This window comes from Pseudomonas sp. S3_E10, from assembly GCF_054667615.1.
Genome location: NZ_CP162743.1, coordinates 230,686 through 346,028, shown reverse-complemented (window position 1 = coordinate 346,028; position 115,343 = coordinate 230,686). Strand labels below are relative to the sequence as shown.

Annotated in this window: 84 protein-coding genes and 1 pseudogene (2 of these 85 only partly in view); 48 read left to right on the top strand and 37 right to left on the bottom strand. The window is 62.1% G+C overall.

Features of this window, described 5'->3' with window-relative positions:
• Together AB4N98_RS01355 and AB4N98_RS01350 are read left to right on the top strand one after the other, a co-directional pair.
• Window positions 1–20,233, top strand: partial view of a non-ribosomal peptide synthase/polyketide synthase gene (locus AB4N98_RS01355; RefSeq protein ID WP_460149180.1) — the 3' portion only. 452 nt of this gene lie to the left of the window's left edge; the window shows 20,233 of its 20,685 coding nt (coding positions 453–20,685); its start codon lies beyond the left edge, outside the window; the stop codon is at window positions 20,231–20,233.
• 62 nt (window positions 20,234–20,295) lie between these two features.
• Entirely contained in the window at window positions 20,296–21,255 is a 960-nt protein-coding gene (locus AB4N98_RS01350; RefSeq protein ID WP_460149179.1) for an alpha/beta hydrolase, read from the top strand.
• Window positions 21,256–21,310: 55 nt separating this feature from the next.
• Here the strand turns inward: AB4N98_RS01350 and AB4N98_RS01345 are convergent, their stop codons facing one another.
• From AB4N98_RS01345 to pvdM, 7 genes are all read right to left on the bottom strand, one after another.
• Window positions 21,311–21,586 carry a bacteriocin immunity protein gene (locus AB4N98_RS01345; protein ID WP_460149178.1) on the bottom strand — a complete coding sequence of 92 codons (276 nt, stop codon included), beginning with the start codon at window positions 21,584–21,586 and terminating at the stop codon, window positions 21,311–21,313.
• A gap of 1 nt (window position 21,587) precedes the next feature.
• Window positions 21,588–23,303, bottom strand: coding sequence for an S-type pyocin domain-containing protein (locus tag AB4N98_RS01340; protein WP_068934733.1), 1,716 nt, complete (start codon window positions 23,301–23,303; stop codon window positions 21,588–21,590).
• A gap of 228 nt (window positions 23,304–23,531) precedes the next feature.
• Window positions 23,532–25,946 carry a TonB-dependent siderophore receptor gene (locus AB4N98_RS01335; RefSeq protein ID WP_065878296.1) on the bottom strand — a complete coding sequence of 805 codons (2,415 nt, stop codon included), beginning with the start codon at window positions 25,944–25,946 and terminating at the stop codon, window positions 23,532–23,534.
• A 272-nt stretch (window positions 25,947–26,218) separates the two neighbouring features.
• The gene (locus tag AB4N98_RS01330) at window positions 26,219–27,871 is read right to left on the bottom strand and encodes a cyclic peptide export ABC transporter (protein ID WP_065878297.1); all 1,653 of its coding nucleotides are present in this window, start codon (window positions 27,869–27,871) and stop codon (window positions 26,219–26,221) included.
• 117 nt (window positions 27,872–27,988) lie between these two features.
• Window positions 27,989–28,861 (bottom strand): dihydropyoverdine dehydrogenase, encoded by an 873-nt coding sequence (pvdO, locus tag AB4N98_RS01325; protein WP_017530296.1) that lies wholly within the window; start codon window positions 28,859–28,861, stop codon window positions 27,989–27,991.
• 31 nt (window positions 28,862–28,892) lie between these two features.
• Window positions 28,893–30,161, bottom strand: a complete 1,269-nt coding sequence (gene pvdN / locus AB4N98_RS01320) for a pyoverdine-tailoring periplasmic protein PvdN (protein WP_460149176.1) — start codon at window positions 30,159–30,161, stop codon at window positions 28,893–28,895.
• Window positions 30,162–30,180: 19 nt separating this feature from the next.
• Complete coding sequence (gene pvdM, locus AB4N98_RS01315) at window positions 30,181–31,524, bottom strand: pyoverdine-tailoring dipeptidase-like protein PvdM (protein WP_017530298.1); 1,344 nt, start codon at window positions 31,522–31,524, stop codon at window positions 30,181–30,183.
• A gap of 142 nt (window positions 31,525–31,666) precedes the next feature.
• On the opposite strand from pvdM, the gene pvdP reads away from it, so the two are divergent.
• Window positions 31,667–33,292, top strand: coding sequence for a pyoverdine maturation tyrosinase PvdP (gene pvdP, locus AB4N98_RS01310; RefSeq protein ID WP_065878299.1), 1,626 nt, complete (start codon window positions 31,667–31,669; stop codon window positions 33,290–33,292).
• A gap of 11 nt (window positions 33,293–33,303) precedes the next feature.
• On the opposite strand, the gene AB4N98_RS01305 is transcribed toward pvdP, so the two are convergent.
• Entirely contained in the window at window positions 33,304–34,524 is a 1,221-nt protein-coding gene (locus tag AB4N98_RS01305; RefSeq protein WP_135196525.1) for a methionine gamma-lyase, read from the bottom strand.
• Between the two features lie 123 nt (window positions 34,525–34,647).
• On the opposite strand from AB4N98_RS01305, the gene AB4N98_RS01300 reads away from it, so the two are divergent.
• From AB4N98_RS01300 to AB4N98_RS01280, 5 genes are all read left to right on the top strand, one after another.
• A complete protein-coding gene (locus AB4N98_RS01300) occupies window positions 34,648–35,118 on the top strand; it encodes an Lrp/AsnC family transcriptional regulator (protein ID WP_017530301.1) in 471 nt (156 codons plus the stop codon).
• Between the two features lie 100 nt (window positions 35,119–35,218).
• Window positions 35,219–35,809 carry an antibiotic biosynthesis monooxygenase gene (locus AB4N98_RS01295; protein WP_065878303.1) on the top strand — a complete coding sequence of 197 codons (591 nt, stop codon included), beginning with the start codon at window positions 35,219–35,221 and terminating at the stop codon, window positions 35,807–35,809.
• Complete coding sequence (locus tag AB4N98_RS01290) at window positions 35,806–37,644, top strand: amidohydrolase (protein ID WP_116079589.1); 1,839 nt, start codon at window positions 35,806–35,808, stop codon at window positions 37,642–37,644. Before AB4N98_RS01295 ends, AB4N98_RS01290 begins: the two co-directional genes overlap by 4 nt.
• Before the next feature lie 29 nt (window positions 37,645–37,673).
• Complete coding sequence (ycaC, locus tag AB4N98_RS01285) at window positions 37,674–38,291, top strand: isochorismate family cysteine hydrolase YcaC (protein ID WP_017530304.1); 618 nt, start codon at window positions 37,674–37,676, stop codon at window positions 38,289–38,291.
• A gap of 195 nt (window positions 38,292–38,486) precedes the next feature.
• Entirely contained in the window at window positions 38,487–39,368 is an 882-nt protein-coding gene (locus AB4N98_RS01280; protein ID WP_017530305.1) for a LysR family transcriptional regulator, read from the top strand.
• On the opposite strand, the gene AB4N98_RS01275 is transcribed toward AB4N98_RS01280, so the two are convergent.
• From AB4N98_RS01275 to AB4N98_RS01250, 6 genes are all read right to left on the bottom strand, one after another.
• Window positions 39,355–40,314 carry a D-isomer specific 2-hydroxyacid dehydrogenase family protein gene (locus AB4N98_RS01275; protein ID WP_460149175.1) on the bottom strand — a complete coding sequence of 320 codons (960 nt, stop codon included), beginning with the start codon at window positions 40,312–40,314 and terminating at the stop codon, window positions 39,355–39,357. The genes AB4N98_RS01280 and AB4N98_RS01275 overlap by 14 nt on opposite strands.
• Window positions 40,311–41,480, bottom strand: coding sequence for an acyl-CoA dehydrogenase family protein (locus AB4N98_RS01270; RefSeq protein WP_065878309.1), 1,170 nt, complete (start codon window positions 41,478–41,480; stop codon window positions 40,311–40,313). Before AB4N98_RS01270 ends, AB4N98_RS01275 begins: the two co-directional genes overlap by 4 nt.
• Window positions 41,481–41,517: 37 nt before the next feature.
• Window positions 41,518–42,873, bottom strand: coding sequence for an LLM class flavin-dependent oxidoreductase (locus AB4N98_RS01265; RefSeq protein ID WP_065878311.1), 1,356 nt, complete (start codon window positions 42,871–42,873; stop codon window positions 41,518–41,520).
• A gap of 11 nt (window positions 42,874–42,884) precedes the next feature.
• Window positions 42,885–43,859 (bottom strand): ABC transporter substrate-binding protein, encoded by a 975-nt coding sequence (locus AB4N98_RS01260; protein WP_460149174.1) that lies wholly within the window; start codon window positions 43,857–43,859, stop codon window positions 42,885–42,887.
• Window positions 43,860–43,958: 99 nt separating this feature from the next.
• Window positions 43,959–45,539, bottom strand: a complete 1,581-nt coding sequence (locus tag AB4N98_RS01255; RefSeq protein ID WP_065878313.1) for a rhodanese-related sulfurtransferase — start codon at window positions 45,537–45,539, stop codon at window positions 43,959–43,961.
• Window positions 45,536–46,147: a cysteine dioxygenase family protein gene (locus AB4N98_RS01250; protein ID WP_017530311.1), complete on the bottom strand. Its 612-nt coding sequence runs from the start codon at window positions 46,145–46,147 to the stop codon at window positions 45,536–45,538. The genes AB4N98_RS01255 and AB4N98_RS01250 overlap by 4 nt, the downstream gene beginning before the upstream one ends.
• A 217-nt stretch (window positions 46,148–46,364) precedes the next feature.
• Here AB4N98_RS01250 and AB4N98_RS01245 point away from each other — a divergent pair, with 217 nt between their 5' ends.
• From AB4N98_RS01245 to AB4N98_RS01235, 3 genes are all read left to right on the top strand, one after another.
• Window positions 46,365–47,270 (top strand): LysR family transcriptional regulator, encoded by a 906-nt coding sequence (locus AB4N98_RS01245; protein WP_065878315.1) that lies wholly within the window; start codon window positions 46,365–46,367, stop codon window positions 47,268–47,270.
• 107 nt (window positions 47,271–47,377) lie between these two features.
• Entirely contained in the window at window positions 47,378–48,172 is a 795-nt protein-coding gene (locus AB4N98_RS01240; protein WP_460149173.1) for a class II aldolase/adducin family protein, read from the top strand.
• Window positions 48,173–48,449: 277 nt separating this feature from the next.
• Complete coding sequence (locus tag AB4N98_RS01235; RefSeq protein ID WP_460149172.1) at window positions 48,450–48,866, top strand: SRPBCC family protein; 417 nt, start codon at window positions 48,450–48,452, stop codon at window positions 48,864–48,866.
• Between the two features lie 79 nt (window positions 48,867–48,945).
• On the opposite strand, the gene AB4N98_RS01230 is transcribed toward AB4N98_RS01235, so the two are convergent.
• Entirely contained in the window at window positions 48,946–50,340 is a 1,395-nt protein-coding gene (locus AB4N98_RS01230) for a sensor histidine kinase (RefSeq protein WP_017530315.1), read from the bottom strand.
• Window positions 50,318–51,001, bottom strand: coding sequence for a response regulator transcription factor (locus tag AB4N98_RS01225; RefSeq protein WP_010564812.1), 684 nt, complete (start codon window positions 50,999–51,001; stop codon window positions 50,318–50,320). The genes AB4N98_RS01230 and AB4N98_RS01225 overlap by 23 nt, the downstream gene beginning before the upstream one ends.
• A 315-nt stretch (window positions 51,002–51,316) precedes the next feature.
• On the opposite strand from AB4N98_RS01225, the gene AB4N98_RS01220 reads away from it, so the two are divergent.
• A complete protein-coding gene (locus tag AB4N98_RS01220) occupies window positions 51,317–52,210 on the top strand; it encodes a hypothetical protein (protein WP_017530316.1) in 894 nt (297 codons plus the stop codon).
• 131 nt (window positions 52,211–52,341) lie between these two features.
• Here AB4N98_RS01220 and AB4N98_RS01215 read toward each other — a convergent pair whose 3' ends face one another.
• Window positions 52,342–53,250 (bottom strand): MurR/RpiR family transcriptional regulator, encoded by a 909-nt coding sequence (locus AB4N98_RS01215; RefSeq protein ID WP_017530318.1) that lies wholly within the window; start codon window positions 53,248–53,250, stop codon window positions 52,342–52,344.
• A gap of 284 nt (window positions 53,251–53,534) precedes the next feature.
• On the opposite strand from AB4N98_RS01215, the gene AB4N98_RS01210 reads away from it, so the two are divergent.
• The 13 genes from AB4N98_RS01210 (at window position 53,535) to AB4N98_RS01150 (ending at window position 68,824) form a co-directional block, all read left to right on the top strand.
• Complete coding sequence (locus AB4N98_RS01210; protein WP_065878316.1) at window positions 53,535–55,472, top strand: bifunctional 5-dehydro-2-deoxygluconokinase/5-dehydro-2-deoxyphosphogluconate aldolase; 1,938 nt, start codon at window positions 53,535–53,537, stop codon at window positions 55,470–55,472.
• 106 nt (window positions 55,473–55,578) lie between these two features.
• Window positions 55,579–56,472, top strand: coding sequence for a myo-inosose-2 dehydratase (gene iolE / locus AB4N98_RS01205; RefSeq protein ID WP_017530320.1), 894 nt, complete (start codon window positions 55,579–55,581; stop codon window positions 56,470–56,472).
• Window positions 56,469–57,257, top strand: coding sequence for a 5-deoxy-glucuronate isomerase (gene iolB, locus AB4N98_RS01200; RefSeq protein ID WP_017530321.1), 789 nt, complete (start codon window positions 56,469–56,471; stop codon window positions 57,255–57,257). The genes iolE and iolB overlap by 4 nt, the downstream gene beginning before the upstream one ends.
• Before the next feature lie 26 nt (window positions 57,258–57,283).
• Window positions 57,284–58,099 carry a TIM barrel protein gene (locus tag AB4N98_RS01195; RefSeq protein WP_017530322.1) on the top strand — a complete coding sequence of 272 codons (816 nt, stop codon included), beginning with the start codon at window positions 57,284–57,286 and terminating at the stop codon, window positions 58,097–58,099.
• Between the two features lie 10 nt (window positions 58,100–58,109).
• Window positions 58,110–60,041 carry a 3D-(3,5/4)-trihydroxycyclohexane-1,2-dione acylhydrolase (decyclizing) gene (gene iolD / locus AB4N98_RS01190; protein WP_017530323.1) on the top strand — a complete coding sequence of 644 codons (1,932 nt, stop codon included), beginning with the start codon at window positions 58,110–58,112 and terminating at the stop codon, window positions 60,039–60,041.
• A 19-nt stretch (window positions 60,042–60,060) separates the two neighbouring features.
• Window positions 60,061–61,071: a bifunctional inositol 2-dehydrogenase/D-chiro-inositol 1-dehydrogenase gene (locus AB4N98_RS01185; protein WP_017530324.1), complete on the top strand. Its 1,011-nt coding sequence runs from the start codon at window positions 60,061–60,063 to the stop codon at window positions 61,069–61,071.
• A 154-nt stretch (window positions 61,072–61,225) separates the two neighbouring features.
• On the top strand, window positions 61,226–62,272 hold the full coding sequence (locus AB4N98_RS01180; RefSeq protein ID WP_017530325.1) for a Gfo/Idh/MocA family protein: 1,047 nt from the start codon (window positions 61,226–61,228) through the stop codon (window positions 62,270–62,272).
• A gap of 110 nt (window positions 62,273–62,382) precedes the next feature.
• On the top strand, window positions 62,383–62,559 hold the full coding sequence (locus tag AB4N98_RS01175; protein WP_175404205.1) for a hypothetical protein: 177 nt from the start codon (window positions 62,383–62,385) through the stop codon (window positions 62,557–62,559).
• A 64-nt stretch (window positions 62,560–62,623) separates the two neighbouring features.
• Window positions 62,624–63,553, top strand: coding sequence for a sugar ABC transporter substrate-binding protein (locus AB4N98_RS01170; protein ID WP_017530326.1), 930 nt, complete (start codon window positions 62,624–62,626; stop codon window positions 63,551–63,553).
• A gap of 65 nt (window positions 63,554–63,618) precedes the next feature.
• Window positions 63,619–65,172, top strand: a complete 1,554-nt coding sequence (locus tag AB4N98_RS01165; RefSeq protein ID WP_026067457.1) for a sugar ABC transporter ATP-binding protein — start codon at window positions 63,619–63,621, stop codon at window positions 65,170–65,172.
• A 58-nt stretch (window positions 65,173–65,230) separates the two neighbouring features.
• Window positions 65,231–66,253, top strand: a complete 1,023-nt coding sequence (locus AB4N98_RS01160; RefSeq protein WP_026067458.1) for an ABC transporter permease — start codon at window positions 65,231–65,233, stop codon at window positions 66,251–66,253.
• A gap of 358 nt (window positions 66,254–66,611) precedes the next feature.
• Window positions 66,612–67,016, top strand: a complete 405-nt coding sequence (locus tag AB4N98_RS01155) for a TraR/DksA family transcriptional regulator (RefSeq protein WP_003191666.1) — start codon at window positions 66,612–66,614, stop codon at window positions 67,014–67,016.
• A 98-nt stretch (window positions 67,017–67,114) separates the two neighbouring features.
• Complete coding sequence (locus tag AB4N98_RS01150) at window positions 67,115–68,824, top strand: methyl-accepting chemotaxis protein (RefSeq protein ID WP_460060369.1); 1,710 nt, start codon at window positions 67,115–67,117, stop codon at window positions 68,822–68,824.
• On the opposite strand, the gene AB4N98_RS01145 is transcribed toward AB4N98_RS01150, so the two are convergent.
• From AB4N98_RS01145 to AB4N98_RS01135, 3 genes are all read right to left on the bottom strand, one after another.
• Complete coding sequence (locus AB4N98_RS01145; protein WP_017530330.1) at window positions 68,790–69,032, bottom strand: DUF2789 domain-containing protein; 243 nt, start codon at window positions 69,030–69,032, stop codon at window positions 68,790–68,792. The genes AB4N98_RS01150 and AB4N98_RS01145 overlap by 35 nt on opposite strands.
• A gap of 71 nt (window positions 69,033–69,103) precedes the next feature.
• Entirely contained in the window at window positions 69,104–69,334 is a 231-nt protein-coding gene (locus AB4N98_RS01140) for a hypothetical protein (protein WP_026067459.1), read from the bottom strand.
• Window positions 69,335–69,448: 114 nt separating this feature from the next.
• A complete protein-coding gene (locus AB4N98_RS01135; protein WP_026067460.1) occupies window positions 69,449–69,715 on the bottom strand; it encodes a hypothetical protein in 267 nt (88 codons plus the stop codon).
• Between the two features lie 413 nt (window positions 69,716–70,128).
• On the opposite strand from AB4N98_RS01135, the gene AB4N98_RS01130 reads away from it, so the two are divergent.
• A complete protein-coding gene (locus AB4N98_RS01130; RefSeq protein WP_050554011.1) occupies window positions 70,129–70,578 on the top strand; it encodes a hypothetical protein in 450 nt (149 codons plus the stop codon).
• 133 nt (window positions 70,579–70,711) lie between these two features.
• The gene (locus AB4N98_RS01125; RefSeq protein ID WP_017530333.1) at window positions 70,712–71,728 is read left to right on the top strand and encodes an ABC transporter substrate-binding protein; all 1,017 of its coding nucleotides are present in this window, start codon (window positions 70,712–70,714) and stop codon (window positions 71,726–71,728) included.
• An 81-nt stretch (window positions 71,729–71,809) separates the two neighbouring features.
• On the opposite strand, the gene AB4N98_RS01120 is transcribed toward AB4N98_RS01125, so the two are convergent.
• Together AB4N98_RS01120 and AB4N98_RS01115 are read right to left on the bottom strand one after the other, a co-directional pair.
• Window positions 71,810–73,936 (bottom strand): TonB-dependent receptor, encoded by a 2,127-nt coding sequence (locus AB4N98_RS01120; RefSeq protein WP_020379922.1) that lies wholly within the window; start codon window positions 73,934–73,936, stop codon window positions 71,810–71,812.
• Between the two features lie 95 nt (window positions 73,937–74,031).
• On the bottom strand, window positions 74,032–74,421 hold the full coding sequence (locus AB4N98_RS01115) for a DUF2946 domain-containing protein (RefSeq protein ID WP_017530335.1): 390 nt from the start codon (window positions 74,419–74,421) through the stop codon (window positions 74,032–74,034).
• Window positions 74,422–74,514: 93 nt separating this feature from the next.
• On the opposite strand from AB4N98_RS01115, the gene AB4N98_RS01110 reads away from it, so the two are divergent.
• The 7 genes from AB4N98_RS01110 to uvrA all read left to right on the top strand — a co-directional run bounded on the left by AB4N98_RS01110 (window position 74,515) and on the right by uvrA (window position 85,079).
• A complete protein-coding gene (locus AB4N98_RS01110; RefSeq protein WP_017530336.1) occupies window positions 74,515–74,952 on the top strand; it encodes a DUF3995 domain-containing protein in 438 nt (145 codons plus the stop codon).
• A gap of 69 nt (window positions 74,953–75,021) precedes the next feature.
• On the top strand, window positions 75,022–75,639 hold the full coding sequence (gene lexA / locus AB4N98_RS01105) for a transcriptional repressor LexA (RefSeq protein ID WP_017528018.1): 618 nt from the start codon (window positions 75,022–75,024) through the stop codon (window positions 75,637–75,639).
• Complete coding sequence (imuA, locus tag AB4N98_RS01100) at window positions 75,639–76,253, top strand: translesion DNA synthesis-associated protein ImuA (protein ID WP_017528017.1); 615 nt, start codon at window positions 75,639–75,641, stop codon at window positions 76,251–76,253. The genes lexA and imuA overlap by 1 nt, the downstream gene beginning before the upstream one ends.
• Window positions 76,254–76,260: 7 nt before the next feature.
• Window positions 76,261–77,673, top strand: coding sequence for a Y-family DNA polymerase (locus tag AB4N98_RS01095; RefSeq protein ID WP_017528016.1), 1,413 nt, complete (start codon window positions 76,261–76,263; stop codon window positions 77,671–77,673).
• Window positions 77,649–80,741 (top strand): error-prone DNA polymerase, encoded by a 3,093-nt coding sequence (locus tag AB4N98_RS01090; RefSeq protein ID WP_206665933.1) that lies wholly within the window; start codon window positions 77,649–77,651, stop codon window positions 80,739–80,741. The genes AB4N98_RS01095 and AB4N98_RS01090 overlap by 25 nt, the downstream gene beginning before the upstream one ends.
• 109 nt (window positions 80,742–80,850) lie before the next feature.
• On the top strand, window positions 80,851–82,557 hold the full coding sequence (locus tag AB4N98_RS01085; protein WP_017528014.1) for an ATP-binding protein: 1,707 nt from the start codon (window positions 80,851–80,853) through the stop codon (window positions 82,555–82,557).
• 2 nt (window positions 82,558–82,559) lie between these two features.
• On the top strand, window positions 82,560–85,079 hold the full coding sequence (gene uvrA, locus AB4N98_RS01080; RefSeq protein ID WP_065878326.1) for an excinuclease ABC subunit UvrA: 2,520 nt from the start codon (window positions 82,560–82,562) through the stop codon (window positions 85,077–85,079).
• A 110-nt stretch (window positions 85,080–85,189) separates the two neighbouring features.
• Here the strand turns inward: uvrA and tkt are convergent, their stop codons facing one another.
• Complete coding sequence (gene tkt / locus AB4N98_RS01075; protein ID WP_223497137.1) at window positions 85,190–87,244, bottom strand: transketolase; 2,055 nt, start codon at window positions 87,242–87,244, stop codon at window positions 85,190–85,192.
• Between the two features lie 174 nt (window positions 87,245–87,418).
• On the opposite strand from tkt, the gene AB4N98_RS01070 reads away from it, so the two are divergent.
• A complete protein-coding gene (locus AB4N98_RS01070; protein WP_017528011.1) occupies window positions 87,419–87,643 on the top strand; it encodes a DUF465 domain-containing protein in 225 nt (74 codons plus the stop codon).
• Between the two features lie 126 nt (window positions 87,644–87,769).
• On the opposite strand, the gene hglS is transcribed toward AB4N98_RS01070, so the two are convergent.
• On the bottom strand, window positions 87,770–89,146 hold the full coding sequence (gene hglS, locus AB4N98_RS01065; protein WP_017528010.1) for a 2-oxoadipate dioxygenase/decarboxylase HglS: 1,377 nt from the start codon (window positions 89,144–89,146) through the stop codon (window positions 87,770–87,772).
• A gap of 289 nt (window positions 89,147–89,435) precedes the next feature.
• Between hglS and AB4N98_RS01060 the strand changes: the two genes are divergently transcribed.
• Window positions 89,436–90,845, top strand: a complete 1,410-nt coding sequence (locus tag AB4N98_RS01060) for an OprD family outer membrane porin (RefSeq protein WP_137220260.1) — start codon at window positions 89,436–89,438, stop codon at window positions 90,843–90,845.
• Window positions 90,846–90,961: 116 nt separating this feature from the next.
• On the opposite strand, the gene AB4N98_RS01055 is transcribed toward AB4N98_RS01060, so the two are convergent.
• Both AB4N98_RS01055 and AB4N98_RS01050 read right to left on the bottom strand, forming a co-directional pair.
• Window positions 90,962–91,276, bottom strand: coding sequence for an SCP2 sterol-binding domain-containing protein (locus AB4N98_RS01055; protein WP_005788868.1), 315 nt, complete (start codon window positions 91,274–91,276; stop codon window positions 90,962–90,964).
• A gap of 56 nt (window positions 91,277–91,332) precedes the next feature.
• Window positions 91,333–92,043 carry a histidine phosphatase family protein gene (locus AB4N98_RS01050; protein ID WP_368949855.1) on the bottom strand — a complete coding sequence of 237 codons (711 nt, stop codon included), beginning with the start codon at window positions 92,041–92,043 and terminating at the stop codon, window positions 91,333–91,335.
• Window positions 92,044–92,238: 195 nt separating this feature from the next.
• On the opposite strand from AB4N98_RS01050, the gene sohB reads away from it, so the two are divergent.
• A complete protein-coding gene (gene sohB, locus AB4N98_RS01045) occupies window positions 92,239–93,264 on the top strand; it encodes a protease SohB (protein WP_017528007.1) in 1,026 nt (341 codons plus the stop codon).
• 51 nt (window positions 93,265–93,315) lie between these two features.
• Here the strand turns inward: sohB and dhaL are convergent, their stop codons facing one another.
• The 7 genes from dhaL to AB4N98_RS01010 all read right to left on the bottom strand — a co-directional run bounded on the left by dhaL (window position 93,316) and on the right by AB4N98_RS01010 (window position 100,613).
• On the bottom strand, window positions 93,316–93,960 hold the full coding sequence (gene dhaL / locus AB4N98_RS01040; protein ID WP_065878333.1) for a dihydroxyacetone kinase subunit DhaL: 645 nt from the start codon (window positions 93,958–93,960) through the stop codon (window positions 93,316–93,318).
• 3 nt (window positions 93,961–93,963) lie between these two features.
• A complete protein-coding gene (locus AB4N98_RS01035; protein ID WP_068934757.1) occupies window positions 93,964–94,965 on the bottom strand; it encodes a dihydroxyacetone kinase subunit DhaK in 1,002 nt (333 codons plus the stop codon).
• A 143-nt stretch (window positions 94,966–95,108) separates the two neighbouring features.
• The gene (locus AB4N98_RS01030) at window positions 95,109–96,224 is read right to left on the bottom strand and encodes an MDR/zinc-dependent alcohol dehydrogenase-like family protein (RefSeq protein WP_065878341.1); all 1,116 of its coding nucleotides are present in this window, start codon (window positions 96,222–96,224) and stop codon (window positions 95,109–95,111) included.
• 25 nt (window positions 96,225–96,249) lie between these two features.
• Window positions 96,250–97,005, bottom strand: coding sequence for an SDR family oxidoreductase (locus tag AB4N98_RS01025; protein ID WP_017528003.1), 756 nt, complete (start codon window positions 97,003–97,005; stop codon window positions 96,250–96,252).
• A gap of 89 nt (window positions 97,006–97,094) precedes the next feature.
• Window positions 97,095–98,102, bottom strand: coding sequence for a substrate-binding domain-containing protein (locus tag AB4N98_RS01020; RefSeq protein WP_017528002.1), 1,008 nt, complete (start codon window positions 98,100–98,102; stop codon window positions 97,095–97,097).
• A 37-nt stretch (window positions 98,103–98,139) separates the two neighbouring features.
• Complete coding sequence (locus AB4N98_RS01015) at window positions 98,140–99,129, bottom strand: ABC transporter permease (protein WP_017528001.1); 990 nt, start codon at window positions 99,127–99,129, stop codon at window positions 98,140–98,142.
• Window positions 99,126–100,613, bottom strand: a complete 1,488-nt coding sequence (locus tag AB4N98_RS01010) for a sugar ABC transporter ATP-binding protein (RefSeq protein ID WP_017528000.1) — start codon at window positions 100,611–100,613, stop codon at window positions 99,126–99,128. The genes AB4N98_RS01015 and AB4N98_RS01010 overlap by 4 nt, the downstream gene beginning before the upstream one ends.
• Window positions 100,614–100,896: 283 nt before the next feature.
• Between AB4N98_RS01010 and rpiB the strand changes: the two genes are divergently transcribed.
• The 3 genes from rpiB (at window position 100,897) to AB4N98_RS00995 (ending at window position 104,281) form a co-directional block, all read left to right on the top strand.
• A complete protein-coding gene (gene rpiB, locus AB4N98_RS01005) occupies window positions 100,897–101,358 on the top strand; it encodes a ribose 5-phosphate isomerase B (RefSeq protein WP_017527999.1) in 462 nt (153 codons plus the stop codon).
• Window positions 101,359–101,421: 63 nt separating this feature from the next.
• The gene (locus AB4N98_RS01000) at window positions 101,422–102,402 is read left to right on the top strand and encodes a sugar-binding transcriptional regulator (RefSeq protein ID WP_017527998.1); all 981 of its coding nucleotides are present in this window, start codon (window positions 101,422–101,424) and stop codon (window positions 102,400–102,402) included.
• Window positions 102,403–102,715: 313 nt separating this feature from the next.
• Window positions 102,716–104,281, top strand: coding sequence for a TerC family protein (locus tag AB4N98_RS00995; protein WP_460149168.1), 1,566 nt, complete (start codon window positions 102,716–102,718; stop codon window positions 104,279–104,281).
• A gap of 94 nt (window positions 104,282–104,375) precedes the next feature.
• Here AB4N98_RS00995 and AB4N98_RS00990 read toward each other — a convergent pair.
• Window positions 104,376–104,594, bottom strand: a pseudogene (locus AB4N98_RS00990) (thioredoxin family protein); the annotation flags it as partial.
• Between the two features lie 408 nt (window positions 104,595–105,002).
• Here AB4N98_RS00990 and AB4N98_RS00985 point away from each other — a divergent pair.
• The 8 genes from AB4N98_RS00985 to AB4N98_RS00950 all read left to right on the top strand — a co-directional run bounded on the left by AB4N98_RS00985 (window position 105,003) and on the right by AB4N98_RS00950 (window position 111,524).
• Window positions 105,003–105,851 (top strand): transporter substrate-binding domain-containing protein, encoded by an 849-nt coding sequence (locus tag AB4N98_RS00985; protein WP_017527995.1) that lies wholly within the window; start codon window positions 105,003–105,005, stop codon window positions 105,849–105,851.
• A gap of 52 nt (window positions 105,852–105,903) precedes the next feature.
• On the top strand, window positions 105,904–106,566 hold the full coding sequence (locus AB4N98_RS00980) for an amino acid ABC transporter permease (RefSeq protein ID WP_017527994.1): 663 nt from the start codon (window positions 105,904–105,906) through the stop codon (window positions 106,564–106,566).
• A gap of 11 nt (window positions 106,567–106,577) precedes the next feature.
• A complete protein-coding gene (locus AB4N98_RS00975; protein WP_065878347.1) occupies window positions 106,578–107,240 on the top strand; it encodes an amino acid ABC transporter permease in 663 nt (220 codons plus the stop codon).
• A complete protein-coding gene (locus AB4N98_RS00970; protein WP_017527992.1) occupies window positions 107,237–108,019 on the top strand; it encodes an amino acid ABC transporter ATP-binding protein in 783 nt (260 codons plus the stop codon). Before AB4N98_RS00975 ends, AB4N98_RS00970 begins: the two co-directional genes overlap by 4 nt.
• 15 nt (window positions 108,020–108,034) lie before the next feature.
• The gene (locus tag AB4N98_RS00965) at window positions 108,035–108,424 is read left to right on the top strand and encodes a RidA family protein (RefSeq protein ID WP_017527991.1); all 390 of its coding nucleotides are present in this window, start codon (window positions 108,035–108,037) and stop codon (window positions 108,422–108,424) included.
• A gap of 166 nt (window positions 108,425–108,590) precedes the next feature.
• Window positions 108,591–109,355 carry an IclR family transcriptional regulator gene (locus AB4N98_RS00960; protein ID WP_017527990.1) on the top strand — a complete coding sequence of 255 codons (765 nt, stop codon included), beginning with the start codon at window positions 108,591–108,593 and terminating at the stop codon, window positions 109,353–109,355.
• Between the two features lie 9 nt (window positions 109,356–109,364).
• Window positions 109,365–110,573, top strand: coding sequence for an amino acid deaminase (locus AB4N98_RS00955; protein WP_065878352.1), 1,209 nt, complete (start codon window positions 109,365–109,367; stop codon window positions 110,571–110,573).
• 45 nt (window positions 110,574–110,618) lie between these two features.
• Window positions 110,619–111,524 carry a sugar kinase gene (locus AB4N98_RS00950; RefSeq protein ID WP_137220263.1) on the top strand — a complete coding sequence of 302 codons (906 nt, stop codon included), beginning with the start codon at window positions 110,619–110,621 and terminating at the stop codon, window positions 111,522–111,524.
• Between the two features lie 39 nt (window positions 111,525–111,563).
• On the opposite strand, the gene AB4N98_RS00945 is transcribed toward AB4N98_RS00950, so the two are convergent.
• The 3 genes from AB4N98_RS00945 to AB4N98_RS00935 form a co-directional block, all read right to left on the bottom strand.
• The gene (locus AB4N98_RS00945) at window positions 111,564–111,839 is read right to left on the bottom strand and encodes a peptidylprolyl isomerase (protein ID WP_003174397.1); all 276 of its coding nucleotides are present in this window, start codon (window positions 111,837–111,839) and stop codon (window positions 111,564–111,566) included.
• Window positions 111,840–111,870: 31 nt separating this feature from the next.
• Complete coding sequence (locus AB4N98_RS00940) at window positions 111,871–114,420, bottom strand: PAS domain-containing protein (protein WP_026067271.1); 2,550 nt, start codon at window positions 114,418–114,420, stop codon at window positions 111,871–111,873.
• Window positions 114,421–114,559: 139 nt separating this feature from the next.
• A protein-coding gene (locus AB4N98_RS00935) for an acetoacetate--CoA ligase (protein WP_267864463.1) crosses the window boundary here: on the bottom strand, window positions 114,560–115,343 show its end. The gene runs 1,169 nt beyond the window's last position; only the last 784 of its 1,953 coding nucleotides appear in the window; the start codon falls outside the window, past its right edge — the gene reads right to left on this strand; it ends in the stop codon at window positions 114,560–114,562.

The window sequence follows — 115,343 nt, the reverse complement described above, 5'->3', positions numbered from 1 at the left end:
GGTTCTGACCTTGCACCACAGCATCTGTGACGGTGCTTCCTTGCAGGTCATGGTCAATGAGTTGGTGCAGCTGTACGCAGCCTTCAGCCAGGGGCACCCGGCACAACTGCCGGCGCTGCCGGTACAATATGCCGACTATGCACTGTGGCAGCGGCATTGGATGGAGGCGGGGGAGCGCGAGCGTCAATTGGGCTACTGGCAGGCCCAGTTGGCCGGCGAGCAGCCGGTACTTGAGCTGCCCACCGACCATGCGCGCCCAGCGGTGCAGAGCTTTGCCGGCGCCTCGGTCAACGTTGAGCTGGGCGCTCAGCGCCTGGAAGCGCTCAAGCGTCTGAGCCAGCGTGAGAACGTCACCACGTTCGTGGTATTGCTTGCCTCGTTCCAACTGCTGCTGCACCGCTACAGTGGCCAGGCGGATATCCGCGTCGGTGTGCCTATCGCCAACCGCAGTCGCAGTGAAACCGAGCGGCTGATCGGCTTTTTGGTCAATACCCAAGTGCTGCGCACTGAAGTGGATAGCCGCACCAGTGTTCGCGGTCTGCTGCAACAGGTGCGCAAAACCGCATTGGATGCGCAGGCGCATCAGGACTTGCCTTTTGAGCAGTTGGTTGAGGTGCTGCAACCCGAGCGTAGCCTGAGCCGTAACCCGCTGTTCCAAGTCATGTTCAACCACCAGGCCGAAGACCGGCAGGCTACGTCCATGCAACTGCCCGATTTGCAGGTGCAGGGGCTGGAGTGGGAAAGTCACTCGGCGCAGTTTGACCTGACGCTCAATACCGTTGAGCACGGCACTGGGGTTTCGGCAGGCTTTACCTATGCCTCGGACCTGTTCGACGCCTCGACCATCGAGCGCATGGCCGGCCATTGGCTCGCACTGCTCGACGCGATGCTGGCCGCGCCAGAACAGCCGGTTGAAACGTTGTCGATGCTGGCCGCCAGCGAACGCAGCACCTTGCTCGACGGCTGGAACGCCACCGCCACCGACTTCCCATTGCAGCACACCGTGCAGCAACTGATCGAAGCCCAGGTGCGGCACACCCCGGACGCGCCGGCGCTGGCGTTCGGTGAAGAGCGCCTGAGCTATCGCCAGCTCAACGAGCGCGCCAACCGACTGGCGCATTACCTGATCGCGCAAGGCGTTGGCCCGGACGTGCTGGTGGGCGTGGCGGCCGAGCGCTCCATCGAAATGGTTGTGGCGCTGGTGGCCATCCTCAAGGCCGGCGGCGCCTACGTGCCGCTGGACCCGGACTATCCGCAGGATCGCCTGAGCTACATGTTCGAAGACAGCGGCATTCAGTTGCTGCTGACCCAGGAGGCGTTGTTGCAGCGCCTGCCGATCCCGGTGTCGATCCGCAGCGTGGCGTTGGATCAACCGGGCGACTGGCTGGCGGCTTACAACACGTCCAATCCGTGCATGGCCCTGACCGGCGAAAACCTCGCCTACGTGATCTACACCTCCGGCTCCACCGGCAAGCCCAAGGGCGCGGGCAACCGCCACGTGGCGCTGACCAACCGCCTGTGCTGGATGCAAGGCGCCTACGGCCTGGACGCCAGCGACACGGTGGTGCAGAAAACCCCGTTCAGCTTCGACGTGTCGGTGTGGGAGTTCTTCTGGCCGCTGATGACCGGCGCGCGCCTGGTCGTGGCGGCGCCGGGTGATCACCGTGACCCGGCCAAGCTGGTCGAGTTGATCAACCGCGAACAGGTCAGCACTTTGCACTTTGTGCCGTCGATGCTGCAGGCGTTTTTGCAGGACGACGCCGTCAGCAGCTGCACCGGCCTCAAGCGCATCGTGTGCAGCGGTGAAGCGCTGGCGGTGGATATCCAGCAGCAGGTCTTCGCCAAGTTGCCGAACGCGGGGCTATACAACCTGTACGGCCCGACCGAAGCGGCCATCGACGTGACCCACTGGACCTGCATGGACGAAGGCCGTGACAGCGTGCCGATCGGCCAGCCGATTGCCAACCTGGCCACATATATCCTCGACAGCAGCCTGGAGCCGCTGCCGGCGGGCGTGACCGGCGAGCTGTACCTGGCGGGCGTCGGCCTGGCGCGGGGTTACCACCAGCGCCCAAGCCTGACCGCCGAACGCTTTGTCGCCAGCCCGTTCGTGGCCGGTGAGCGGCTGTACCGCACCGGCGATTTGGCGCGTTACCGCGCTGATGGGGTGATCGAATACGCCGGGCGTATCGACCACCAGGTGAAGATCCGCGGCCTGCGTATTGAACTGGGCGAAATCGAGGCCCGCCTGCTGGAGCATGCCGCCGTGCGTGAAGCGGTGGTGGTGGCTCGCGATGGCAAGCAACTGGTGGCTTACCTCGTTTTGGAGCCGGCGGCGAACGCTGATTGGCAGGCGCAGCTGAGCGCTCACCTGCACAGCGGCTTGCCGGATTACATGGTGCCCGCGCAATGGATGGCATTGGCGCAACTGCCGCTGTCGGCCAACGGCAAGTTGGACCGCAAGGCGTTGCCGGTGCCGGACGCCAGCCTGCAACAAGCGGTCTACATCGCGCCTGAAACCGATCTGGAACAGCGCATCGCGGCGATCTGGCAAGAAGTGCTCAAGCGTGAGCAGGTGGGCGTCACTGACAATTTCTTTGCCCTGGGCGGTGACTCCATCGTGTCGATCCAGGTGGTCAGCCGTGCCCGTCAGGCCGGCATCATTCTGACGCCTAAGGATGTCTTCCAGTATCAGACCGTCCAGAGCCTGGCGCGTGTCGCCCAGGTGGGCACGGCGCGGCTGATCGATCAGCAACCGGTCACTGGCGCCACCCCGTTGCTGGCGTTCCAGCAGTGGTTCTTTGCCACGGATATTCCCGCGCGGCATCAGTGGAACCAATCGTTGTTGCTCACGTGTGCCCAGACCATCGACCCCTTGCGCCTGGAGCAGGCCTTGCAGGCGCTGCTGGCGCATCACGACGCGCTGCGTCTTACCTTCACGCCGCAGGGCCAGGCCAGCCATGCTCGCGTCGAACCCGGCCAGGCATTGCTGTGGCAAGCCCAGGCAGATGATGACGTGCAACTGCAGGCCCGTTGCAATGAGGCCCAGCAGTCGCTGAACCTGCAAGACGGCCCGCTGTTGCGCGCGCTGCTGGTGCAAATGGCCGATGGCAGCCAGCGTCTGCTGCTGGTGATCCATCACCTGGTCGTCGACGGCGTGTCCTGGCGAATCTTGCTGGAGGACCTGCAAAGTGCCTACGCACAACTGGCCTCGGTGCGCCGGGTAAAATTGGCGCCCAAAACCAGTGCCTTCAAAGCCTGGGCCGAGCAGATGACGCAACACGCCATCAGTGAGGGCGTGCAAGGGCAATTGAACTATTGGTTGCAGACACTGGGTGATGACGCGGGCGATCTGCCCTGCGACAACCACCAGGGCGGCCTGCAGAATCGTCACGCCGCTACCGTGCAGACGCGCTTGGGTGCCGACCTGACCCGGCGACTGCTGCAAGACGCTCCAGCGGCCTATCGCACACAGGTCAACGACCTGTTGCTGACTGCGCTGGCGCGGGCGCTCTGCGGCTGGACCGGTGCCGACTCCAGTGTGATCCAGCTGGAGGGCCACGGCCGCGAAGACCTCTTTGAACAGATCGACCTGAGCCGCACGGTAGGTTGGTTCACCAGCCTGTACCCAGTGCGCCTGACACCCGCCGCCGACCTTGAGCAATCGTTGAAAACCGTCAAGGAGCAATTGCGCGCCGTACCGGAAAAAGGCCTGGGCTATGGCCTGCTGCGCTACCTCGGCGGGCCGGCTGAACGGGCTGCCTTGGCTGAGCGGCCGGAGCCGCGCGTAACGTTCAACTATCTTGGGCAATTTGACGGTCAGTTTGATCAGGACGCCATGTTCGTGCCCGCCAGTGAATCCTCGGGCAGTGAACAACATGCTGATGCACCGCTGGGCAACTGGCTGACCGTCAATGGCCAGGTCTATGGCGGGGAGCTGAGTCTTGAGTGGACCTACAGCCGCGAGATGTTCCACGACGCCACGGTGCAACGGCTGGCCGATGCGTATGCCGTTGAGCTGGCCGCTCTGGTCAGCCATTGCTGCGACCTTGGACACAGCGGAGTAACCCCTTCGGACTTCCCGTTGGCCGGCCTGTCCCAGATGCAGTTGGATGCGCTGCCTTACTCGCTGCGCACGATCGAGGATATCTACCCGTTGTCGCCCATGCAGCAGGGCATGTTGTTCCACAGCCTGTATGAGCAGGAAGGAGTGGACTACATCAACCAGCTGCGCGTGGACGTGGATGACCTCGACAGCGATCGTTTCGAGGCCGCGTGGCAAGCTACCCTGGCGGCGCATGAGAGCTTGCGCAGTGCCTTCCTCTGGCAAGGCGTATTCGAACAGCCGGTGCAGGTGATCACGCGTCAGGTCCAGGTGCCGCTGGAGTTGCTCGACTGGCAGGGCCGTGACGACCTTGCCACGGCACTCGACGCCGCCGCCGAGGCCCAGCGCAACAGTGGTTTTGTACTCGATCGTGCGCCATTGCTGCGCCTGTGTCTGATCCGCACGGCTCAAGCCCGACATCATCTGATCTTCACCAATCACCACATCCTGCTCGACGGCTGGAGTAACGCGCAGCTGTTCGGCGAGGTGTTGCAACGCTATGCGGGGCTCCCCGTGGCTCAGTCGGCGGGGCGTTACCGTGACTACATCGCCTGGCTCCAGGCGCGCGATAACGCCGCCAGCGAACAATTCTGGACGGCGCAACTGGCCGCACTGGACGCGCCGACCCGGCTGGCCGACAGCGTGTCGGGAGGGGTGGCCGGCGTGACTGGGCATGGCGAACTGATACATCTGCTGGATGGCGCCGCCACTCAACGCCTCAACGCTTTTGCCAGGGAACAGAAAGTCACCTTGAACACGCTGGTGCAAAGCGCCTGGCTACTGCTGCTGCAGCGCTATACCGGCCAGGCCACGGTCGCCTTCGGTGCGACGGTGTCGGGCCGACCGTCGGCCTTGCAGGGGATCGAACAGCAAATCGGTTTGTTCATCAATACGTTGCCGGTGATTGCCGGCAGCCAGGCGCAGCAGACCGTGGCTCAATGGCTGCAAACGGTTCAGGCACTGAACCTGAGCCTGCGTGAGCACGAGCACACGCCGCTGTTTGATATCCAGCGCTGGGCCGGGCAGGGCGGTGAAGCCTTGTTCGACAGCATTCTGGTGTTTGAAAACTACCCCTTGTCGCAAGCCTTGCAACAAGGGCAAGGCAGCGGCCCACGCTTCGGTGAAGTGTCGACGCTGGAGCAAACCAGTTACCCGCTGACAGTGGGCATCAACCTCGGCGAGACGTTGTCGCTGCACTACGGCTACGCCTTGCGCAGTTTCTGTGAACCGGTGATTGCCCGCCTGAATGCGCAGTTGCTACACCTTCTTGAGCAGTTCAGCCAATCGCCTCAGCGGCCGACCGGTGCACTGGACCTGCTGACCGCCGACGAATGGGCGCAGCTGCGTGCCGGCAATAGCCCTCAGCCATACGCCGTGCAGCCTTATGTGCATGAGCGCATCGCCATGCAGGCGCCTGGCAGCGTTGCGCTGATTGTCGACGGCCAACCGGTCACCTACGCGCAATTGGACCGCCGCGCCAACCGCCTGGCTCATGCGCTGATTGCCGAAGGGGTCGGCCCGGAAGTTCGCGTCGCCGTGGCCATGCCGCGTGGCGAGCAACTGATGGTGGCACTGCTTGCTGTGCTCAAGGCGGGCGGCGCCTATGTGCCGCTGGATGCGAGCTATCCGCAGGAGCGCTTGGCCTACTTGATGCAGGACTCCGGTGTCGCCTTGTTGTTGACGGACTCGCGCCTGGCTGAGCGATTGCCGAAGATTCCAGGCTTGCACACGCTTGAGCTGGATCGCCTGGACCTGCGCGACGGGCCCGAAACCGCGCCGCAGCTCGACCTGCACCCGGATAACCTGGCCTACGTCATCTACACCTCGGGCTCCACGGGGCAGCCCAAGGGGGTCAGCGTCGCCCACGGCCCGTTGTCCATGCACTGCCAGGCGATCGGCGAACGGTACGCCATGACTGCAACGGACTGCGAATTGCACTTCATGTCGTTTGCCTTCGACGGCGCGCATGAGCGTTGGCTGACCACACTGACCCACGGCGGTCGTCTGCTGATGCGTGACGACAGCCTGTGGACGCCGGAGCAGACCTACGCCGCCATGCACGAGTACGGGGTGACCGTCGCCGCATTCCCACCGGTGTACCTGCAACAATTGGCCGAGCACGCCGAACGCGATGGCAACCCGCCGCCCGTGCGCATCTACTGTTTCGGCGGCGACGCGGTACCCCAGGCCAGCTTCGAACTGGCCCGGCGCGCTTTGCGTCCCGAACACATCATTAATGGTTACGGGCCTACCGAAACGGTGGTCACGCCGCTGATCTGGAAAGCCGGCCCCGACCTTGAATGTGGCGCGGCGTACGCGCCGATCGGCAGCCGCATAGGTGACCGCAGCACGTACGTGCTGGACGATCAGCTCAACCCATTGTCCCAAGGGCTCAGTGGCGAGTTGTACCTGGGCGGCACGGGCCTGGCGCGCGGCTATCTCAATCGGCCGGCGATGACCGCCGAACGCTTTGTGCCGGATCCTTTCGGTGTTCCCGGTGCGCGGCTGTATCGTTCCGGCGACCTCGTGCGCCAGCGGGAAGACGGCACCACCGATTACATCGGGCGCATTGACAACCAAGTGAAAATCCGTGGTTTCAGGGTTGAACTCGGCGAAATCGAAGCACGCCTGCAGGGGCAGCCTCACGTGCGTGAGGCGGTGGTGGTCGCCCAGCCAGGCTTGAGCGGGCAGCAACTGATTGCCTACGTGGTGCCGGCCGATGCGGCGCAACTGCAGGATGCTCGCCTGCCAGGCTTGATCAAGATGCAGCTCAAGGAGGTGCTGCCCGGCTATATGGTGCCGGCGCATGTGCTCGTGCTCAGCGCCTTTCCCTTGACCCCCAATGGCAAACTCGATCGCAAGGCATTGCCCAAGCCGCAGGCCGGTGTGTCTGCGCTCGACTATGAGGCCCCGCGCAGCGAGCTTGAACAACGAATTGCCACCCTCTGGGAGGAAGTGCTGCGCTTGGACCAGGTGGGGCTGAACGACAACTTCTTCGAGTTGGGCGGTGACTCGATCATCTCTATTCAAGTCGTCAGCCGCGCCCGCGTGGCCGGTATTCATTTCACGCCCAAGGACCTGTTCCAGCACCAGACGGTGAAAAGCCTTGCGGCGGTGGCTCGCACCGACGGCAAGCGGGTTGTGATCGATCAAGCGCCGGTCAGTGGTGACGCGCCGCTGTTGCCGGTCCAACAGGTGTTTTTCGACCAGGCTGTTCCCGAGCGCGATCACTGGAACCAGTCAGTGTTGCTCAAGCCTTACGCACCGTTGGACGCGGCTTACCTGGAGCAGGCCTTGCAGGCGTTGGTGGTGCAGCACGACGCATTGCGCATGGCGTTCACCTCGCAAGCGGCTGCCCGGTACCTGCTGCCGACTCAGTTACAGGCCGCGCCGCTGCTGTGGCAAGCCCAGGTCGCAGATGCCGAAGCCTTGCTGGACCTGTGTGAGCAGGCCCAGCGCTCGTTGGACCTGGCGCGTGGGAGCGTGGCCCGTGCGGTGCTGGCGACGCTTGCCGACGGCTCCCAGCGACTGTTGCTGGTGATCCACCACTTGGTGGTGGACGGTGTCTCCTGGCGTATTTTGCTTGAAGACTTGCAGAGCGTTTACCGGCAGTTGGTCGCCGGCGGCACGGCGCAACTGCCAGCCAAGACCAGCGCGTTCAAAACCTGGGCCGAGCGCTTGCAGGCGCATGCCAGTGGCCCTGCCTTGCTGGCCGAGCTGCCGTTCTGGCAGGCGCAGCTGGACGGTGCCCCTGCACATTTACCGCGTCAGCGTGCCGATGGCAGCCTGCAAAGCCGTTACGCCCACACCGTAGAAAGTCGCCTGGACAGCCTGCAGACGCGACAGCTGTTGCAAGTGGCGCCCGCGGCCTACCGGACTCAGGTCAACGACATGCTGTTGACGGCGCTTGCGCGAGTGATTTGCCGCTGGACGGGGCAGGCTTCCACGCTGGTTCAAATGGAGGGTCATGGCCGTGAAGAGGTATTTGACGACCTGGACCTGACACGTACCGTGGGTTGGTTCACCAGCCTGTTCCCGGTCAAGCTTTCGCCGGCCTCGACCCTGGCTGATTCGATCAAAGGCATCAAGGAGCAACTGCGCGCGATTCCCCAAAAAGGGATTGGGTTCGGCGCGCTTCGTTACCTGGGCGACGAAGAGGTGCAGCAGGCCTTGCGGGCATTGCCGACACCGCGCATCACCTTCAACTACCTGGGCCAGTTCGATGGCAGCTTCGACGAGGCCGAGGGCGCGCTGTTTGCGCCATCCGGCGAACAGGCGGGCGCCGAACACAGCCTGGAGGCTCCACTGGGCAACTGGCTGACGCTCAATGGCCAGGTGTACGCCGGGGAACTGAGTGTGGACTGGCGCTTCAGTTCGCAGATGTTTGATCCCGCGTGCATTCAACGCCTGGCCATTGATTTCCAGGAGGAACTTGTTGGCCTGATCGAACACTGCGCCCACCACCAAGGGGTGACGCCATCGGACTTCCCGCTGGCACGCCTGAACCAGGCTCAGTTGGATGCGCTGCCGATCGCGGTGGCGCGTATCGAGGACGTGTACCCACTGTCGCCGATGCAGCAGGGCATGCTGTTCCATACGTTGTATGAGCCCGATAGCGTGGACTACATCAATCAGATGCGTCTGGATGTCGACGGCCTTGATCCGCAGCGTTTGCGCCAGGCCTGGCAGGCGGCGCTGGATGCGCATGACAGCCTGCGCAGCGGTTTCGTCTGGCAGGGCGAGCTGGAGCAGCCGGTTCAGGTGGTGTTCAAGCAGGTCGATCTGCCTTACGCACTGCACGATTGGCAAGGCCGCCAGACGCTGCAAAGCGACCTCGATGAACTGGCCGCCAGCCAGCGCGAGCAGGGGTTTGAACTCACGCAGGCGCCGTTGCTCAACCTGCAATTGGTACGTACGGGCACTGCACGGCACCACTTGATCTTCACCAGCCATCACCTGCTGATGGACGGCTGGAGCAGCTCCCAGTTGCTCGGCGAAGTGTTGCAACGCTACAGCGGCCAGGCGCCTGCAGGCGCACCCGGGCGCTACCGCGATTACATCGGCTGGCTGCAAGCCCAGGACGCTGATGTCAGCCAAGGGTATTGGCGCGAACAACTGGCCTTGCTTGATGAGCCCACGCGCCTGGCGCAGGCGCTGGCTTACAACCCGCACGCGGGTGTATCCGCCAGCGGTTATGGCGATCACTTCCTGACCCTGGATCGCGCGCAAACCCGGCACCTCGGTGATTTCGCGCGGGCCAGCAAGGTCACGCTCAATACGTTGGTGCAAGCGGCGTGGCTGCTGCTGTTGCAGCGCTACAGTGGCCAGGCGTCGGTAGCCTTCGGCGCGACGGTGTCGGGGCGCCCGGCACAACTCAAAGGCGTCGAGCAGCAAATCGGCCTGTTTATCAACACATTGCCGGTCATTGCTCGCCCATCCGCTGAGCAAAGTGTTGCGCAATGGCTGCAAGGGGTGCAGGCACAGAACAGTGCGTTGCGTGAGCATGAACACACGCCGCTGTTTGATATCCAGCGCTGGGCCGGGCAGGGCGGTGAAGCCTTGTTCGACAACATCCTGGTGTTCGAAAACTACCCGGTCTCCGAAGCGTTGCAGCACAGCGAGCCTGCCGAGCTGAGCTTTGGTGCGGTACACAGCCATGAACGCACCAACTACCCGCTGACGTTGCTGGTTAACGTGGGCGAGCAACTGGCATTCCAGTTCAGCTACATGGAATCGAAGTTCAATGCTTGCGCCGTTGCCGGGTTGGCGGCTTGCCTGGAGACGCTGTTGGCCCGGCTTGCCGAGTCTGCCGAGCGTGCCTTGGGTGAGGTCGATATGCTGCCTGCCAGCGAACGCAGCACCTTGCTCGACGGCTGGAACGCCTCCGCCACCGACTTCCCATTGCAGCACACCGTGCAGCAACTGATCGAAGCCCAGGTGCGGCACACCCCGGACGCGCCGGCGCTGGCGTTCGGTGAAGAGCGCCTGAGCTATCGCCAGCTCAACGAGCGTGCCAACCGACTGGCGCATTACCTGATCGCGCAAGGCGTTGGCCCGGACGTGCTGGTGGGCGTGGCGGCCGAGCGCTCCATTGAAATGGTCGTGGCGCTGGTGGCCATCCTCAAGGCCGGCGGCGCCTACGTGCCGCTGGACCCGGACTACCCGCAGGATCGCCTGAGCTACATGTTCGAAGACAGCGGCATTCAGTTGCTGCTGACCCAGGAGGCGTTGTTGCAGCGCCTGCCGATCCCGGTGTCGATCCGCAGCGTGGCGTTGGATCAACCGGGCGACTGGCTGGCGGCTTACAACACGTCCAATCCGTGCGTGGCCCTGACCGGCGAAAACCTTGCCTACGTGATCTACACCTCCGGCTCCACCGGCAAGCCCAAGGGCGCGGGCAACCGCCACGTGGCGCTGACCAACCGCCTGTGCTGGATGCAAGGCGCCTACGGCCTGGACGCCCGCGACACGGTGGTGCAGAAAACCCCGTTCAGCTTCGACGTGTCGGTGTGGGAGTTCTTCTGGCCGCTGATGACCGGCGCGCGCCTGGTCGTGGCGGCGCCGGGTGATCACCGTGACCCGGCCAAGCTGGTCGAGTTGATCAACCGCGAACAGGTGAGCACTTTGCACTTTGTGCCGTCGATGCTGCAGGCGTTTTTGCAGGACGACGCCGTCAGCAGCTGCACCGGCCTCAAGCGCATCGTGTGCAGCGGTGAAGCGCTGGCGGTGGATATCCAGCAGCAGGTCTTCGCCAAGTTGCCGAACGCGGGGCTATACAACCTGTACGGCCCGACCGAAGCGGCCATCGACGTGACCCACTGGACCTGCATGGACGAAGGCCGTGACAGCGTGCCGATCGGCCAGCCGATTGCCAACCTGGCCACATATATCCTCGACAGCAGCCTGGAGCCGCTGCCGGCGGGTGTGACCGGCGAGCTGTACCTGGCGGGCGTCGGCCTGGCGCGGGGTTACCACCAGCGCCCAAGCCTGACCGCCGAACGCTTTGTCGCCAGCCCGTTCGTGGCCGGTGAGCGGCTGTACCGCACCGGCGATTTGGCGCGTTACCGCGCTGATGGGGTGATCGAATACGCCGGGCGTATCGACCACCAGGTGAAGATCCGCGGCCTGCGTATCGAACTGGGCGAAATCGAGGCCCGCCTGCTGGAGCATGCCGCCGTGCGTGAAGCGGTGGTGGTGGCTCGCGATGGCAAGCAGCTGGTGGGTTATGTGGTGCCCACCGAGGCCGGTTTTGGCGGCGTTGATCATGCGGTGCAACTCAAAGCCCACTTGCTGCGAACACTGCCCGAGTACATGGTGCCGGCGTCGATCCTGTTGCTGGCCCAGATGCCGTTGAGCCCCAATGGCAAGCTGGCGCGCAACCTGTTGCCGGCCCCCGAAACGGCCCAGGCACAGGCGTATGTGGCACCGGTGAATGCGGTCGAGGTGACGCTGGCGGGTATCTGGCAAACGGTGCTGGGCCTTGAGCAAGTGGGCGTCACCGACAACTTCTTCGCCCTGGGCGGCGATTCCATTGTGTCGATCCAGGTGGTCAGCCGGGCGCGTCAGGCCGGTATTCGTTTCACGCCCAAAGACCTGTTCCAGCATCAGACGGTACAAAGCCTGGCGTTGGTGGCCAAGACCGGTGCCGAAGCGCTGGTAATTGATCAATCCCCGCTGACGGGCGCGGCAGTGTTGTTGCCCCTGCAGCAGCACTTTTTTGAAGAAGTGAGTACCGAGCGTCATCACTGGAACCAATCGGTATTGCTCAAGCCACGCCATGCCCTCGACGCAGCGAGCCTTGCGCGCGCACTGGACGCGGTCTGCACCCATCATGACGCGTTGCGCCTGCGGTTTACCGAGCAGGAGGGCGCCTGGACGGCCCACTTCAGCGACGTGCAAGCGCAGTATTCGCTGCTGTCGCAGGTCAACCTTGACCGGCCGCAAGACCTTGCCGCAGCAGGCCTTGAAGCCCAACGCAGCCTGAACCTGCAAGACGGGCCATTGCTGCGTGCCTTGCTGGCGACGCTGGCGGACGGCAGCCAGCGCCTGTTGCTGATCATTCATCACTTGGTCGTCGACGGCGTGTCCTGGCGTGTATTGCTGGAGGATCTGCAAAGCGCCTACGCACAGGTTCCGTCCGCCCAGGCCATACGCCTGCCGGCCAAGACCAGTGCGGTCCAGCAATGGGCCACGCGTTTGCAGGGCTATGCCCGCAGCACCGGCGTGCAAGCCGAGTTGCCGTTCTGGCAGGCCCAGTTGCACGGCACCGCGCAGTTGCCGTGCGACTTCCAGGGCGGCGAGCGCTTGAATCGGCATGCGGTGACGATCCAGACGCAATTGGATGTGACCACCACACGGCAATTACTGCAACAGGCGCCGGCCGCTTACCGTACCCAGGTCAACGACCTGCTATTGACGGCCCTGGCACGCGTGATCGCCCGCTGGACGGGTGATCACGCCACGGGCATCGCCCTCGAAGGGCATGGCCGTGAAGAGGTGTTCGACGACTTGGACCTGACCCGCACCGTGGGTTGGTTCACCAGCCTGTTCCCGGTGTGCTTGCAGGTGGCGGACGACCTCGGCGCGTCGATCAAGGCGGTCAAGGAGCAATTGCGCGCTATCCCGCACAAAGGCCTCGGTTTTGGTGCGTTGCGCTACCTCGGTGACGAAGCGAGCCAGGCCGCGCTGCGTGGCCTGCCGATGCCGCGCATCACGTTCAATTACCTGGGGCAGTTCGATAACCAGTTCGATGACCAGGCCTTGTTCGTGCCGGCGGGCGAGTCGGCCGGTGCCGAGCAAAGCCTGGACGCCGAGCTGGCCAACTGGTTGACGCTCAACAGCCAGGTGTATGGCGGCGAGTTGAGCCTGAGCTGGACCTTCAGCCACAGGATGTTTGCACCGCAGACCATTCAGGCCCTGGCGGACGACTATGTGCGCGAACTGAGTGCACTGGTCGCCCATTGTTGTGATGACGCCCACAGCGCGGTCACACCGTCGGATTTCCCGCTGGCGCACCTCACCCAGGCACAACTGGACAGCTTGCCATGGGCGGCCCGCGCGGTTGCCGATATCTACCCGTTGTCGCCGATGCAGCACGGTATGTTGTTCCACAGCCTGTACGAGCAGGAAAGCGGCGCGTATATCAACCAGTTGCGTGTCGATGTCGACGGTTTGCAGGTCGAGCGTTTCCGCGCGGCCTGGCAGGCGGCGATTGATGAACATGACATCCTGCGCAGTGGCTTCCTCTGGCAGGGCGCGTTCGAGCGGCCGGTGCAAGTGGTGCACAAGCACGTGGTGGTGCCGTTGAGTCTTCATGACTGGCAACAGCACAGCGCGCTTGCAACGGCGCTGGATGACCTCGCCGAGCAAGAGCGCGTTCAGCCGTTCGATCTGCAACAGCCCGCACTGTTGCGCCTGACCGTGGTACGTACGGCGACCGATCGTTATCACCTGATCTACACCAATCACCACATCCTGCTGGACGGCTGGAGCAATGCGCAGTTGTTCGGTGAGGTGCTGCAACGCTACAGCGGTGCGCCGGTGGCGCCGCTTGCCGGGCGCTATCACGACTACATCGCCTGGCTGCACCGCCAGGATCGGGCTGTCAGTGAAGCGTTCTGGAAGCAGCAGTTGGCCCAGTTGAGTGAACCGACGCGCCTGGCCCATAGCATCAGCCAGGGTAGCGAGGCGCTGGCCGGCGGGCACGCCGAGCATGTGCGTGTGTTGGATCGCGGTTTTACCCAGCGCCTGGGCGAGTTCGCCCGTCAGCAGAAAGTCACCCTCAACACCCTGGTGCAGAGCGCGTGGCTGTTGCTGTTGCAACGCTACACCGGCCACGACACGGTTGCCTTCGGCGCGACAGTGTCGGGGCGCCCGGCTGAACTGGTTGGGGTTGAACAGCAGATAGGCCTGTTCATCAACACCTTGCCGGTGGTGGCCCGCCCACAACCGGAACAGCGACTGACCGATTGGCTGGCGCAATTGCAAGGCCAGAACGTTGCCCTGCGCGAGCAGGAGCACACGCCGCTGTTCGATATCCAGCGCTGGGCCGGGCAGGGCGGTGAAGCCTTGTTCGACAACATCCTGGTGTTCGAAAACTACCCGGTCTCCGCCGCATTGGAGCAAGGCGCAAGCGGTGGCCTGGGCTTCGGCACCGTGACCAACCACGAGCAGACCAACTACCCGTTGACGGTGCTGGTCAACCTCGGCGAGACCTTGTCATTGCACTTGAGCTATGACTTGGGCAGTTTCCGCACGGCCGCTATCGAGCAGATCGCCGAAGGCCTGTTGAACCTGTTGGGCTGCCTGGAGGGCGAGACGCTGCTGGGGGGTATCGACCTGCTGCCGGCCAGCGAACGCAGCACCTTGCTCGACGGCTGGAACGCCACCGCCACCGACTTCCCATTGCAGCACACCGTGCAGCAACTGATCGAAGCCCAGGTGCAGCACACCCCGGACGCGCCGGCGCTGGCGTTCGGCGAAGAACGCCTGAGCTATCGCCAGCTCAACGAGCGTGCCAACCGACTGGCGCATTACCTGATCGCGCAAGGCGTTGGCCCGGACGTGCTGGTGGGCGTGGCGGCCGAGCGCTCCATCGAAATGGTCGTGGCGCTGGTGGCCATCCTCAAGGCCGGCGGCGCCTACGTGCCGCTGGACCCGGACTATCCGCAGGATCGCCTGAGCTACATGTTCGAAGACAGCGGCATTCAGTTGCTGCTGACCCAGGAGGCGTTGTTGCAGCGCCTGCCGATCCCGGTGTCGATCCGCAGCGTGGCGTTGGATCAACCGGGCGACTGGCTGGCGGCTTACAGCACCGTCAACCCAGGTATCACCCTGACCGGCGAAAACCTCGCCTACGTGATCTACACCTCTGGCTCCACCGGCAAGCCCAAGGGCGCGGGCAACCGCCACGTGGCGCTGACCAACCGCCTGTGCTGGATGCAAGGCGCCTACGGCCTGGACGCCAGCGACACGGTGGTGCAGAAAACCCCGTTCAGCTTCGACGTGTCGGTGTGGGAGTTCTTCTGGCCGCTGATGACCGGCGCGCGCCTGGTCGTGGCGGCGCCGGGTGATCACCGTGACCCGGCCAAGCTGGTCGAGTTGATCAACCGCGAACAGGTGAGCACTTTGCACTTTGTGCCGTCGATGTTGCAGGCGTTTTTGCAGGACGACGCCGTCAGCAGCTGCACCGGCCTCAAGCGCATCGTGTGCAGCGGTGAAGCGCTGGCGGTGGATATCCAGCAGCAGGTCTTCGCCAAGTTGCCGAACGCGGGGCTGTACAACCTGTACGGCCCGACCGAAGCGGCCATCGACGTGACCCACTGGACCTGCATGGACGAAGGCCGTGACAGCGTGCCGATCGGCCAGCCGATTGCCAACCTGGCCACATATATCCTCGACAGCAGCCTGGAGCCGCTGCCGGCGGGCGTGACCGGCGAGCTGTACCTGGCGGGCGTCGGCCTGGCGCGGGGTTACCACCAGCGCCCAAGCCTGACCGCCGAACGCTTTGTCGCCAGCCCGTTCGTGGCCGGTGAGCGGCTGTACCGCACCGGCGATTTGGCGCGCTACCGCACTGACGGGGTGATCGAATACGCCGGGCGTATCGACCACCAGGTGAAGATTCGCGGCCTGCGTATTGAACTGGGCGAAATCGAGGCCCGCCTGCTGGAGCATGCCGCCGTGCGTGAAGCGGTGGTGGTGGCTCGCGATGGCAAGCAGCTGGTGGGTTACGTCGTTTTGGAGCCGGCGGCGAACGCCGATTGGCAGGCGCAGCTGAGCGCTCACCTGCACAGCGGCCTGCCGGATTACATGGTGCCCGCGCAATGGATGGCATTGGCGCAACTGCCGCTGTCGGCCAACGGCAAGTTGGACCGCAAGGCGTTGCCGGTGCCCGAGCAGGTGCAAGAGGCGTATGTGGCGCCGCAATCAGCGGTCGAAACAGCCCTGGTGGGTATCTGGCAAGCGGTGCTGGGCCTGGAGCAAGTGGGTGTCACCGACAACTTCTTCGCCTTGGGCGGTGACTCCATCGTGTCGATCCAAGTGGTGAGCCGCGCCCGCGAGTTGGGTTTGGGCCTGAGCCCCAAAGACCTGTTCCAGTTCCCCACCGTGCGCACGTTGGCACTGCGTGTGGTCACTCTGGATGATCGCGACGCGCAATTCATGGCCACTCCAGGCCAAGTGCTGCACGGCCTCAGCGCCGAGCAGCTAGAGGACTTGCCGATCCCGCACGCCCGGGTGCAAAGCCTCTATCCGTTATCGCCGATGCAACAAGGCATGCTGTTCCTGGGCCTGAACGCCCCGGATGCCGAGCTGTATGTGAACCAGTTGTGCCTGCCGGTCACCGGCTTGCAGGTGGAACGGTTCAAGCAGGCGTGGGCGGTGGCGTTCGCGCGTCATCCGATCCTGCGCACAGGCTTCGTCTGGCAAGACCTGGAGCAACCGCTGCAGTTTGTCATGGACCATCTGGAAGTACCGCTGCGCGAACTCGACTGGCGCGGTTGCGCCGACATTGAGCAGCGCGTGCAAGCGTTGGCCGACAGCGAACGCGTGCAGGGGTTTGACCTGGACCAGCCGCCGCTGCAACGGATCATCCTGGTGCGCCTGGACGACAACAGCCATCAACTGGTGTGGACTTACCACCACATCCTGATCGACGGCTGGAGCATTTCGCAGTTGATCGGCGAGGTCTTGGCCCAATACTCCGGGCAGGCGCTGGCACCGGCCTTGCCGTACGAGCATTACATTGGCTGGCTGCAACGCCAGGATGCCAGGGCCGGCGAACAGTTCTGGCGCCGACAACTGGCCGTACTGGACCAGCCGACCTACCTGGCCGATACCGTCAACGCGATGCCCGAGGGCAAGGGCCACAAGGCGTTGTACAGCCGCTTCGACGCGGCCGCGACCGATGCGCTCAAACGCTTCGTCCAAAGCCAGCAGGTCACGCTGAACACATTGGTGCAAGCCGCCTGGTTGCTGCTGCTCAGTCGCTACAGCGGTCAGCGCAGTGTCACGTTTGGCGCCACCGTGTCGGGGCGTGCGGCAAGCCTGCCGGGTTCGGAACGTATCCTGGGCCTGTTCATCAACACCTTGCCGGTGATCCAGGAGATCGCGCCCCAGCAAACCGTGGGTGATTGGCTGCGGCAGTTGCAGGCCTATAACCTGGATATGCGCGAGCGCGAATACACGCCTCTGGCGGATATCCAGCGCTGGGCAGGCAAGGCCGGACAGGCGCTGTTCGACAGCATTATCGTGTTCGAGAACCAACCGATCGACCAGGCCCTGCGCGAATGGCAGGACGGCAGCCTGGCGTTCGGCGACGCCGCCAGCGCCGGCCTTACCGACTTCCCGATGGACCTGATGGTGACCCTCGAAGACGGCCTGGTGATCGAATACATGTACTTGCGCGAACACTTCAACGACGCCGCAGTGGAAGGCATTCGCGCCAATATGGAAGGCCTGCTCCTGCGTCTGGCCGAGGATGCCGGGCAAGCCCTGGGCGCCATCGGTCTGCCGCTGGCCACTGCGTCCGGGGCCGGCGTAGCGCCAGCGGCACGCACAGCGGAATGGGTGCATGAGCGCATCGCTCAGTGGGCGACCCTTCAGGGTGATGCCGGCGCAGTGTTGTTTGCCGAGCGGCGCTTGTCCTTCAGCGAGTTGGACCAGCGAGCCAACCGCCTGGCCCAGGCATTGATCGTCGAAGGTGTCGGCCCGGATGTACGGGTCGGCGTGGCCTTGCCGCGCAGCGAGGGCATGATCATCGCGCTGTTGGCGGTGCTCAAGGCCGGTGGCGCTTATGTACCGCTGGACGCCAGCTACCCCAGCGAACGCCTGGCCTACATGATGCAGGACTCCGGTATTGCACTGTTGTTGACCGAGCAGGCCCTGGCTGCGCAGTTGCCGATACCGGCCAGTGTGCATGTTCTGGCGCTTGATCAGCTGGTGCTTGACGCCTTCCCGGCCGTCGCCCCCAAGCTGAGCATTCACGCCGAAAACCTCGCCTATGTGATCTACACCTCAGGTTCCACCGGGCTGCCCAAAGGCGTGGCGGTCAGTCATGGCCCGCTGGCGATGCATTGCCAGGCCATTGGTGAGCGCTATGAGATGAGCCCGGCCGATTGCGAGTTGCACTTCATGTCGTTCGCCTTTGACGGCGCCCACGAGCGTTGGTTGACCACCCTGACGCACGGTGGCCGCTTGTTGATCCGCGATGACAGCCTGTGGACCCCCGAGCAGACCTATGCCGCCATGCACGCCCATGGCGTCACGGTGGCGGCGTTCCCGCCGGTGTACCTGCAACAGTTGGCCGAGCACGCCGAGCGCGACGGCAACCCTCCGCCCGTGCGCATCTATTGCTTTGGCGGGGATGCGGTGGCGCAGGCCAGTTTCGAGTTGGCCCAACGCGCCTTGCGTGCGCAGTTCATCATCAACGGCTATGGCCCGACGGAAACAGTCGTGACGCCGCTGATCTGGAAAGCCGGCCCCGACGCGGTTTGCGGTGCGCCCTATGCACCTATCGGCAGCCGCGTCGGTAACCGCAGTGCCCAGGTATTGGATATGGACCTCAACCCGCTGCCCAATGGCTTGGCCGGCGAGTTGTACCTGGGGGGTGAAGGGCTGGCGCGTGGCTACCTGAACCGGCCGGCAATGACCGCCGAACGGTTTGTGCCTGACCCTTCGCGACGTGATGGCGCACGCATGTACCGCTCGGGTGACCTGGTGCGGCTGCGTGCGGACGGCACCGCTGACTACCTGGGGCGAATTGATCAGCAGGTGAAAATCCGTGGGTTCCGGATCGAGCTGGGTGAAATCGAGGCGCGCCTCAAAGACAGTGCCCAAGTGCGTGACGCCGTGGTAATCGCCCGCGATACCGGCAGCGGCAAACAGCTGCTGGGGTATGTCATCGCCGCTGACGGCAGCGCCGACGAAGGTCTGGTACAGCGCCTGCGCGAGCAACTGCAAGGCAGTCTGCCGGATTACATGGTGCCCACCCATTTGATCCGTCTGGAACAGTTGCCATTGACGCCAAACGGCAAGCTGGACCGCAAGGCGCTGCCGGAGCCATCCGCCAGTGTGGCGACGGCGGGCTATGTGGCACCGATGAGCGAGGTGCAGAAGGCGCTGGCGGCTATCTGGCAGACCTTGCTAAAGGTTGAGCGTGTTGGGTTGGACGACAACTTCTTCGAACTGGGCGGTGATTCGATCCTCAGCCTGCAGTTGGTCGCACGTTGCCGGACGCTCAAGGGCCAGGGTTTTAGCCTCAAGCTGCGCGACCTGATGCAAAAACCGACGATTGGTGAACTCACCACCGAGGCTGCGGCCACTGAACAGCGTTCCCCGTTATTGGCACTCAGCCCGGCAGTGGCGGGGCGTGCGCCCCTGTTCTGCGTGCATGCCGGCTTTGGCACCGTGTTCGACTATGAACCGCTGGCTCGCGCGTTGGGCGCTGAACGGCAAGTGATCGCCCTCCAGTCGCGGATGCTGCTCGACCCGCTGTGGAAGGATCAATCGCTGCAGGACATGGCCCGCGACTATGTCGGCTATTTGCGCCAACAGCAGCCCCAAGGGCCTTACCACTTGGTGGGTTGGTCGTTGGGGGGCACGCTGGCGGCGTTGATGGTGGCGGAGTTGCAACGCCAGGGGCAGACGGTGGCGCTGCTCGGCTTGCTGGACACTTACGTGCCCGGTGAACCGGCAGCCCAGGCGGATGACTGGCAGGCCGACCTGCGCGAATTTGTCGACGTGACGCGGCATAGCCTGGCACCGCACCTGCAACCGTCCGGCGCGGAAACGCCCGACAACCTGCGCCAGCTGTTTACCGAAGCCTTGACCTGTGAAGGGGGCGATGCACACCGTCCAGGCTTCGGTGCCGAGGAACTGGCCCAGGTGTTCATGGTGGCACGTCACCTCAAGCGCCTCTCGTTGCAACTGGCGGCGTGTGAACACCTGCCGGTGCAACCTGAATGCTGGTGGACCGAGGGTCGTGCCGACGAGGCCGCGCGCCTGGCCGCGCAACTGGGGCAGGCCACCACCGGGCATGTGCTTGGCTGTGGTCACTTCGATGTGCCGCGCGCCGAGTCGGTGTTGCAGGGGCTGGTCAATGCGCTGGCACAGCCTGCCGCGGTCATCTGAACATTATTGGAATAAACGCCGGGCGAGGCACCACGCCCGCCCGGCTCAGCGAGTGTTTTTATATGTCATTGAATCCTGATATCGCCGCGTTTCTTGAGTTGGTAAACAGCGGTCGCGCGGCGGGAAAAAACCTGGCGATGCATCAGTTGTCGCCTGAAGAGGCGCGAGCACAATTCGACCTTTCATCGCAGATGATGGACGCCGGTGCCGCCGACCTCGAGCAGGTCGACAGCGTGAGCATCCCGACCCGTGATGGTCAGCGGTTGGCTGCGCGGTTATACAGTGCCCGCCCACTGAGCCCAGCCACGCCTTCGGCGGCCGTGCTGTACTTTCATGGTGGTGGTTACGTGGTCGGCAGCCTTGATTCTCACGACGCCCTGTGTCGCGCCCTGGCTGAAATCGCCGGCTGCGCGGTGGTGTCCGTGGCTTACCGATTGGCACCGCAATGGCGTTTTCCCACCGCCGCCCACGATGCCGCAGACGCCTGGCAGTGGCTGGTAGAGCAGGGCGCCGAGTTGGGCATCGACACCCGCCGCCTGGCGCTGGCCGGTGACAGCGTTGGCGGTAGCCTGGTGGCGGTGTTGGCCACGCAGTTGACCGCCGAACGCGCGGCGGTCCAGCCACGCCTGCAAGTGCTGATTTACCCGGTGACTGACGCCAGCCGCAGCACACCCTCACTGGAGCGTTACGCCTCGGGTTACCTGCTGGAAAAAGACACGCTGCAATGGTTCTACGGGCTGTACGAGCGCGACGTCGCCGATCGCCGCGACCCACGCTTTTCACCGCTGCTCGGCGCGGTGCCTCCAGGCCTTGCGCCAACGTTGATGGTGTTGGGCGAATGCGATCCGCTGCACGACGAATGCCTGGCCTACGCTGCGCATCTACGCGAGGGCGGGGCGTTGGTAAAGGTGACGGTGTACCCGGGCATGACCCATGACTTCTTGCGCATGGGGGCGATCATTGACGAGGCTGAGCAAGCGCAGGAACAGATCGCTCAGGCGTTGCGGGAGGTATTCGCGTAACGGTTGGAGGAGGAGCCGGCTCCCTGCCGTCACGTGCGGTAGGGAGCTTGTAGGTTCAGGGCTGTTTGAAGCCGGGTTTGCCGTTGGCGGCTCGCCATTTTTTGACGACGTTAAGAATGCCAGCAGGGCTATCCTCTACGCCTTCTGCCGGATAGAAGATAAGGCCATTTTTTTCTGGGTGTTCTGTGACTTTCGTAAAGTGGATTGCGAGTGTATTGATGTGTTTTCCAAGTGCGTCATCCTCAAGGTTGTGTTTGTTTGTAAAAAACTCCTCAAGCAGTTCGAGGAATTCAGCCTCTGTGTAGTCCTCGTACTTTTCTTTCAATAGCATGTTATTGATCCCCTTTTTTTGAGTGGGTTTGGATGTGCAGCCTAGGTGTCATGATGCGCATGTTGTCAATGTCGTATACAGCCCCGGAGGGGTGAACGGGAATAATATGATGAATTTCAAATTGGCCACGTCCACCAACTTGTTCGCTGGGAATTGTGAAAGGAGACGTTCCATTTTTAATCAGCGTCCTGTTCGCGCCTTTGAATTGAGCCGATAGCACGGGGTCAAGAGATACTATAGTCCAAAAGAATTTTCGGAAACTTTTGAAGTTTTTAAACTCTTTCCCCTTCAATTGATCAGCAAGTTGCGATGCGATAGCCGCGCCTTCCCCTCGCGATGCAGCATCCAACCAGTTGCCCGTTACAGGTTGTCCATTTCCTGTCACCACCCCAGGATCCTCCCGTCTATCCTTGAACATCACATAGATTGGAGGGATTCCCGAATCTGCAGGGAACACTGTGATGAAATCATCAAAGCTGGCTTCGACTACTCCAGGGAATATATCTGTTCGCCCTTCAATGGGCGTTACCGTGGCGCCGGGGTAGATCGCAGGTTCACTCTGTTCGGCGGGTGTGGTGGACGAGTTATTGCCCGGCTCAACGATAGGCGTCCACGTCAGGGTACGGGGCGGTGTGTTTGCCGTCGTGACGCTATACAGATTTTGTTGCGCGTCATAGGTCGCTGCCAAGACGTTCACGCGCGAAGGCAGTATGGCCCCATCGGTCTTGACTACGAAAACTTCTGATTGCCCGTTGGCGGCGGTTTTTGAGCTGAGTCGATAAGGCAAGTCAATCGTGCCACCTTCCGCCGCAATAGCGCTTAGATCATCCGTTGTATCGGGTAGGAGGTCTGAGAGCGGGGTACTGAACGTGTAGCGTTCGGGCAATTCGCCATTCGCGAGTTTTGGCGAGTAGAAAAGTGCTGAAATACCCACGATAAGTCCAGCGCCGACACTGGCAACCAAACCATTGAGTGCGGCGATGGCCGCACTGACCGCAGCGCGAAGCGAGAGTGTGGTTGTCTCCACCGAAATCACGGTACCGGCGGTGGTGACAAGCAACGCACCGGCCTTTGCCGCTGGGCCGGATACAGAAAACCGGTTGGCCGCTTGAATCTGGCGCGCCTCAAGCAATGCCTGTCGTGCCGCCGCTGCTTGCGTGTTGAGCACGTCAATTTGTGCTTGGATCAGTTTAGCTGCATAAGCCGCTTGATATGAACGAATGAAGCTGGCGTGATTCCTATCTCTTCCTTGACGGCCAAGTTGAGTGCCGAATGTACCGACTACATTCCTTCGAGTATCTGTCAACGGGTCTTTATAGAAATAAGCACTGACAATACTCTTTTGAATTTCAAGCTCCGTGCTTTTCGAGGCTGTCAGTTTGTTGATGGCTTCCAGTCGGAGGTTTATTTTCTCCATTGGCAACTGGCTACCGGTACCAGCCGTCCCTTCAAGTTCGGTAAGCGTAGCCTCAGTGGCTACTAACAGATTTTTATCGTTTTTATCGATCTCGGCTATGTAATGAGTGTCCAATGTGTCAATAAGTTTGTTGGCCGTAAGGTCAATGGCTTTTATAGTTCGGACTTCATTATTGATCTTGGTTGCATTGGCCCCACTACCCCCGCTGCCGATTCCGCCAGGAATAGTAATGGGTAATTCATTTACGGCATTGATTTCAGTAAGGCCCAACTCAATGGGCCCTTCACCTGATCCTGACATAGGACTCTCCTTGGTACGCATTTAAGTTCTTGTGAGAAATCGAATGTCCGGGTTTTAGGCGTTTATTGCTACTGTCCGTTCGGTCAGGTTGTGATGCATTTTTAATGCGTGTCTGTTGTCCCGTTAAACCTCACGTTGAATATCGCAACCAATAAAAAGGCGCATCAGCCAAGCTGATGCGCCTTTTTATTGAGAGGGGCTCCTGAACTACCAGAGCCCGATGTGTGATCAGAAGTTGTATTTGAACGACGTCATCAGGTTTCGTGGCGCGCCGTAAACCCCGGCGCTGGTGGTGGAGTAGTACTCCTTGTCGAACACGTTGTTGAGGTTGACCGATGCCGACAGGTTTTTGGTGATGTCGTAACGTGCCATCAGGTTGGTGACCGCATAGCTCTTCTGCTCGTAGTACTTGAGGTCGAAGCCGGTTTTGCTCTGCCAGTTGATGCCGCCGCCGACGGTCAGCTTATCCAGCGGACCGGTCAGGCGGTACGAGGTGAAGGTCTTGAAGCTGTGGCGCGGAATCTGGGTCGCGATGCGCTTGTCATCCTGGTCGGTGGAGACGCTGTAGGTGTAACCGCCCGCCGCTTGCCAGCCTTCGGCCAGTTCGCCGTTGAATTCCCATTCCACGCCCTGGGTGGTGGTGCCCTTGCTGGTTTTGTAGGCTTGCCAGCCGGACGGGGTAAGGTTGCTGCCATCGGCAATGCCCAGGTTGTCCTGTTCGACCTTGAACAGGGCCAGGCTGGTGTTGAGGCGACCTTCGTTGAATGCCGCTTTCACGCCGGCTTCGTAGCCGGTGCCTTCCAGTGGGTCGAGGTAGGAACCGCTGGTGGTCTGCAACGACTGCGGGTTGAAGATCTTGGTGTAACTGGCGTACACGGACCAGATCTCGCTCAGGTCGTAGACCAGGCCGGCGTATGGGATGGTGACCCCGGTTTCCTTACGATTGGATTGGGTCACGTCGCCCGAGAAGTAGCGGGTCTCGTCGTCCTGCTTCCAATCGATTACGCGGCCACCGACGATCAGCGTCGTGTCATCGTTGAGGTGAAAGCGCGACGTCAGGTAGGCGCCGTACTGGTTCTCTTCGAAGTCCTGGCGGCCGGTATTGACGAAGTCCGGCTTGGCGACATTGCCGTTCCAGTCGCCGATCGCGCCAATGGTGCCGTCGTAGCTGCCGCCGGGACGAACCCAGCCGCCGTAGTCCGGTGCGTTTTCGTTGCGGATCTGCGACAAGGTCACGCCGGTGATCAACTCGTGCTCACGACCAAACAGTTGGAACGGACCGGTCAGGTAGGCATCCACTGCGTTCTGGATCGGGTTGCCCTGGAACTTGTTGGGCATGACGTAGGCACCCAGGCCGGTGGTCTTGTCGATGTCTCCCGCCAGGTAGACGATTTCTGAGTCGTATTTGTTTTCGTTGCGGCTGTACTCGACCTTGCCGCTCCAGCCGTTCTCGAACTGCTTTTCAAGGGAGGTGAAGAAGGTGGTTTGCTCGTGGTCGTAGTAGGACCAGTCGGCGCTGGTGTTGAACGAACGCTTGAAGTCGGTAAGGCTGCCATCGCTGTATTTGAGCGGGAAGCCGCTGCGCGGTGGCTGGTTAGTGTGCTGGGTCTGGTAGCTGAAACCGACGGTCAGCAGCAGGGTGTCCGACAGGTCGAATTCAGTGATGCCGTAGACCAGGTTGTTGTCTTGCTTGTAGCGGTCGATCCAGGCGCCCTGGTTCTTGTAGTCCACTACCAGGCGGCCGCGGATATTGCCGGTCTCGGTCAACGGGCCGGACACGTCGACGCTGGCGCCATAGCGGTCCCAACTGCCGGCTTCACCGCCAATGCTCACCTGGGCCACGTCGGTGGGGCGCTTACGGATCATGTTGATCGTGGCGGACGGGTCGCCCATGCCGCTGATAAGGCCAGTTGAGCCACGGACCACTTCGATGCGGTCATACATGGCCGTGTTCTGGGTGTAGTTGTCCAGACGCGAGGAGGTGGGCACGCCATCGATTTCATAGTTGTTGATGGCGAAACCGCGCGAGTAGTAGCTGTCGGTATCGGCGCCCAGGCCTTCACGCACCACGGTAATGCCGGAAACGGCTTCCAGGGTATCGGTCAGGTTGGTCAGGTGCTGGTCCTGAAGACGTTGCTGGGTGATCACGGTGATCGATTGCGGCGTTTCCTTGAGCGGGATATTCAGCCGGGTCGAACTGCTGGAGGAGTCCGTGGTGTAGGAGCCAGTACCTTCGGTGGTTGAGCCGGGTGCCTTGCCGGAAATGCTGATGGCACCCAGTTGCAACGAAGAGCCGGTACCGGGCGGTGTCAGCGAAATGGTGTTACCGGTTTGCTGATAGTTGATGCCGCTGCTCCCCAGCAGGGTATCAAGTGCCTGTGCGGGCTCAAGCGTGCCGTTCACCGGTGCCGACTGCAGCCCCTTTACCGTGTCAGCCCCGTATAGAATTTGCAGGTCGGCTTGATGGCCCAAGGCCTGCAACGCACTGGAAAGGGGTTGCGCCGGAATATTCAATGCAACAGGAGTGGCCTGGGACTGACTGGAGGCCAGCACCATGCCCACCATGGCGCTGGCCAACAGGGTTTTCTTGAATATCGGTCGTAGGGCGGTTGTCGCAGAGCAGCTTGGAGTTGGGGTGTTCATTGCGTGAAAGGGCTCCAGTGGTGTCTTGGCAGACTTTTAGTTAATAAGAATTATTATTAGACGCGCCGCGTAAGCAAAACCGGATCAAAAGCTCCAAAAAACCAGCTAAAGGGAAACAGGCAATAGCGACGGCGAAGACGTGGTGCGTCGGTACTGTTCTTCGCTGCTGTTAAATACGAGCCAGGTACGCAGCAATTTAGCCCACCCATGAAAAAGCCCCTGGAACACCAGTTCCCAGGGGCTTTACTGACGCGCCTGCGTGCCGGTGCCGATCAGGCCACGGCGTCGGCCTCGACCCGTACCCTTCCGGCTTCCATTCTGACCAGTTGATCGGCGGCATCGAAATAGCGGTCATCGTGGGAGATCACGATGATGGTCTTGCCCAGGCGCTTGAGGTCGGGCAGCAGCTCAGTGTAGAAGATCCGTCGGAACGTCGGGTCCTGGTCCGCGGCCCATTCATCGAACACCAGTACCGGGCGTTCTTCCAGCCAGGCGTTGACCAGGGCCAGGCGTTTGCGCTGCCCGGTCGACAGGTCGGTGGTAGTGAAATTGCCGTCCTTGACCCTGACTTTGTGGGCGATCTCCAGGCGCTCCAGGTATTTATTGGCGTCCTCGGGGATTTGCTGGTCGCCCTGCACCACATCATCGAACAAGTAGTAATCGGCAAACACCGTGGTGAACAGCTGGCGATATTCATCGCGATTGGTCGGATCGATGGGCTGCCCGTTCAGCAGTATTTCGCCCTGTTGCGGCGCGTAAAGCCCCAGCAGCAACTTGATCAGCGTGGTTTTGCCACAGCCGTTTTCGCCGACGATAAACACGATATCGCCCTGGCGAATACTCAGGTTGACCGGGCCGAGGGTAAACGGCGCGTTGCCGTCCACGGCCGGGAAGGTGTAGCTGACATTGTTCAATTGCAGGCTGTGCACCGGGCAGGCTTGCTCGCCTTGAGCATTGAGCAGCAGGTGCGGCTCGGGCGATGAAAACTGTTCGGACAGTTGGGCGATACGACCAAAGGCGATTTTTGCCCGGCTAACGATTGGCAGCGTGCCTATCAGGTGTTCCAGCGGGCCTTTCATATACAGCAGCACCAGTACGAAACCGCTCATCACGGTTTTGTCCGCGCTGGGCCACAGTGTTTGCAGCGCGAGTGCCATGCCGATGACCACGAAAAACAGCATCGAGCCGAAGGTCTTGGCGATCACAAAGGTGTTGATCGACCGCACCTGGGTCTTGCAGATGAAGTCGGCGGAGGCCTGGATGCCCGACACGAACATGCGTTGGCGGCGCGGGCGGTTGATGCGCAGCTCTTTGGCACCCTCGGCAATGGCGTTGTAGTGTTTTTGCAACTCGTCCTCGGCGTCCCGTGCCGCCATGAACCCCTTGATACCCGCACCCTGGGCCAGGAACTGCACCACCGTGCCGATGATGATCGCCACCACCAGCAGCAGGAACATAGGCCATGAAAGCATGGCCAGGTAGCCCATGCAGCCGAGGGTGACGGTCAGGGAAATGGCCAGGGGGGCGAAGGCGAAGGCGAAGTCGCTGATAGTGTCGACATCGTGGGTCAGCACCGGGATCAACCTGTGGCTGCGATAGCGCTCGATTTGTTCGATCGGTGCCGAGAGGACTTTCTCCCCCAGTTCTTTGCGCAGCTTGGCGATGATGTGCTGGCCTACGTAGTTGGTGCCGATATCCGAGCAGATCGAACTGAACAAGGCCATCAGGCAGAGCCCGCCAAACAGCAGCACCACGGCTTGGGTCAGACCGGTTTCAGCATGCAGCGCGCTGTTGATGGTCGCCAGCAGCGTGGTCACGCTCAGGCCGCCAACCATGCCCAGCAGGATGGACAGGATGACCACCCATCGAAAGGGTTTCAGTAGGGTGAACAATTCATGAATTGCACCGCGCTTGGGCTGGGACATGACGGGTGAGTTCCTTGGGGATCGAGACAGATACCCAGTGAAACGTCTGGCCAGGCGCTAAATTTAGCCGCTCGCCGATGGCCGGCGAGGGATTTTTTCGACCAGGCTCAAACCCCGTCAGAGATCACGCACAACCCTGAACCCGATCCAGTCCCCCCGCGTCTGCGGGTAGATCGTGTTGCGGTTGCCCGAGCGTGAAAATACCGGCGCCTCGCCCCAGTCGTTGCCGCGAATCTGATACCCCTCGCAATTGGGTTCCACCCACGCGCTGCCGTCGGTTGGCGCGCCGATGTAGTTGGCGTGCTCACAGTCGGCGACGCGCTCGTAGACGTTGCCATGCATGTCGTACATGCCAAATGCGTTCGGCGGGTAGCTGCCCACCGGTGACGAATAGCTGTAGCCATCCGCAGGGCCATAGGTGTTGGCGTGCTTGGCGATGCTGTAGCCCTTGCCTTCATCGAAAGGGAAGGGGAAGGGGCCGGTCGAGCCGGCGCGTGCGGCGTATTCGCGTTGGGCCTCGCTGACCATGTGGTACGACTGCCCGGTTTTTTTCGACAGCCAGGCTACGTAGTTTTTTATGTCGTCCATGTCCATGCACACCGCCGGCTGGCGTGGGCCTTGCGGGTAGCGCGGCTTGCTGGCGATGCATTCGCGACCGGGCCGGGTGTCGCCGTCAGCGATTTTTACGCCGGTCTGGCGCACATAGCTGTCCCACTCCGCGGCGGTGACGTGGAAGCGGCTCATGGCGAACGGCTTGGCGAAGGTCACCTCATGCATCGGGCCTTCATCCGGTTCGCGGCCGACTTCGTCTTCCGGGGTGCCCATGGTGAAGGTGCCTGCGGGCAGCACCACCATTTCCGGGCAGTCCTTGCAGTCCTTGAACACTTTGCCCGGTTGTGGCGCGGCGGCCTGGGCCAGGCTGGGCAGCAGGGCGCCGCACAAGGCGGTCAGCGCCAGGGCGGTCAAGGGTTTGAGTCGGGCTGGGATCATCTGAGCCTCTCGTTCAAAGGGAAAGTGGGTGTCATGCGCGCTGGCGTAGCAGGCTCATGAAACGCTGGATTTCATCGGTGTTGTTCAGCAGGCCGGGGGCGGTGCGGATCACCGGGCCGACATCGCGTTCCACCGCATCGATCACCACGCGGTTTTTCATCATGTGGGCCACGACTGCGTCGCTGTCCCGGCCCTTGACCCGGAAGAAGGTGAAACCGGCGGACAGTTCGGGGCTGCGCGGCGTCACCAGTTCGACCTGTGGCTGTGCCAGCAATTGATCTTTGAGTTCGGTATTCAGCGCATGGATGCGTGCCTGCACCTGTGCCTTGCCCAATTGCAAATGCAGCTTGAAGGCCTCGTCGGCTGCCCAGCGATGCTCGAATGCGTGGTAGCCGCCGGGCGTCATGGTGGTGGCAAAGTCCTGGTCTTCGGAGAACGTGGCCACCATCGGTGTGACGTACTTGTTTTCGGCTTCGCGGGCACAGACCAGGCCGGTACCCCGCGGGCCGAACATCCACTTATGGGTGCCTGCGATGAAAAAGTCGCAGTGCATATCGGGGAAGTCGAGGTTTTCCACGCCAAAGCCGTGCACGCCGTCGACCACATACAGGATGCGATCCTGCTCGTCGCGGTGGCGGTTGTGTTCGTGCACCAGCTTGCCGATTTCGCCGATGGGCAGTTTCACACTGCTGCCGGACTGCACCCAGGTCATGCCCAATACGCGGGTATTGGGGCGAATGGCGCGCTGGATGTTGCCCAGCACTTCATCGGTGGACACCTGGTTGGCGCTGTTGAACAGCGCTATCCGGCGCACCTGAGTGCCTTGCTTGAGCGCGCGAAAGTCCAGCACGCTCTGGGTGGCGTAATGCTCGTGTACGGTGGTGAGTATCTCCTGCTCCGGCCGCAGCTTGATCCCGCCATAGATCATCGCCAACCCTTCGGATGTGCTGCCGGTAAGGGCGATCTGCGCGGGCGTGGCCTTGAGGTAGCGACCGGCCCACTCACGCACCTGGCCTTCGCGTTTCCAGGTTTCCTGCAGGTCCCAGTCCATCGCCAGCCCAGGGTTGCGATCGATCTGCGCGCGGTAGCGTTCGATGGCATCGCGCACCGGCTTGGGGTGCGAGGCCAGCAGAAAGTTGGAGAAGTGCAGGTAGCTCGGGTCCTGGTTGAACAGCTGCTTGAACCCCGTCCATGGGTCTTGCGGCGTGGCGGCCTGGGCAGGAGGCAAGAGGGCGGTGCCCAGCGGCAGGCTGGCGGCGATGACGCCGGCCTGCTTGAGAAACGTACGGCGGTTAGTCATGGGCTTACTTCGCGCAGGGTTAACGATTGGCCAATGGCTTGGCGGCTTTTTGTACCTGGTCCCACACCCGCAGGAAGTTGCCTCCCCACAATTTGGCGATATCAGCCTCGGAGTAGCCACGCTGGATCAGTTCGGCGGTGACGTTGCGGATTTCGCCGACATTGTTCCAACCGTCGATGCCGCCGCCGTCGTTGAAGTCCGAAGACAGGCCGACATGGTCGATACCGATTTTGCGCACGGTGTAATCGATCGCGTCGCCGAGGTCCTTGAGGGTGGCTTTGGGTTCTTCATCGAGGATGGCGTACAGCGCGCTGGCGTACTCACCGAACTTGTGTTCGGGCCAGGCCGCAATGATCGCGTCGCCCGGCATAAGGGCCATGGCCAGGTTGGGCAGCGGCGGCAAGTCGAAGCGGGCACGCAGGGCGTTGAGCTTGTCCTGGGTCGGCTGGCTCAGCGGGCGCAGGTAGGCGGAGAAGGCCACGATCTGCACCACGCCGCCGCTGTGCTTGATCAACTGCAACTCCTTGTCGCTGAGGTTGCGCGGGATATCCACCGCCGCCCGTGGCGCCGAGTGGGACGCCACCATTGGCGTGCGGCTCAGCTGTGCCACTTGCTCCAGGGCCTTGGTCGACATCTGCGACACATCGATGATCACGCCCAGGTCGTTGAGGCGCTGCACCGCTTGCTTGCCGATGTCCGACAGCCCGTCGAGCGCGTCCACCGAGTCGTTGAAAAACGGCAGCGGGCGCGACGAGTCCGACCAGGCGTTATTGCCCACATAACTGAAGCCGAACATGCGCATGCCGCGCGCGGCCCACAGGTCCAGCTGGTTCAGGTCGTTGCCCAGGGGGTAGGCATTGAGCATGCTGATGAAAATCGCAAATTTGCCTTCGCCGTGCAGGCGCCGAAAATCATCCGGGGTATAGGCGATGGCGACCTGATTGGGGAAGTCGCGCACCAGGCCGCTGATGATCTTGTAGCGCACGTCCTGTTCGTGGCGCGCCGCTTCGACAAACCCTTCGGTGGGCTTGTGCGGTGCGTTGGCGCCGTTCCAGATTTCCGGCCAGCCGAAGATCGTCAGGGCGGCACCGGACAAGCGGCCGCGACTGGCCTTGGCCAGGTCGAACTGGCCGCTGCCGTCCTTGTCCGCCTCGTTGCCGGCGGTGCCGAAATCCACCGGCACGGTGATATGGCTGTCGAACGACAGCAGGCGGTCCTGCAGCTCATTGGCCTGCTTGATCACCTCCAGCGGGTAGCCGGCGTTGCCCTTGAACCAGTGATCCCAGACCAGGTAACCGGCCCCGATGGCCAGTGCCAGCGGCAAGCCGATATACAGCGCCTTTTTCGAACGTGGTTTTGTCATTGCCATCTCAGTCAGTTGAGGCCTTCGCTATCAGGGAAGAACGAGTGCTGGGCGCTTAAATTTAGGCGCCGGCCGGTGGGCGGTAAATTTCCCCGGCCTGCAAACGTTCTAGCTCTGATAAAACCGTTTCCTAAGGTAGACAATGACCATCTCTCGACGTGGGTTCATCGCAGGCCTGGCGCTGACCGGCGCGGCCGTGCCGGCAGCCTTCTATGCCCATCGCGAGTTGACGCGTGCGGAAGAGTTTCCGATCACCCCCGGCGAAGCCACGGTAGACCTGGCCGACACCGCCGGCCAGCAGTTGGCGAACAGCTTGCGTGGGGTCTGGAGCCTGCGCCTGGAAGGTCGTGATGCGGGCCTCAAAGGCTTGCCGTTGCAAGGCCTGGAGCTGATGCTCGACATCGCCCCCCGTGGCCGTGGCCTGCGCGGCTACCTGGATACCGCCGCCCACCTGCGTGCCGACGGCGAACCGCGCTACCGCGTGCTGGGTGACGTGCTGACGGGCGAGGGTGCCTTGCTCTATTGGCGCCTGATCGATCGCGATGCGGCCGATGGCGCGCCCGCCTATGAGTTCAAGATGACCCTCGACGAGGTCTGGGCCGACTTCGGCAATGCCGGCAGCGGCACGCTCAGCGGCCAGATCCTGGACCTGAATCGCGCCCTGGCCCTGACGGAGCGGGACAACCGTTTTATCGCCCACAAGCAGGTGTTTCCCGAAGCCCGCGAGCGTATCGGCCTGAACCCGACCCTGCTGGCCTGGCTGATCGCCCCCGAGCACCGGCTGTTCCACCAACTGTGGCACGCCACTCGCGACCAGTGGCACAAGCTCTCCGAAGACAAGCGCGACGCCCTGCGAGGCATTGGCTGGCAACCCGGCCCCCGGGGCAAGGAACGCGACGCACGGGGCAAACACAAGGACCGTAACGGTTCGGGCATCGACTTTTTTTTCATGCATCGGCATATGCTCGGCACGGCGCGCGCCCTGCAGGATTTGCCGTCGTGGCCGGCGTTTCCCGAGCCGCAGCCGGCGCTGGAGCGCGACCGCCTGGGTTTCGTGCGTTATTTCGACAACCACGACGGCTTCGCGCTGCCGCCCACCTGGTCGGCGCCGGACGACAGCGAATACACCCAATGGGTCAGCGACATAAAGGCGGCCGAGACCTACCACAGCAACTTCCAGGTCTGGGAATCCCAGTACCGCGACCCACGCTACCTGGCCAGATTCACCCTGGGGCAACTCGGTTCCGAAATGGAGCTGGGCCTGCACGACTGGCTGCACATGCGCTGGGCCTCGGTGCCCCGCGACCCTTCCAACGGCGCGCCCGTGCCTTTTGCCCGCGACCCTGCGGACTTCGCCGCGCGTTGGTATGCGGCGGAAAACGACTTCCTCGGCGACCCGTTCTCCTCCCACGTCAACCCGGTGTTCTGGCACTTCCACGGCTGGATCGACGACCGTATCGAAGACTGGTATCGCGCCCACGAGCGCTTCCACCCAGGCGAGGTCAACCGCCTGGAGGTCAACGGCGTGGCCTGGTTCGCGCCGGGGCGCTGGGTCGAAGTCGGCGACCCGTGGCTGGGGCCCGACACCCATGGCTGCAGTACCACGCCGGGGTTGCAGATTGGGCGCTCGATGGAGATGGACCCGGAAACCATGAAGCTCGCGCTGCGCATTACCTTCGGCGCCGATGAAGACGCGCTCAAGGGCTTGTTCAAGCGGGTGCCGCAGCGCCCCTGGTACGCGCGGCATTTGAAGGTGAAGGCGACCTGAGGCCTTTTGGGTTACGGCGTCGCCGCACAAGCGCGGGTGCACGTGGCCAGGGCTTGCTGCACGTCCGCCAGCAGGTCGGCGACGTCTTCCAGCCCGACCGATAAGCGCACCAACCCCTCGCTGATACCGTGGTGCGCGCGTTCCTGCGGGGTGTAGGTGGAGTGGGTCATGCTCGCCGGGTGCTGGGCCAGGGATTCGGCATCGCCCAGGCTGACCGCGCGTGTGAACACCTTGAGGGCATTCATGAAGCGTCGGCCGGTGTCGATCCCGCCCTTGAGCTCGAAGGCGATCATGCCGCCGGCCTGGCTCATCTGCCGCGCCGCCAGTTCGTACTGCGCGAAAGAGCGCAGGCCGGGGTAGGTGACCCACGCCACGGCCGGGTGCGCCTGCAAGGCCTCGGCCACTGCCTGGGCATTGCTGCAATGGCGGTCCATGCGCAGGGCCAGGGTTTTCAGACCGCGCATCAACAGGGCCGCGTCCTGGGGCGACATCACCGCGCCGGTCAGGTCCTTGAGCCCTTGCAGGCGAATACGCTGGGCCAGGGCCTGGCAACTGACGGCGATACCGGCAGTGATATCGCCATGGCCACTGAGGTACTTGGTGGCCGAGTGCACCACCACATCGGCGCCCAGTTCCAGGGGGCGTTGCAAGTAGGGCGTGCAATAGGTGTTGTCGATCACCACGGTCACATTCGGCTGTTGGTGGGCGAGGGCGGCTACTGCGGCGATATCCACCAGTTGCAGGGTGGGGTTGGCCGGGGTCTCGCAGTAGACCATGCGCGTGGCGGGGCTCAGCGCCGCTTGCAGGGCGGCCAGGTCGGTGAGGTCGACATGGCGCACCTTGATGCCGAATTCGCCGATGCCATGGTGCAGCAGGGCAAAGGTGCAGCCGTAGAGCGTCTGGCTGACGATCACCTCGTCGCCCGGGCGCAGCAGGGTCCAGAACGTGGCCGCAATCGCCCCCATGCCGGAACTGAACGACACCGCCGCCTCACCGTTTTCCAGGCTGGCCATGCGCGCTTCCAGCAGCGCCAGGGTCGGATTGGAAATGCGCGTATAGAAGTGGCCGCAGGCTTCACCGGCAAAACAGGCCGCGCCATATTCGGCGGTGGGAAAGGCAAATGTGGCCGACAGGTAAATCGGCGGCACGAGCGCGCCATGGTGGTCCTTGGGGTCGTAGCCGTGGTGGATGGCGCGGGTGGAAAAGCCGAATGCAGGGTGTTTATTGTTCATGTCGGGCGCTCCTTATTTCCTACGATGCTATGCTCATAACGGCAGATGAACATTGCAAAATTTGCCGAAAAATCCCGTGTCCTGGGACGAAAATCCTCAAAAAACCATGAATAGAGGCAAATCATGCCCGTCACTCTGGACCGTACCGACAAAGCCTTGTTGAACGCCCTGCAAGGCAATGCCCGTTTAACCGTGGCCGAGCTGGCCGAGCGCGTCTCCCTGACCACCTCCCCCTGCTGGCGCCGGGTGCGCAACCTGGAAGACAGCGGGGTGATCAGCGGCTACCAGGCGATCCTCTCGCCCAAGGCGCTGGGTTATGGGGTGACGGCGTTTGTGAGCATCATGATGGAGAGCCATACCCAGGAAATCGCCCGAGCGTTCGAGCAGCGGTTGTTGGAAATCCCGGAGATAGTGGCGTGCCATAACGTGTCGGGGCGCTATGACTTTTTGCTGGAAGTGGTGGCCACGGACCTCGAATCGTTTGGTGAGTTTGCGCGGGAGGTGTTGCAGACGTTGCCTTGCGTTAAGGAGATCTATTCGAGTTTTTCTTATAAGTCGGTGCGGGCGTTGCGGGTGATTCCGTTGCCGGGGTAGCCGTGGTTTCACTCCAAACAGCACGTACATCCAATTTTCCCCAGCCCCAACCCCGGCAAACTCCCCTCATCGCTGAAACATCAAGGCAGAGGGGCACCCCATGGACCCAGCAGCAAAAACAGGGCCTGACGAAGTCGTCACCCTGGTGGTCAAACACCTGATCAAACAAGGCCAGGAAGCCAACTACGAAGCCTGGCTACGCCGCATCGTGCGTATCGCCGGCGAGCGTCCCGGCCACCTCGGCGTGGATGTGGTACGCAGCCGGCAGAACGGCCTGACGCTGTTCACCTGCGTATTGCGCTACCGCTCCACCCATGACCTGCAAACCTGGCTCGACTCCGCCGAACGTAACACCCTGATCGCCGAAGCCTCGCCCATGCTGGCCGACGGCGACAACACCGAAATCGGCGCGGCCAATGAGTTCTGGTTCTCGCCCCTGGCCGACAGTGCGGCCAAGCCGCCGCGTTGGAAGCAGGCGGTGGTCAGCCTGTGTGTGATTCTGCCGCAAACCCTGCTGCTGCCCTTTATCTGGGGCCCGATCCTGCGGTTGCACCCGTTCCTGTCCAACTACGTGGTCTCGACCTTCCTGGTCACCCTGACCATCGTCCTGCTGGTGGTCTACCTGCTGATGCCGGCCGCCACCCGCCTGTTCGCTCCCTGGCTCGAAGCCTCTGTAAAGGAAACCCTATGAACGCCGATCTGATTCTGTTCAATGGCCAATTCCACACCGTGGACCGTGAAAACCCGCGCGCGACGGCCGTCGCCATCCGCCAGGGCCGCTTCGTTGCGGTCGGTACCGACGGTGAAGCCATGGCCCTGAAGGGGAGCGGCACCCAGGTGATCGACCTCAAGGGTCGCACCGTCATCCCGGGGCTCAATGACTCCCACCTGCACCTCATCCGTGGCGGCTTGAACTACAACCTCGAACTGCGCTGGGAAGGCGTGCCATCCCTGGCCGATGCCTTGCGCATGCTCAAGGACCAGGCCGACCGCACCCCCACGCCACAATGGGTGCGCGTGGTCGGCGGCTGGAACGAATTCCAGTTCGCCGAAAAGCGCATGCCCACCCTGGAGGAACTCAACCAGGCCGCCCCGGACACCCCGGTGTTCGTATTGCACCTGTACGACCGTGCCTTGCTCAACCGTGCCGCCCTGCGTGTGGCCGGCTACACCAAGGACACGCCGAACCCGCCGGGCGGCGAGATCGTGCGCGACAGCAATGGCAACCCCACCGGCATGCTGGTGGCGCGGCCCAACGCGATGATTCTGTATTCGACCCTGGCCAAGGGCCCGAAACTGCCGCTGGAATATCAGGTCAACTCGACCCGACAGTTCATGCGCGAACTCAATCGCCTGGGCCTCACCAGCGCTATCGACGCCGGCGGTGGTTTCCAGAACTACCCCGATGACTACGCGGTGATCGAGCAACTGGCCAAGGACAAACAGCTGACGGTGCGCATCGCCTACAACCTGTTCACTCAAAAGCCCAAGGAAGAACTCAGCGACTTCAAGAACTGGACCGGCAGCGTCACCCTGCACCAGGGCGACGACTACCTGCGTCACAACGGCGCGGGCGAGATGCTGGTGTTTTCGGCGGCGGACTTTGAAGACTTCCTCGAACCGCGCCCGGACCTGCCATTGACCATGGAGCAGGAACTGGAGCCGGTGGTGCGCCACTTGGTGGAGCAACGTTGGCCGTTCCGTCTGCATGCCACGTACGACGAATCCATCTCGCGCATGCTCGACGTGTTCGAGAAGGTCAACCGCGACATCCCGTTCAATGGCCTGCCGTGGTTCTTCGACCACGCCGAAACCATCACGCCGCAAAACATCGAGCGCGTACGTGCCCTGGGCGGCGGTATTGCGATCCAGGACCGCATGGCGTTCCAGGGCGAATATTTTGTGGAGCGCTACGGCGCCAAGGCCGCCGAGGCCACGCCGCCGATCAAGCGCATGCTCGCCGAGGGTGTGCCGGTAGGCGCGGGCACCGACGCCACGCGAGTGTCGAGCTACAACCCATGGACCTCGCTGTACTGGATGGTCAGCGGGCGCACCGTCGGTGGCCTGGAACTGCACGCCGAAGGCCTGCCGCGCCTCACCGCGCTGGAGCTGTTCACCCACGGCAGCGCCTGGTTCTCGTCCGAGCAGGGCAAGAAAGGCCAGATCAAGGTCGGCCAATTGGCGGACGTTGCGGCGCTGTCGGCGGATTTTTTCAGCGTCGATGAAGAAGCCATCAAGTGGATTGAATCGGTACTGACCGTGGTCGGCGGCAACGTGGTGTACGGCGCCGGCGACTTCGAAGATTACGCACCGCCGCGCGTGCCGGTGCTGCCCGACTGGTCGCCGGTGGCCAAGGTGCCGGGCCACTGGCGCCCCAGTTCACCTTTGCAAGCTCAAGTACACCAATGCAGTGGCCCCTGCGGCGTGCATGCCCACGGCCATGAAAAAGCCCGCCTTTCCAGTGTGCCGGTCAGCGACTTCCAGGGCTTCTGGGGTGCGTTTGGCTGCTCATGCTTTGCGTTCTGACTATTAAAAACCCACGAAGGAGTTAACCCATGACTTACAAGCGCTTGAACAAAGACGATGCCGTCGTACTGTTGGTCGATCACCAGACTGGCCTGATCTCCCTGGTACAGGATTTCTCCCCCAACGAATTCAAGAACAACGTGTTGGCCCTGGCCGACGTGGCCAAGTTCTTCAAATTGCCGACCATCCTCACCACCAGCTTTGAGAGCGGCCCCAACGGCCCGTTGGTTCCCGAGTTGAAAGAGCTGTTCCCGGACGCGCCGTACATTGCCCGTCCTGGCCAGATTAATGCTTGGGACAACGAAGATTTCGTCAAGGCGGTAAAAGCCACCGGCCGCAAGCAGATCATCATCGCCGGTGTAGTGACCGACGTATGCGTAGCGTTCCCAACCCTGTGCGCCCTCGCCGAAGGCTTTGAAGTGTTCGTGGTCACCGACGCTTCCGGCACTTTCAACGAAACCGTGCAACAAGCCGCCTGGGCGCGCATGACCGCTGCCGGTGCGCAACTGGTCAACTGGTTCGCCGTGGCCTGCGAGCTGCAAGTTGACTGGCGCAACGACATGGAAGGCCTGGCCAACCTGCTGTCGCCGCGCATCCCCAACTACCGCAACCTGATGAACAGCTACTCGGCGTTGACTGCCAAGTAATTCGGTCTCAGAGCTGTAGGCAGTCCCTTGTGGGAGGGGCGGTGCGACGATTCGACTTGCTCCCGATAGCGGTGTATCAGTCATTGATGCTGAGACTGACCCACCGCTATCGGGAGCAAGCTCCCTCCCACATTTGATTTGTGGTGTTGCGACTATCCAGTTATAAATCCAATAAATGTCCACCGAGAAGCGACAATGAACCCCTTCGAAGACATGCGTCTGTTCTGCCAGGTCATGGAGTCCGGCAGTTTCACCGCTGCCGCCGAGCAACTGGGCCTGTCCAAGCAGTTCGTCAGTCGCCGCCTGATCCAGCTGGAAGACCGCCTCGGCGTACGTCTGCTCAACCGCTCCACACGTCGCCTGGATATCACGCCGCTGGGGCAGAGTTACTACGAGTCGGCCTTGCGCCTGCTCGGTGAAGTCGAACAGGTGGAGCAGGGTATCGCCGGCCAGAACAGCGAACCGCGCGGCACCATTCGGCTGAGCGCACCGTTGTCGTTCGCCATGGCGCACCTGGGCTGCCTGTTGCCGTTGTTCCTGCAGCGCCACCCGCAAGTGTCGGTGGAAGTCGACCTCAGCGACCGCCCGGTGGACCTGATCGGCGAGGGTTACGACCTGGTGCTGCGTATCGGCATCCTGGAAGATTCCACCCTGATTGCCCGCCGTATTGCCAGTATCGAACGCGTCTACTGCGCCAGCCCCGGGTACCTGGCGCTGCGTGGCACGCCGCAAAAACCTGAAGACCTCGCCGAGCATGACTGCCTGCCCTATGGTCATGGCCGCCAGGTGCAGTGGCGCTTCAAAGGCAAGCTGCAGGCGCTGAATGTCAGCGGTCGCATGCGCGTGAACAACGGCGATCTGCTGCGTGACACCGCCATTGCCGGCTTAGGTGTCACGTACTTGCCCACCTTTATCGTCGGCGATGCGTTGAAGGACGGTCGCCTGGTCACGATTCTCGAAGATTTTGCGCCTGAGGCCCTGACCTTGTCGGCGGTGTATCCCCAGCACCGGCAGAGTTCGCGACCGGTACAGGCGCTGGTGGCGTTTCTGCGCGAGCGCCTGGCTAGCGGCTGTTGAGCGGCGCAGTGACGAGGTTCTCCAGGGCCTGGCCACGGAGGTAGCGGTGCAGGTTGGCCAAAAACGTATCCGCGATCTCCTGCCGGCTGTTGGTTGAAATCGCCGATGTGTGTGGCGACACACGCACCCGTGGGTGGCTGTACAGCGGGTGCCCGTCCGGCAAGGGTTCCGGCTCGGTCACGTCCAGTGAGGCGAGGCCGATCCGGCCGTTGTCCAGTGCTTCGAGCAGCGCCTCCTGATCCAGCAGCCCGCCGCGCGCGATGTTGATCAGGTGCAGCCCTGGCTTGGCGCCGGCCAATACGTCGCGGTCGACGATGTTGCGGGTGGCCTCGTTCAACGGCGCCGCCAGCACCAGGTGGTCGGCGCGGGCGAACAGATCGTGGATGTCTCTGGCGGCTTCCACGCCTGGCGCAAAAGGCGCCTGGCTGTGCCGCAGCGCTATCACCTTGATGCCCAATGCCTGGGCCTTGTGCGCCAGGCGCTCACCGATCGCGCCAAAACCGAAGAGGCCCAACGTGGTGCCCTTGAGGGGGCGCAATGGGGTGAAATTCCAGTGTGAGTCTTTCACCCAAATGTCCGGCAGATGCTTGGATGCGGCAAAAATCGCCGCCAGGGCGAATTCGGCCAGGTTGTCGGCGGCGCTGCCGCGCGAGGTGGTGACCGGCGGGCCGTTGAACAGCCATTGCGGATAGAAGTCGATGCCCGATGAAACCAGATGCACCCATTGCGCACCGTAGGGCCAGCCCGGTGGTGGGGTGTTTGGGGCGGTGTAGCCGCGCACGTTGGTCGGGCGCAGCAGCAGGATATTCGCGTGGGGCGGCAGGTCGCTCGGTACCCCGATGGGCACGCCGATTACCTGGGCCTGGGGATGCAGCGACGCCAGGCGTTCGCGGATCACCTGGTTGAAGTCCTCGTCCAGTTGGCTGGCGATAATCACCTGACTCATGCGCGTACCTTCTGGCGTTGGGCGAACACGGCTTTGCCGACGCCTTGCAGCACGGCGTCGTTCTGTGGGGTATGCACGCGGCTGCACAGTACGTCGCGGTAGTGCCGCTGCAACGGGCTGTGGCGCGACAGGCCGGGGTTGCCCGAGGCCTCGATGGCCAGCTCCACCGCGCGAATGGCGTTATGGGTCACCAGGTACTTCAACTGCGCCGCATGGGCCGCCGGGGTATGGCCTTCGGCGGCGGCGTCGAGCAGGCTGCGGTTGGCAAACAGCAGGGTGTCGATATGCCCAACGGTTTCCTGGAAGCGCGGCAGGGTCGACAGCGCGGCACCCAGGTTGGACGGCTGGCGCTCTTCCAGCCAGTTCACCAGCCAGTCGCGCGCGGCCTGGGCCACGGCGTCATACACCGAGGACAGCAACACCGACATCCACAGCAAGCCTTCGGCATCCAGCTCGGGTTGCGGCGCGCTCCAGGGGCTGACGCTGACCGCGTGATCCAGCGGCACCAGCACGTTGTCGAGCACCACGTCATGGCTGCAGGTGGCGCGCATGCCCAGGTGGTCCCAGGTGTCGATGATGCGGATGCCGGGGCTGTCCTTGGGCACCAGCCAGGTGCCCACCAGCGGGTCGGCGTCGTCGCTGCGCGCCCAGACGCTGAACCAGCTGAGGCCATGGCTGCCGGTGGAGTAGATCTTGCGCCCGCTGATCCGCCAGCCCTCGGCCGTGCGCACGGCGGTGGTTGCCGGCAGGCCGCCACGGGCCGGGGTGCCGAGGTCGGGCTCGACGCGCAACGCGTTGATCAGCGCGCCGTTGCGTACCGCTTGCGTCGCCACTTGGGTACGCAGGTGCGCAGGCCAGCTCTTGCTGTCTTGCAGGCGCGTGTGTTGCAGGTATTGCATCACCAGGATCAACGCCGTGGACGGCTCGCCCTTGGCAATTGCGCTGATCGCCCTGCGTGCCTGGGGCAGGCTGGCCCCACTGCCGCCCAAGGCCTTGGGCACCGTCAGGGCGAGCAGGCCGTGCTCGTGCAACCGTTTGAAATTGGCATGGGGGAAGGCGCCGCTTTCATCGTACTGCGGCGCGGTGTCGGCCAGCTCAAGGGTGAGACGTTCGAGCAGGGCGTCGAAGTGCGCGACTTCCACGGAGCGTAAGGACGGTTGGGTCATAACAAGTACTCGGTCAAAAAAAGGGCAGGGGCATTGTTCAAGCCAATGCCGTTTGCGGGGCGTGGACGACGCTGTAGCGATTGGCCGGCACTGCCAGGCCGAGGTTGTCGCGCAGGGTCTGGCCGCTGTATTCGCTGCGGAACAGGCCACGCTGTTGCAACACCGGCACCACCCATTCGGTGAAGTACTGCAAACCGTCCGGCAGCACCGAATTGATGATGAAACCATCGCTGGCGCCGGCCTCGAACCACGCCTGGATCGCATCGGCGACCTGCTCCGGGGTGCCGACAAAATCGCGCTTGGGCCGCGAGAAACGCAAGGCCACTTCGCGCAGGGTCAGGCCTTCGTCGCGCGCCAGTTGCTTGATGCGATCGGAGCCGCCTTTCTGGCTGTTGGAGCCCAGGTCACCGAGTTCCGGGAAGGGTTCGTCCAAGGGGTATTGGCTGAAGTCGTGGTCGTTGAACGGGCGGCCGAGGGCGACGATGGCGTCTTCCACGGTGACCAGGTCCACGGCTTGCTGATAGCGGCTTTCCACTTCAGCGGCGTCGCGGCCGACAATCGGGCGAATGCCGGGCAGAATCGACAGGCTGTTCACGTCGCGGCCAAAGCCTTTGGCGCGGCGCTTGAGGTCCTGCGTGTAGGCCAGGCCTTCCTCGATGCTCTCCACATGCACAAAGATCGCGTCGGCGTTTTCGGCGGCGAAGTTGCGCCCGTCCTCCGAGGTGCCGGCCTGGAAAATGGCCGGCTGGCCCTGGCGCGAACGGGCGATATTCAACGGCCCTTTAACCGAGAAAAACTCGCCCTTATGGTTCAACGCATGCAGCTTGTGCGGGGTGAAAAATTCGCCGCTGTGCTTGTTATAGGTGAAGGCGTCGTCTTCCCAGGAGTCCCACAGGCCCTTGACCACATTCAGGTGTTCCTTGGCGATGCGATAGCGCACGGCATGGGGTGGGTGTTGGGCTTTACCGAAGTTATCGGCGGTGCCGCTGAGCCAGGAGGTCACCACGTTCCAACCGGCGCGGCCGCCGCTGATATGGTCCAGGGAGGCAAACTGGCGCGCCACTTGGTAGGGCTCGGTGTAGCTGACGGTCACGGTGGCGACCAGGCCGATATTCGTCGTCAGCGCGGCCAATGCCGACAGAATGGTCAGCGGCTCGAAACGGTTGAGGTAATGCGGGCTGGATTTGGCATGGATATGCAGGCTGTCGGCGATGAACACAAAGTCGAATTTGGCGGCTTCGGCCAACTCGGTCTGCTGCTTGTAGAACGCAAAATGGGTGCTGGCATTTGGTTGCGCCTGCGGGTGGCGCCATTCGCCCCAGCCGTGGCCGACGCCATGCACCATGGCCCCCAGTTTCAAATGCCGTGGTGTGGATGGATGTGACTGGCTCATGTTCTGCTCCTTCAGCGCGAGGCTTGATCGTTGGGGGTACGCGTGGCGTTAAAGCGCTTGTCGAAGCCCTGGGACACGTCGATGTGGCGCGGCAGCAGGCCCTCTTTCTGGTAGGTGTCGGCGGTGGCTTGCAGGCCACGGATCACGCTGTCGTCAATCGCGACCGGAGACAGATGGGTGTCCTTCGCCACTTCGATGTGCACCGCCAACGGCAGGCCGGTGATTTTTGCCTGGGCGGCGGCGTATTCCTCGGGGTGGGTGTTGGCCCAGGCATAGGCGCGATCGACGCGGGCGACGAAGTCCTCCAGTTGCGGGCGCTTGTCGGCGATGGCTTGGCTGGTGGCGGCGAAGTACAGGTGATTGCTCAGCAACTGCTTGCCGCTGACCAGTACCCGCGCATGGCTTTGCGAGGTGACCACGGTGGTGTAGGGGTCCCAGGTGGCCCAGGCATCGGCGGTGCCGTTATCCAGCACCAGGCGGGACTCGGCGGGCAGCAGGAAGATGAATTGCACGTCCTGGCTGGTCAGGCCGGCGTCGGCCAACGCTTTGATCGCCAGGTAATGCCCGATGGAGCCGCGCCCGGTGACGATCTTCTTGCCCTTGAGATCGGCCGCCGTCTTGATCGGCGAGTCCTTGGGCACCACCAGCGCCGTGGTGTTGCGGCCTTCGGCGTGGATGATGCGCACCACCTTGAGCGCGGCACCGGCACCCAGGGCGAACACGTACGGCGCATCGCCCAGGGCACCCACATCCACCGCGCCGGCATTCAGGGCTTCGCCCAGCGGCGAGGCGGAAGGGAATTCCGACCACTGGATGGTGTAGGGCACATTGTTGGTTTCGCCTGAGGCTTCCAGCAGTGCCTTGATCGTGGATTTCTGATTGGCCACCCGCAACGGTTGCAGGTCGGCGGCGTGGGCGGTGGTCGCCAGGCCGACGGCCAGGGCGGCGCTCAATAGCAGGCGTTTGAAGGGCGTGGCGAATGTCATGGGCGATAGGCTCCAGGCAGATATTGAAAGGTGTGGTTACCTCCGCCGGGAAAGGGGTCGGTGCGGCCTGCACCGGTCAGGTGCAGGCGGGAAGACAGGTCAGATCACATAAAAGCCGTGGGTGCCGTCGCGGGCCAACTGGTCGACCAGGCCGAACTCCCAATCCAGGTAGGCCTGCATGGCTTCCTTGGGGTTGTCGGTGCCTTCATAGGGGCGGCGATAGCGGTCGATGCGCGGCGAGGCCAGGTGGGTTTCACCTTCTTGCAGCGGCAGTTGCGCGTTGATCCACGCCGCCGTGCCGCCTTGCAGCAGGAACACTTGTTTGCCGGTGAGGGCCTCGACTTCGGCCACCGCCAGGCGCGCCAGTTGGCTGCTGCCGCAGGTCAATACATAGCGCTCGGTGGCGGGCACCTTGGCCAGGGCCTGGGGCAGTTGCGCGCGCAACACCCACCAGGCACCGGGGATATGGCGCTTGACATAGTTGGCGCTGGCGGTGAAGTCCAGCACCACGGTATCGCCATGGCCCAGCCAGTCGGCGAGGGTGTGCGGGCTGATCAGTTCGGCTTGGGGTGGGACGGGTACCGGGGCGACCCAGGCACCTTTCTCACTGAAGTGCGCGGGTTGCAAATCATCCAGCACGTGTACCGCCCAACCCAACTGCGCGAGCCAGGACGCCGACATGTTGGCGCGCACGCCGTCATCATCGGCCAGCACCAGCCGCGCGCCGCGCACGCTGGCGACGTGGTCGGTTTCCTGCACCAACTGGCCGCCCGGGGTGGAGCGCGCGCCCGGCAGGTGGCCGGCTTCGAATTCTTCCGGGGTGCGCACATCGAACAGGTAGGTGGTGCGGGTCGTTTCCTGCTGCCAGCGTTGCAGATCCGCCAGGGTGGCGCGGCCGACGCCGGCCTTGTCGGCGACGCGGCGCGCATCTTGGGCGGCAATGTGGCGGTGTTCTTCTGCGGTCGGGGCAAAGCGGCGCGCCTGGCCATGGGCAAGTGTCTGCCCGGCCAGGGTCCAGCCGATGGTGCCGTTGCGCAGCGCTGAAACGGGGTTGGCCACGCCGGCATTGATCAGTGATTGAGTGCCGATAATGCTGCGGGTACGCCCGGCGCAGTTGACGATGATGCGGGTGGCCGGGTCGGGCGCGAGTGTCCGGGCGCGCAGCACCAGCTCGGCACCGGGCACGCTGATGCTGGTGGGGATGCTCATGGTCTGGTATTCGTCGAAACGGCGAGCGTCGAGCACCACCACATCGGCCTGGCTGTCGAGCAGGGCCTGTACCTCTTCGGCGGCCAGCGACGGCGTGTGGCGCTCGCTCTCCACCAGTTCGCCAAAGGCCTTGCTGGGCACGTTCACATCGATAAACAGCTCACCGCCGGCGCTGCGCCAACCGTGGAGGCCACCTTCAAGCAGGCTCACCTGGGTGTAGCCCAGTGCAAGCAGGCGCTCGGCGGCGCGGCTGGCCAAGCCTTCGCCGTTGTCGTAGACGGTCACCTGGGTATCGCGCCGTGGAATGCGCGAATACACCTCCAGTTCCAGCTTGGACAAGGGGATGTTTGCCGCGAACAACGGGTGGGCTTGGGCGAAGGGCGCTTCTTCGCGTACATCAATCAGGGCGATTTCCTCACGCGCCAACAGGGCCTGGCGAATCTGCGAGAAGCTGCGGGTCGGTGTGCTCATAGGGCAGGGCTCTTTTCTTTGGACAAATCCCAGATGTTCGGGAGAAAGGCGTTGGAGTAACCGGAAATAAACAGTTTTTCGCTGCCGTCGGGCTGGTACACCGCGCGGCGTACCGCACCGATATTGGCGCCGTACACATGAATGCTGATCGACACTTGGTCACTGTGCGCGTTGCTGACCTGATGGATATCACCGACCTTGGGCGATACGGCTTCCACCTGGCCTGGCACCAGTTCAATCGGCTTGCCTTCGGCGACCAGGCGGCCATCGGGCGCGCGTTCAAAGCCTTGGGACAATTCCGCGCCGCGCAACATGCCGATCAGCCCCCATACCCGATGGTCATGAATCGGCGTGCTTTGCCCAGGCCCCCATACAAAACTGACCACGCTGAAGCGCTGGCGCGAGTCGGCGTGCAGTAAAAACTGCTGGTAGCGCTCGGGATCGGGCTGGGCAAATTCGTCGGGCAGCCAGTCGTCATGGCTGACCAGTTGCGCCAGGAGCTTGCCGCCACGGTGCAGCAGGTCGCCTTCGCGTGGGTTGCCGTCGATCAGTTCCGCCAGGGCGCCTATAAAGGCTCTGAGTCTCTCGGGGTGTCGGGCCTGGGTCATGGCGCTTCCAGTGAGTGGTCGGTGGTGATGGGTTTATCTAAGCATAATGTTTATATTTAATATGCTATTTTTTAATGATTAGCTTATAGCTGAAGGTAATTTAGAACCGGGCAGACTAGGCTTAGACGTTATCGATCACAGGCCGAGCTATCCAGATGCCGTTCGCGCAACTATGCTTCGCACACATCTTAATGACTGTTCTCTATGTGCGGCCCAAATGAAAATTGACGATATCGATGCCTTTGTCGAAGTGATTCGTTGCCAGTCCATCAGCCATGCCGCCGAGTCGTTGCAATTGACCCAGCCGGCCATCACCCGCCGCGTGCAGAACTTCGAGCAGGCGCTGGGGGTGGAGTTGTTCGACCGCAACACCAAACCCTTGAAGCCCACCTTGATCGGCACCCGTGTGTATGAACAATGCCGCTTGATCCTGCGCGAGATGGACGCCCTGCGCGAACTGGTGGCCACCGACGCACCGCCCACCGGCTTGTTGCGCCTGGGCGTGCCGCAGACCATCGGCGATGTGGTGCTGTTGGATGCGCTCAAGCACCTGCGCAGCGAATACCCTGAGCTGCGCGCGCAGGTCGCCACCGGCTGGGGTAGCCAGTTGGTGGGCAAGATCGAGCGCGGCGAGCTGGATGCGGCGGCGGCGTTGTTCCCGGCCGGCAAGATCTTCCCGGACAACATCGTCGGCGAGTCCATCGGCAAGATGGAACTGGTGGTGGTGTGTGCCAAGGCGCAACTGCCGAAAAAACCGTGCAAGCTGGCGGATGTGTACCAGAACGGTTGGGTCCTCAACCCGGACGGCTGTGGGTTCCGTGCCGGTTTGCTGCGCACCTTGTCCGACCAGGGCCTGGCGTTGCGGGTCAACCTGGAAACCTTCGGCACCGAGCTGCAACTGGGCCTGGTCGCCGATGGCCTGGGCCTGGGCCTGGTGCCGCGCCCGTTGCTGGAACGCAGCGCGCACCGCGAACACTTGGCGGTGATGCCGCTCAAGGACTTCAAGCCGGTGATGAACCTGTGGCTGATCTACCCGCATTTTCTGGGCAACCTGCAAGGGCCGGTGGATGCGTTCGGCCAGTGGGTCGCAGCCTCTTTGCAGAAGATCGAGGATGCAGCTTGATATGAAAAAAAATAATAATTAGCTTAGATTAAAATGTGCTTTTTATTATTTTTTGCAAACCCCTAGGCTTGCCTGGAAGACCTTAAGGCCATCCAGGAAGTTTTGCCATGAGCAGCGTCACCTCGATTTCCAACGTTTCCAGCACCGTCCGCCAACGCGTTACGCCAGAGGAGTGGGAGGTGCGCGTCAAACTGGCCGCCGCCTACCGCCTGGCGGCGCTGTACAAGTGGACCGACCACATCTACACGCACTTCTCCGCCCGCGTGCCGGGCCCGCAGGAACATTTCCTGATCAATGCCTTCGGGCTGTTGTTCGATGAAATCAACGCCTCCAACCTGGTCAAGGTCGATCTTGACGGCACCCTCGTCGACGACCCCACCGGCCTGGGCATCAACTACGCCGGCTATGTGATCCACAGCGCCATCCACGGTGCGCGGCCTGATCTGCAAGCGGTGTTGCACACCCATACCCGCGACGGCATTGCGGTGTCGGCGCAAAAGGACGGTTTGCTGCCGATCTCCCAACATTCCATCGCCTTCTCCGGGCGCGTGGCGTACCACGGCTATGAAGGCAGCGCCCTCGACCTGGACGAACGTGAGCGGCTGGTGGCGGATCTGGGCGACAAGAGCGTGATGATCCTGCGTAACCACGGCTTGTTGACGGCGGGTATCAGCGTCGAGCATGCGTTCCAGCAACTGCAAAGTCTGGAGCGCGCATGCAATATCCAGATCGCGGCCCAGGCGGCCGGCAACGCGGAGTTGGTGTTCCCGCCGCAGGCGGTGGTGGCGAAGGTGGAAGAACAGGCCAAGGCCCACAGCAGCGGCGAAGGCCCCGGCGTGGCGCGGCATTGGAATGCACTGATTCGCCAATTGGAACGCACGGATACCGACTACAAGAACTGATCCCGAGCCAAGTGAAGATCGACCTGTGGGAGGGGCGGTGCGACGATTCGACTTGCTCCCGATGGCGGTGGGTCAGTCACTGCATCGGTTGACTGACCCACTGCAATCGGGAGCAAGCCCCCTCCCACTTTTTAGCTGCATTTCAAAGTGAGCGCTTGGGCCGCTGGGGCAGGGGCATAGGGTGCCGAGCGGGTCGATCAGTTGCGGGAATTGATGCATTGAAGGCCATGGCGTGGCAGGCTGGGCAACGTTTTCCCATGACGTTTGGAGATTTACCGTGCCAACAGCATTTGCAGTGATTGAAATCCCGGTATCGGCCGACACGGTCTGGCAATTAGTGGGCGGCTTCAACAGCCTGCCGGACTGGCTACCCTTGATCGCCAAGAGCGAACCTGGCGAAGGCGGCCGCCTGCGTCACCTGACCACCGCTGACGGCGGTACGATCATCGAGCGTTTGCAGACCTTCGATAATGTGGCGCGTACCTACAGCTACACCATTGAAGCGTCGCCATTTCCGGTGAGTGCGTACCTGGCGACGTTGCAGGTCGAGGCGTTGACCGACACGTCGGCGAAGGTGACCTGGTCCGGTGTGTTTACCCCGACGGCGGATATTACGGAGGAGGCGGCGCAAGAGCTGTTTACTGGCGTCTACCAGGGTGGGCTTGAGGCGCTGCGCGCGAACTTCCCGGCCTGACTCGCTCTAGCCGGCAATGCCGGACGCATGTGGGAGGGGGCAAGCCGCTTCCCACATTTGGACCTCGCCGGCTTATCGATCAGGCTTCGGGCATCAGTTGCTGGCGGCACTCCAGCACCAAGCGTGCGCCGCCTTGCTGACTGCTGCCCACCTCCAGCCTGAACCCATGCAGGTTGATGATCGCCGCCACGATCGACAAGCCCAATCCGAACCCGCCTTGCTGGTCACTTTCATCCACGCGGTAAAACCGTTGGAACACCGCCGCGCGTTCCGCTACCGGTATGCCCGGCCCGGAATCGTGCACTTCGATGCGGGTGCTGCCGGCATCGTTGACCCCGCGCAAAATCACCGTACCGCCCGCCGGGCTGAACTTGATCGAGTTGCTCAGCAGGTTGGACAGGGCTTCGAACAGCAGTGCGCGATCGCCGGTGATCCACGGCAGGGACTCCGGGGTTTCCAGGCGCAGCTGCAATTCACCTTCTTCGGCCAGCGGCAGGTAGAAGTCGTGCAATTCGCGCAGCAGTGGCAGCGGGTCCATGACCAGGAAACCGGAACGGCGCTGGTGGTCTTCCAGTTCGGAGATGCGCAACAGCCCGCGAAAGCGTGCCATCAGGGTGTCGGTCTCGGCAATCGCGTCGTCCAGTTTCAGCGCGTAGCCGCAACCCTGATCGGCCTCTTGCCGGATGCGGTAGAGCTGCGCCCGCAGGCGGGTGAGCGGGGTGCGCAGGTCATGGGCGATGTTGTCACACACGCCCTTGACCTCGTTCATCAGCTTCTCGATGCGGTCGAGCATCGCGTTGACGATGGCCGCGAGCATGTCCAGTTCGTCACGCCGATTGGACAGCGGCAGGCGGTGGGTGAGGTCGCCGGCGACGATGGCCTCGGCACTGGCCTGGATCCCACGGATACGCCGTAACGGCCTGCGACGTAGCAAATGCCAGCCGGCCGCGCCTGGGATAATCGTCAACGACAGCGCCCACAACAACGCGTGCCAGATAATCCGCGTCACGCCGAACAGCGAACCGTTGGCGCGCACCAGCACCAGCCAGCGGCCGTCGTCGGTGTGGGTCGCCACGGCATCGCAGCTGTCCTTGGGCAGCTTGGGGTCGTCGGAGTCGACACAGTTGCTCAGCGGGTGGATCTTGCCGTCCAGGGGCAGGTCGGGCGGGATCGCGCGGATCGGCCCACTCAGCGGGTGGAATTGCTCGTCGAACAGGCCGTAGGCGTCTACGCCCTTCATGTCGAAGGTCATGCTGGTGGTCAACGCTTCCACCAGCTCTTCACCGTCAAAACGCTGGAAGAGGTGCTGGCGCTGCATCAGCGAATGGCGCGACAGATCACTCAGGTAACCGGACACCTCGAAATACAGCACCCCCATGAGGATGCAACTCCAGGCCACGAACAGCGAACTGTACAGCGCCAGCAAACGGCTGCTGGAAGAACGCCAGCCTTTAGAGGGGTTCAGCAATGACATAACCCGAACCTCGTACCGTGCGGATCAGCGGCGTGAGGCCCGGGGGATCGATTTTCTTGCGCAGGCGACCGATATGCACGTCGATCAGGTTGGTGCCGGGGTCGAAGTGATAGCCCCAGACTTCCTCGAAAATCATCATTCGCGACAGGATCTGCCCGGTGTTGCGCATCAGGAATTCGAGCAATTTGTATTCGGTGGGCAACAGGCTCAGGGGCTGATCGGCGCGGCTGGCTTCGCGGCTGATCAGGTTGAGCTCCAGGTCGGCCACGCGCAGCGCGGTTTCAAATTCCTTGACCGTGCTTTTGCGCCGCAGCAGCACTTCGACGCGCGCGGCCATTTCATCGGAGGCAAACGGTTTGGTCAGATAGTCATCACCGCCGGCGCGCAGGCCGCGCACGCGTTCGTCCACATCAGAGAGGGCGCTGATCATCAGGATTGGCGTGGACACACCAATGGTGCGCAGGGTGGTGACGATGGCCAGGCCATCCAATTCCGGGAGCATGCGGTCGAGGGTGATCAAGTCGTAATCCCCACTCACGGCACGGACCAGGCCTTCGCGGCCGTTGTCCACCCAGTCTACGTCCAGTCCATGGCTACTCAGCTCGGCGACGATCTCGCGAGCCGTTACAGCGTCATCCTCGATGGTCAAAATGCGGGTCATAGGATTACCTGGTGAGCGATTCACACTGAAGTGCGGCTATTTTGCCAACAAATGCCTGAACGCTTCCTAAATAAAACTTCATGTTTTGCAGAACCGCCGCCGTTCAATCGCGCGCCCGCTCTCGCCCACGCAGGGCTGGGCGTGGGAATGCATTACGCCCGCCTCACGCTGTCATTTATTGCAAGTTGCATGGTTCGGGTAAGTTCAATTTAGTTAGGTGGTTGAAATATAAAGGTTTTGTTTTATTTGTCGACTGGCACGGCGCCTGCAATTTGGAGTGGGTAACACCCTTTTTCTGCCAGGAGCACAACAACAATGATCACATCCTCATCCATGCTGCAAGAATCGAGCACGCGCTCCGGGGTTTCCTGGGGGGCGATTTTTGCCGGGGCCGCTGCGGCGGCCGCATTGTCCCTGATCCTGGTATTGCTGGGCTTCGGCCTGGGCTTTTCGGCGGTATCGCCGTGGGCCGGCAGCGGTATCAGCGCCAAGGGGCTGGGCATTTCCACCATTGTTTGGCTGGCGTTTACCCAGATCGTGGCGTCCGGGCTGGGCGGTTACATCGCCGGCCGCTTGCGCGTGAAGTGGGCCAATATGCATGGCGATGAGGTGTATTTTCGCGACACCGCCCATGGTTTCCTGGCCTGGGCGGTGGCCACGCTGGTGACGGCGACCCTGGTGGTCGGCTCGGTCAGCAGTGTGGTCGGCGGCGGCGTGCAAGCCGGGGCCAGCGTGGCCTCGGGTGCGGCCCAGGCCGCCGGTACTGCGACGCAGGGCGTGAAGGGCGACGACTTCGGTTATTACGTCGACAGCTTGTTCCGCGATGATCGCCCCGTGGCCGTCAGCGATGACGCCGCCCATGGCGTGGTCGCGCGGATCTTTGCGCGCACCCTGAGCAACGATGGCCAACTCGCCGCTGAAGACCGCGCCTACCTGGCGCAGTTGATCAGCCAACGCACCAACCTCAGCCAGGCCGACGCCGAAGCGCGTATCGACAAGGTCTACGGCGACGCCCGTAAAGCCGTCGAAGACGCCAAGCTCAAAGCCAAACAGGCCGCCGACACCGCCGCCAAAGTCGCGGCCTGGACCGCGCTGTGGATGTTCATCGCCTTGTTGATCGGTGCATTCTTCGCCAGCTTCGCTGCCACCTTCGGCGGTCGTCGTCGCGATGCGGTGGTGTACGTCGATACCGAAACCTACGTTCGTTAATTCAAGGCCCATTCATTCAAGGAGAGCATCATGCGTTCATTACTTCTGTGGTTCCTCGGCGTGCCGATCCCGGTGATCATCCTGATCGCGATCTTCATGCACTGACCCCGAGCCCCGCGCGGTCCATTTAGTCAGTCGTCGAACCCGACTTGCTCGTGGATCTCATCCACCTTCAACTCCAACCGGTACGCCACCGCAATAAATAACGCCTGGCACAGGCACAGGGTGGCGCTCAACGAGCGGAAGGCAAACGACGAGCCTTCGTTCACCAACAGCACCGCATTCGCCCGCTTGGCCAGGGGCGACAGGTTGCTGTCGGTGATGATCAGGGTCTTGGCCTGGTGATGCTGGGCGATGCGCAGGCAGTGCTGGGTTTCTTTGCCGTAGGGCGTGAAGCTGATGGCGATCACCAGGTCATTGGCGCGCACGCTGCGCATCTGTTCGCGGTAGCTGCCGCCCAGCCCAGAGATCAGGTGAATGCGTTTGTTGGTGTGCTGCAGGTTGTAGACCAGGTAGTCCGCTACCGCAAAGGAGCGGCGCACACCAACCACATAGATATTGTCGGCGTTGACCACCAGGTCCACGGCCTTGTCGAACGCCACGTCATCCAGTTCCAGCCCCAGGCGCTCGATGCCCGACAGCGTGGCGTTGACGCATTCGCGCGCCAGGTCGCCGCCGCTGGCCTTCTGGGATTTATTGGCGATCATGCTGCGGATGCGTTGCTGGTAGTTCTGCACCGGCGTGGTCTTGTGGGTGTAGGCCTCGCGAAACAGTGCCTGCATCTCGCTGAACCCGCTGAACCCGAATCGCTGGGAAAACCGCACGATGGCCGAGGGGTGTACTTCGCATTCGCGGGCGATGTCGCTGATGCGGTCGACCATGATCCGGTCGCTTTGTTGGCTCATGTAGCTGGCGATGCGCTTGAGTTGGCGGGGCAGGCTTTCGTATTCGTCGGTGATCAGCTGCAACAGGCGTTCGGCATTGATCGGAGGGCTGGCGAGGGGGGCTTCCAGGGTGGTCTCGGGATCGGTGCGGGACATGGGCAATCCTTCTGGCGTGTTCGTCTGATGCGCTGATGGGTGGCGCAAGTCTACAGGGTAGGCGCAAAAAAATACCCCGGCATCACGGCCCCCGTGGCCTGCTGAAACGATGCACGGCGGCTGGCGTGCCATTATGCCGGCTTATTGGAAAAAATATTCCACTAAAAATAATTCTGGAATAAATATTGATTGGCGTCGCTGAACGTTCTAGTCTGCTCCCACCAAGAGCGTTTGCCGTCGCCACGGCGGCACAACGCAGGCTGATAAAAATAACAGGAGCCAGCATGGGCCAGACTCGTTTTGCCAGTGGGCGTCAATTGGATCTGATTTGCCTCGGGCGCCTGGGCGTCGACCTCTACGCACAGCAAGTGGGTGCGCGGCTTGAGGACGTGTCCAGCTTCGCCAAGTACCTCGGCGGGTCGTCCGCCAATATCGCCTTCGGCACCGCGCGGCTGGGGCTCAAGTCGGCGATGCTCAGCCGTGTGGGCGACGACCATATGGGGCGTTTCCTGGTGGAATCCCTGGCCCGCGAAGGTTGCGACGTCAGCGGCATCAAGGTCGACCCGGAACGCCTCACCGCCCTGGTGTTGCTGGGCCTCAAGGACCGCGAAACCTTCCCCTTGGTGTTTTACCGCGAAAACTGCGCCGACATGGCCCTGCGCGCCGAGGACATCAGCGAAGCCTTTATCGCCTCCAGCAAAGCGCTGCTGATCACCGGCACGCATTTTTCTACCGACAGCGTGTACAAGGCCAGCATCCAGGCCCTGGACTACGCCGCCAAACACAACGTCAAGCGCGTGCTGGACATCGACTACCGCCCGGTGCTGTGGGGCTTGGCGGGCAAGGCCGACGGTGAAACCCGTTTTGTCGCCGACCAGACGGTCAGCGCGCATGTGCAGAAGATCCTGCCGCGTTTCGACTTGATCGTGGGCACCGAAGAAGAATTCCTGATCGCCGGCGGCAGTGAAGACCTGCTCACCGCGCTGCGTACCGTGCGCGAAATCACCCCGGCTACGTTGGTCGTCAAGCTCGGCCCGCAGGGCTGCACGGTGATTCACGGGGCGATTCCTGCGCGCCTGGAAGACGGCGCGATCTACCCCGGTGTGCGCGTGGAGGTGCTTAACGTGCTGGGCGCTGGTGATGCGTTCATGTCGGGCTTTCTCAGTGGTTGGCTCAACGACGCCAGCGATGAGCGTTGCAGCCAACTGGCCAACGCCTGCGGTGGCCTGGTGGTGTCGCGCCACGCCTGCGCCCCGGCGATGCCAACCCCGGCCGAGCTGGATTATCTGTTCAACAGCCCGGTGCCGATCACCCGGCCCGACCAGGACGTGACCCTGCAGCGACTGCATCGCGTCAGCGTGCCGCGCAAGGCCTGGAAGCAACTGTTCATCTTCGCGTTTGACCACCGCTGGCAATTGGTCGACCTGGCGCAACGCGGCGGCCAGGACCCGGCGCGTATCAGCGATATCAAGCAGCTGTTTATCCAGGCCATCGAACGTGTGCAACACAAGCTCGCCGAGCAGGGCGTTGACGCCGACGTGGGCCTGTTGGCCGACCAGCGCTTCGGCCAGGACGCGCTCAACGCCGCCAGCGGTCGCGGCTGGTGGGTCGCGCGCCCGGTTGAGGTTCAGAACTCGCGCCCGCTGGCCTTCGAGCACGGCCGTTCGATTGGCAGCAATCTGATCGCCTGGCCCCAGGAGCAGATCATCAAGTGCCTGGTGCAATACCATCCCGACGACGAGCCCATGCTGCGCCTGGAACAGGAGGCGCAACTCAAGGCGGTGTACGACGCCTCTGTGGTCAGCGGTCATGAACTGCTGCTGGAAGTCATCCCGCCCAAGGATCATCCGTCCACCTACCCGGACGTGCTCTACCGCAGCCTCAAGCGCTTGTACAACCTGGGCATCTACCCGGCGTGGTGGAAGATCGAAGCGCAGACGGCCGAGGAGTGGACACGACTCGATGCGCTGATCAACGAGCGCGACCCGTATTGCCGTGGCGTGGTGCTGCTGGGGCTCAACGCCTCGCCGGAATGCTTGGCCGACGGCTTTCGGCAAGCACGCCTGAGCACTACCTGCCGAGGGTTTGCCGTGGGTCGCACGATCTTCCAGGAGCCGAGCAAGGCGTGGATGGCGGGGCAGATCGATGATGAAACCCTGGTCCAGCAGGTGCAGGCCACGTTCGAACAGCTTATCAACGCCTGGCGCAGTGCCCGAGGCTGAACACCGCTCTACAGGTGCAATGCAATCAAATGTGGGAGGGAGCAAGCCCCCTCCCACATAAAGCAGATCCAAGCGATCTCAGGTAAAACAACAAAAAGGTGCAGCCATGCCCGCAATCCGAATTGGCATCAACCCGATCTCCTGGAGCAACGACGACCTGCCGGCCCTGGGTGGTGAAACGCCGCTGAGCACCGCCTTGAGCGAAGGCAAGGAGATCGGCTACGAAGGTTTTGAACTCAACGGCAAGTTCCCCAAGGATGCCAAGGGCGTGAGCGAGGTACTGCGCCCCTATGACCTGGCGCTGGTCTCCGGCTGGTATTCCAGCCGCCTGGCGCGGCGTTCGGTGGCCGAGGAAATCGACGCGATTGCCGGCCATGTCGAGTTACTCAAACACAACGGCGCCACGGTGCTGGTGTACGGCGAGGTGGCCGATTCGATCCAGGGCTCGCGCATTCGCCTGATCGAACGCCCGCGTTTTCACAGCGAGCAGGCCTGGCAGGACTACGCCGACAAGCTCACGGAACTGGCGCGCTTTACCCTGTCCCAGGGCGTGCGCCTGGCGTACCACCACCATATGGGGGCCTACGTCGAGTCCCCCGAAGACATCGACCAACTGATGCGGCGAACGGGGCCGGAAGTCGGTCTGTTGTTCGACTCGGGCCACTGCTACATGGGCGGCGGCGAGCCTCTCCAAGTGCTGCGCACGCATATCGAGCGCGTCTGCCACGTGCATTTCAAGGACGTGCGCAAGCCCGTGGTGCAACTGGCGCGCAACCAGATGTGGAGCTTCCCCGATTGCATCGTCAACGGCACCTTCACGGTGCCCGGCGATGGCGATATCGACTTTGCCGAGCTGCTCGATGTGCTGCTGGCCGCGCGATACAAGGGTTGGCTGGTGGTGGAAGCCGAGCAGGACCCGGCCGTGGCGCCCAGCTATATCTACGCGAAAAAGGGTTACGACACCTTGCGCGCTCTGCTCAATGAGAGGACCCAACCATGAGCTTGTTGGTTAAAAGCAGCAAACGCGGGCAGACCATGGTTGCCCTGGAACAAGGGCGCCTTGAGTACGTCGGTTTCAGTGCCTACCGCTTGAGCCTGGGCGAAACGCTGCCGGTCAGCGCCGGCGACAAGGAGCTGTGCCTGGTACTGCTCAGCGGCCGGGTGAATATCGAAGGCGAAGGGTTCAACTGGCAGAACCTCGGTGATCGCCAGTCGGTATTTGAAGACAAGTCGCCGTTCGCCGCCTACCTGCCGCCTGGCACCTCGGCCCAGGTTACCGCCTTGAGCGACGTGCAGATTGCGGTGTGCGCCGCGCCCGGTACGCAGGGTTACGAACCGCGCCTGATCCGCCCCCAAGACTGCAAGCGCAGTGTGCGCGGCAAAGGCGCCAACACGCGTTATGTGTGCGACATCCTGCCCGACAGCGAGCCGGCCCATTCGCTGCTGGTGGTGGAAGTGCGCACGCCGTCGGGGCATTCATCGAGCTACCCGCCGCACAAGCACGACACCGACGACCTGCCGCACCAGAGCTTCCTGGAAGAGACCTACTACCACCAGGTCAACCCGCCCCAGGGCTTCGTGTTCCAGCGGGTGTACACCGACGATCGCAGCATCGACCAGGCCATGGCGGTGGAAAACAGCGACCTGGTGGTGGTGCCCAAGGGTTATCACCCGGTCAGCGTGCCGTATGGCTACGAATCTTATTACCTCAACGTCATGGCCGGCCCCAAGCGTGCCTGGCACTTTCACAACGACCCGCAGCACAGCTGGCTGCTGGACCTTTAAGCGGTTTTGGACGGAGAACAACAACAATGAAGTCGCCTCTACGTTTTGCCCTTAACCGCATGGTCGCGCCCAACCTGTCCCTGCCGGACTTCATCGGCTTGGCGGTTGCGCTCAAGTGCGACGCCATCGAGATCCGCAATGACCTCGCAGACCGTCAAATCGAATACGGCACGCCCGCCAGCCGCGTGCGTGAGTTATGCGCGGCGCAGGGCATTACGGTGCTGTCGATCAACGCGCTGTACCCCTTTGACGTCTGGAACGACGAACGCCGCGCCCAGGCGATCGAGCTGGCCACCTATGCCCGTGAATGCGGTGCCCAAGGCCTGGTGATGTGCCCGTTCAATGAGCCCGGCGACACGCGCAATGAGGCGCAGCGCGCCGCCGGTTTGCGCACCGCCTTGAGCGAGCTGGCGCCGATCCTGCGCGAGTATGGGCTTCTGGGTTTCGTCGAGCCCCTGGGGTTCGAAGAATGTTCGATGCGCCGCAAACGCGTGGCGGTGGACGCGATCCAGTCCATCGGTGGCCTGGACGTGTTCCGCCTGGTCCATGACACGTTCCACCATCACTTGGCCGGCGAGCAGGAGTTCTTCCCGCAACTGACCGGCCTGGTCCATATCTCCGGCGTGGAAGATGCCCAGGCGCCGCTCAACTCGATCCGTGACGGCCACCGCGTACTGGTGGGCGAGGGCGATATTCTTGGCAATGCCGCACAGATCGACACCTTGCTCAGCACCGGCTACAGCGGCTACCTGTCGTTCGAGCCGTTCGCGAAAAGTGTGCATGAGTTGGCGGATATCCAGCAGGCCTTGGGCGCAAGCATTGCCCACCTGCAAAAACGTTAAGGGGGGCGACATGACCACAACCCGACTGACCATGGCCCAGGCCCTGGTGAAGTTTCTGGATAACCAATACGTCGAAGTCGATGGCGTACAGAGCAAGTTTGTCGCCGGGGTGTTCACGATTTTCGGCCACGGCAACGTGCTGGGCCTGGGCCAGGCGCTGGAGCAGGACAGTGGCGACCTGGTGGTGCATCAGGGCCGCAACGAGCAGGGCATGGCCCATGCCGCCATCGGTTTTGCCAAGCAGCATTTGCGCCGCAAGATCTACGCGTGCACCGCATCGGTCGGCCCCGGCGCGGCGAATATGCTCACCGCCGCGGCGACCGCCACCGCCAACCGTATTCCGTTGCTGTTGCTGCCCGGCGATGTGTACGCCAGTCGCCAGCCCGACCCGGTGCTGCAACAGATCGAGCAGTTCCACGACTTGAGCATCAGCACCAACGATGCATTTCGCTCGGTGAGCAAGTACTGGGACCGCATCAACCGTCCCGAGCAACTGATGAGCGCCGCGATCCATGCCATGCGTGTGTTGACCGACCCGGCGGAAACCGGCGCCGTGACCTTGGCGCTGCCCCAGGATGTGCAGGCCGAAGCCTGGGACTACCCGGATTACTTCCTGCAAAAGCGCGTGCACCGTATTGACCGGCGCCCGCCCAGCGCGGCGATGATCGGCGATGCGTTGGCGGCTTTTCGCGGCAAGCGCAAACCGCTGATCATCTGCGGTGGCGGGGTCAAGTACGCCGGCGCGAATGCCGCGCTGCAAGCCTTCGCCGAGCGCTTTGATATTCCGTTCGCCGAGACTCAAGCGGGTAAAAGCGCGCTGGTGTCCAGCCACCCGCTTAACGTCGGCGGCATTGGCGAAACCGGCTGCCTGGCGGCCAACCTGTTGGCGCCCGAGGCGGATCTGATCATCGGCATCGGCACCCGCTACACCGACTTCACCACCTCGTCCAAGTCGCTGTTCAAGCATGCCGAGGTCAAGTTCCTCAACCTGAATATCAGCCCCTGCGATGCGTTGAAACTCGACGGCGTACAGGTGCTGGGTGATGCCAGAGTTGCCCTCGACGCGCTGGCCGACGCCCTGGGCGATTACCGCTCCGGTTGGGGTGAACAGGTGCGTGACGCCAAGGCGCAACTGGATGCCGAAGTGGACCGTGTGCATCAGGTGGAGTACTCGGGCGATGCCTTCGTGCCGGAAGTCGACGACCACCTGGACCGTGCGGTACTGCGTGAATTTATCGAGCTGACCGGTTCCTGCCTGACCCAGAGCCGGGTGCTCGGCGTGCTCAACGACAGCCTGGCCGACGATGCGATCATCGTCGCCGCCGCCGGCAGCCTGCCCGGCGACCTGCAGCGCGCCTGGCGCAGCAAAGGCGTGAACACCTATCACGTCGAATACGGCTACTCGTGCATGGGGTACGAGATCAACGCCGCCCTCGGCGTGAAGCTGGCCGAACCAACCAAGGAGGTGTATGCGCTGGTCGGCGATGGCTCCTACATGATGTTGCATTCCGAGCTGGCCACCTCGATCCAGGAGCGCCGCAAGATCAACGTGGTGCTGCTGGACAACATGGCCTTCGGTTGCATCAACAACCTGCAGATCGGTAACGGCATGGACAGCTTCGGCACCGAGTTCCGCTACCGCAACCCCGAGAGCGGCAAGCTCGACGGCGGCCTGGTGCCGGTGGATTTCGCCATGAGCGCGGCGGCTTATGGCTGCAAGACCTACAAGGTCAGCAGCGTCGAGCAACTCCAGGCCGCGCTGGCCGATGCGCGCACGCAAACGGTCTCGACCCTGATCGACATCAAGGTCCTGCCCAAAACCATGGTCCACGGCTACCTGTCGTGGTGGCGGGTGGGCGTGGCGCAGGTGTCCACCAGCGAACGCACGAATGCCGCTGCAAAAAAACTCAATGAACACCTGGCGAAGGCCCGGCAGTACTAATAACAAGAGGAGTGTTTGTATGTCGTTGAAGCTTGGAGTGATCGGTACCGGTGCCATCGGCCGTGACCATATTCGTCGTTGCAGCCAGACCCTGCTCAATAGCCAGGTGGTGGCGGTGACCGACATCAACCTTGAGCAAGCGGCCAAGGTGGTCGCGGATTTGAAACTGGGCGCCGAGGTGTACCCGGACGGCCATGCGCTGATCAACTCGCCACAGGTTGAAGCCATCCTGGTGACCTCCTGGGGTCCCAGCCATGAAGAATTCGTACTCGCCGCCATCGCCGCCGGCAAACCGGTGTTCTGTGAAAAACCCCTGGCGGTGACTGCCGAAGGCTGCCGCCGGATCGTCGACGCCGAAGTGGCCCACGGCAAGCGCCTGGTGCAAGTGGGCTTCATGCGTCCGTATGACGAAGGCTATCGCGCCCTCAAGGCGGTGATCGACAGCGGCCAGATCGGCGAGCCGTTGATGCTGCACTGCGCCCACCGCAACCCGACGGTAGGTGAGAACTACAAGACCGACATGGCGATCACCGACACCTTGATCCACGAGCTGGACGTACTGCGTTGGTTGCTCAACGACGACTACGTTTCCGTGCAAGTGGTGTTTCCGCGCAAGACCAGCAAGGCGTTGGCGCACTTGCGCGACCCGCAGATCGTGCTGCTGGAGACCGCCAAGGGCACGCGTATCGACGTGGAAGTGTTCGTGAACTGCCAATACGGCTATGACATCCAGTGCGAAGTGGTGGGGGAGACCGGTATCGCCAAATTGCCGGAGCCTTCCCAGGTGCAACTGCGCAGCGGCGCGAAGTTGTCCAATGCGATTCTGATGGATTGGAAAGACCGGTTCATCGGCGCGTATGACGTGGAGTTGCAGGCGTTCATCGACAGCGTGCGCGCTGGCCAGGTCGGTGGGCCGTCGGCGTGGGATGGTTTCGCGGCGGCGGTGGCGGCGGATGCGTGTATCCAGGCGCAGGGCAGTGAGCAGATCGTCAAGATCAGCCTGCCGGATCGCCCGCACTTCTACGGCTGATCGCAAATCCACAGGTGGAATGCAGTCGGTGTGGGAGGGGGCTTGCCTCCGATGGCGGTGGGTCAGATAAATTTTTTTGACTGACACACTGTTATCGGGGGCAAGCCCCCTCCCACATTTGACTCGGTTTCCACTTCTAAGAAGGAGTGAGTTCATGCGAATCGGACTAGTCGGCTACGGCCATGGAGGGCGCTTTTTTCATGCGCCGCTGATTGCAACACTGCCCGGCGCCACGTTTGTTGGCGTCGTCACCCGTTCCCCCGAGCGCCGCCAACAGTTGAATACCGACCACCCCGGCCTCCAAGCCTTCGACTGCATCGGCCAGATCGTCGAAGCCGGGGTCGACGCCCTCGTTATCTCTACCACTCTCAAAGGCCGCCCGGCGCTGGTGCTGGAAGCCATCGAACATGGCCTGGCGGTGGTCAGCGACAAACCCTTCGCCGCCAACGCCGAACAGGCCCATGCACTGATCATTGCCGCCGAGCGCCATGAAGTGTTGCTGAGCGTCTACCAGAACCGGCGTTGGGACTCGGATTACCTGACCCTGCGCAAGCTCATCGACGCCGGTGCCCTGGGCACCATTACCCGGTTTGAGTCGCGGGTGGAACGCTACAGCCCGCAAGCGGTGGGCAACGCCAGCGGCGGTGGCTGGCTGCGCGATTTGGGCAGCCACCTGGTGGACCAGGCGCTGCAATTGTTCGGCCCGGTGGACCGGGTGTTCGCGCAGTTGCACTACACGGCCGAACACCCCAGCGTCGACCACGGTTTTTTCGTGTCCCTGACCCACGCCAACGGGGTGATTTCCCACCTGTGGGGCAATGCCCTGCAAAACAGCCAGGCCCCGCGTTTTCGCGTCAGTGGCAGTGCGGGCTGTTACACCGTGGAGGGGCTCGACGGTCAGGAAGAAGCGCTGATGGCCGGCAAATCACCGAAAACCGAAGGCGAGCACTGGGGCGCTGAAGAGCATCGCCGTTGGGGCTGGTTCGAACACGGCGGGGAGCGCGAGCGGGTGCCGTCGGAGAAAGGTTGCTGGACGCAGTTCTATCGCCAGTTGCAAGCCGCTGTGCAAGGGCAGGGCGTGTTGCCCGTGAGCGCCTATGACGCCCTGGAAACCACCCGTATATTGGACGCCGCACGCCTGAGCGCCGAGCGCCAGCAGGTGGTTTCAACAAAAATAGAATTAAATTCTAAAACAAGTTGATATGGAAATTATTTTCCAATAAAGTCTTTTCCAGGTTGCATAAAGTACGTCTGGGCCCGATCCCCGGCGACTCAACAAAAACAAGATCAAAAACAACCAGGTACCGTCAGATGAAAATCTTCAACGCTGTACTGCGAGTTTTACGCCCCGCCCAAACGCCCCGCGCTCTGCCCCGCGCCCGGCCGTTCTACTTCTCCTTCCTTAATGTGCTGTGCGTCGAAAACCACGGCGCGCTGGTCTGCTGCATTCCCGGCGCACCGGTCGTGCGACTGCCCGCCGAGCGCTGATAAACGCAACCTCTGATAAACGCAACGTCCACAAAACCAACAAGAAACTGGAGACAGACCGTTCATGAAGACCCCGATCCGTTTTACCGCGCTGGCCCTGTCCATGCTCCTGGCCAGCGGTGTTGCCTCGGCTGCCGACCTGAAGATAGGCGTGAGCATGTCCGCCTTCGATGACACGTTCCTAACCTACCTGCGCGAAGACATGGACAAGCAAGCCAAGTCCTATCCAAAAGGTGACGGCGTGCAGTTGCAGTTCGAAGACGCCCGCGCCGATGTGGTCAAGCAACTGAGCCAGGTCGAGAATTTTATCAGCCAGAAAGTCGACGCCATCATCGTCAACCCGGTGGACACCGCCTCTACGGCGAACATTATCAAGGCCGCTACCGCTGCAAAAATTCCGCTGGTGTTCGTCAACCGCCGTCCTGACAGCGCGACGCTCGCCCCAGGCGTCGCGGCGGTGGTGTCCGATGACATCGAGGCCGGCAAGTTGCAAATGCAATACATCGCCGAAAAACTCGGCGGCAAGGGCAACGTCGTGATTCTGTTGGGTGACCTGGCGAACAATTCCACCACCAACCGCACCAAGGGCGTGAAGGAGGTCCTGACCAAGTACCCAGGCATCAAGATCGAGCAGGAACAGACCGGCATCTGGTTGCGTGACAGGGGCATGACCTTGGTCAATGACTGGTTGACTCAAGGCCGCGATTTCGACGCGGTGCTGGCCAATAACGATGAAATGGCGATTGGCGCGTCCATGGCGCTGAAATCGGCAGGCAAGAAAGGCGTGCTGATCGCGGGTGTCGACGGCACGCCGGATGGCCTCAACGCGATCACCAAGGGCGACATGACGGTGTCGGCGTTCCAGGATGCCAAGGGCCAGGCGGACAAGTCGGTCGAAACGGCGCGCAAGATGGCCAAGAACGAACCCATCGAGCAGAACGTGATCATCCCGTTCCAACTGATCACGCCGGACAACGTCGCCAAGTTCAAGTAGCCCTGACATAACAACAACGAAACGGCAGGGCGGTCGTGCCCGCCTTGCCGATGGAGTACTTCTTTATGCTCGCTCAAGCCGCTGTCTCGCAGCCTCCCGGTATCCAGCCGTTGCCGCTGGAAGAACCCTACCTGCTGGAAATCGTCAATATCAGCAAAGGCTTTCCCGGCGTCGTGGCCCTGGCCGATGTGCAACTGCGCGTGCGCCCCGGCACCGTGCTGGCGCTGATGGGGGAGAACGGCGCGGGCAAGTCGACCTTGATGAAAATCATCGCCGGCATCTACCAGCCCGACGCCGGTGAAATCCGCCTGCGCGGCAAGCCGATCGTGTTTGAAACACCGCTGGCGGCGCAAAAGGCCGGGATCGCCATGATCCACCAGGAACTCAACCTGATGCCGCACATGAGCATCGCCGAGAATATCTGGATCGGCCGCGAGCAGCTCAACAGCCTGCACATGGTCAACCATCGCGAAATGCACCGCTGCACCGCCGAGTTGCTGGCGCGCCTGCGCATCAACCTCGACCCGGAAGAGCAGGTGGGCAACCTGAGCATCGCCGAGCGGCAGATGGTCGAGATTGCCAAGGCGGTGTCCTACGACTCCGACATCCTGATCATGGATGAGCCCACATCGGCGATTACCGAGAAGGAAGTCGCCCACCTCTTTTCGATCATTGCCGACCTCAAGTCCCAGGGCAAAGGGATCGTCTACATCACCCACAAAATGAACGAAGTGTTCGCCATCGCCGATGAAGTGGCGGTGTTCCGTGACGGCCAGTACATCGGCCTGCAACGCGCCGACAGCATGAACAGTGACAGCCTGATCTCGATGATGGTGGGCCGTGAACTGAGCCAGTTGTTCCCGGTGCGTGAGACTCCGATTGGCGACTTGCTGCTGTCGGTGCGCGACCTGCGCCTGGACGGAGTGTTCAAGGACGTGTCGTTCGACCTGCACGCCGGCGAGATCCTCGGCATCGCCGGGTTGATGGGCTCGGGCCGCACCAACGTGGCGGAGACCCTGTTCGGCATTACCCCAAGCGACGGTGGCCAGATCACCCTGGATGGCCAGGCGGTACGCATCAGCGACCCGCACATGGCTATTGAAAAAGGTTTTGCGCTGTTGACCGAAGACCGCAAGCTCAGTGGCCTGTTCCCCTGCCTGTCGGTGCTGGAAAACATGGAGATGGCGGTGCTGTCGCACTATTCAGGCAATGGCTTTATCCAGCAGAAAGCCCTGCGCGCGCTGTGCGAAGACATGTGCAAGAAGCTGCGGGTGAAAACCCCGTCCCTGGAACAGTGCATCGACACCCTGTCGGGCGGCAACCAACAGAAAGCCTTGCTCGCCCGTTGGCTGATGACCAACCCACGGTTGTTGATCCTGGATGAACCCACCCGGGGCATCGATGTGGGGGCCAAGGCCGAGATCTATCGCTTGATCTCGTTCCTCGCCAGCGAAGGCATGGCGGTGATCATGATTTCCTCGGAGCTGCCCGAAGTGCTGGGCATGAGCGATCGGGTGATGGTGATGCACGAAGGCGAACTGATGGGCACCCTGGACCGCGCGGATGCGACCCAGGAAAAAGTCATGCAGTTGGCCTCCGGTATGACCGCGGTCCACTGACGAGCAGCCGCGCGGGCCTGCGGTTGGCCCGCGCCACAGAATAAGAAGGTGATTGGCTATGAACGCAATAACAGACAACAAGCCTGCCACGGTACCGGTCAAGCACCGGCGGCGATTGCCTACCGAGCTGAGCATCTTCCTGGTGCTGATCGGCATCGGCCTGGTGTTTGAGATGTTCGGCTGGATTGTGCGGGACCAGAGCTTTTTGATGAATTCCCAGCGCCTGGTGCTGATGATTCTGCAAGTGTCGATCATCGGCCTGCTGGCCATTGGCGTGACCCAAGTGATCATTACCACGGGGATCGACTTGTCGTCCGGCTCGGTGCTGGCGCTGTCGGCGATGATTGCCGCGAGTTTGGCGCAGACTTCCGATTTTTCCCGGGCGGTATTCCCCAGCCTGACGGACTTGCCGGTCTGGATCCCGGTCGCCATGGGCCTGGGGGTGGGGTTGCTGGCCGGGGCGATCAACGGCAGTATCATCGCCGTCACCGGTATTCCTCCCTTTATTGCGACCCTGGGCATGATGGTCTCGGCCCGTGGCCTGGCGCGTTATTACACCGAAGGCCAGCCGGTGAGCATGCTCTCGGATTCGTACACCGCCATCGGCCATGGCGCGATGCCGGTGATCATCTTCCTGGTGGTGGCGGTGATCTTCCATATCGCCCTGCGCTACACCAAGTACGGCAAGTACACCTACGCCATCGGCGGCAACATGCAGGCGGCGCGGACTTCGGGGATCAATGTCAAGCGCCACTTGATCATCGTCTACAGCATCGCCGGTCTTCTGGCAGGCCTGGCTGGCGTGGTGGCCTCGGCCCGCGCCGCCACCGGCCAGGCAGGCATGGGGATGTCTTATGAGCTGGATGCGATTGCGGCGGCAGTGATCGGCGGCACCAGCCTGGCGGGCGGGGTAGGGCGTATCACCGGCACGGTGATCGGCGCACTGATCCTGGGCGTGATGGCCAGTGGGTTTACCTTTGTCGGTGTGGACGCGTATATCCAGGACATCATCAAGGGCTTGATCATCGTGGTGGCCGTCGTCATCGACCAATACCGCAACAAGCGCAAGCTCAAGCGCTGATACGGCTTAAAGGGCAACACAACTCCATGTGGGAGGGGGCAAGCCCCTCCCACAATGGATCATCAACCGTCTGTTTCAACCGTTTGTCTTCTATATAGCTCCACAAGACTGAATTTCTTGCTATAAACGCACTCCGATAACCGTTCGCCAAGCCCGTCCTGGTGCCTTTTGGGGTTGTATCGGTAAAAATGCCTGTCTTTTCAGTTGCTGCGCCCTCAAGTCGGCCTTAGACTGCCGCCCCTCGTAAATTGAGTGCCGGGTGGCGCTTGGAATGGATGGCGCCCTTCCGAGGCCTGCAAAGGTCGACCGGAACGCTCCCTTATTCGCCTTAATGCACGTATTTTTTATAGAGAAATCAATGACAAAGGAAAAGTTGCTGGCCATGCCGGCGGATGACTACATGAATGCCGAACAGCACGCTTTTTTTGAGAAGTTGCTGCAAGACATGAAAGTGGAACACCACGAGCGCATTGAACAGAACCGTATCGCCATTGAAAGCCTGGATACCCCGGCTGACCCGGCCGACGCCGCTTCCGTGGAAGAAGAGCGCACCTGGCTGGTCAACGCCATCGACCGCGACCAGCGCATGCTGCCGCAGCTTGAGCGGGCACTGGAACGCATCAAGGAAGATTCCTTTGGCTGGTGCGATGACAGCGGCGAGCCTATCGGCCTCAAGCGCCTGCTGATCAGCCCTACCACCAAGTACTGCATCGAAGCCCAAGAGCGCCACGAGCAGATCGACAAGCACCAGCGCCAAGCCTGATGCGGTGAAACTGGGGGATTGTTCAAGCGGTCCCCCAGAGAAAGACCCGTTACTCCTCCCGTCTATTGATCTATTGCACGCTACCCCACTAAAGGCCCATGGATAATGGCCTGGTAGTGGCGTTTAATGCAGAGACAATAACGACAAGCAGCGGGGTAACGACGATGGCTGGAGACGGAACTCTGATGGGCGCAGCAGTGCCACCGCAACCGGTGGTGCGCGGTTTGCCCGGTTGGCTCACGCCGCTTATGCAGAGCACCGCCCTGGTGCTGGTATTGCTGGGCCTGGCATTTGCCAACCTGCCGCTCTACCTCTGCCTGCCTTTGGCCGTACTGGTGATCTGGCTACCGCGCCTTAAACATTCCAAGCCGGCCATGGCCCAATCCGCGGCCAACGATGCGATTGGCGACCTGACCCGCGACCTGTCCTACACCACCAGCCATAACGCACTGTCTGCTGCCGGCGTGGCCTATTCGGTCAAGCAGTTGGCCGCCCGCGTACAGTCCCAACTCAGTGCGGCCAAGCAGATTGTCAGCAGCGCCGAAGTGATGATCAGCACCGAGCAGGTCACCTCGCAATTGAGCCGCGACGCCCTGGGCGCCGCCAGCCAGGCCCATCAGCGCAGTACCGAAGGCCGTGAGGTGCTGGCCCAGTCGATCACCCGCATGCACCAGCTCAGCCAGCGCGCCAATGCCAGTCGCGAGCTGATCGAGGCCTTGAGCCAGCGCAGCGAAGAAATCCAGCGCGTGACCCTGGTGATTCAGTCCATCGCCAGCCAGACCAACCTGCTGGCGCTTAACGCCGCCATTGAGGCGGCGCGCGCCGGGGAGCACGGGCGGGGCTTCGCCGTGGTGGCCGACGAAGTTCGCGGGCTGGCCGGCCGCACGGCCACGGCCACCGATGAAGTCGGGGTGATGGTCGCGGATATCCAGCAGCGCACGGCCCAGGTGGTGGAGCAGATTCGCCAGTTGTCAGCGGACCTGAACACTGGCGTCGAGCAGGTGGAACGCGCCGGCGAACAGCTGCACAGCATCGCCAGCCTGGCGGCGGATGTGGAAGGGCAAGTCAATGAGATCGCCCTGGGCACCGATACCAACCGCACCCAACTCGACAGCCTGTTCCATGCCGTGGAGCAGATGCGCAGCGATCTGGACGTGAGCGACCAGCAAACCCGGCAACTGGCCGATGCCGCGGTGCAAATGGAAGGGCAGGCCGAAACCATCAGCGAGCGCCTGGCGGAAGTCGGGCTGGATGACTATCACCAGCGCGTCTACGACTTGGCGCGTGAGGGCGCCAGCCGCATAGCGGCACAAATGGAGGCCGATGTGCAGCAAAATCGCATCAGCCTGGACGATTTGTTCGACCGCACTTACACGCCCATTCCCAACACCCGTCCGAGCAAGTACCACACACGATTTGACGGCTACACCGATCAGGTCCTGCCGGCGATCCAGGAAGCGTTGTTGCCGCGTCATGAGGGGCTGGTGTTTGCCATCGCCTGCACACAGCAGGGCTATGTGCCCACGCACAATAATGCGTTTTCCCAGGCCTTGACCGGCGACGCCCAGGTCGATGCGGTACAGAACCGCACCAAGCGCAAGTTTGACGACCGTACCGGGATTCGCTGCGGCAGCCATCAACAAGCCGTGTTATTGCAGACCTACACCCGCGATACCGGCGAGTTGATGCACGACTTGTCGGTGCCGATCATGGTCAAGGGGCGGCATTGGGGCGGCTTGCGCCTGGGGTATAAGCCGCAAGCCGCGAAGAGCGTCAGGCCTGGGGAGGTTCGTGCAGCAGGGCGTTGAGGTCGTCCACGGCCGGCGCCCATTCTGCGTCGACATGCAACTGCTCCCTGAGGAAAGCGGCCTGTTGCTCGCTCCAGAACGGCGCATCGATCAGCTTTATATCGTCTGGCAGGCGGTGCTCTGCCGTGAATCGTTCGATGGCTTCCTGGCTTGAATCCAGGCCCAGTTGTTCGAACAAGGTTTGCAGCGTTGGGCTAGTCGTATCCATGGGTTTCTCCCTGCAGGCTGAGCATCGTTATGCATGGGAGAGCTGTGCCGCGCAGGAGTTCGATCGGATTGTCAGGAAGTCAATGCGCCTGAATCCACGGCCGTCTTGAGTGCCAGGGCGGATTCTTTTCCGGCGGCAGCGGCGGTGTCCAGGGTCTTGAACCAGCGGTCTTTTTCAACCTGATGCAGGGTGACGGCAGTCAGCGGCGGCTTGGCACGCATCACGATCACCGCTTGAAACTCACCGTCTACTTCCCTTGCGTCGCCATGGATGAAAAATTCGCCAATATCAAATTCCGTCACGTATCGCCTTCCCTTCGAGGTAATCAACTGCACTGATGAAACCTGACCCGCACGGGGCAAGTTTCAATCGACGGGCCAGTATGGCAGTTGTTGAGGGGCGACGGCGCAGTAAAGTCATCCAGGTGACGAAACGATTGCACCGTGCAGGCTGGTTTCCAACTGCTTGGCCAGTTCGCAGGCCTGGATGTGGTCACTGCGAAAGCCTTTGATTCTGCCGCTGGTCACTTCAAGGATATGAAAGAAGTTGCGCCCGGCGGGTACCACTTGGTAAAGAATTGAATTGGAGTACCCCTTGACGCTGTGCAAGCAGTAGTATTGCCGTTCTTCCTGACATGATGAACGAGTGCGGGAAGACGTAGCGTCGTAGTGACGTCGTTGCATGGTCAGCTCCTGTCGATCGATCTTGTTGATACACCAGCAGCGTTACGGGTGGTTTTGACCCCCGTAGCTGTTTTAGTATTGTCGTCGGCGGGTGGCACCTGGTTCCAGCGCTCGTGTTTTCAATTGTATGAGCTGTCGGAAACTGCGTTTTTAATAGGGTTATTCTCTGAAGCGGGTCGACCGGTATTCTCTGGCTATTGAACCTGTGATTTCCTGTGGCGCAGGATGACCTCGCGTGAGGCTTGTCGTGTACGCCTGTACCTGCCTCTGGCAGGGCAGCGGGATCTTCTTCAGTTTTTTTCAAAAAATGTGTGTAACCGTGCCGAAATGGCCGTTTTTTTGTGCTGCCCGCCTTTGGCGGACGGCGCTCTTTTCGATGTGGGGGCGTTTCCTTGGCAGTCAGTAATCTGGATATGCACGCGTTGTTCGTGCTGGGTGATTTGCGCGCAAAGTTGGTCAAGCAGTTTCAATCCCGTTTCGTCTACATCACTGAGCAGACGCCGGAAGGCATCTACATCGCTGAAATCGATACCGAAGCGGCGATGGTGGTGGATGACAAACCCCGCCTGGAACTCAAAGTAGGCGACCATTTCCGCGCAGCGGTATTACCCAGTCGCGAAGGTGGCAAGTTCGAACTCAAGTTTCGCGATATCAAATTGACGGTGTATGGCCTGGGCGACTACGCCTTTGTTTCTTCGGCCGAAGGCCAGGGCATCGTGTTCAAGGAAGGCCACAGTGTGATGCTGGTGTTTGCCGCCAACGAACAATTGCAGGAAGGCCTGACCAAAACCCTCAAGGCCGTGACCGGCAAGGCCGCCAAGTGGCGCAAGGGTGAATTGGTCACGTTCAAGGCCAGTGAATAATCCGCACATCCTGCGAACATCTCCTATCTCCCGGAACCTCTACTACAGTTGAGTTGACTTAACTACTCAGAGGCTTCGCGCATAAGCAGCAAAGCCGTCCGCTATCTGCTGCGATATCGCGAGGTGCAAGGGCATGAAAGGATTGAGAACGCTGTTGGCCGCGTCGCTGACGACCCTGAGCCTGTCCATGGCTTCGCTGCCGGTTTGTGCCGCACAGGCACCGGTGCACTTTGCCGACCTGAACTGGGAAAGCGGCAGCCTGATCACCGAAATACTGCGAGTGATTGTCGAGAAGGGTTATGACCTGCCCACCGACACCTTGCCCGGCACCACCATCACCCTGGAAACCGCCCTGGCCAAGAATGACATCCAGGTGATCGGCGAAGAGTGGGCCGGCCGCAGCCCGGTGTGGGTCAAGGCAGAGGCCGAAGGCAAGGTGGTGGGCCTGGGCGATACGGTCAAAGGCGCGACCGAAGGTTGGTGGGTGCCGGAGTACGTGGTCAAGGGCGACCCCGCCAAAGGGCTCAAGCCGCTGGCGCCGGAGCTTAAAAGCGTGAAGGACCTGGCGCGTTACAAGGACGTGTTCAAAGACCCGGAGTCCCCCGGTAAAGGGCGCTTTCTCAACAGCCCCATCGGCTGGACCTCGGAAGTGGTCAACAAACAGAAACTCAAGGCGTATGGCCTGGACGACAGCTACGTGAATTTCCGCAGCGGTTCCGGCGCGGCACTGGATGCCGAGATCGCCTCGTCGATACGCCGGGGCAAACCGGTCTTGTTCTACTACTGGTCGCCTACGCCTTTGATGGGGCGCTACAAACTCATCCAGCTGGAGGAACCACCGTTCGACGCCGAGGCCTGGAAAACCCTGACGGATGCGGATAATCCTGATCCAAAGCCGACGCGGTCGTTGGCATCCAGGTTGAGTATCGGCGTGTCCACGCCGTTCCAGAAAGAACACCCTCAGATCGCGGCATTCTTTGAAAAGGTCGAGTTTCCGATCGAACCATTGAATAAAGCCTTGGCGACCATGAGCGAGAATCACACGGCGCCACGCGAGGTGGCCCAGGTGTTTATGAAAGAACACCCTGAGGTGTGGAAGGCATGGTTGACCGAGGAGGTGGCGGGGAAGGTTGAAGCGAGTCTGAAATAACCCCCGTTCTTGCTTTCGAGTGGTCCTCAAAAGTGCGGGAGCAAGCAAGCCTGCTCCCGCGTTCGGAGGGTATTGCCGGGCTTAGAACCGGGTGTGTACGGCCACCTCGAACGTTCTTGGCGATCCCAAATAGTAAGCCGGCGACACATGGGCAAACTCGGCGTACACCGCGTTAGTCAGGTTGCGTACCCGACCGGTCACCGAGGTGTGCGAGTCCACCTTGTAGCGCAGGAAGCTGCCGAACAGGGTGTAGGCCGGTACGGTCAGCGTATTGGCATTGTCGGCATACACTTGGGCCACATACCGCGTATCCACCCCGCCTTGCCAGTCATCGGCAAAATCATAAGTCAGCCACAGGTTGCCTACACGCTTGGGTACGTTGGTTGGCGTGTTGCCCTTGCGTGAGACCACAGCGCCGCTGGCGATCTTCTCGTTGAACTCATCGTATTCGGCGTCTACCCAGGCGAAGTTGCCCTCTGCCAGAAGCGCTGGAGTGATACGCAGCGAACTGGCCACCTCGATACCCTTGGACGACTGCGCGCCGACCGGGATGCTGTTGGTCGGGTCCAGCGGATCGGTCACGGCAAAGTCCTTGCGCTCGATCCGATAGGCCGCGACGGTGGCGGAGCCACGACCGTCCAGGTAGTCGAACTTGCTGCCCACTTCCCACTGTTTGCCGGTCGATACATCAAATACTTGTGTGGTGGTAGTGGGCTGCTCGGCGGCGGTGCTGTATTGCACGTACACGTTGGCGGATGGCATGAACTGGTACGTCAGGCCGGCGCGGCCGGTCACCGGTTCCCAACTGCGCTTGAAGTGGCGGGGGTTGCTCGCCGTGACCACGCGGTGGTTGGTGACATCCAGGTCGATAGCGTCGTAACGCAGGCCAGTGAGCAGGGATAGTTTGTCGCTAAGGCCCAGCCGGTTTTCCACAAACAGCGCTTGGGTGGTCACCGCGTTGGTCTTGTCCCTTACGAATCCCGGCCGGGTGCCCGGTATGTCATAAAAATTGCCAGGGTTGTAGTGGTTTGGGTCCACCGTGCTTTTGCCGGATACATTCAATGGGCTGTTGGTGGTGCTGTTGACCTTGTACTCAAAACCGCCGGACCAGGTGGTCGCCAGCCCCAGCAAGCTGGCGTCATGGCGCAGTTCGAACTGGTTGCCGTTCTGTTCACCTTGATGGCGCACCTGGTAGGCAGTCGAGCGGTTCACCGCACGGTTATCGGCGGTGTACTGGTAGGTTTCCAGGTTGCGATAATCGCGCTGGCTGTCGAGATGGTAGAGGGTGTTTTTCAGCGTGGTGCTGTCGTTGATCCGGTAGTCGATGATCGAGCGCGCCCACAGTGTTCGCTGCTCGTAGCGGCCATCGGCGACGTTGTAGTTGTTGAACCGGTTGTGCGTGTCGATCTTCAATTCGCCGGCCTTGGGGTTGAGCACCGGCGTGCCCCAGTAAGGACTGTCTTCATGCTCATCCTGATACTCCAAGGCCAGCGTGTGGGACAGGCTGGGTGTGAGGTCGCTGAGTAAGGAAAACGCCAGGCTCCAGGCGTCGCGCTGGTCACGGTCGATATAACTGTGGTTGGTGTTGCGGCTCACATCCAGGCGCGCGTAATGCTGCACCTCGGCGCTCGGCTCGGTGAGCGCATGGTTGACGCCGAAGGCCATGCCGGCGGTGTCGTAGCTGCCATAGGTCAGTTGGCCCTCGGCGGCCTGTTCCTCGCGGGTGGCCAGCTTGGTCACATAGTTGAGCGAGCCACCGACGGCGCCGGCGCCGTTGATCAGGGAGGAGGGGCCGCCCACCAGTTCCACCCGATCATAGATCCAGGCATCCACCGGTCGTGCCAGGCCGGTGGCGACGTTGATGCCGTTGAACATCTGGGTGATCTGGCTGCTGGTAAACCCGCGATAGGACACAAAACCGCCAAACCCCGGCGGCGCGCTGGCGTTGACGCCGGGCAGGGTGTTGGCCGCATCGCGGAAGGTCTTGGCGCCATGGCGTTCGATATCATTGCGGTTGGCGATGGCTACCGACGCCGGGGTCTCCCGCACGCTTAGCCCCAACCGCGACGCCACGCCGCTGGGTTGGTCCAGGGCCAGGCCGGGCTCGGGCGTTGGTTGGCCATCGATGGTGGTCGGGGCCAGTTCGAGCGCCCAGGCGCAGACAGGCAGGCAGCCGAACAGGCCTGCCAACAGGGGTAAATGCTTCATGGTTGAATCCTGAAAAACGTGGCTTGAAAACAACGCACAGCCGTACGTACTTCCTTACGGAAACGCAGGTCAGTGCAGATCAAAAAGCGCAGGTATCAGGCGAAAGCGGGCGGCGCGCGCGGGTTAGCCGTGGGCCAGGTGAAGCGGGCAGGGATGTCAGCAGCCAGAACGATGGCCGGTGGTGGGGCGTGAGGTTGCGGCAACACCGCCACATTCAGGCTGGAACTGAGCGCGGGCCCCATGCCGCCGGTGGAACACAGCGGGCAACCGAACGCCTTGGACAGCGTGGGCAGGTTCTCACCGGTGGAGTGGGTCGGCTTGGGGGCCTGGGTGCGCGGGTCTACGGTACAGAACTGACCGCCAATCCCATTGAGTTGCATCCCCACCATCTGCCCGTGACCGATACTGCAGGCGAACACATTGAACAGGACGCAGCAATACAGCATCCAGGCAATGAGCGAGCGATCGGCACGGGCGATTTTCATGGGGCGGCACTTTACCATCAGCCGCCGACGAAATGCCTGCAAAAAATCTCAGGGCGACTATGCTTTTTCGCACTTTTCCAGGGAGAGCCAGTCATGAGCTTCGTCGTCGCACGGTGGATTGTCGGCATTTTTACCTGCATCAGCATGGTCCACTTGTATTGGGCCGCCGGCGGCAAACTCGGCAGCCTCGCCGCCATCCCCCAACTTCCCGGTGAATTCGCCAGCGGGCCACGCCCGGCGTTCAAACCTTCGGCACTGGGCACCTTTTTGGTGGCGATGGGGTTGGTGGCGATTGCACTGTTGGTGTGCCTGCGTGCCGGGTTGTACTTTTCGCCGGTGTCCCATCGGGCGTTGCAGTGGGGGATCAGCGCGATTGCCGTAGTGATGTTTGCCAGGGCAATTGGGGATTCGGAGTTGGTGGGTTTTTTCAAGAAGGTCAGTGGGTCGCGGTTTGCGCGGCTGGATACGTGGTTTTATTCGCCGTTGTGCCTAGTGTTGGGGGCAGGGTTATTGGTGGTGGCGTGGAGTTGAGGACCTGCGCCTTACGTTCCCCGCTACGCGACTACCGGCTATTGTAAGAAAACTCCTACAGGAGTACAAATGTACTCCATGACGAACCTGACCCCCCGCCGTACCGCCATCCTGACCTTTATCCGCGACCGTATCGCGCAGCAAGGCCAGCCCCCCAGCCTCGCCGAGATTGCCGAAGCGTTCGGCTTTGCCTCGCGCAGCGTCGCGCGTAAACACGTGGTGGCGCTGACCGAAGCCGGTTTTATCGAGGTCAACCCCAATCAGGCCCGTGGTATTCGCCTGCTCAATCAACCCGCCCGTCCCGAATGGCTGGATGTGCCGGTACTCGGGCGTGTCGCCGCTGGCCGGCCGATTGGCGCCGATGCCGACGTACACAGCCGCCTGCAACTGGACCCCGCTACCTTCGCGAAAACGCCGGATTACCTGCTGCGGGTACAGGGCGATTCGATGATCGAAGACGGCATTCTCGACGGCGACCTGGTGGGTGTACGCCGCAGTGCCGAGGCCCTGACCGGGCAGATCGTGGTGGCGCGCCTGGACGGTGAAGTCACCATCAAGCGTTTCGAACGCAATGGCGACAGCGTGCGTCTGTTGCCGCGCAACCCCGCGTATCAACCCATTGTGGTGGGGCCTGACCAGGACTTGGCCATTGAAGGGGTGTTCTGCGGCCTGGTGAGGCAAGGTTGATGGGCGCCGTGGTTGCACTGGATACGCTGTTCAATGGCGGCCGCGTCTGGAAAGGCCGGCCCGCCGCGCCGCCGGCCAGTGTGCATCCTACCGGGCTTACGGCGCTGGATGCGGTGCTGCCAAGCGGCGGCTGGCCTGAGTCGGCCCTGAGTGAAATCCTGCTGGCCAATGAAGGTATCGGCGAATTGCAACTGGTGCTGCCGACCCTGGCGCGCTTATCCACGGCGGGAGAACGCATTGTGCTGGTGGCCCCGCCGTATACGCCGTACCCCCACGCCTGGCAGAACGCCGGGGTCGATTTACGCCAACTCTCGGTGGTGCAGGCCGAGGAGCGCGACGCGTTGTGGGCGGTGGAGCAATGCCTGCGCTCCGGCAGTTGCGGCGCGGTGTTGTGTTGGCCGCGCAAGGCCGATGATCGCGCGTTGCGGCGTTTGCAGGTGGCGGCGGAAACCGGGCAGACCCTGGCGTTTGCCTGGCGATCCATCAGCGAGGCGGTCAACTCATCTCCCGCCGCCCTGCGCCTGGCCGTCGAAGCCAGGCCTGCCCAAGTGCGGGTGCTCAAATGCCGTGGCGGCCTGGCTCATCCGGCGCCGATTGCGCTGAGCGGGCATTGAGGTTGCTATGCGCTGGGTGTGTATTGTGTTCCCGCAATTGGCGCTGGACGGCGTGCAGCGTGTGCATCCCGAACCCGAGCAACCCCTGGCGTTGCTGGCCGGCACGCCGCAGCGGCGTGTGCTGCAAACCGTCAACGATGCTGCCCGTGCCTTGGGGCTGCGTCCCGGCCAATCGCTGACGGCGGCGCATGCCCTGGCCAAGACCTTTGCCAGCGCCGAATACGACCCCGCCGAAATCGAACGCTGGCAGCAGTTCCTGGCCGCCTGGGCCTATCAGTTCAGCTCCCAGGTCAGCCTGTATTACCCACGCGCCTTGTTGTTTGAAATCGAATCGAGCCTGGGACTGTTCGGGCCCTGGCCGCAGTTTGAAGCGCGTTTGCGCAAAGAGCTGACCGAACTGGGCTTTCGTCACCGTATCGTCGCCGCACCCAACCCGGCCGCGGCGCGGGTGCTGGCCAATCTCTACGATGGCCTGGCCGTCGCGGATGAGGCCCTGGCGCAAGCCTTGGCGCCGCTGCCCATCGACCGCGCCGGCCTTGAGCCCCAGGCCGCCACCGCATTGTCGCGCATGGGCCTGCGTACCCTGGCGCAGGTGCAGGCTTTGCCCCGGCACACCTTGGCGCGGCGTTTCGACGCCACGTTGCTCAAACACCTGGATGCACTGACCGGACAACGCCCCTTGGCCCTTGGGTTTTACCAGCCGCCGGACCAGTTCGATGAACGCATCGAATTGAATTTCGACGTGCAATCCCACCAGGCGCTGCTGTTTCCGCTGCGCCGCTTGACCGGCGATTTGTCGGCATTCCTGTGTGGTCGCGACAGTGGCGTGCAGCGTTTTGACCTGCATCTGGAACACGCTCAGGCGCCCGACAGCGTGATCAAGGTCGGCCTGCTCAGCGCCGAGCGTGAACCTGCGATGCTCTTCGAACTGGCCCGTGGGCGCCTGGAGCAGTTGCAAGTCAGCGCCCCGGTGCGCGGCTTTCGCCTGGTGGCCCGCGACTTGCCGGTATTTGTGCCGCAGCGCCAGGACCTGTTCGACGACCGCCCGCAACAGACCCTGCCCTGGGAGCAACTGCGCGAACGCCTGCGCGCGCGCCTGGGCGATGAGGCGGTGCAAGGCCTGCGCTTTCACGCCGACCATCGGCCCGAATGCGCCTGGCAAGCGGCGGCGGACACTCGCCCATGCCCGACCTTGAACAAGGTGCAACGTCCCGGCTGGCTGCTCAACGAGCCCACCTTGCTGGCCGAGCAGGGCGTGCGGATCCTCATGGGGCCGGAGCGTATCGAAACCGGCTGGTGGGACGGCGCCGACATCCGCCGCGACTACTACCTGATCCAGACCCGCGCCGGCCAGCAAGGCTGGGCCTACCGCACGGTGGGGCAAGCCGATGGCCTGTGGCTGCAAGGCTGGTTCGCATGAGCTACGCCGAGCTGCATTGCCTGTCCAACTTCACGTTCCAGCGCGGTGCTTCCAGTGCATTGGAGTTGTTCGAGCGCGCCAAGCGCCAGGGCTACAGCGCCTTGGCGATCACCGATGAATGCACGTTGTCGGGCATCGTGCGTGCCTGGCAGGCGGCCAAGGCGGTGGGCTTGCCATTGATTATCGGCAGCGAAGTGCGCATCGAAAACGGCCCGAAACTGGTCCTGCTGGTGGAAGACCTCAGCGGCTACCAGTACCTGTGCCGCCTGATCACCCTGGCCCGACGCCGCGCCGAAAAGGGCCGTTATCGCCTGCTGCAAGAAGACTTCGACCAACCCCTCAACGGCCTGCTGGCGGTGTGGGTCGCGCAAGACAGCGACACCCAGGCCTCGATCCAGTGGCTGCGCCGTACTTTCGCCGGGCGCCTGTGGCTGGCGGTGCACCTGCACTGTGGCCAGGACGATGCGCGCCATCTGGAGCAGCGCCTGCAGTTGGCCGCGAGCCTGGATATCCCGGCAGTGGCCTGCGGTGATGTGCACATGCATGCGCGTGGTCGACGCGCCCTGCAAGACACCATGACCGCCATCCGCCATCACGTCTCGGTGGCCGACGCCGGCACGCGCCTGCACCCAAATGGCGAGCGGCATTTGCGCAGTCTCGATGCGCTGAATGCGTTGTACCCGCAAGCCTTGCTTGACGAGACCCTGAGCATCGCGCGCCGTTGCACCTTCGACCTCGGCCAGTTGCGCTACCGCTACCCGCGCGAATTGGTACCCGAGGGGCATGATGCGCAATCCTGGCTGCGCGTTCTTACCGAAGAAGGTATCGCCCAGCGGTGGCCCGAGGGTATCGATGCCAAGACCCTGCAACAGATCAATCACGAACTGGCGTTGATCGGCAGGCTGGGTTACGAAAGCTATTTCCTCACGGTGCACGACATCGTGCGCTTTGCCCGCAGCCGTTCGATCCTCTGCCAGGGGCGAGGCTCGGCCGCGAACTCGGCGGTGTGTTTTGCCTTGGGTATCACCGAGATCAACCCGAGCCTGACGAACATGCTGTTCGAGCGCTTCCTGTCAGAGGAACGCAACGAGCCGCCGGATATCGACGTGGACTTCGAACACGAGCGCCGTGAAGAAGTGCTGCAATACGTGTTCCAGCGTTATGGCCGCACCCGCGCGGCGTTGACGGCGGTGGTCAGCAGTTACCACGCGAGCGGCGCGGTGCGCGACGTGGCCAAGGCGCTGGGGTTGCCGCCGGACCAGATCAACGCCCTGGCCGACTGCTGCGGGCGCTGGAGTGATGCGACGCCGCCACTGGAACGCCTGCGCGAAGCGGGCTTCGACCCCGACAGCCCGTTGCTGCGCCGTGTGTTGACCCTGACCGGGCAATTGATCGGCTTTCCCCGGCACCTGTCCCAGCACCCCGGCGGCTTCGTGATTTCCGAATACCCGCTGGACACCCTGGTGCCGGTGGAAAATGCCGCCATGGCCGAACGCACCATCATCCAATGGGACAAGGACGACCTGGACGCGGTCGGCCTGCTCAAGGTGGATATCCTCGCCCTGGGCATGCTCAGCGCGATTCGCCGGTGCTTCGACCTGCTGCGCCGTCATCGTGACCTCGACCTGGCCCTGGCGACGATCCCCAAGGAAGACCCGGCCACCTACGCGATGATCAGCAAGGCCGACACCATCGGTGTGTTCCAGATCGAATCGCGGGCGCAGATGTCGATGTTGCCCAGGCTCAAGCCCAGGACGTTTTATGACCTGGTGATCGAAGTGGCGATTGTGCGACCGGGGCCGATCCAGGGCGGCATGGTGCATCCGTACCTGCGCCGACGGAACAACGAAGAAGCAACCACTTACCCGTCGCCGCAACTTAAAAGCGTATTGGAGCGCACCCTGGGCATTCCGCTGTTCCAGGAACAAGTGATGCAGATCGCCATGGTCGCCGCCGACTACAGCCCTGGCGAGGCCGACCAGTTGCGCCGCTCCATGGCCGCCTGGAAACGTCACGGCGGCCTGGAACCGCACCAGCAGCGCCTGCGCACCGGCATGCTGAAAAACGGCTACACCGAAGCCTTTGCGGCGCAGATTTTCGAGCAGATCAAGGGGTTTGGCAGCTATGGCTTTCCGGAATCCCACGCGGCCAGTTTCGCCTTGCTGACCTACGCCAGTTGCTGGCTCAAATGCCACGAGCCGGCGGCGTTTGCTTGTGCGTTGATCAACAGTTGGCCCATGGGTTTCTACAGCCCGGACCAGATCCTGCAGGATGCGCGGCGCCATCGCTTGCAGATCCGCCCGGTGGATGTGCGAGCCAGCGACTGGGATTGCAGCCTGGAGCCCATCGACGGCCAGCAACCGGCGATCCGCATGGGGCTGCGCATGATCAGCGGGTTTCGCGAAGAGGACGGGCGGCGCATCGAAGCCGCCCGTCAGCGCCGGCCGTTCAGCGACATTGCCGACCTGGGCGCGCGCGCCGGGCTGGATGCCCGCGCCCAAGCGTTGTTGGCCGACGCGGGCGCCTTGCGCGCCCTGGCCGGCAACCGGCACCAGGCGCGCTGGGACGTGGCCGGCGTACACCAACAACTGGGGCTGTTTGCCGGGTTGCCCGGCTGCGATGAAACGCGGGTGGACTTGCCCGCGCCCACGCTGGGCGAAGACCTGCGCGCCGATTACGCCACCCTCGGCACCACCCTTGGGCCGCACCCGCTGGCGTTGCTGCGCGATGAGTTGCGCAAGCGTCGGTGTCGCAGTTCCCGCGAGCTTATGGCGGTGGAGCATGGGCGTAACGTCAGCGTGGTGGGCCTGGTCACCGGTCGGCAACGCCCAGGCACCGCCAGCGGCGTGACTTTTGTGACGCTGGAGGACGAATTCGGCAACCTCAATGTGGTGGTCTGGCGCGACCTGGCCGAACGTCAGCGCCAGGCCCTGGTCGGCTCGCGGCTGCTCAAAGTGGACGGGCGGTGGGAGGCGGTGGGCGAGGTGCGGCACTTGATCGCCGGGCGTTTGACCGACCTCAGCGTATTGCTGGAAGGCATCGATGTGCGCAGCCGGGATTTTCACTGAAGCCTGGGGACAGCGTGGTGGTTACTGCCAAATTTATACCAAATGAAACCATCTGCTCGGTGTAAGCTCCAAAAATGGCGACTGTCCTGTCTTTGCCCAGAGCTTAACAATGCAATTCTTATCCAATTCCCATGGCTGTGAAGGTTGGGCCGGTGAAATGGCTCAGCGTATACGCGGCTTTGACTGGTCAAAAACCGACCTCGGGCCCATCGACCAGTGGTCCACCAGCCTGGCCTGTACCGTGCAAATGATGCTTGCCTCACCGGTGCCGATGGTGATGCTGTGGGGGCGCCTGGGCCACATGATCTACAACGACAGCTACTCGGCGTTTGCCGGTGGTCGCCACCCGTACCTGCTGGGTACGCCGGTGGAGCTGGGTTGGCCGGAAGTGGCCGACTTCAACCGGCATGTGGTGGACACCTGCCTGGCCGGAGGCACGTTGTCGTTCAACAACAAGGACTTGGTGCTGCTGCGCAACGGACAACCGGAAACCGTATGGCTGGACCTGTATTACAGCCCCGTCGCCGGCGATGACCAGCAACCGGCCGGCGTCCTGGCGATTGTGGTCGAGACCACCGAGTTGGTGAAGTCCGAACAGGTGCGTCAGGAACTCACCCATAATCTCGAACAGCGCGTGGCCGCTGAAGTGCAGGCGCGCTCCACCGCCGAGGAGCAGTTGCGCCAGTCGCAAAAACTCGAAGCCATCGGCGGCCTTACCGGCGGCGTGGCCCACGACTTCAATAACCTGCTGCAAGTGATCGCCGGCAACCTGCATTTGCTGGCCCGCCATGAACCGGACAACCCCCAGGTGCAGCGGCGTGTGAGCGCGGCCATTGCAGCGGTGGAGCGGGGCGCCAAGCTGTCGACACAACTGCTGGCCTTTGCCCGTCGCCAGCCATTGTCTCCGGCGGTGTACAACCCGTTGCGCATTTACGAAAACCTCGGCGAACTGCTGCAGCGCGCACTGGGTGAAACCATCCGCATTGATGTGCAACTGCCGCGTGATCCGTGGCGCATTCATGTCGACCGCAACCAACTGGAAAACGCCTTGCTCAACCTGGCGATCAATGCGCGGGATGCCATGAAGGGCGAGGGCGTGATTCGCATCAGCGGTGAAAACATCATCCTCAACCCCGATGATTGCATCGGCAAAAGCATCAGCCCCGGCGAATACGTACGCCTGGCGGTGAGCGACACCGGTGTGGGCATGTCACCGGCGATCCAGGCCAAGGTGTTCGAACCGTTCTTCACCACCAAGCGCGACGGCCACGGCACCGGCCTGGGCTTGAGCATGGTGTTCGGCTTTGTGCGCCAAAGCGGCGGGCACGTGGATGTGTGCAGCGCAGAAGGCAAGGGCACCTTGGTGCAGTTGTATTTCCCGCGCAACCTGGGCGAGGAACGCCCGGAAACATCGGCCGAACCCTTGGCGCCCGAGGGCGGCCAGGAAACGATCCTGGTGGTCGAAGACAATGAAGGCGTGCGCCTGACCGTCGTGGAAGTGCTCGAACAATCGGGCTACACCGTGCTCACCGCCGAAGACGGCGACCAGGCCATGCTCAAGCTCAAAGACGGCCTGCAACCGGACCTGATTTTTACCGACGTGGTAATGCCGGGCCGCGTCAAAAGCACCGACCTCGCGCAGTGGGCCCGCGGGCAAACGCCTCCCGTGCCGGTGCTGTTCACCTCCGGCCACACCCGCGACATCCTCTCCAGCAACCACCTGCTGAGCCGCGACATTCATCTGCTGAGCAAGCCCTACAGCCCCGAAGCCCTGACGTTACGCGTGCGCCGCGTGCTTACCGCAAGACAAGGTTGACCATGACTTCACCGCGCAACATCCCTTCGATCACCGCCCAACGCCCAGGCTTCGTGCGGGTGCGGGGTGCCCGCGAACACAACCTGCGCAATGTCGATGTGGACATTCCCCGGGACGCCTTGGTGGTGTTCACCGGCGTGTCGGGCTCGGGCAAATCGTCCCTGGCGTTTTCCACGGTGTATGCCGAGGCTCAGCGGCGCTATTTCGAGTCGGTGGCGCCCTATGCGCGGCGCCTGATCGACCAGGTGGGCGTGCCCGACGTGGACAGCATCGAGGGCCTGCCGCCCGCCGTGGCCCTGCAACAACAGCGCGGTACGCCAAGCGCGCGCAGCTCGGTGGGCAGCGTCACCACCTTGTCCAGCCTGATCCGCATGCTGTACTCCCGCGCCGGCAGTTACCCGCCAGGGCAGGCGATGCTCTATGCCGAGGACTTTTCGCCGAACCTGCCTCAGGGCGCGTGCCCGCAATGCCATGGCTTGGGCCGCGTGTATGAAGTGACCGAAGCGCTGATGGTGCCGGATCCATCGCTGACCATCCGCCAGCGCGCGGTAGCTTCCTGGCCCCTGGCCTGGCAGGGCCAGAACCTGCGCGACATACTCGTAACCCTGGGTTACGACGTGGATACCCCTTGGCGTGACCTGCCGAAAAAACACCGCGACTGGATCCTCTTCACCGAAGAAACCCCCACGGTACCGGTGTATGCCGGCTTCACCCCGCAGCAAACCCGCGACGCGCTCAAGCGCAAGCTGGAGCCGAGCTACCAGGGCACCTTCAGCGGCGCGCGGCGCTATATCCTGCACACGTTCACCCATACCCAGAGCGCGCTGATGAAAAAGCGCGTCGCGCAGTTCATGCAGGGCAGCGCCTGCCCGTTGTGCGAGGGCAAGCGCCTGACCCGGGCGGCACTCTCGGTGAAGTTCGCCGGGGTGGACATTGGCGAGTTGTCGCAGCTGTCGCTGGCGCAGTTGGCCGAGTTGCTGCGGCCGGTGGCGGCGGGGCAGGACACGATGAAACTGTCCGTGGAAAAGCGCCTGGCCGCGCAGCGTATCGCCCAGGATTTGCTGGAGCGCGTCAGCACCTTGACCGAGCTGGGCTTGGGGTATCTGAGCCTGGAACGCAGCACGCCGACGTTGTCGTCCGGCGAGTTGCAACGCCTGCGCCTGGCCACGCAATTGGGCTCGCAATTGTTTGGCGTGATCTATGTGCTGGATGAACCGTCGGCAGGGCTGCACCCGGCGGATGGCGAGGCGCTGTTCACCGCGCTTGAGCGTTTGAAAGCCGCCGGCAACTCGCTGTTTGTGGTGGAGCACGACCTGGAAACCATGCGCCGCGCCGACTGGCTGATCGATGTCGGCCCGGCCGCCGGCGAGCATGGCGGGCAAGTGCTGTACAGCGGCCCGCCCGCCGGCTTGGTGGATGTGCAGGCATCGCAGACCCGTGACTATCTGTTTGCCGAACCGCGCCCGTCGAATCAGGCGCGCCGTGAACCCCGTCACCTGTTGAAACTGGCGGGTGTGACGCGTAACAACCTCCATGATCTGAGCGTGGAATTCCCGCTGGGTTGCTTCACCGCAGTGACCGGCATTTCCGGCTCGGGCAAGTCCAGTCTGGTCAGCCAGGCCCTGCTGGAACTGGTGGGCGCAGGCCTTGGGCGCGTGGTCGACAATGACGAAGAACAGAGCCTGGAAGATGACGCGCCGCAACCCCTCGGTGGCCGCATCAGCAGCGGGCTGGAACATATCCGCCGCCTGGTGCAGGTAGACCAGAAACCCATTGGCCGCACGCCGCGCTCGAACCTTGCGACCTACACCGGGCTGTTCGATAACGTGCGCAAACTGTTCGCCGCCACGCCCGCCGCGAAGAAGCACCAATACGATGCCGGCCAGTTCTCTTTCAACGTCGCCAAGGGCCGTTGCCCCAACTGTGAGGGCGAAGGGTTTGTCAGCGTCGAGTTGTTGTTCATGCCCAGCGTGTACGCGCCGTGCCCGACCTGCCATGGGGCGCGCTACAACCCCGAGACACTGGCGATCAAATGGCAGGGCTTGAGCATCGCCCAGGTGCTGGGCCTGACCGTTGAGCAGGCCGTCGAGGTGTTTGCCGAGCAGCCGGGTGTGTTGCGTTCGTTGCAGGTATTGCGCGATATCGGCCTGGGTTATCTGCGGCTTGGCCAACCGGCTACCGAACTGTCCGGCGGCGAGGCGCAACGCATCAAGTTGGCCACCGAACTGCAACGCAACGCCCGGGGCGCGACCTTGTATGTGCTGGATGAGCCGACCACGGGGCTTCATCCACGGGATGTGGATCGCCTGCTCAGCCAGCTCAACCATCTGGTGGATGCGGGGCACACGGTGGTGGTGGTCGAGCATGAAATGCGCGTGGTCGCGCAGAGTGACTGGGTGATCGATATCGGGCCGGGAGCAGGGGATCTGGGGGGCAAGGTGGTTGCCAGTGGCACGCCACAGAAAGTCGCCAGGAGCAAAAAGAGTCGCACCGCGCCATTCCTGGCACGGGCACTCACCTAAGCGCAAAAAAGCTTCAAATGTGGGAGGGGCTTGCTCCCGATAGCGGTGGGTCAGAAGAAATTTACATGACTGATTCACCGCTATCGGGCAAGCCCCCTCCCACATGTGGTTTAGTGTTGATTCAGTTGGATCTGCGCTTTGGCTTGCTTCACCACATGCTCCACCGTAAAGCCGAATTTCTCCTGCAGCTTGGCCAGCGGCGCCGACGCGCCAAAGCTGTTCATCACCACCTTGGCGCCGGTTTGTCCGACATAACGGTCCCATCCCAACGGCCCTGCCTGTTCGACCACTACCCGTGCCTTTATCGCCGGTGGCAACACGCTGTCGCGGTAAGCCTGGTCCTGTTCTTCGAACAATTCCCAGCTGGGCATCGACACCAATTGCGCGGCGACCCCTTCGTTGGTGAGCTGTTCATAGGCCGCCACGGCCAGGCTGACTTCGCTGCCGGTACCGATCAGGACCACTTCGGGCTTGTTCGCCCCGGCCAACACATAAGCGCCCTTGGCTGCGCCAGTCGCTGCCGCATACTTCGTGCGGTCCAGGGTCGGCAGCGGTTGGCGTGACAGCACCACGCAGCTCGGCCGATGGGTTTGCGCCAGGGCGACTCTCCACAGCTCCAGGGTTTCATTTGCATCGCCAGGGCGCAGGGTCAGCAGCCCCGGCGTGGCGCGCAATTGCGTCAGGTGTTCGATGGGCTGGTGGGTCGGCCCGTCCTCGCCCACGCCGATGGAGTCGTGGGTGAACACAAACACCACCGGCAACTCCATGATCGCCGCCAGGCGGATCGGCGGTTTCATATAGTCGCTGAATACCAGGAACGTCGAGGTGTACGGGCGCAGGTAGGACAGCGCCATGCCATTGGCAATCGCGCCCATGGCGTGTTCGCGAATGCCGAAATGCAGGTTACGCCCGCGGTAGTCGTCGGCGCTGAAACGCCCGGCGCCGTCGAAGGTGAGGTGGGTCTTGGTCGACGGCGACAAATCAGCCGAACCACCGATCAGCCAGGGGATTTGCCGGGCGAAGGCATTCAACACCTCACCGCCTGCCGCACGACTGGCGACGCCTTTGGCATCCGCCGCATAACCCGGCAGATCTGCCTGCCACTGCGCGGGCATTTCGCCGGCGCGCATGCGCCGCAGTTCGTCGGCTAACTGCGGGTCAAGAGCGGCCAGGGTCCGGTTCCATTGCTGGTACAGCGGCTCGGCGCGCGCCTGCAGCGCGTCGCGTAATACCGTGCGTGCCTCATCGGGCACCAGGAAGCTCGAATCCTGCGGCCAGCCATACGCCGCCTTGGTCAGGCGAATTTCTTCATCGCCCAGCGGTTCGCCATGGGCGGCAGCGGTGTTGTGCTTGTGGGGCGAGCCGTAGCCGATCACGCTGTCGACCACGATCAGCGTCGGTGCGCCGGTGTTGGCCTGGAAGGTCTCCAGGGCTTCGCTCAATGCCTGCAAGTCATTGGCGTCGGCGACGTGCAAGGTGTGCCAGCCATACGCCTGGAAGCGCTTGATCACGTCCTCGCTGAACGCCAACTCGGTGTGGCCTTCGATGCTGATGGTGTTGTTGTCGTAGATCCAGCACAGGTTATCCAGCTTCAAATGCCCGGCCATCGATGCCGCTTCGCTGCTGATGCCTTCCATCATGTCGCCGTCGCCGCACAGGGTGTAGACGTTGTAGTCAAACAACACCTGGCCGTCGCGGTTGAAGCGCTCGGCCAGCCAACGCTCGGCCATGGCCATGCCCACGCTGTTGGCGCAGCCTTGGCCCAACGGCCCGGTAGTGGTCTCGACGCCGGTGGTCATGCGGTATTCCGGATGCCCTGGGGTTTTTGAGTCGGCTTGGCGAAACTGCTTGATATCGTCCAGGCTGATCGCCGGTTGCCCGGTGCGTTGGCCCTGGGCATCGATCTCCACCACACCGGCAAGATGCAACAGCGAATACAGCAGCATCGACGCATGCCCCACCGACAACACAAAACGGTCGCGGTTGGGCCAGTCGGGATGCGCCGGGTGATACCGCAGGAACCGGCTCCACAGCGTATACCCCACCGGCGCCAGGCCCATGGGCGTGCCGGGGTGGCCGGAATTGGCCTTCTGCACGGCGTCCATGGCCAGAGTGCGCAGGGTGTTGATGCATTGAGTGTCGACAGTGGTAGCCGCGTGAGTCATGAAACCGGTCTCCCTCGAAGGACGATCTATTGTTGAGGGCAGGGCGTCGCAAAGGTTTTGTCCCATCGCCGTTACCGCGACGAACGGGGCGTATTGAGCGCAAACATGACAAGACCGCCAGGAATGGGCTAGCTTCAAGGGCGTAGACCATTGATCAACATGCGGAGGTACGCCATGCCAGTGAAACACGACCTGTATCAGGATTTGGGGTTGAGCAAGGAAGTCGTTCACGAACGCAGGGCGAACGATAAACGCCTGGACTCGCTGCTCACGCAATATGACGCTGCCGACGGGGAGGTGCTCAAGGCGGAATCAGCCAGTGCCAGCGATGAAGATGTTGAGAAACTGAAGAAAAAGCGGCTTCTGATCAAAGATGAAATTGTGGGGCGATTGGGTTAAGCAGTCCCGCAACGACCGTGGCGAGGGGGCTTGCTCCCGATAGCAGTGTGTCAGGCACCGATGCATCAACTGACACGCCCTCGCCACCCACACGCCTTTGCCATTGGAGCGGCGCGGGCATCGGGTTTAGGCCAGCAGTGCGTCCAGGCACGCATCCACCGAGCGTTGCTGCGTTTGCGCATACAACTTCAGCTCATCAATTGTGTTGCGCCCCAGCGCCTGTTCGAACGCCGCCTGGTTCGAATGGGCCGCGTAGTGGCTTTGCGCGCCATCCCCCAGGTTCGACTGGAAGATCCCCGCCGCGCTCACCGGTAGAAAGTCCTCATACACCAACGGCTCTACATCGACGTGGCCGGCGGCGACCAGAGCCTCCAGCGTGCGTGGTTGGTCGGCGTGGCCGCGTGCCGCGAGGCCTTTTGGCGTGGCGAAGTAGCGGAAGTACGCCAGGCCCTGTTCGCGCATGTGTGCGTGGTTGTCGGGGAAGGCCTGGAAGTGCTGCTCCATCAATTGTGTGTAGCGTGCGGCGTTAGCCTCGTTGGGGAATGCGCCCAGTTCGTCGCGGGCGGCGTTCAGCAGTTGGTCGTAGAGGGCGCGGCCCTTGGGCGTCAGCGCGACGCCGCGTTGTTCGATTTCGCCGAAACGTGCGCTGTGGCTGCCTTGGGCGTCGGTGAAGGCGATGGCTTCGTCAAGGGCTTTGAAGCTGGTCTGGCGCAGCAGGATCGGGCACTGGCGGCGCGGCGGGCCTTCGATCACGGCCTTGGGCGTGATGCCTTTGCCGGGCATGGCGGCCTGCACCTGGTCGATGTCCAGGGTGCGCGGAGTCAGATGGTTGATGTGCGGGCCCTTGAACGCGACGACGTCGGCGATCAGGCGGTGCTGGTCGCTCAGTTGCTGGTATTGCGCGGCGGTGACGGTGGCGGCGTGGTGCCAGCGGAAGGTTTCCAGGGCCTCGCGGATAAAGTGCGCGGCGTCCTCGGCATCGAGGCCGCCGTCTGTTTCCGCCTGCCCAATCAGCGCCAGGGCGCCTGGGCTGAAGATCGACCGTTTGGCCAGGGCGGTTTCGGCGAAAGCGCGCAACTCGCGATTTTCGATCAGCTCCAGGCGCAGCAACGAGGTGAACACACGAAACGGGCTGGTTTGCAGCGCATGCTCATGGACCGCGCGAAACGCTGTGGAATGCACCGGCACGCCCGCCGGCGTGAGGTCGTAATAGCCCACCGGCTGCATGCCCATCACTGCGAACAGGCGGCCGATGGTCGCCAGTTCCGCTGCAGTGCCCAGGCGGATGGCACCGTGGCGCTCCCTGTCCAGGCGCTGGATCTCGCCGGTGCGTTGCAGTTGTTGCGCCACACCCGGTTCGCTCTGGAGCACGCGAGTGTTGACCTCGGCCACCAGATCCATCAGCGCGCCATACAGGGGAACTTCATCTCGGTACATATCGGACATGGCCTTGGAAAAGCCCTTGCGGATCTCGTCGGGGCTCACATGTGCGGTACTTGGCATAGAAAAATTCCTGATGACGGACGTGATAGGTGTGACCGTTTTCTGGATTTTGTTGGGCCCAGGGTGCGCTTGCAAACGAAGATTCCTCTGGACTTCATTCTGCAAATGAATGAGATGACACGAATATGTCAAAAACCGCGCCTGGCAAAACTTCATTTTCGAGCGGTTTTCCTAACTTATTCTTCACGGAGTCCGCCCCGGCCCCCATGAAACAATCGTCACGTTTGTAGGGATGAAAACGCCGTTTCGCACACCTTTTACATAAAAAAATATTCAGGGGCCGTCGTTAATGAAGCTATCTACACTGGCGTTATCCATCACCGCCGCCGTGCTGGCACAGCAGGCTTGCGCGGATGATTTCGGGCTCGGCGCGCTGGGCACGGGCAACGGTCACAGCGGTTTTGTGGAGGACAGTCATGCGTCCGTCAGCTCACGAACCATGTACTACAGCGCAGACAACCGCTCGGGTACCAACAACGACCTGCGCGAAGCCGCAACCGCGCTGCGTTTTGACTACAAATCCGGCTTTACCCAAGGCACGCTCGGCGTCGGTTTCGACGTGATGGCGTTCGGTGCCTTGCGCCTCGATGGCGGCGACGGTCACGCCGCCGGCCCCGGCCTGGCGGGCAACGGCAACAGCTTCTTTCCAACCAGGAACAACGGTACCGAACCTGCCGACTCCTTTGGTCGCGCTGCGGGTAATGTGAAGTTCAGGATTTCCCAGACCGAATTGCACGTCGGTGGTGGCCTGGCACCGGTGTTGCCCATCCTGGTCGCCAACGACAGCCGTGTGGCGCCGCAGACCTTTGACGGCGGCGTTCTGACTTCGAACGACATCCCCAACGTGACCTTCACCGGCGGTGAGCTGAACCGCGTCGAAGGCCGTGCTTCCAGTAACTCCACGGGGTTGAGCGTTGCCGGTGGCCAGCGCGATAGCGACAGCTTCAAATTCGGTGGCGTGGACTACAAACCCTTCGGTTCATCCGACAACAGCCTGGCAAAAAACCTGACGCTGCAGTACTACTACGCGCAGCTGCAGGACTTCTACAAACAGAACTATGTAGGCCTGGTGCACGTGCTGCCGTTGGGCAATGACCAATCGTTCAAGACCGACCTGCGTTACTTCGACAGCACCAGCGACGGCAAGAATGGTTCGAGTGGCTATGCGTTCAACAACAACGGCGGCTATGCCAAGCATGCTGGCGAAGTGGACAACAAAACCTACAGCGCAGCCTTCACTTATCAGTTGGGTGGCAGCAGCCTGATGCTCGGCCACATTGGCGTGGGGGATGACGGTGGCTTCGTCTGGGTCAACCAGGGCAGCCTGGCCGACCCGCACGCGCAAGGCGCCGGCGGCAGCGACTTCTACCTGTTTACCGATGCGGTGGTCGGCCAGTTCTCCCGGGCAGGCGAGCAGGTCAACTTCGGTCAGTATGCCTATGACTTCAAGGCCTACGTACCGGGCCTGAAGGCGTCCGTGGCGTATCTGGACGGCAAGGACATCAAGTCCAATGTCGCCGGTGGCCCCGACCAGAAAGAAAACGAAGCCGACTTCCGCTTGGACTATGTGGTGCAGGCAGGTCCGCTGAAAGGCTTCGGTACCACCTTGCGTACCGGTACCTATCACGGCAAAAACACCGGCACCGCCGACCAGGACCAGACCCGTCTGATCTTCAACTACACCTACGCGATCTTCTAACCGGGCTGCGCCCCACTGTGTAGGTACCCGGCGTTGACGGTGAGCTACCAGCGACGCAAAAAAATGTGGGAGCGGGCATAAGCCCGCTCCCACAGAGATTCAGGGTTGCCCGAGAATCAGGAAGGGAACAACTCGCTCAGCTTCATCGCCAGCATCATGTCGCCTTCGGTGCGCAGCTTGCCGCCCATGAAGGCCTGCATGCCGTCGGTGGAACCGTCGACGATGCCTTCCAGGGTTTCGCTGTCCATGACCAGGGTCACTTGGGCGTCCGGGTTTTCGCCTTCTTGCAGCTCGCAGGTCTTGTCTTTGACAACCAGGGAAAAATTCTTGGTGTCGTCAATGCGGAAACCGAATACCAGGTCCAGGCCTTCGGCAGCGCTTGGGTTGAATTTGGCTTTCATTGCTTCTACGGCTTTAGCTACGTCAGTCATGGTTTCGATCCTTTGGGGTAGAGTCCAGTGACCCTGGGGTCACGGTTGGCCGCAATTCACCGGAAGGTGATGAGCTGCGGCGCCTTCAACAGTTGCAAGTGGGTATGGCTGTTGAAGGAAGCCAGTGCCACCTCGCGACCGCGGAATTTCAGCTGGTTGAGCGAGGTGTTAACAATTTGCCAGTTCAGCTCGAAGGCCTGGGCGGCAGGCATTCGGGTAATCAGGTGGAGCAGGGCGGTGATGGTGCCGCCCGAGGTGAACACGGCGACTTTGTGCGAATTGTCCGCTGCCTCGAGAATACGTTGCAGGCCGCCTTGAACGCGCTCGACGAACCCCTGCCAGCTTTCCAGCCCTGGCGGATCATAGGTGCCGGCCAGCCAGCGCTCGATGATCAGGGCGAAGATGCGCTGGAATTCGCTGCGGTTTTGCGCGCCGTTACGCAGGATGTGCATCGCGTTGGGTTCGACGCCGAGCAGGTCAGGGAGCAACCCGCGAATAATGGCCTCACCGTCGAATTCATTGAAGGCGACGTCGGTTTCCAGCGGCGGGACCGGCAGGCCCCGGGCGCTGTATTGATCGAACGTAGCGCTGGCGGTGTGCTGTTGGCGGCGCAGGTCGCCGGCTATGCAGCGGTCGAATACCAGGCCCATGTCGGCCAGGTGGCGACCGAGGACTTGGGCTTGTTCCACGCCGAGGGGCGACAGCACGTCGTAATCGTCTGCACCGAAGGAGGCCTGGCCATGTCGAATCAGATAGATGCTGCCCACGTCCGTTTTCCCGGTACGTTGAAAGTCTGGCGAGGTTATGAGGATGCCAGGGAGCTGTCAATGAAAAAACATACGCTTGTTTTAAAAGGCTGTTGGAGTGCTGGGTTGCTGGCGGTTTGATCACTGGCCCGAACGCCTGGCCGCCGGTATGCTGGGACAATCCGCGCCTGGCGCACTGCACTTGTAAGGAGCAACATGGATTTCCTGGCCGAATACGCGAGCTTTCTGGCGAAGACCGTCACCCTGGTGGTCGCTATTCTGGTGGTACTGATCAGCTTCGCGGCATTGCGCAGCAAAGGTCGTCGCAAATCCGCCGGCCAATTGCAGGTCAGCAAGCTCAATGATTTCTACAAAGGCCTGCGTGAACGCCTGGAATCGACCCTGCTCGACAAGGACCAACTCAAGGCCTTGCGCAAGTCCGAAAGCAAAACCGAAAAGAAGAACAGCAAGCATAAACCCGAGGCCAAGCCACGGGTGTTCGTGCTGGATTTTGACGGCGACATCAAGGCCTCGGCCACCGAAAGCCTGCGCCACGAGATCACCGCGCTGCTGAGCCTGGCTACGCCCAAGGATGAAGTGGTGCTGCGCCTTGAAAGCGGCGGCGGCATGGTCCACAGCTACGGCCTGGCGTCCTCGCAACTGGCGCGTATCCGCCAGGCGGGCGTGCCGTTGACCGTGTGCATCGACAAGGTAGCGGCCAGCGGCGGCTACATGATGGCGTGCATCGGCGAGAAGATCATCAGCGCACCGTTCGCCATCCTCGGCTCCATCGGCGTAGTGGCGCAGTTGCCCAATGTGAACCGCCTGCTGAAAAAGCACGACATCGACTTTGAAGTGCTGACCGCCGGTGAATACAAGCGCACCCTCACGGTATTCGGCGAAAACACCGAAAAAGGCCGCGAGAAGTTCCAGGAAGACCTGGACATCACCCATCAGTTGTTCAAGAACTTCGTGTCGCGCTATCGCCCCCAATTGGCGATTGATGAGGTCGCGACCGGGGAAGTGTGGCTGGGTGTTGCGGCGCTCGACAAACAACTGGTCGACGAACTGCAGACCAGCGACGAATACCTGGCCACCAAGGCCAAGACCGCCGAGGTGTTCCACCTGCACTATGCCGAGCGTAAAAGCCTGCAGGAGCGCGTGGGCCTGGCGGCCAGCGGTTCGGTGGACCGCGTGCTGCTGACCTGGTGGAGCCGCTTGACCCAGCAGCGCTTCTGGTAACCCAAAACTGAAATCCAGGTAATCCCTTGTGGGAGCGGGCTTGCGGCCCTGTCAGGTCAAGCGGGGCTGGATAGAGTCCGCCAACCGCGTAAGGATCAGGCAGCACGACACCGCTCCGGCATCCAGCACGCCCAGTGAACGTTCGCCCAGGCGACTGGCGCGGCCGATCTTCGCTACCAGGTCCTTGGTCGAATCGCGGCCCTGGGACGCGGCGGCTTTCATCGCGTCCAGCGCGCCGTTGAAGGTCACCCCCGAGGCATGTGCCTGTTCAAAGGCTTCCACTGCCGGGATCAAGGTGTCCATCAGGCACTTGTCGCCTACACCGGCCTCGGTAATGTCTTGAAGCGATGTCAGCCCGCCGCGCAGCAGGTGAGCGAAGATGGCGGCATCGATGTCTTCGCTGCCCCGCACTTCATCGGCCATGCCGATGAACAGGCTGCCATACAACGGGCCCATAGAGCCGCCGATGCCTTCCATCAGGCTCAGGGTCAGTTCATCCAGTGCTTCGGCGAGGGTCAGCTGCCGGCCTTCGATCGTGCGCCCGCAATGGGCGAAACCCTTGGCCATATTGATGCCGTGGTCGCCGTCGCCAATGGCACCGTCGACCTCGCTGAGGTACTCACGGTTGGCCGTGATCACGCTGACCAGGTCGGCGACGATGGCGCTGCCCTCGTGGGTGGAAAAATGCTGGCTCATGGTTCAGTCCGCCTGGGTCATGCCGATGGAGCGGCAGGGTTGGTCGATGAGGGTTTTGAGTTCGGCATCGAGGCCGAGCAGGGTCAGGGTCACGCCCATCATTTCAAGGGAAGTGAAGTAGTTGCCGACGTAGCAGCGATGGATCTTCAGCCCCTTGGCCTTGAGCTGTTTTTCGACCTCAGCGTAGAAAATGTACAACTCCATCACCGGCGTGGCGCCGAGCCCCGAAACCAGCACCACCACACTGTCGTCCTGGCTGAAATCGCGGTCTTCAAGGATCGGCGCGAGCATGCGTTCGGCCATCGCGGCGGCCGGTTCGACAGGGATGACTTGAATGCCCGGTTCGCCATGATGACCGATGCCCAGCTCCATCTGGCCAGCGGGGATCTGGAAGTTCGGTTTGCCCACGGCCGCAATGGTGCAGGGGGTGAGACCGATGCCGATCGAGCGACAGTGATCGACGGTTTTCTGGGCAACACGAATCACGCCATCCAGATCGTAATGCTGGGCGGCAGCGGCGCCGCCGACCTTCCACATGAAAATTTCGCCAGCCACGCCACGGCGCTTGGCAATCTCGGCCTTGGGCGCCGAGGCCACGTCGTCGTTGGCGACCACTGTGCGGATGCGCATGTCTTTGCTGGCGGCCATCTTCATGGCCAGCTTCACGTTCATATTGTCGCCGGCATAGTTGCCGTACAGGCAGGCTACGCCGGCACCCTGGTCGGCGGCCCGGAAGGCGTCGAAGAAGCTTTTGGCGGTGGGCGAGGAGAAAATCTCGCCCACCGCCACCGCGTCGACCAGGCCCGGGCCGACATAGCCGAGAAACGCAGGCTCATGGCCCGAACCGCCGCCGGTGACGATGCCCACGCGGCCCTGGCCCGATGGCCTGGCCTTGACGATGACGCGCGGGTTGGCCTCGTATTGGCGCAGTTCGGGATGCGCGACCAGGATGCCGCGCAGCATGTCCTCGACCACTTGGTCCGGATCGTTGATGACTCGATTCATAACGCGGGCTCCTTTTTTTTATTGGTTCACCACTATCCAGGGTGGGAGGGCGCTCCCGATAGCGGTGTGTCAGTCAGCTTATCTATCACTGTTAAATCGCAATCGGGAGCAAGCCCCCTCAGACCTTTGGATAGGTGGTGGGCTTAAGGCTGCAGTACAACCTTGAGTGATTTATCGCCACGCTCCATCACTGCAAACGCCTCCTTGAAGTCCGCCAGCGCAAACTTGTGGGTCACCACATCGCGCATGTCGATCTTGCGGTTGCCGATAAAGTCGATGGCCCTCGGGTACATGTACGGCCCCAGGTGCGAGCCCAGGATATCCAGTTCCTTGCGGTCGCCAATGATCGACCAGTCCACCGTGGCCTCGTCGTTGAACACGCTGAATTCGACAAACCGCCCCAACTTGCGCAGCATCGCCAGCCCCTGGTTCACCGCTTTATGGTGCCCGGTGGCTTCGATATAGATGTCGCAACCGTAGCCGTCGGTGATCTCGCGGATTTTCGCCAGTACGTCCACTTCGGCGGGGTTCCACACCTCGTCCGCGCCCATGCGCAGGGCGAGGGCGGCGCGTTCGGGTTTCATGTCCAGCACGATGAGTTTTTTCGGATTGCGCAAACGCACGGCGCCGATGATGCCCAGGCCCAGTGTGCCGGCGCCTGCGACCACCACGATATCGTCATGGTCGACATTCGCGCGTTCCGCCGCGTGCAGCGAGCAGGCCAGCGGTTCGATCAGGATCGCCTCGTCAGGCGCAATGGACTCCGGCACTTTGTGAATAATGCCTTCCTTGGTGAAGATCATGTACTGGGCCATGGCGCCCTGCACATTGTTCTGAAAACCATAGAGGTCATGCTTCTGGCACATCCAGTACTGGCCGTGGTTACAGAAGCGACAGCCCCAGCACGGCACGATCTGCTCGGAAATCACCCGGTCACCGACGGCCACGCCGCGCTTTTCCGCGCCAGGGCCCAGTGCGACCACGCGGCACACGAACTCATGCCCAGGGATCATCGGTGGCTTCACGTAGCGGGGTTGCTCGGCGTCACCCCAGAACGACGGGGCGCCGCGATAGGTCTTGATATCACCCATGCAAATGCCGCACAGCTCGACCTTGGTGAGGATTTCATCGGGGCCGGGGGTGGGGACGTCGACGGTTTCCAGGCGGTAGTCTTCCGGGCCGTGGCAGACCACGGCCTGCATGGTTTTCGGGATAGCCGGGGACAGCTGTTCTGGTGTGCGTTCGGTAGCGGTGGACATGACAGGACCTCACGAAAAAAATCAATTACTGAATGCTGTAGCCGCCGTCGATCACCATGTTGGCGCCGGTGACCATCTGGGCCGCGTCGCTGAGCAGGTACAACGCCAGCCCGGCGATTTCTTCGGGTTGGGCAAAACGGCCCGCCGGGATCTGCAATTTGGCCCGCTCACCCACGTCGCCGGCCCAGGCTTTTTTGCCCAGGGCGGTCTCGACAATGGTGGGCGAGATGGCGTTGACGGTAATCCGGGGCGCCCATTCCATGGCCAATACCTTGGTCATGCCGACGATGGCCGCTTTGCTCGCGCAGTAGGCGACGTGCCGGTCCAGGCCGATCACGGCGGCCTGGGAGGCGAGGTTGACGATGCGTCCGCTGCCTTGGGCGAGCATGTGCCGGGCACAGGCTTGCGCCACGAAAAAGCTGGCCTTGAGGTTGATATCCAGGGTGGTGTCCCAGGCGCTTTCGCTGACCTGCAGAGCCTTGTCCAGCAGTACCACGCCGGCGCTGTTGATCAGGTAATCCAGGCGTTGGAACTGTTCGAATACGCTGTCGATGGTGTGCTGTATCTGGCCGACCTGGGCGAGGTCGACGGCGATGCCCAGGTGCCCGGCACCCAGCTTGGCGGCCACGTCCACCACCGTCGGGTCGCGGTCCAGCAAGGCCACGCGCGCGCCGCGCTCCGCCAGTAGGTGGGCGCAAGCCAGCCCGATGCCGGCGGCGCCTCCGGTGATCACCGCGCAGCGGCCGGTGAGGTCGAAGGCTTGGTTCCAGAAACCAGACATGAACAGACTCCATTTTTAAGCAGAGGGGAGATCAAAGTGTGGGAGGGAGCAAGCCCCCTCCCACACTTGGCTGTATTTCAAGTCAATAACTACTTGCCGCCGCTGACTTGTTTGTACAGCGCATCCGCATTGGCATTGGTCACCGGCACCCACGGCAGGATGTAGTTCTTGGCGGTGCCATCGGCCCATTTCACATCCTTGCCATACCGCTCCCAGATCACCGACCGGGGCTTGTAGTCTTTACCGGCCAATGCGCGCAATGCCACGTCCAGCGCGCCTTGGGATTGGGCCTGGGCATCCTGGAGGAAGGTGGTGACTTCATCTTTTTTTGCCGCCTGGATCGCGTCCGGCATGCCGTCGATCGACGTCACGGGCACGTCTTTGGCGGTCAGTCCATGGGACTTCAGGGCCTGCACGGCACCGAGGGCCATGTCGTCGTTCTGTGCGATCACGCCATTGATGCCCTTGGGGTGCGCGTTCAGCCAGTCCTCGGTGAGCGCCAAGGCCTGGGCGCGGTCCCAGTTGGCGGTCTTTTTCTCGATAATCTTGATGTCGGGGTATTTGCCCAGCACTTCCAGCTCGCCTTTTTCCCGGTCGATCTGCGCCGACTGGCCAATCGGGCCCTGGATGATCACCACATTGCCTTTGCCCTTGAGCTTGTCGGCCATGGCCTGGGCCTGCAGGCGTCCGCCTTCCACGTCGTCATTGCCCACATACGGCACGCTGGCATCGGCAACTTTGGCATTCGAGGCCACGACGACCACGTCATTGCTCATGGCTGCCTTGACGGTACCGATACCGGCCTTGGTATCGATCGGCACGAACAGAATGGCGTCGAAGCGTTGGGTCACCATGTTTTCGATCTGGTTGTTTTGGGTCAGGGCGTCGTAGTTGCCGTCGAACACGGTCAACTGCACGGTGCCGTCCTTGACCGCCGGATGTTCCTTCAACTCGCGTACCCAGTTCTGCATGAACTGGCCCTTGAGGCCGTAGACGGCCGCGCCGACCTTGTAGGTCTTGCCGTCGGCGGCCAGGGCGATACTGCTGGCGAGCAGGGAGAGAGCCGCCGCGGCGGCAAAGGTGGTACCCAGTTTCATGAGCGGAACTCCAGTTATTGTTGTAGTGGGTCGTTCTCTAGCGTTTTTTCTTGCGCCATACGTCGATCAGTACTGCGAACACGATGATCAGGCCCTTGGCGACCTGCTGGTAATAGGAGGAAACGCCGAGCAGGTTCAGCCCGTTATTGATCACGCCGATCAACAGCGCGCCAAACAACGTGCCGACAATGCTGCCGGTACCGCCCGACAGGCTGGTACCGCCGATTACCACCGCGGCAATCGCGTCCAGCTCATAAGACACCCCGGCCTGGGGCAGGGCGGATGTGGTGCGCGCCGACAGCACCACGCCGGCCAGCCCGGCGAGCAGGCCCGAGACCACGTACACCGAAAACATCACCTTGCGCACGCCGATACCCGAGGTGCGCGCGCTTTTTTCGTTGCCGCCCACCGCATACACATAGCGGCCGTAGGTGGTGTAGCGCAGCACCATCCAGAAAATCAGCGCGACCACCGCGAAGATCATGATCGGCACCCCAATCGGGCCAACCTTGCCGATACCCAGCGCCAGGTAGGCGTCGGGCAGGTCGGTGATCGGGCTGCCGTCGTTGAGAATAAAGGTCATGCCGCGCGCAATGCTGAGCATGCCGAGGGTGGCCACGAACGGCGGGATCGACAGGTTGGCGACCATGAAACCGTTGACCACCCCAAGCATCGCCCCGGCGAACATCCCGGCGCTGACGGCGGCCAGCAAGCCGTAGCCCTGGGTGGCAACCATGGCGCTGCACAATCCGGCAAAGGCCAGGATCGAGCCCACCGACAGGTCGATGCCCTTGGTCAGGATCACGTAGGTCATGCCCACGGCGAGAATGCCGTTGATGGAGGTCTGGCGCAGGATGTCCATCCAGTTGCGCCAGGTCATGAAGTATTCGCTGCAGAACGCCATCACCACGCACAGCAGGATAAACACCAGCGGCAGGCCGAAGCGGTCCAGGGACAGGCGCAGGCGACTGCGCGGCGCGGTGGTGACAGGCACGGTGGCGGGGGCGGAGAGTGTTTTGGCGTTCATGAGGCAAGACTCAACAAGGCTTCCTGGGAAAGGGCAGTGTCGGTGCTGATGGTCACCAGCCGGCCGCCCTTGAATACGGCGATGCGATCGCTCAGGTGCAGCAGTTCCGGGGCTTCCGACGACACCACGATGGCCGCGCCGCCGGCACGTACGAACTGGTCCAGCAGGTGGTAGATCTCCTGCTTGGCGCCTTCATCGATGCCGCGGGTCGGCTCGTCGCACAGCAGGCACACCGGTTCGGTGGACAGGCATTTGGCAAGCACCACTTTCTGCTGGTTGCCGCCGCTCATGGAAGCCACCGGCAGTTCCAGGGAGCTGGTCTTGATCTGCAGGCGCTTGACCATGTCCTGGGCGAGTTGGTTTTCCTTGCGGGCATTGATCAGCGACCAACTCGACAGGCGCTTGTAGGCCGACAGCGCGATGTTCGACAGAATGCTGCCGGTCAGCACCAGGCCGCTGTCTTTGCGGTCTTCGGTGACCAGCGACATGCCGGCGTTGATAGTCGCCTTGGGCAGGCCCGCCGGCATCGGCTTGCCTTGCAGGGTGACGCTGCCGGAGTCCGCCACCGTCAGGCCATAGATACAGTTGAGGAACTCGCTGCGGCCCGAGCCCATCAGGCCATAGATGCCGAGAATCTCGCCTTGGCGCAGGTGCAGGCTGATGTCATGGAATTCGCCGGTGCGGCTCAGGTGGTCGACTTGCAGGCAGGTGTTGGCGGCGCATTCGCGGCCGACCTTGTGGTCGATGCGCGTCAGTTCCTGGCCGACGATGCCGCGCACCAGGTGGTCGCGGTCGATATCGGCCATGCGCCCGCTTTCCACGAATGTGCCATCGCGGAAGATGCTGTAGTCATCGGCGATCTGCGCCAGCTCGCTCAAGCGGTGCGATACATACACGATGCCTGCGCCTCGCGCGGTGAGGCGGCGGATCGCTTTGAACAGGGTCTCGGTCTCACGCTCGCCGATGGCCGACGTCGGCTCGTCCATGATCATCACCTGGCAGTCATGGCTGAACGCCTTGGCGATTTCCACCAGTTGGATCTGCGCCACGCTCAGGCGATGCATGGGGCTGGTGGCGTCGACGTCGAACTCCAGGCTTTCGAGCAGCTCGCGGGTGCGGCGGTTGAGCGTCTTGTTGTCGACGATGCAGCCGGCGCGACGCGGTTCGCGGCCCAGCCAGATATTTTCGGCGACGGTCATAGAGGGGATGGGTTCCAGCTCCTGGGTGATCATCGCGATCCCCGCCGCGAGAGCTTCACTGGGGCGGTTGAACTGCACCGGTGCGCCGTTGAGCAGGAGGGTCCCGGCATCACGCTGGGTGATCCCCATGAGGATGCTCAGGAAAGTCGATTTACCTGCACCGTTGCCGCCGCACAGGGCGTGGACGCTGCCGGCCCGCAGAGAGAGGCGCCCGTCACGCAGGGCAGGGATGCCGGCGTAAGCCTTGGCGACATGTTCAGCCTGGAGCAGTAATGGCGTGGCCATCGGCGTGTCCTCGTGCTGTGAATTCTTATTAGGTCGCACAGTCATGTTTCGCTGTGATCATATGTGTATCAAATGAAATTCTGATCAGTCAATCCCTTTCATGTAAAAGCTACAATTCTGATGAATTGGGTCAATAAGGCCCCTTTAGACGGATTTGACCGCCGAGTCAGTGAAAACATGCTTGACAGTGGCTGTAAGATGCCTGAGAAATGACTGAGCAAAATTTCATTGATTGATCATATGATCGGTCTTGGGCACGATCACGGCAGTGGAGCCAGACGCCATGAACACACCTTTTGCGGTGGCTATCGGATGCGATGAAGCGGGTTTTGAGCTCAAGGAGCTGTTGAAGCGCCACATCGAGGCGCTGGGCTATCCGGTGACCGACTTCGGCACCCATTCCACGGCGCCGGTGTTGTACCCGGACATTGCGCTGGCGGTGGCCAATGCGATCAATAACGGGCAGCAGCGGCTCGGCGTACTGGTGTGCGGCACCGGTATCGGCATGGCTATTTCAGCCAACAAGGTGTTGGGCATTCGCGCGGCCCAGGCTCACGACACCTACTCGGCCGAGCGTGCGCGCAAGAGTAACGATGCGCAGATTCTGTCCATCGGCGCGCGGGTGATCGGCGCCGAGCTGGCCAAGAGCATCGTCAAATCGTTCCTGGAGTCTGAGTTCGAAGCGGCGCGTTCCGGGGCCAAGGTTGAGCGCATCAATGCGATCGAGCGTGATGGGCATCAGTAGTGGACGTAACAGGGCAAGAGTCGGGAGAATGCGCCTTTGACGCCGAAACGGAAGCCCGTCCCCATGAGTGACAGTACCCAGCGCATTGCCAGCGATATCGATCAGATGACCGAAGTGGCGATGCTCTATTACCTCGAGAACGTCACTCAGGAAGCCATCGCCAAGCGCTTCGACCTGTCGCGCGCGAAAGTCAGCCGCTTGCTCAAGCGCGCGCGCGATGAGGGGATTGTCGAGGTGCGTGTGTTGCAGCATCCGGCAATGAACAACGAGCTGGAGCGGGCGTTGGTGGAGCGCTTCAAGCTGGATCGCGCGCTGATCGCCGTCGATCACAGCGACCCCGACACCCAGCGCTCGGCCGTCGCCAGCCTGGTGGCGAATTACCTGAACAAGACCTTGAGTGACGGCATGATCGTCGCCGTGGGCATGGGCCGCAACGTCGGGGCCGTTGCCGATAATGTGTTCTTGCCGGTGACGCGCAACTGTACGTTTGTTTGCGCCATCGGCGGCTCGCTCAAGGCGGGCGAATACATGAACCCTGACCACATCTGCCGTCGCCTGGCCCTGCGTTTTGGCGGTGAAAGTGAAAGCCTGTACGCCCCGGCCCTGGTGGCCAACCCGGAACTGCGCGGCGTGTTGATCAACAACGATACGGTGCGCTCGACCCTGGACCGTGCGCGCCGGGCGGATATTGCGCTGATCGGCATCGGCGACATGAGCGAAAACAGCAACATGGTGCGCATGGGGTGGTTCTCGCCGCAGGAAATCGCCCAGGCGCGGTTGTCCGGCACCGTGGGCGACATGATGGGCTATGACTTTATCGACATTCATGGCCAGCCGGCGGTCAACGCCATCCAGGGGCGAGTGATCGGCTTGACGGTGCAAGAGTTGTTTCGGATTCCCGACGTGGTGGCGATTGCCAGTGAGAACACCAAGGCGGCGGCGACGCTGGGGGCTTTGCGCTCGGGGGTGATCAATACCCTCGCAACCACCGTCACGAATGCCCACACCATTTTGGCGTTGGACGACGCCACCCGAAAATCCTGATTCAACAGGGGATCACAGTGTGGGAAGGGGCAAGCCCTCGTACGTTGTGATCATCCGCTGCTTATAGAGACAGGTTTTGTAATAGTTTTGCGTTGTAGGACATTTGTATTTCGCCTGTACGATTCAAGTCCTTTTCCCATCGCAGGACTTGCATGAACACCCTCTCGGAGCCTCCCAGTCGTCTTTTCCCAAGACACCCGCTGTCGCTGTTCCAGCTGAAGCATCCCGTATTCCGTCTACTCATCCTGTCCCGGTCCACTGATCGCGCATTGCTGTGTCTGGCATTCTGAACATCGTTAAAGAGGCTTTATAAATGGAATGGTTAGCGGACCCAACGGCCTGGCTCGGCCTGTTGACGTTGATTGTGCTGGAACTGGTGCTGGGCATCGACAACCTGGTGTTTATCGCGATCCTGGCCGACAAGTTGCCGCCGGAACAGCGCGACCGTGCGCGGTTGATCGGTTTGTCCCTGGCGCTGCTGATGCGCCTGGGCCTGCTGGCGAGTATTTCCTGGCTGGTGACCCTTACCCAGCCGCTGTTCGAAGTGTTCGACAAGAGCTTCTCCGGCCGTGACCTGATCATGCTGTTTGGCGGTGTGTTCCTGCTGTTCAAGGCCACCATGGAGCTGCACGAACGCCTTGAAGGTCATGTGGCGCAGCGCGCGGGCAATGTGGCTTACGCGATGTTCTGGCCGATCGTGGCGCAGATCGTGGTGCTCGATGCGGTGTTCTCGCTGGATGCGGTGATTACCGCGGTGGGCATGGTCGATGAACTGGCGGTGATGATGATCGCGGTGATCATTTCCATTGGCCTGATGATCGTCGCCAGCAAACCGCTGACGCGCTTCGTCAATGCTCATCCCACGGTGATCATGCTGTGCCTGGGCTTTTTGATGATGATCGGTTTTGCCCTGACTGCCGAGGGCCTGGGCTTTCATATTCCCAAGGGTTATCTGTACGCGGCGATTGGTTTCTCGATCCTGATCGAGGTGTTCAACCAGATTGCTCGCGCTCGTCGCAAAAAGTCGGCGCAGGGTGTGTTGCCGGTGCGTGAGCGAACCGCCCATGCGGTGATGCGCTTGCTGGGCGGTCGCAGCCTGGCGGTGGAAGAAGTGGGCGAGGAGGTGGCCGACCTTCTGGGCGAGACGGATGCGGCGCAAGGCCCGCTGTTTGACCGTCGTGAGCGGGTGATGATCAGCGGTGTGCTGCAATTGGCTGAGCGGCCGATCCGCAGCCTGATGACGCCGCGGGCCAAGGTCGACTTCATCGACCTGGCGGACGATGCCGATTCGATTCGTCTGAAGCTGATGCATTCGTCCTACTCGCGCTTGCCGCTGATCCGTAATGGCGCGGTGGATGAGCCCTTGGGTTTTGTGCACAAAAAAGAGTTGCTCAAGGCGTGCCTGGCCGGCAACGAGCTGAACCTGGAGCACCTGGCGCGCCGCGCGATCAACCTGCTGGAGAGCTTCTCGATCCTCAATGCTCTGGAGCAGATGCGCCAGGAGTCGACCCATATCGCCTTTGTGATCAATGAATTCGGGGATTTCATGGGCGTATTGAGCATGACCGACATCCTTGAGTCCATCGCCGGTGAGTTACCGGATGCCAGTGAGATCGAGGGGCCGGATATTGTCGAGGAAGGCGGTGGCTTCCGTGCCAACGGCGCCTTGAACCTCAATCAAGTGCGTCAGCGTACCGGCTTCAAGGCGGTCGCGACCCAGGATTATCAAACCCTGGCAGGGTTGGTAGTGAGTCTGCTAGATCGCCTGCCAAGGGTGGGCGACAGCCTGGAACATGAGGGCTGGCGCTTGACGGTTGCGGCGGTGGAGGAGCGACGGGTGACACAGGTGGCGTTAGTACCGTTGGCGCATAGTCACTGAATACTTCCTCTAGGATCGCTTCCTGTTCCTGCGGTTCACCGATGCCCTTGAGGTTTTCTACCTCAAGGGCATTTTTGTACACCACCAGGGTAGGGGTTCCGTCCACGCCGTCGATTCTCGGGGTTTGGCTGGTGTCCAGCAGCAGGCTTTTGACGCGGTCGGCGTACCGTTCGGCAACGCGGTGGAAGCGTGGGCCAAGCCCGAGACATGCCTGGCAGTACGGTGAGGTAAACAGCACGATGACCAGCGTGTGTTTCTTCAGGATCCGATGGTACTCATCAAGGTCCTTGATAACCGAAGTGATTACGCCCATGAGAACCTCCTTGTGCACCCGGCTTTAATGTTGTCGTGGGTACGCTAAGTCACAGGATTCCCAGCGTCTACTGTCAACCTTCACAGGTAGACGCGCTCGCGTTGTCATTTTGCGGGGCCAACCGCCAATTCAGCCCGAGGAAGTTTCCATGGGCGGTCATGCCCGGTAACGGGGCGGTGATGCACCTCCGTGGCGCTGTCACCCCTGCGTGGGGCCTTCGGTAGCAATTTGATTTCAGATGCTGGCGCAACGCCTCATCTCCTGGCTCCGTCCATCTAGCTGATTAGAAACGAGTTTATGACGACGATAGGTTGCCCTTCAGATGTGTGGCACACTTTCTGCTGTCTATTCCGTTGTTACATACTAAGTTCCGTTATAGCGGAATACACAATCCTTGGAGTGCTTGTCATGCATCACCGACCTTCCGTGTTCAAAGCGTGTGTTTTTCTCTTCGCCGCATCGGCTTCCCTCGCAGGCATCGTGCAGGCGGCGGACAGCAAGCTCGATAACGTGCTCAAGCGTGGGCACCTGATCGTGGGTACAGGCAGTACCAATGCGCCGTGGCACTTCCAGGGAGCGGATGGCAAGTTGCAAGGGTTCGATATCGACATCGGTCGCATCGTGGCCAAGGGGTTGTTCAATGACCCGTCCAAGGTCGAGTTTGTGGTGCAGTCGTCCGACGCACGTATTCCCAACCTGCTGACCGACAAGGTCGACATGAGTTGCCAGTTCATTACCGTCACCGCCAGCCGTGCGCAGCAAGTGGCGTTCACCCTGCCGTACTACCGCGAAGGGGTGGGCCTGCTGCTACCGGCCAACAGCAAATACAAAGAGATTGAAGACCTGCAGGCCGCCGGCGACGGCGTTACCGTGGCCGTGCTGCAAAACGTGTATGCCGAAGAACTGGTGCACCAGGCGCTGCCCAAGGCCAAGGTCGACCAGTACGACAGCGTCGACCTGATGTACCAGGCCGTGAACTCCGGCCGCGCCGATGCAGCCGCCACCGACCAGTCCTCGGTCAAATACCTGATGGTGCAGAACCCCGGCCGTTACCGCAGCCCGGCCTACGCCTGGAGCCCGCAAACCTATGCGTGCGCAGTCAAGCGTGGCGACCAGGATTGGCTGAACTTCGTCAATACCGCCCTGCATGAAGCCATGACCGGTGTGGAGTTCCCCACCTACAAGGCCTCGTTCAAGCAATGGTTTGGCGTTGATCTGCCCGAGCCGGCGATTGGTTTCCCTGTTGAATTCAAGTGATTCGGACTAACCGGGGCGCCCGTCAGGGCGCCCCAATCAGGTACTGCTGACCATGAACTACCAGTTGAACTTTGCCGCCGTGTGGCGCGATTTCGACACCTTGCTGGCGGGGCTCGGCCTGGGCCTGCAACTGGCTGTGCTGTCGATCGCCATCGGTTGCGTGATCGGCCTGCTGATGGCCTTCGCCATGCTGTCCCGGCACCGCGCCTTGCGCCTCTTCGCCTCGGTGTATGTGACGGTGATCCGCAATACGCCGATCCTGGTGCTGATCCTGTTGATCTACTTCGCCTTGCCCAGCCTGGGGGTCCGGCTGGACAAGATCCCCTCGTTCATCATCACCTTGTCGCTCTACGCCGGTGCCTACCTGACCGAAGTATTCCGCGCCGGGCTGTTGAATATTCCCAAGGGGCTGCGTGAAGCCGGGCTGGCGATTGGCCTCGGTGAGTGGCGTATCCGCGCTTATATCACCGTGCCGGTGATGCTGCGCAACGTGCTGCCCGCGCTGTCGAACAACTTTATCTCGCTGTTCAAGGACACCTCGCTGGCCGCTGCCATCGCGGTGCCCGAACTGACGTATTACGCCCGCAAGATCAACGTTGAAAGCTACCGGGTAATTGAAACCTGGCTGGTCACGACCGCGCTCTACGTGGCGGCCTGTTACCTCATTGCCATGCTGCTCCGTTACTTGGAACAGCGTCTGGCGATCCGTCGTTAAGGAGGGTTTGCATGTACGAGTCTCCCAGTTGGCTGCAGGAGTTGTGGATCGCCCGGGACACCCTCTGGGCGGGGTTTCAAACCAGCATTTATTGTTCGGCGCTGGCGATTATCTTCGGCACTCTGATCGGTATTTTTGCCGGGCTGGTGCTGACCTACGGCACATTCTGGATGCGTGCGCCGTTTCGTCTTTACGTGGATCTGATCCGTGGCACGCCGGTGTTTGTGCTGGTGCTGGCCTGTTTCTACATGCTGCCGGCCCTCGGTTGGCAGATCAGCGCATTCCAGGCCGGTGCGGTCGGTCTGACCTTATTCTGTGGCTCCCACGTCTCGGAAATCGTGCGCGGCGCGCTGCAAGCCATTCCCCGTGGGCAGTTGGAAGCGGGCAAGGCGATTGGCCTGACGTTTCGCCAATCCCTGGCCTACGTATTGTTGCCCCAGGCGCTGCGCCAGATCCTGCCGACCTGGGTCAATTCCTCCACGGAAATCGTCAAGGCCTCGACCCTGCTCTCGGTGATCGGCGTGGCCGAGTTGCTGCTGAGCACCCAACAGGTGATCGCGCGCACCTTCATGACCCTGGAGTTCTACCTGTTCGCCGGCTTCATGTTCTTTGTCATCAACTACGCCATCGAGTTATTCGGGCGCTACATAGAAAAACGGGTGGCCTTGCCATGAACCAACCTCAAACAACCGAGCCGCTGCTGAACATTTGCGGTTTGCGTAAACAATACGGCGCGGTCGAAGTGCTCAAGGGCGTCGACCTGTCGATGCAGCGCGGCAACGTGGTGACCTTGATCGGCTCCAGCGGCTCGGGCAAGACCACGTTGTTGCGTTGCGTCAACCTGCTGGAAGAATTCCAGGGCGGCCGGATCACCCTGGACGGCGAGTCCATCGGCTACAGCGATATCGGTGGCAAGCGCGTGCGTCACCCGGAGCGCGTGATTGCCCAACACCGTGCGATGACCGGCATGGCGTTCCAGCAGTTCAACCTGTTTCCGCATTTGACCGCGTTGCAAAACGTCACCCTGGGCCTGCTCAAAGTCAAAAAAATGGGCAAGGATGAGGCGGTGGCGTTGGCCGAAAAATGGCTGGACCGCGTCGGCTTGCTGGAACGTCGCAACCACTTCCCCGGCCAGTTGTCCGGCGGCCAGCAACAGCGGGTGGCGATTGCCCGCGCCATTGCCATGAACCCCAGCCTGATGCTGTTCGACGAAGTCACCTCGGCCCTCGACCCGGAATTGGTCGGGGAGGTACTCAGCGTCATCAAGGGGCTGGCGGAAGAGGGCATGACCATGTTGCTGGTTACCCACGAAATGCGTTTTGCCTATGAAGTTTCAGACAAGATCGTGTTCATGAACCAGGGGCGTATCGAGGAGCAGGGGTCGTCGAAAGACATATTCGAACGGCCGCAGTCGCCGCGCCTGGCTGAATTTTTGAAGAATATTCGTTTTTAATCAGGAGCATTTTTTATGAGCATCACTCGTTACGGTGCCGGTAGCACTGCCGGCGGCGGTCAGCCGCGCCCTTTCGCCCGCGCGGTGGAGGCGGACGGTTGGTTGTACGTCTCAGGTCAGGTGCCTGCGGTGGACGGTGAAATCATCACCGGCGGCATCATCGAACAAACCCGGCAGACTATGCGCAATGTGGTAGCGATCCTCGAAGAAGCCGGCTACGAACTCAAGGACGTGGTGCGCGTGGGCGTGTGGCTCGAAGACCCGCGGGACTTCTGGAGTTTCAACAAGGTGTTCGGCGAATACTTCAGCCCCGAGCACGCCCCGGCGCGGGCCTGTGTGCAGGCCAACATGATGGTCGATTGCAAGGTCGAGATCGATTGCGTGGCCTACAAGAAAAAGGGCTAAATTGCCCGACTCTTGAAAGCACGGCAAATCAAGTGTGGGAGGGGCAAGCCCCCGATGAGGGGGTGTCAATGAATGCATCTGACACTGACCCACCGCTATCGGGAGCAAGCCCCCTCCCACAGGGTTCACTGTGCAGCACAACCCTTTTACCGGACCGAAAACTGTCATGACCGAAGACACCATCAAACGCCGCGCCAAAGGCCTGGACCGTGCATTCGATATCCTCGATTTCCTCAAGGAGATCGGCCAGCCCCTGCGTCCGAATGATATTGCCAGTGGCATCGGCAGCCCCAAGTCCACCGTCTACGAACTGGTCGCTTCCTTGTTGGAGCGGCGCATCCTGGAAACCGTGGGCAAGGACGGCCACGTGTACCTGGGCCGCCAGCTGTACTTTCTCGGCCAGGCGCACTTGCGCCACTTCGACCTGACCCGCGAGGCCGACCACGCCTTGCAGGAAATCGTCAGCCAAACCCACGAAACCGCGCAGATGTGCCTGCTCAACGGGCGCAAATACACCGTGGCGCTGATGCGCGAAGGTGAGCGGCATTTCCGGATTTCCTCGGACATCGGCGAAAACGCACCGATTCCGTGGACCGCCTCCGGGCGCCTGTTGCTGGGGCACTTGAGCGACCAGCAGATTGTCGAGCTGATCGACCCCGACGATTTCATCCTGCCGGACGGCCAGCGCTTGGCGCTGGACACGTTCCTGGCGCAAATCCGTCAGGCCACCCTCGATGGGTTCTTCTCCTTCGACAGCGTGGCCGACACCTTTACCCATTGCTTTGCCGCCCCGGTGCGGGACGCGCAGGGCGTCAGCATCGCGACCCTGTGCATTGTCGCGCCACGCGCCGACGCGATTAAAAATTACAACGACTATCGCCGGGTGTTGATCGACAGCGCCAACAACCTGGCCCGTCGCATCAACGAATAGGAGTTTTCCATGTCCGCCATCAACGCCGTTGAAAAAGGCGCCGCTACCCTCGGTGCACACCTGGTCCGTGACGTCAGCTTGCCGGCCCTGGTCCTGCATCGCGAGGCGCTGGAGCACAACATCCGTTGGATGCAGGATTTTGTCAGCAACAGCGGCGCCCAGTTGGCGCCCCATGGCAAGACCAGCATGATGCCGGCGCTATTCCAGCGCCAACTTGAGGCAGGTGCCTGGGGTATCACGCTGGCCAACGCGGTACAGACCCGCGCCGCCTATGCCGGTGGTGTGCGTCGTGTATTGATGGCCAACCAACTGGTGGGCGCGCCGAACATGGCGTTGATTGCCGAGTTGCTGGCCGACGAGGCGTTTGACTTCCATTGCATGGTCGATCACCCGGACAACGTCGCCGATCTTGGGCGGTTCTTCGCCGCCCGTGGCCTGCGCCTGAACGTGATGATCGAATACGGTGTGGTCGGCGGCCGTTGCGGTTGCCGCAGTGAACAGCAAGTGCGCGACCTGGCCAAGGCGATCAAGGCCCAACCGGCCCTGGCCCTCACCGGCATTGAAGGCTATGAAGGGGTGATCCATGGCGAGCACGCCATCAGTGGCATTCGCGACTTCGCCGCGAGCCTGGTGCGTCTGGCGGTAGACCTGCAAAACAGCGGTTCTTTCGACTTGCCCAAGCCGATCATCACCGCGTCGGGGTCGGCCTGGTACGACCTGATCGCTGAGTCGTTTGAGCAGCAGAACGCTGCCGGCCGTTTCCTCAGCGTACTGCGCCCCGGCAGTTATGTGGCCCATGACCACGGCATCTACAAAGACGCGCAATGCTGCGTGCTCGACCGCCGCACTGATCTCAACGAAGGCCTGCGCCCAGCGCTGGAAGTCTGGGCGCATGTGCAATCGTTGCCTGAGCCTGGCTTTGCGGTGATCGCCATGGGCAAGCGCGATGTGGCTTACGACGCCGGCTTGCCGGTGCCACTCAAGCGTTACAAGGCCGGGATCGTGCCGGCCGAAGGCGATGATGTCAGCGCGTGCAAGGTCACGGCGGTGATGGATCAGCACGCGTTCATGGTGGTGGCGCCGGGGGTCGAGTTGCGGGTCGGCGACATTATGTCCTTCGGTACTTCCCACCCATGCTTGACGTTCGATAAGTGGCAGGTGGGGTGCCTGGTGGATTCAGAGTTGCGCGTGATCGAAAGCCTGCATACCTGCTTCTAGACCGAGTCGCGCAGCGGCCACCCGCCACACCTGAGATCACAAGGCATGAACACAAACCCGCGCATCGCCCTGATCGGCGAATGCATGATCGAACTGCAACACCGCGCCGACGGCAGCCTGCAGCAAAGCTTCGGTGGCGACACCCTGAATACGGCGGTGTACCTGCGCCGCGAGCTGGGCGCTATCGGCAGCGTCGACTACGTCACCGCCTTGGGCGATGACAGTTTCAGCGACGCCATGTGCCGGCAGTGGGCCGACGAGGGCCTGGGGCTGGAAAGGGTCCAGCGCCTGCCTGGGCGGCTGCCCGGTTTGTACTGCATCCAGACCGATGCCGGCGGCGAACGTAAATTCCTGTACTGGCGCAACGAGGCCGCCGTGCGCGAGTGCTTCACTACGCCTGCGGCTGAACCCATTCTGGCGGCGTTACCGGGTTACGACGTGGTGTATTTGAGCGGCATCACCCTGGCGGTAATCGGCGAAGTCGGGCGTGAGCGCTTGCTGCTGGCCTTGATTGAGGCCCGTCGGCGCGGTGCCAAGGTGGTGTTCGACAACAATTACCGGCCGCGCTTGTGGGCCAGTGTCGAGGCGGCGCGCGCGGCGTATCGCCCAGTGCTGGCCGAGGTGGATATCGCCTTGCTGACCGAGGACGACGAGCAGGCGCTGTTTGGTTTTGCCGACAGCGAGCAGGTGTTTGCGGCGTACCCGGAGATTGCCGAAGTGGTGCTCAAGCGCGGCGCGAATGAATGCCTGATCCGTTGCAATGCCGAGCACTTTGCTGTGCCGGCATTGAAGGTCGAGAGGGTAGTGGATACGACGGCGGCGGGGGATTCGTTCAGTGCGGCGTATGTGGCCAGTCGGCTCAAGGGCGGTTCGCCAGAGGAGGCGGCTTTGGCGGGGCATCGGCTGGCGAGTCGGGTGATTCAGGTGCGGGGGGCGTTGATACCGAGGTGAATGGCTGCCTGCTCCGATAGCGGCTCTAAAGCCAACCCCTCAGTCGCGGTAAAACACCTGCACCAGGTGATACCCGAACTTGCTCTTGATCGGCCCGTGCACCACTTTGACCGGTTTCTTGAAGATCACCGCATCAATGGCCCCCACCATCTGCCCAGGCCGCACTTCACCCAAATCCCCGCCGCGCTTGCCGGAGGGGCAGGTGGAGTACTTCTTGGCCAGCACATCAAAGGCTTCACCCTTGGCGATGCGCTGCTTGAGCTGTTCAGCTTCTTCGCTGGTTTTTACCAGGATGTGACGGGCTTGGGCTTTCATAAGGCTCTACCAGGTAGGCGACGGCGCGCGATTATGCCTGAACTGAATCATCGGCGTTGATCATGCTGCGGATTTTAGTGGCGAGCAGGTCAATCGAAAACGGCTTGGCCACCATGTCCATGCCGTCTTCCAGGAAGCCCTGGCGCTCGGCGGCTTTTTCGGCGTAGCCGGTCATGAACAATACCTTGAGGCCAGGTCGACGCTGGCGGGCGATTTCCGCCAGTTGTCGGCCATTCATCCCCGGCAGACCCACATCGGTCACCAGCAAGTCCACGCGCAGGTCCGACTCCAGCAGTGGCAATGCGGTGCGCGAGTCCGCTGCCTGATGAGCGGTGTAGCCGAGTTCGTCGAGCACATTCACCACCAGCATGCGCACCGCCGGGTCGTCCTCCACCACCACCACGGCTTCACCGGCCAATGCCACCGGCGCTTCGCCGAGGCTGGCGGGCAGGCTGCTCTCCAGCGCGGTGCCGTGCAGGCGCGGCAGGTACAGGCGCACGCAGGTGCCCTGGCCCGGTTCGCTCTGGATGGTCACGTGGCCGCCGGACTGCTGGGCAAAGCCGTAGATCATCGACAGCCCCAGGCCGGTGCCCTGGCCGATGGGTTTGGTGGTGAAGAACGGGTCGAACGCCTTGGCCAGGATCTTCGGCGCCATGCCACTGCCGTTGTCGCACACGCCGAGCATCACGTAGTCGCCGGCCTTGACCGGTTCGAGGGTGGTGATGTCGGTGCCGTCCAGGTAACTGTTGGCGGTTTCGATCAGCAGCTCACCGCCATCCGGCATGGCATCGCGGGCGTTGATGACCAGGTTGAGCAGGGCGTTTTCCAATTGGCTGGCATCGGTGTTGACCGGCCAGATGTCTTGGCCCAGTTGCACCTTGAGCGTGATGTGCGCGCCTTTGGTGCGCTGGAACAGGTCCTCCAGGGACGCTACCAATTGGTTTGGGTCCAGTGGCTGGCGATCCAGCGACTGGCGCCGCGAGAAGGCCAGCAGGCGGTGGGTGAGGGCGGCTGCGCGATGGGCCGAAGACACGGCGGCATCGGTAAAACGGCCGATTTCCTCACTGCGCCCGGCGGCGATATAGCGCTGCATCAGGTCGAGGCTGCCGATAATCCCGGTGAGCATGTTGTTGAAGTCGTGGGCAATACCGCCTGTGAGCTGGCCCACGGCTTCCATTTTTTGCGCATGGCGCAATGCGTCTTCGGCGCGCTCACGTTCGTACATTTCGTTTTGCAGGCGCTGGTTGGCTTCGGCCAGCGCCTGGGTGCGCTGGGCCACGCGTTCTTCGAGGTTCTCGTTGAGATGGCGCAGGGCTTCTTCGGTGAGTTTGCGTTCGGTCTCATCGATCACAAAAATGTAAAAGCCATTGACCGAGCCGTCATTGCTGAAGCGCGGCAGGTACTTCATCAGCGCATGGCGCGGCCGCCCGTCGCGATGAGGGGTGACCGTCAGGAAACTGCACGCCTTGCCCTTGAGCGCCGCGGCGATCTTGTCTGCGCGCCCGGCATACACCTCATCGCCCAGCACTTCACGGATGGTCTTGCCGTACAGCTCCTGAGGCGTCATGCCGTACCACTCGAGATAGGCACTATTGTTCAGACGAAAACGTTGTTCGTGGTCGACGTAACCGATCAGCACCGGCATGGCGTTGATGATCAGCTGCAATTCGGTCTGGCTCTGGCGCAGGGCCTGTTCGGTGTTCTTGCGTTCGGTGAGGTCCAGCGCGGCACCTAAAAAGCGCGCCGGGCGACCGTGGCGGTCCTGGTAGCAACGCCCGCGCGCAAACACCCAGCGCACTTGGCCGTCGGCTTGCAACAGGCGGTATTCCTCGGCGTATTCGGTGCCGTGGGTGATGCAGTGCTTGATGCTGCGCGCCACCGTGCCACGGTCTTCGGGGTGGACGCCGTGCAGGTAATCGCTGATCGGCAGCAGGCCGGCGTCGCTGGGGTGAACGCCATGCAGATACGCGAAGTGGGCATCGGCAATAAAGCGGTCTTCGCCGATATCCCAGTCCCAGGTGCCCACGGCGTCGGTGGCCGCCAGGGCAAGTTGCAGGCGTTGCTCGGTGTTGTGCTGGGCCTTGAGGCTGTCTTCGGAGCGTTGCTGCAGTTCAAGGGTTTTACTGCGACGTTCGTTGGTTTCGATGGCGGTGACCAGAATACCCGCCACATCGCCGCTTTCATCGCGAACCGGGCTGTAGGTCAGGTCGAGCCAGATCTCGGTGTCGCGGTGATCGCGTTGCAGCACAAACCGCTGCTCGCTGAAGGTGCGCACCTGGCCGGTGAGCACGGCCTCGTAGATCGGTGCCGTGAAGCTCTCCAGCTCCGGCCACGTCTGGTGCGCCGGCTGGCCCATGGCCTCGGGGTGCTTGTTGCCCGCCAGCAAGGCGAAACCATCGTTGTAGAGTTGGATGAGTTGGCTGCCCCACAGCAGGAGCATCGGCATCGGCGAGTGGACGACGATGTCCACGGCGGTGCGCAGGCTTTGCGGCCAGTCATTGGCCTCACCGAGCGGGCTTCGTGCCCAGTCCAGCCGTGCAATCAACGCTGCGGCTTCGCTAACGGTGGATGTTTCCTTCATAAAAAGCCCTGAGCGTAACGCTTTGAAAAATGACAACACTCATTATCCCGTGAGTCGGGAATGAGTGACTACCCCCAAAAATAGCACGCATTTGGGGGTTGTCTTCAAAGGAGTGCCGGTGGGCTGAAACCTTTCATCTTCACGCCAGCTCGGGGCGGTTGCGAAACTCCTCCAGCGCCTGCGGGTTGGCCAGGGCGTCGGTGTTTTTCACCGGCTCGCCGTGTACCACGTTGCGCACCGCCAGTTCGACGATCTTGCCGCTGAGGGTGCGGGGGATATCCGTGACCGCGACGATCTTGGCCGGTACATGGCGAGGGGTGGTGTTGGCGCGGATCACCTGGCGGATCTGCTGCTCCAGCGCATCATCCAGCGCAACCCCGTCATCGAGGCGCACAAACAGCACCACGCGCACATCGTCCTGCCAGCGTTGGCCGATGGCCAGGCTTTCCAGCACCTGCGGGACTTTGTCCACCTGGCGATAGATCTCCGCCGTGCCGATGCGCACGCCGCCGGGGTTGAGCACCGCGTCGGAGCGTCCGTGGATCAACAGGCTGCCGTTCGGGCGTTGCTCGGCGTAGTCGCCCTGGGCCCAGACGCCGGGGAATTGGCTGAAATAGGACGCGCGCAGCTGCTTTTGATTCGGGTCGTTCCACAAACCGATGGGCATGGCCGGGAAATGCCGGGTACACACCAGTTCGCCTTTTTCACCGATCAAGGGGTGGCCCTGGTCGTCCCACACCTCGATCGCCATCGCCAGGCTCTTGCACTGCATCTCGCCGCGCCGTACCGGCAACACCGGGTTGCCGATCACAAAACAGGAGACGATATCGGTGCCGCCGGACATCGATGACAAACACAGCTCGGCCTTGATTTCGCGGTACACGTAGTCATAGCTCTGCGGCGACAGCGGCGAGCCGGTGGAA

What these genes read in the sequence shown, in the direction of transcription:
- AB4N98_RS01350 (WP_460149179.1), top strand. Translation starts at nt 20,296, where the DNA reads ATGTCATTGAATCCTGATATCGCCGCGTTTCTTGAGTTGGTAAACAGC.
- AB4N98_RS01195 (WP_017530322.1), top strand. Translation starts at nt 57,284, where the DNA reads ATGAAGTCGCCTCTACGTTTTGCCCTTAACCGCATGGTCGCGCCCAAC.
- pvdO (WP_017530296.1), bottom strand. Translation starts at nt 28,861, where the DNA reads ATGATCCCAGCCCGACTCAAACCCTTGACCGCCCTGGCGCTGACCGCC.
- AB4N98_RS01185 (WP_017530324.1), top strand. Translation starts at nt 60,061, where the DNA reads ATGTCGTTGAAGCTTGGAGTGATCGGTACCGGTGCCATCGGCCGTGAC.
- AB4N98_RS01170 (WP_017530326.1), top strand. Translation starts at nt 62,624, where the DNA reads ATGAAGACCCCGATCCGTTTTACCGCGCTGGCCCTGTCCATGCTCCTG.
- AB4N98_RS01010 (WP_017528000.1), bottom strand. Translation starts at nt 100,613, where the DNA reads ATGGCCACGCCATTACTGCTCCAGGCTGAACATGTCGCCAAGGCTTAC.
- AB4N98_RS01030 (WP_065878341.1), bottom strand. Translation starts at nt 96,224, where the DNA reads ATGTCCACCGCTACCGAACGCACACCAGAACAGCTGTCCCCGGCTATC.
- AB4N98_RS01280 (WP_017530305.1), top strand. Translation starts at nt 38,487, where the DNA reads ATGAACCCCTTCGAAGACATGCGTCTGTTCTGCCAGGTCATGGAGTCC.
- AB4N98_RS01060 (WP_137220260.1), top strand. Translation starts at nt 89,436, where the DNA reads ATGAAGCTATCTACACTGGCGTTATCCATCACCGCCGCCGTGCTGGCA.
- AB4N98_RS01340 (WP_068934733.1), bottom strand. Translation starts at nt 23,303, where the DNA reads ATGTCAGGATCAGGTGAAGGGCCCATTGAGTTGGGCCTTACTGAAATC.
- dhaL (WP_065878333.1), bottom strand. Translation starts at nt 93,960, where the DNA reads ATGAGCCAGCATTTTTCCACCCACGAGGGCAGCGCCATCGTCGCCGAC.
- hglS (WP_017528010.1), bottom strand. Translation starts at nt 89,146, where the DNA reads ATGCCAAGTACCGCACATGTGAGCCCCGACGAGATCCGCAAGGGCTTT.
- AB4N98_RS01240 (WP_460149173.1), top strand. Translation starts at nt 47,378, where the DNA reads ATGAGCAGCGTCACCTCGATTTCCAACGTTTCCAGCACCGTCCGCCAA.
- AB4N98_RS00960 (WP_017527990.1), top strand. Translation starts at nt 108,591, where the DNA reads ATGACCGAAGACACCATCAAACGCCGCGCCAAAGGCCTGGACCGTGCA.
- AB4N98_RS01180 (WP_017530325.1), top strand. Translation starts at nt 61,226, where the DNA reads ATGCGAATCGGACTAGTCGGCTACGGCCATGGAGGGCGCTTTTTTCAT.
- rpiB (WP_017527999.1), top strand. Translation starts at nt 100,897, where the DNA reads ATGAACACACCTTTTGCGGTGGCTATCGGATGCGATGAAGCGGGTTTT.
- AB4N98_RS01230 (WP_017530315.1), bottom strand. Translation starts at nt 50,340, where the DNA reads ATGTCATTGCTGAACCCCTCTAAAGGCTGGCGTTCTTCCAGCAGCCGT.
- AB4N98_RS01130 (WP_050554011.1), top strand. Translation starts at nt 70,129, where the DNA reads ATGCACGCGTTGTTCGTGCTGGGTGATTTGCGCGCAAAGTTGGTCAAG.
- AB4N98_RS01220 (WP_017530316.1), top strand. Translation starts at nt 51,317, where the DNA reads ATGATCACATCCTCATCCATGCTGCAAGAATCGAGCACGCGCTCCGGG.
- AB4N98_RS01345 (WP_460149178.1), bottom strand. Translation starts at nt 21,586, where the DNA reads ATGCTATTGAAAGAAAAGTACGAGGACTACACAGAGGCTGAATTCCTC.
- iolB (WP_017530321.1), top strand. Translation starts at nt 56,469, where the DNA reads ATGAGCTTGTTGGTTAAAAGCAGCAAACGCGGGCAGACCATGGTTGCC.
- AB4N98_RS00945 (WP_003174397.1), bottom strand. Translation starts at nt 111,839, where the DNA reads ATGAAAGCCCAAGCCCGTCACATCCTGGTAAAAACCAGCGAAGAAGCT.
- AB4N98_RS01125 (WP_017530333.1), top strand. Translation starts at nt 70,712, where the DNA reads ATGAAAGGATTGAGAACGCTGTTGGCCGCGTCGCTGACGACCCTGAGC.
- AB4N98_RS01250 (WP_017530311.1), bottom strand. Translation starts at nt 46,147, where the DNA reads ATGACCCAGGCCCGACACCCCGAGAGACTCAGAGCCTTTATAGGCGCC.
- pvdP (WP_065878299.1), top strand. Translation starts at nt 31,667, where the DNA reads ATGACCATCTCTCGACGTGGGTTCATCGCAGGCCTGGCGCTGACCGGC.
- AB4N98_RS00940 (WP_026067271.1), bottom strand. Translation starts at nt 114,420, where the DNA reads ATGAAGGAAACATCCACCGTTAGCGAAGCCGCAGCGTTGATTGCACGG.
- AB4N98_RS01155 (WP_003191666.1), top strand. Translation starts at nt 66,612, where the DNA reads ATGACAAAGGAAAAGTTGCTGGCCATGCCGGCGGATGACTACATGAAT.
- AB4N98_RS01300 (WP_017530301.1), top strand. Translation starts at nt 34,648, where the DNA reads ATGCCCGTCACTCTGGACCGTACCGACAAAGCCTTGTTGAACGCCCTG.
- AB4N98_RS01015 (WP_017528001.1), bottom strand. Translation starts at nt 99,129, where the DNA reads ATGAACGCCAAAACACTCTCCGCCCCCGCCACCGTGCCTGTCACCACC.
- AB4N98_RS00980 (WP_017527994.1), top strand. Translation starts at nt 105,904, where the DNA reads ATGAACTACCAGTTGAACTTTGCCGCCGTGTGGCGCGATTTCGACACC.
- imuA (WP_017528017.1), top strand. Translation starts at nt 75,639, where the DNA reads ATGGGCGCCGTGGTTGCACTGGATACGCTGTTCAATGGCGGCCGCGTC.
- AB4N98_RS01245 (WP_065878315.1), top strand. Translation starts at nt 46,365, where the DNA reads ATGAAAATTGACGATATCGATGCCTTTGTCGAAGTGATTCGTTGCCAG.
- AB4N98_RS01295 (WP_065878303.1), top strand. Translation starts at nt 35,219, where the DNA reads ATGGACCCAGCAGCAAAAACAGGGCCTGACGAAGTCGTCACCCTGGTG.
- AB4N98_RS01000 (WP_017527998.1), top strand. Translation starts at nt 101,422, where the DNA reads ATGAGTGACAGTACCCAGCGCATTGCCAGCGATATCGATCAGATGACC.
- AB4N98_RS01085 (WP_017528014.1), top strand. Translation starts at nt 80,851, where the DNA reads ATGCAATTCTTATCCAATTCCCATGGCTGTGAAGGTTGGGCCGGTGAA.
- AB4N98_RS01150 (WP_460060369.1), top strand. Translation starts at nt 67,115, where the DNA reads ATGGATAATGGCCTGGTAGTGGCGTTTAATGCAGAGACAATAACGACA.
- ycaC (WP_017530304.1), top strand. Translation starts at nt 37,674, where the DNA reads ATGACTTACAAGCGCTTGAACAAAGACGATGCCGTCGTACTGTTGGTC.
- AB4N98_RS01165 (WP_026067457.1), top strand. Translation starts at nt 63,619, where the DNA reads ATGCTCGCTCAAGCCGCTGTCTCGCAGCCTCCCGGTATCCAGCCGTTG.
- AB4N98_RS01145 (WP_017530330.1), bottom strand. Translation starts at nt 69,032, where the DNA reads ATGGATACGACTAGCCCAACGCTGCAAACCTTGTTCGAACAACTGGGC.
- AB4N98_RS01335 (WP_065878296.1), bottom strand. Translation starts at nt 25,946, where the DNA reads ATGAACACCCCAACTCCAAGCTGCTCTGCGACAACCGCCCTACGACCG.
- AB4N98_RS01120 (WP_020379922.1), bottom strand. Translation starts at nt 73,936, where the DNA reads ATGAAGCATTTACCCCTGTTGGCAGGCCTGTTCGGCTGCCTGCCTGTC.
- AB4N98_RS01055 (WP_005788868.1), bottom strand. Translation starts at nt 91,276, where the DNA reads ATGACTGACGTAGCTAAAGCCGTAGAAGCAATGAAAGCCAAATTCAAC.
- AB4N98_RS01275 (WP_460149175.1), bottom strand. Translation starts at nt 40,314, where the DNA reads ATGAGTCAGGTGATTATCGCCAGCCAACTGGACGAGGACTTCAACCAG.
- AB4N98_RS01305 (WP_135196525.1), bottom strand. Translation starts at nt 34,524, where the DNA reads ATGAACAATAAACACCCTGCATTCGGCTTTTCCACCCGCGCCATCCAC.
- AB4N98_RS00970 (WP_017527992.1), top strand. Translation starts at nt 107,237, where the DNA reads ATGAACCAACCTCAAACAACCGAGCCGCTGCTGAACATTTGCGGTTTG.
- AB4N98_RS01035 (WP_068934757.1), bottom strand. Translation starts at nt 94,965, where the DNA reads ATGAATCGAGTCATCAACGATCCGGACCAAGTGGTCGAGGACATGCTG.
- pvdM (WP_017530298.1), bottom strand. Translation starts at nt 31,524, where the DNA reads ATGACAAAACCACGTTCGAAAAAGGCGCTGTATATCGGCTTGCCGCTG.
- AB4N98_RS01260 (WP_460149174.1), bottom strand. Translation starts at nt 43,859, where the DNA reads ATGACATTCGCCACGCCCTTCAAACGCCTGCTATTGAGCGCCGCCCTG.
- AB4N98_RS01210 (WP_065878316.1), top strand. Translation starts at nt 53,535, where the DNA reads ATGGGCCAGACTCGTTTTGCCAGTGGGCGTCAATTGGATCTGATTTGC.
- AB4N98_RS01225 (WP_010564812.1), bottom strand. Translation starts at nt 51,001, where the DNA reads ATGACCCGCATTTTGACCATCGAGGATGACGCTGTAACGGCTCGCGAG.
- iolE (WP_017530320.1), top strand. Translation starts at nt 55,579, where the DNA reads ATGCCCGCAATCCGAATTGGCATCAACCCGATCTCCTGGAGCAACGAC.
- AB4N98_RS00995 (WP_460149168.1), top strand. Translation starts at nt 102,716, where the DNA reads ATGGAATGGTTAGCGGACCCAACGGCCTGGCTCGGCCTGTTGACGTTG.
- AB4N98_RS01110 (WP_017530336.1), top strand. Translation starts at nt 74,515, where the DNA reads ATGAGCTTCGTCGTCGCACGGTGGATTGTCGGCATTTTTACCTGCATC.
- AB4N98_RS00985 (WP_017527995.1), top strand. Translation starts at nt 105,003, where the DNA reads ATGCATCACCGACCTTCCGTGTTCAAAGCGTGTGTTTTTCTCTTCGCC.
- lexA (WP_017528018.1), top strand. Translation starts at nt 75,022, where the DNA reads ATGTACTCCATGACGAACCTGACCCCCCGCCGTACCGCCATCCTGACC.
- AB4N98_RS00965 (WP_017527991.1), top strand. Translation starts at nt 108,035, where the DNA reads ATGAGCATCACTCGTTACGGTGCCGGTAGCACTGCCGGCGGCGGTCAG.
- AB4N98_RS01175 (WP_175404205.1), top strand. Translation starts at nt 62,383, where the DNA reads ATGAAAATCTTCAACGCTGTACTGCGAGTTTTACGCCCCGCCCAAACG.
- AB4N98_RS01265 (WP_065878311.1), bottom strand. Translation starts at nt 42,873, where the DNA reads ATGAGCCAGTCACATCCATCCACACCACGGCATTTGAAACTGGGGGCC.
- AB4N98_RS01115 (WP_017530335.1), bottom strand. Translation starts at nt 74,421, where the DNA reads ATGAAAATCGCCCGTGCCGATCGCTCGCTCATTGCCTGGATGCTGTAT.
- AB4N98_RS00950 (WP_137220263.1), top strand. Translation starts at nt 110,619, where the DNA reads ATGAACACAAACCCGCGCATCGCCCTGATCGGCGAATGCATGATCGAA.
- AB4N98_RS01255 (WP_065878313.1), bottom strand. Translation starts at nt 45,539, where the DNA reads ATGAGCACACCGACCCGCAGCTTCTCGCAGATTCGCCAGGCCCTGTTG.
- sohB (WP_017528007.1), top strand. Translation starts at nt 92,239, where the DNA reads ATGGATTTCCTGGCCGAATACGCGAGCTTTCTGGCGAAGACCGTCACC.
- AB4N98_RS00955 (WP_065878352.1), top strand. Translation starts at nt 109,365, where the DNA reads ATGTCCGCCATCAACGCCGTTGAAAAAGGCGCCGCTACCCTCGGTGCA.
- AB4N98_RS01070 (WP_017528011.1), top strand. Translation starts at nt 87,419, where the DNA reads ATGCCAGTGAAACACGACCTGTATCAGGATTTGGGGTTGAGCAAGGAA.
- uvrA (WP_065878326.1), top strand. Translation starts at nt 82,560, where the DNA reads ATGACTTCACCGCGCAACATCCCTTCGATCACCGCCCAACGCCCAGGC.
- AB4N98_RS01215 (WP_017530318.1), bottom strand. Translation starts at nt 53,250, where the DNA reads ATGTCCCGCACCGATCCCGAGACCACCCTGGAAGCCCCCCTCGCCAGC.
- pvdN (WP_460149176.1), bottom strand. Translation starts at nt 30,161, where the DNA reads ATGACTAACCGCCGTACGTTTCTCAAGCAGGCCGGCGTCATCGCCGCC.
- AB4N98_RS01135 (WP_026067460.1), bottom strand. Translation starts at nt 69,715, where the DNA reads ATGCAACGACGTCACTACGACGCTACGTCTTCCCGCACTCGTTCATCA.
- AB4N98_RS00975 (WP_065878347.1), top strand. Translation starts at nt 106,578, where the DNA reads ATGTACGAGTCTCCCAGTTGGCTGCAGGAGTTGTGGATCGCCCGGGAC.
- AB4N98_RS01290 (WP_116079589.1), top strand. Translation starts at nt 35,806, where the DNA reads ATGAACGCCGATCTGATTCTGTTCAATGGCCAATTCCACACCGTGGAC.
- AB4N98_RS01160 (WP_026067458.1), top strand. Translation starts at nt 65,231, where the DNA reads ATGAACGCAATAACAGACAACAAGCCTGCCACGGTACCGGTCAAGCAC.
- AB4N98_RS01020 (WP_017528002.1), bottom strand. Translation starts at nt 98,102, where the DNA reads ATGAAACTGGGTACCACCTTTGCCGCCGCGGCGGCTCTCTCCCTGCTC.
- AB4N98_RS01025 (WP_017528003.1), bottom strand. Translation starts at nt 97,005, where the DNA reads ATGTCTGGTTTCTGGAACCAAGCCTTCGACCTCACCGGCCGCTGCGCG.
- AB4N98_RS01095 (WP_017528016.1), top strand. Translation starts at nt 76,261, where the DNA reads ATGCGCTGGGTGTGTATTGTGTTCCCGCAATTGGCGCTGGACGGCGTG.
- tkt (WP_223497137.1), bottom strand. Translation starts at nt 87,244, where the DNA reads ATGACTCACGCGGCTACCACTGTCGACACTCAATGCATCAACACCCTG.
- AB4N98_RS01270 (WP_065878309.1), bottom strand. Translation starts at nt 41,480, where the DNA reads ATGACCCAACCGTCCTTACGCTCCGTGGAAGTCGCGCACTTCGACGCC.
- iolD (WP_017530323.1), top strand. Translation starts at nt 58,110, where the DNA reads ATGACCACAACCCGACTGACCATGGCCCAGGCCCTGGTGAAGTTTCTG.
- AB4N98_RS01330 (WP_065878297.1), bottom strand. Translation starts at nt 27,871, where the DNA reads ATGTCCCAGCCCAAGCGCGGTGCAATTCATGAATTGTTCACCCTACTG.